The sequence below is a fragment of the Streptomyces sp. NBC_00386 genome (genome assembly GCF_036063235.1).
Taxonomy (GTDB): Bacteria; Actinomycetota; Actinomycetes; order Streptomycetales; family Streptomycetaceae; genus Streptomyces.
The window spans coordinates 8113597-8228939 of the sequence record NZ_CP107950.1 but is presented as its reverse complement, the minus strand read 5'-3'; the positions used below and the strand labels follow the sequence as shown (position 1 = coordinate 8228939).

The window sequence follows — 115343 nt, the reverse complement described above, 5'->3', positions numbered from 1 at the left end:
CGTCACCACCGGCCGCCGCCAGATCCTCCGCCTCGCCCGCCACTGGCCATGGGCTCATATCGTCACCGACGCCCTCGCACGGCTCGACCAACTGCCCAACCCAGTCTCACCAGTAGCTTTCCCGTCCCTGCGAGCAGCACCATCGTCTCCGGAGCAGTGGAACCCGGCGCCCACCCGACACGTCAGTCGGGCTTCCGGCCTGCCCGCCAGCCGCCACGGAACGCGAAACGGTCCGCCGACTCCGTCGGCAGACCGTCACGAAAGATCGAGGCTAGGGGTGCCAGTAAGAACGCTGTCACCGATCCTGCTGGCTTATTCAGTCATGCGGGGGGGGAGAGGGGGGACATCATCGGCCAAGGCTTCGGCTGCATCGACATTCCCCACTCCACCCGCGGCCGGGAACGCCAAGACGGCCGCTGCTGTCCTGGCCAAGGAGCCGCCACACGCTGAGCCCGGAATTAGCCAGCAGGATCGTCACCAGCCGCAAACGGCCGTGATCAGTCCTTGGACCCAGCAGCCCGAGGCTAAGCACTGCTGTGGGGCCCGGTGTCGTTTTGACGGCACCGGGCCCCACCCTGTAGCGCTCTGCGGTCACCCGATCCGGTCGCGGGCCTGACTTACTGAAGTGGGTTCGACGGCACCCCAACTGCTCCCGGAATCTTCGGACTTAGCAGGCCGAGTTGCAAGGAGGAGGAGATCTCCAGGATTGCCGACTTTTCACTCCTGGGCACTGTGGGTTCTGTCCCGTATCGCACGTGGGGGCAGAGAATGCTGAACGTGATGATGCAGTTGACATCACCAGTCGGCACCGTGAAGGGGTCGTTGCAGACGGCGTCGTCCGGGAGGCAGGCCCTGATCGTTTGGCCCTTGTCGAGTTCCGCGGGGAGGCTCGGACGGGCCAATGGGTTGTACGGATCCGCTACGAGCCCGATACCACTGATGCTGGACACGATGTCGGGCCACTCGTCCGGATGGTCGCGCTTGAACGCATCCAACGCGACGCGGATCACCCAGTTTCCTTGCGAGTATCCAGCCAGCACGATCTTTTGGTTTTGACCGTGGCACGCCCTGACCTGGGCCAGGAGGTCTGCTTCAAGGTTCGCAGCGCCTTCTCTGACGCTGTCGGGAATGGGGAAGCCGTTCTTCACGACTTCGGCGGCTGTCAACGCCACGCCGTTGACGGTTACCCCGCCATTCCTCACCAGGTCGAAGAAGAGCTTCTCGGCGCTGTCGGCTGCGATCTCCTCGACCTTCTTTGCCGGATAAGGAAGTCCGTAGACCTGCACACCGAGAGGCGCGAGGTTCTCGTAGACGCCGCCTATTTCAGGACCGAGATCCCGAGGGATCTCCGGGTGGCCTTCGACCTCAGGTGTCTGGCCCGAGCCCCGCACTCCGATCATGAGAGGTTTCGAGCAGGACGCTGGGATGTGCTCTACGCGGTTCTGCTGCGCTATCTGGGCTGACTGCTGCGCCGTTGGGGCTGGCTGCCGAGTCTCCGGGTGGCATGTTCCGCCCGGGACCGAGAGGCGGGTCCCCGGGAATATCAAGTTCCCGTGATCGCTCGTGGCATGCCCGTACGTCCGAGCTGCTGCCTCGATCACCGACTGGCTGGCCTCGTAGAGGGCAGTCCATTTCGTCGGGTCACCGAGGTTCTTGGCGGCGATGTCCCACAGAGTGTCCCCCCTCGCGATCGTGTGGGTGGCACACGTCTCTGGCTGGGGCCTCACCGGTTGCGTGGAGGCCGGGGGCTGGACCGGAGCCGGCGGCGGGACCGGAACGGGGACCGGGGGCTGGACCGGAGCCGGAGGCGGGACCGGAGCCGGGGGTGGAACCGGAGGCGGGACCGGAGCCGGGGGTGGAGCCGGGGGTGGAACCGGAGCCGGGGGTGGAGCCGGGGGTGGAACCGGAGCCGGGGGTGGAACCGGAGCTGGCGGCTCGGTGCTGTGAGTGTCGGACGGCGAAGGCGAAAGCGGCTCGGTGCTGTGAGTGTCAGACGGCGAAGGCGTTGTTTGGGCGAGGCTCACCCTGTGGGCGTCGGATCTATCTGGCCCGGATGGCCGCCTGGCCGACGGATACGGCACGTACAGCGGTGGATCAATGGCAACTTCCGATGCCTGTGACACGTACCGCATGTACGGCGGCGGCTCAACCAGTGCGGATGTCGGTGACACGTACGGCACGTACGGCGGCGGCTCAACCAGTGCGGATGTCGGTGACACGTACGGCACGTACAGCGGCGATAGCGTGAGTTGTCGCCGGGAAGCCGTCTGCTGGAGCATCGCTGTGATGTGCGTTGGATTCTGTGATGCGAAGGTCGGAAGCACGTTCCGCGCTGTGGACGGTATGGCAGGCGCGGAGGTCGGTTGGGCGCCGGCGGGAATGCCCGACGCGAGAACCATCGACCCTGCGGCCAAGGCGCTGGCTGTTGCCAGGGCTATTCGGTGGACCGCGCGTATTCGGAGTGCCTGTCTCGGTTCCCGGGCCATCGTCAACCTCCTGGCGTGTTACGCAAAGTCGTCAATCGATGACGCTATGTGACTTAAGAGGGGATGTCTTTCGGTGTTACCCCAGGCGGGGGGCAAGGCCTGCCTGCCCAGGGGTTCGTCCGCGCCACCCTCACCGGGCACTCCGACTCCGTGAGGGCTATTGCGTGCACGTTGATCGACGGTCGACCCCACGCGGTCACCGGGGGCGACGACAAGACGGTCCGCGTGTGGGACCTTATGTGCGACCGTCAGAAAAGCGGCTGGGCTTCCTGCAGAAAAGCCGAGTAGGGGAACTCTGGCGTGCTTGACGTGGGGCACCTGTGGGATGACCAGGCGACACCAGGCATAAAGGCAGATGAGGGCCTGATCGCTGCGCAGTCTTAAATCTGCAGCCCGCGACTCGGCACCGCCGCACAGGCCACGCCCACCGCGAGGCTGGGCCGTCTGTGGGCCGTCCGACGGGGACCAACGACAGCCACCAACGACCAACAGTGACCCCAAACCACCAGCTCACCGGTGAGGCGCGCGATGGCGTCGCACCTCGCCGGACCGGGCATCCAGTACCGCGGGTACTGACACCCTCGGCCCGCACTGTCGGTGCCCCCTGGCACCATGGCGGTCATGGGGAACGCGGTACTGCACTCGATTCACGTCCATCCGGTCAAAGCCTTCCGGAGCACATCGCTCCAGGAGGCCGAGGTCGAGCCCTGGGGGCTGGCCGGAGATCGACGCTGGATCCTGATCGACGACGGGGGAAAGGTCGTCACGCAACGCGAGCAGCCGCGTCTGGCGCTGGCCGCCGCCGAGATACTCCCCGGCGGCGGCCTGCGTCTGTCCGCCGAGAACCGCGGGCCCGTGACGGTTCCCGTGCCCGAACCCATCGGTACGACAACGGTGGAGATCTTCGGTGACAAGGTGGAAGCCGTCCTCGCCGACACGGCGGCGCACGACTGGTGCAGCGCGTACCTGGGAACCGACGTGCGCCTCGCCCACATGGACGATCCGGCCGCCCGCCGGCCCGTCGACCCGGACTTCGCGCTGCCGGGCGAGACCGTCAGCTTCGCCGACGGCTATCCGCTGCTGGTCACCACGCTCGGATCGCTGGACGCGCTCAACTCCCTGATCGCGCGGGGCGACCGGGCCGAGGAGGGCCCGTTGCCGATGAGTCGTTTCCGGCCGAACGTCGTCGTCTCCGGCACCGACGCCTGGGCCGAGGACGACTGGTCGAGGATCGCCATCGGCGAGGTCACCTTCCGGGTCACCAAGATGTGCGGCCGTTGCGTCGTCACCACGACCGACCAGGACACCGCCCGACGCGGCAAGGAGCCCCTGCGGACCCTCGCCCGGCACCGGCGCTTCGCCGGAAAGCTTGTGTTCGGACAGAACCTGGTGCCCGAGACCCGCGGCTCGCTGCGGGTCGGCGACCCGGTCACGGTCCTCGCGTAGCCCGCCCGATGACATTCCGCCAGAGCCGGAGCACCGGGAACCCTTCGGCCGGGCGGGATCGTTGAGTCTGCGTGAGATGTTCCTGAAGGGCCCTGGGGGAGGGTGATGTCGGCCTCTCTTCCGGGCATCGTGCGTGAACGGCTCCGCTGCTGGTAATGACGGAGGCGGAAGGGGGTGCGGGACGGTGCGCGCGATCATCGGTCTCTGGCGCTGGCGGCGCAATCCGCTGCGCCGTACGACAGATCTCGTGGAGGCCTGGCTGGCCCTGGCCTCGCTCCTGCTCGTCCTGTTCGCGGCACCCCTGGCAGGAGCGGCCGTCGGGGTCTCGGTGCAGGGGACACTGCAGAAGGCCGTACGGGACCAGCGCAAGGACCGGCACCATGTGGCGGCCGTCGTCGTCAGGAAGCTGTCCCGGGGCCCGCTGGCCCCCGACCCCGAGACCCCGTCGGGGCGGGACGCGCACAGCCGGGTCGTGGCCGACTGGACCGCGCCCGACGGCACCCCGCGGCGCGGCACCGTGATCGCCGACCTCAAGTCGCCGCTCCCGGGGGACCGGTTCTCGATCTGGACCGACCGGCACGGCCGAATAATGGGCCGCCCCCTGGACGCCGCCACCGCGACCGCGCACTCCGCTCTGGCCGGCTTCGGCGCGGCGGTGCTGACGGCCGGACTCCTGGAGGGCGGCAGACGGTTGATCCTGTGGCACATGATCCGCCGGCGTCACGCCCGATGGGACCGGGCCTGGGCCAAGGCGGGTCCTGACTGGGGCAAGGCAGACACCGGCAGCTGACGGCCTTCCCGCTCCGGTCAACCGGGCACCCCCGCGCACGCTACGGTGGACCGGCCGAACCGATCGGCACCGTCGTGAGAGGCTGTCCGGCAGGGGCCGGGATCCCGACCGACGGGGCATCAGCACGACCTCGCAGGACCCGCGTACGACGAGGTGGGGGCACAACAGCGCCATGGCACAGGGCACGGTCCAGGTGACGCACACCGGAACCTCGCGGTGGCGGCGCCGCACGGGTGAGTACGCATCGCTGGCCGCCGCCCTGGAAGCCGCGGCCGACGGTGATGTGCTGACCGTCGCTCCCGGCACCTACCGGGAGAACCTCGTGGTGGAGCGCGCGGTGACACTGCGCGGCCCCGAGGGCTCCCCCGGATCCGTGCGCATCGCGCCGGTCGACGGCGTGGCCCTGACCGTACGCGCCTCGGCCGTCGTCCAGGACCTGCATGTCGAGGGCCAGGACTCGGCCTCGCCCGCGCTGCTCGTCGAGGACGGCACGCCGGAACTGCTGGACATACGGGTCGTCACGCGCTCCGCGGCCGGGATCGAGGTCCGCGGGGGCGCCCGGCCCACCGTGCGCCGTTGCACCGTCGACAACCCGGCGGGCGTCGGCATCGCCGTACTGGACGGCGGCGGCGGGGTGTTCGAGGAGTGCGAGGTCGTGGCGGCCGGTCAGTCGGGGGTCGTGGTCCGCGGGGGCGCGCGTCCACGCCTCGAGCGCTGCCGGGTGCACCACACTTCCGGTCCTGGGCTGTCGGCGACCGGCGAGAACTCCTCGCTGGAGGCGGTGGGTTGCGAGGTGTACGAGGTCAAGGGCTCCGGTGTGCAGATCACCGCCCGGGCCACGGCCCACCTCACCGACTGCGATGTGCACCGGACCACCGCGGACGGCGTCACCCTCGACACCGACGCCGTGCTCACGCTCGCCGACTGCCGCATCCACGACATCCCGGAGAACGCGGTCGATCTCCGCTCGCGCTCGGTGCTCACCCTGACCCGTACGAGCGTGCGGCAGTTCGGGCGCAACGGCCTGTCGGTCTGGGACCCGGGCACCCGCGTGGACGCCAACCAGTGCGAGATCTTCGACAGCACGGGCGACTACCCCGCGGTGTGGGTGAGCGACGGAGCGACCGCCATACTGGACTCGTGCCGGGTGCACGACGTGCCGGACGCGCTGTTCGTCCTCGACCGGGGCTCGCGCGCGGACGTCGTCGACTGTGACATCTCCCAGGTGCGCAACACCGCGGTGTCGGTGAGCGACGGAGCGACCGTGCAGCTCGACGACTGCCGCATCCGGGACGCGGCTACCGGAGCCTGGTTCCGCGACCACGGCAGCGGCGGCACGCTGTCCGGCTGCATCATCGGCGGCACACAGACCGGCGTGATCGTCACCAAGGGCGCCGATCCGACCTTCGAGCGCTGCACGGTCACCTCCCCCGCCGAGGCGGGCTTCTACGTCTCGGCGGACGGCAGGGGCAGCTTCACGAACTGCCGGGTGGCGGACAGCGGGGGCTACGGCTTCCACGTGATCGACGGCTGCCGGTCGACCCTGCGCAAGTGCCGTACGGAGCGATGCGCGCGCGGGGGCTACGAATTCGCCGACGCGGGTTCGGCTCCCGGCTCGGGTCCCGTCGTCGAGGACTGCTCGAGTGACGAGAGCGCGTCGCTGCGCACCCCGGCGCACGAGGCGGCGGTCGAGACCTCGGCCTCGTCCGTGAGTCTGCTGGGGACGATCCCCGGTCAGCGCAGCACCGAGCGGGAACCGGTCGTCACCGGCGCGGAGCCCGCCCAGCCGGCCCGCGGGCCGAAGATCGTCCTCGGTGAACTCGACACACTGGTGGGCCTGGAGAACGTCAAACGCGAGGTGCGGGCCCTCACCGACATGATCGAGGTGGGCCGCCGCCGGCAGCAGGCGGGCCTCAAGGCGGCGTCCGCGCGGCGCCATCTCGTCTTCACCGGCTCCCCCGGCACCGGCAAGACGACCGTCGCCCGGCTGTACGGCGAGATCCTGGCCTCGCTGGGTGTGCTGGAGAAGGGGCATCTCGTCGAGGTGTCCCGGGTGGACCTGGTCGGTGAGCACATCGGGTCGACCGCGATCCGCACCCAGGAGGCGTTCGACCGGGCGCGCGGCGGTGTGCTGTTCATCGACGAGGCGTACGCGCTGTCCCCGGAGGACTCGGGCCGCGACTTCGGGCGCGAGGCCATCGACACGCTGGTGAAGCTGATGGAGGACCACCGGGAGGCAGTGGTGGTGATCGTCGCCGGGTACACCGCGGAGATGGAGCGGTTTCTGTCGGTCAACCCCGGGGTGGCGTCCCGCTTCTCACGGACGATCACCTTCAACGACTACATCCCCACCGAATTGCTGCGAATCGTTGAGCAACAGGCCGAGGAGCACGAGTACCGGCTGGGTCCGGGCGCGCCCGAGGCGGTCCTGAAGTACTTCACCTCCGTCCCGAGAGGACCCGCCTTCGGCAACGGCCGCACGGCGCGGCAGACGTTCGAGGCGATGGTGGAACGGCACGCGGGCCGGGTCGCCAAGCTGACCGAGCCGAGCACGGACGACCTGACCCTGCTCTACGCGGAGGATCTGCCGGAGCTGCCCTGAGCGCCCCGGGGCCTGCCCGGCACATCCCGTCCGCCAGGCGCTAACGGGGGCGCTGGCCCGGCACCTCGGGCAGCAGCCGCTCCAGCAGGAGTTCACGCTCGACGGCGAAGACCGGGTCCGCCTGGTAGTCGGAGTGGCCGAGAACCGGCGCCGGCAGCGGCAGTCGGTCGGTGCGCCCGTAGGCGAGCGGGTCTTTCAAGGGCTCGTGGTCGACTTCGGGACCGCAGTCGCCGGGCAGCCTGACGGGTCCGCCGATCGGATCGGTGCGACGGTACAGATTGCGCCAGCAGGCGACCTCGCGGTGCAGCGACGCCAGCGCGGCGGGGCCGAAGTGGGCCGGGAACCAGCGTCCGTACAGGCGCTCCAGCGGTGAGCCGTAGGTGAGGAGCGCGACCTTCCCGCGCACCGAGGGCTTGAGCTGCCAGGCCGCGGCGGCCGCCAGCACACTGCCCTGGGAGTGTCCGGAGAGCACGAGCCGTCCGCCGGTCGCCCGGGTCCAGGTGGCCATCCGCCAGGTGAGGTCCGGCACCGCGCGCTCGGCGTAGCAGGGCGGCGCGAAGGGGTGGGCCGCGCGCGGCCAGAAGGTGCCGACGTCCCAGAGGATGCCGATGGTGCGGCGCGCGGCGGGGTCCTTGTAGGCACGGCGGCCCCAGGTGACGAACAGGATGAAGCCGAGGCCGATCAGCCAGGAGCCCAGGGCCTGCGCGGTCTCGGCCGCGCCGTGAACGAACCCGTTCGCCCCGCGCGCCGCCTCGCTGGGGGCGTCACCGGTGGCGAGGGCCCCGGCCAGGGCACAGGCTCCGAGCAGCAGGGTCACGGACGAGAGGACGCCGACGATGAGCGGCGCGCGGTCGGTGAGCGCGGCCATCGCGCGGGTGCTGGCGATACGACGGGTGCGGGCGGAGTCCTTGGGCTCGCCCGCGTACTCGCGCTCGACGGCGGTCATCTCACGACGGCGAAGCTGCCAGGTGCGGCGGGCGAGCCAGCCGGTGAGGGCGAGCAGGACGAGGAGCAGCGGCGGGATCACGGAGGCCTGCCAGGTCAGCAGGACGGGCGGGCCGGGGATCGAGTGACGGGTGCCGTCGAGCCAGTCGGCGACCCGCTGGGACACTCCTCCGGACATCACGCCGCCGAGCGCGCAGCCGAGCATGGCGACGGCGGGTCCCGCGAAGCCGCGCATCGCGGTGCGCGGGTCGAGGGTACCGTCCGCCGTCCCGGGCGCGCCGAGGACCTGAGGGGTGGTGCCGTACAGAATGCGGGCGACCACGCACAGTGCGATCACGAGCAGGCCCTGGACGAGGGCGAGGCCGCCGAACGTGGCGTCGCCCGGCAGACGCCCCGCCGAGTGCCAGTGGGGCCGTGACCAGCCGGCGTACACCAGGGTGAGGGCGAGGAGGGCGACCGCTCCGAGCGGCAGCCGGCGTACGAGCGCCAGGTCGCGTCCGTGGTCGATCCGGTTCTCGCTGCGGCCGCGACGGCAGACCACCCACAGCACAACGACCCCGCCCGTAACGAGCGTTGCGTTCAGGAGCACGCCCAGCGTTTCCAGTACGGCGGACCCGCCCGGCGCGCGGTCGTGACGGGCGGCCGGGGAGCCCACGGCGGCGGCGACGGTCAGGAATCCCGCGGCGGTGTGCGCGGCGCGCAGCCGGGCCACCAGGCGGCGCCCGTACCAGAAGCCGGGGCGGCCGAGTCCGGTGCCGTCCGTCTCCTCGTCGGTCTCGGCCGCGCGGGCCATCGGCTGCTGCGACTCGTAAGCGCTCCAGGTGCGGTGGGACAGGTACCACAGGAGTGTGGTGAGCGCCGCGGGCACCAGTCCGGCCAGGGCGAGGCGGCGGCCCGGCAGGCTCCACCAGCCGGCGTCGGGCCCGTCCGGGGAGAGGAATCCGAGCCAGGAGTGGTTGCGCACACACGCACGGGTGCCCGCGCACTGCCAGGCGGCCAGGTCGAGGGCGACCTCGCAGGCGGCGGCGACCAGCAGGACCGTGAGCGTGAGACCGGCGAGACGGACGAGCAGCCCGTACAGGCGCACCGTCCGCCCGTGACCGTGCGAGGCCGGACGCATCCAGTGCGCGAGGTTGACCACCATGAAGGGCAGGAGGAGGAGCCACAGGGCGCGGGCCCCGTTGCCGGACGTGAGGTTGCACCACACGTACGCCTCGCGCACCGGACCGCCGCGGTGGTCACCGGGGCGCTCCTCGGCGTCGGTGTCGTCGGCACGCCGGAAGACGGCCGCCGTCGCGTCGCCGGTGATCCGGACCGTCCGCGGATCGTTCAGCATCTCCTCCGGCGTGGTGCCGCCGACTCCGTGGACCAGGAGTTCCAGGGCGCTGCCTGCTGCTTCGGGCCGTTGTACGGGGCTGCCGGGCTCCCCGTCGACGGCATGTTCCCGTGCACGTTCCACTGTTCCGCACTTCCCCGTGCCACACGTGTCTCAGGTGTCATGTGCAGGCACAAGGCTCTCGCGCTCCGGGCCTCCTGCGCACCCGAAGGCACGGAATCTCCCCGATACGTGTGAATACGGCGGCACAGGAGGGGCACAGCGGGCGCACGGGCAGTGGCGCGACCGAGGGGGTCCCGTGCGAGGATGGGTCGTCCTCCAGACCTCGGGCAAGGAGAATGTCCACGTGGGAGCGGGTTCGGGCGGAGTGTCGGGCAGGCAGCGACGAAAGGACCGGAGCGGTCGTGAGTGAGAATCAGAACCTCCTCGCGGAGCAGCGTCGCGCCCTGATCCTCGACGAGGTGCGTCGCCGCGGTGGCGTCCGCGTGAACGAGTTGACGCGAAGACTCGGTGTCTCCGACATGACGGTCCGCCGTGACCTCGACGCGCTGGCCCGTCAGGGTGTCGTCGAGAAGGTGCACGGCGGCGCGGTGCCTGTGGTCGAGGCGAGCACGCACGAACCGGGTTTCGAGGCCAAGTCGGGTCTGGAGCTGACCGCCAAGGAGGACATCGCGCGCACCGCGGCCGAGTTGGTCGCACCGGGCTCGGCGATCGCCCTCTCCGGTGGTACGACGACGTACGCCCTGGCCCATCACCTGGTGGACGTCCCGGACCTGACCGTGGTCACCAACTCGGTACGTGTGGCTGACGTGTTCCACTCGGCGCAGCGCACCTCGGGTCAGCGTCAGGGTGCCGCGACCGTCGTTCTCACCGGTGGGGTGCGCACGCCGTCCGACTCGCTCGTCGGACCGGTGGCCGATCAGGCCATCGCGGCCCTGCACTTCGACGTCCTCTTCCTCGGTGTGCACGGCATATCGGCCGAGGCCGGACTGTCGACGCCGAACCTCGCGGAGGCGGAGACCAACCGGCGGCTCGTGCAGTCCGCGCGACGCGTCGTCGTGGTGGCGGACCACACCAAGTGGGGCACGGTGGGCCTCAGTTCGTTCGCCACGCTCGACCAGGTCGACACGCTGGTGACTGACTCCGGGATGCCCGCCGCGGCCCGCGCCGAGATCTCGGACCACCTGCGCCTGGTGGTGGCCGGTGAACCCGAGGACGATACAGACATCTGACGGTCCGCCAGCTATGGTGACGCTGCCCGCGCCGCCGGTCACGCCGTCGGCGCCGTCCGTGGCGCGGGTGCGCCCGGTCGTCGCTCGCGGCCGGCCGGCCGGTTCCAACGGACGGCCTGTCGAGTCCGGTTCATGAGACCGCCGCCGAGTCGGGTGCCGTGAGCGGGTCGGACCGGACCGGGTTCGCGGGGGGGGCGAGCGGGCGGTGACAGGTGTTTTTTCGCGTACATGGAGACCGGGACCGGAACCCTGTTCCGGTGAGGGGGTTCGTTCATGGCACGTCGACTGCGTCCGGTGGGACCCGACTTCGTCGAGACCGCTCCGCTGCGTCTGGTGTTCGCGCGGCAAATCGCCGCCCCTCCCGAGGCCGTCTTCTCCGCGCTCGCCGACGACGCGTCCGGCTGGAGCGAGTGGTTCTCGGCGGTGACTCTCGTCCGGCCCACCGCCGACGGCACCGGGCGCGAGGTACGGCTCCGCGGCGGAACGCGCTTCGAGGAGACCGTCCTGGTCAGCCAGGGTCCCGAGGTGTACACGTACCGGGCGGACGTCACGAACGCGCCGGGGCTCCACGCTCTGGCCGAGGAGTGGCGGCTGACGCCCGTGGGCACGGGAACGCGCGTGCAATGGACCTTCGCCGCCGACGGAACGGCCTTGTTCCGGGCGGCACTCACCGTGGGGCGGAGCGGCCTGGGGCGTGCCTTCCGCGGCGCGGCGACGGCGCTGGACCGGCGACTGGCGTCGACACCGGCCTGAACCGCCGGGGGCCGAGACGTCAGGCTCGAGGCAGGTTCTGACGAAGACTGCGACGAGGTTGACGAGCGTGCCCCCGCCGGTGAGTTCGAACGATCCGAAACCGAGGGGGCCGGTCGCCGCGGTCAAGGCGTGACGAGGTTGAAGTCGGGATCGGCGGTGTCCAGCAGGCCGGACAGAGTAGCGAGGACCTGGGGGTCGCCCTGGACACGTACGCCGTCCAGTCCCTTGCCGGCCAGGACAGCGAGAAGTTGCCGCTTGGTCAGGGTCAAGGTCAGGTCGGCGGCCTGGGCCGGCCCGCTCTCCTCCGGGCCGGTACTGCGGTGGGTGAGGGCTCCGTTGGACAGCAGCAGGTGCCAGGTGCGGCCCTCGTCGGTGACGTTCCAGGCCATCGTCAGCTTCTCGTCCCACGCGCGCGGGCCGTCGACGCGGACGGCGAGCGAGTCGATGAGCATGTCGACGGTGAGCGCCATCGTCATCTCGGGGTTGCTCGTCTCCAGCGCGGTGTGCGCGATGGTGCCGCGCAGTTCCTGGGCGCCCATCAGGTAGAAGTTGCGCCAGGTGCCGTTCTCCGCTCCGTACCCGAGCTTGTCGTACACCGCGGCCAGCGCCTGTCTGGCGGCGGTGTCGTCGGGGGCGGCGGCGAAGACCGCGTGCCCCAGCAGCGTCGCCGCAAAGCGCAGATCACCGGCAGCCGCGTACTCCTCGCCCTTGGCGACCAGCGCCGGCACGCCGCCGTAGTCGGCGGCGAACCGCTTGGCCTGCTCCACCGGCGGATGCTCCCACAGATGGGCGGGGTTGCCGTCGAACCAGCACATGTAGCGCTGGTAGATCGCCTTCACGTTGTGGCTGACCGAACCGTAGTAGCCGCGATTCGCCCACCGGTTCGCGACCGCCGGCGGCAGCTCCATCCGCTCGGCGATCTCCAGGCCGGTCAGCCCCTGGCTGGTCATGCGCAGGGTCTGGTCGTGCAGGTACGCCCACATGTCCCGCCGGCCGGCCAGGTGTTCGACCACGCGCTCGCGGCCCCAGGTGGGCCAGTGGTGGGAGGCGAACGCGACCTCCGTCCGGTCGCCGAACAGGGTGATCGTCTCACCCAGGTAGTGCGCCCAGACGCGGGTGTCGCGGACCACCGCGCCACGCAGGGTCAGGATGTTGTGCATGTTGTGCGTCGCGTTCTCCGCCATGCACAGCGCGCGCCGGTCGGGGAAGTGGAAGTTCATCTCCGACGGGGCCTCGGTGCCCGGCGTCATCTGGAAGACGATCCGCACTCCGTCCAGGGTCTCCTCCTGTCCGGTGCGGGTGATGTCCAGCGTCGGCGGCACCAGCGTGATCGTGCCCTTGGACGTGGTCATGCCCAACCCCGCGCCGATCTGCCCGGCGGGCCCCTTGTCCAGTTCAGCGCCGTACATGTAGACCGCGCGGCGTGTCATCGCGCCACCCGCGTACACGTTCTCCGCGACCGCGTGCTCCAGGAACCCGGCCGGGGCGAGCACCGACACCGGGGCGTGGCCGTGCGGCAGGACCCCGTGCGAGCCGCCGAAGTGATCGCCGTGCGAGTGGGTGTAGATCAGGCCGGTGACCGGGCGGTCCCCGCGGTGCTCGCGGTACAAGCCGGCGGCGCCTGCCGCACCCGGGGCGGGAAGACCGCCGTGGCCGTGCCTGGTTGGAGGACCCATGCGCACGGTCGCCGCCGGGCAGAGGTCACGCACGCGCTCCCGGGCCCCAGCGACGCCGGCCGGGTGAACCGGGCCCGGACTACCGCCCGTCGAGCGCCTTGTCGAGGGTGAGGGTCGCGTCGATCAGGGCGAGATGGGTGAACGCCTGCGGGAAATTGCCGAGTTGGCGGCCCGTCGGGTCGACCTCCTCCGAGTACAGGCCCAGATGGTTGGCGTACCCCATCATCTTCTCGTACACCAGTCGTGCCTGGTCCGTCCGCCCCGCCCGGACGAGGGCGTCGACGTACATGAACGTGCACAGCGAGAAGGTGCCCTCCGAGCCGCGCAGGCCGTCGGGCGACGCCTCCGGGTCGTAGCGGTAGACGAGGCTGTCGCTGACCAGCTTCCGCTCGATGGCGTCCAGGCTCGAGGCCCAGATCGGGTCCTCGGGGCTGAGGAACCCGACCGTGGACATGCGCAGCAGCGAGGAGTCCAGTACGTCGCTGCCGTAGTGCTGGACGAAGGCCTGCTGTTCCTCGCTCCATCCCTTGGCCATGACCTGGTCGTAGACGGCGTCCCGCTCGGTCTGCCACCGTCCGTACGCGGACGGCCAGCCCTTCGCCTCGGCGAGGCGCAGGGCGCGGTCGAACGCCACCCATGACATGACCCGGCCGTAGGTGAAGTCCTGGCGGCCTCCGCGGGTCTCCCAGATCCCCTCCTCCGCCTGGTCCCAGTGGTCGGCCAGCCAGTCCAGGTTCTCCCGCATGGAGGTCCATCCCGCGTGCCCGATCTGGAATCCGCGCTGGTGCGCGAAGTACATGCTGTCCAGCGCCTCGCCGTAGATGTCCAGTTGGAGCTGCGTCGCGGCGCCGTTGCCGATCCGTACCGGCGCGGAGCCCGCATAGCCCTCCCAGTGGCCGAGTACCTGCTCCTCCAGGTCGGACGAGCCGTCGACCTTGTACATGACGTTGAGCGGGCCCGTGGTGCCGCTCTCGCCGGCCCGCTCCTTGACCCGGTCGCTCAGCCAGGCGATGAACGCCCGGGCCTCTTCGGTGAAGCCCAGCCCCAGCAGGGCGTACACGGAGAAGGAGGCGTCACGGATCCAGGTGAAGCGGTAGTCCCAGTTGCGTTCGCCGCCCAGTTGCTCCGGGAGAGCCGTGGTCGGGGCGGCCACCAGGGCGCCGCTCGGTGCGAAGGTCATGAGCTTGAGCGTGATCGCGGAACGCTCCACCATCTCGCGCCAGCGCCCGGTGTAGCGGGACTGCGTCAGCCACGAGCGCCAGAACGCCACGGTCTGGTCGAAGAGCCGCTGGTACGCGTCCAGGCGGATCTCGGCCGGTGGCCCCTCGGCGCCCATCTCCAGCACCAGTCCGCGCTGTTGACCGGCCTGCAGCGTCACCGACAGGCGCAGGGCGCCGTCCTGGTCCGTGAGAACGTCGAGGAGTCGCTCGTCCTCCGGTTCACGGATGGGGTGCATGGTGAGTTCGGTGCCGTCCTCCGCGGCGAAGACCGCTCCGTGCCCGGTGATCTGCGCCTCGTGCTTCGCGCGTCCGTAGTCGAACCGCGGGGCGATCTCCACCTCGAACGTCATGCTGCCGCGCACACAGCGGATCAGACGCACCAGACGGTGGCGGGAAGTGACCGTCGTACCCGTCACCGGCATGAAGTCGACCACCTCGCCGGCGCCCGCCTCCGTCATGAACCGTGTCACCAGGATCGCCGTACCGGGCAGGTACAACTGCTTGGTCGCATGGGTCGCATGCACCGGCCGGACCGTGCAGTGACCGCCCTTCTCCTTGTCCAGCAGCGCCCCGAAGACACTGGGCGAGTCGAACCGCGGGGAGCAGAACCAGTCGACCGTGCCCTCGGTGGTCACCAGCGCCGCGGTCTGCAGATCGCCGATGAGACCGTGGTTCTCGATCAGTGGATAGCCGTCCATCACAGCGCCCCTTTCGGTTGTCAAAGGTGTTCGTCGTCGTCGGTGGTCTTGCGGTTCCGGTCGGCCATTTCCTCCCAGAAGGCGTGCAACTCCCTGACGGGGACGCTGACCCATGGCGCGGTGTGCCGGCTGACGGCCGGCAGGTGCCAGCGGAAGCGGCTGTGCAGGAGCGCCTGTTGCTGCCGGCAGAACAGCTCCGCCACCTCCGCCTGCGCGTTTCCGGCCTTGGGGGGATAGGGGCACAGACGGAACTCGCACGGGGACGTGCAGGTGGTGCGGGATTCGCCCTTGTCGGCCCGGCCGATACTGCGTTCGGGGTGGAGCAGGCTGCGGTCGTGGGTGAGACAGTGCGGGAGACCGGCCTTGTTCGAGAGCTTCAGACGTTCCTCGATGTCGTCCGGGCTCCCGTTGCCCTCGGCGAGGTTGAGCAGGACCATCACGTCGGCGAGAAGGCGCTGCGCCCGAGGGTGCAGGCTGCTCCAGCCGACGGACGGGGAGATCCACAGGTTGTGCTTGCGGTAGCGGTCCGGATCGGCCGGGGTGGAACCGACGCTGTCGCTGACTTCGTTCTCGTCGATCCAGATGAACCGCTCGGGGTGTCCCGTCTCCAGGGCCAGGGTCACCAGATCGCCGGCTTCGGCGATGAACGGGTGGAGGACCTTTTCGCCGTGGTGCTGGTACGCGGCGCCGATGTGGGCCGGGGTCTTCTCGTGTGCGCTGCCCGCCATCGCGAGCCATCGGGTGACCGACTTTATGGGCTCCATGAAGCCATTGGATGCCGCGTCGTCGTCCTTCGTGAGGCTGGCGGCCGGTGATGCGGAACGGCTCCGCCGGTTCGCCCCGCCGGATCCGGGGGTGCGTCCGACCGTGTCGGGAAGCTCCCACAGGCACAGCGCCTGAAGCAGACTCACTTGCGCGTACCAGTAGCGACTGCAGGTGAGCATCTTCTCCGCCTGCTTCACCAGGTAGGCCCGGGTCTCTTCGTAGGCCTCCGGATGCCGTCTCCTGCGGTTCGCCGCGTTCTTGAAGCCCTGGGCCAGGGCGTTCTCCAAAGAGAGCGGCATGAGCGGACTCTGTTCCCCGGTCTGGTCGGTCAGGTTGCGCAACCAGATGCTCAGCCGTTCCTTGGCCTCGTCACGGTACTTTTCGGAGACGGACCCGACGACCATGGGAACGAGCCAGGCCCGGAGGCTGAAGTGGCGCCACCATGTGGTCCGGCACTGCTCGTACTCCCTCACCATCCAGTCGTGCTCCCGCTGCCTCTTCTCCGCCGCCTCCGGACCGGCGGCAGGGTCCGGATCTTCCTCATTGAGCCACGCGGTGTAGTCCCGGTCGAGTTTCTGCTTGGCGTCACGGATCTTTCCCAGGTACTGGGATATGGGATCGGACCCGAGAGGGAATTCAGAGCGCAGTTCCTGGAAGGCCGCGTCACCACCGGCGGCGATCTGATGTGCGATCGCGATCCGGACAGCGTGAGAGGGCTCATGCGTGCCGATCTGGAAAAGGTGCTTGTAGGGAAGCGTCGGGCGCGCTGGATCCTGTCCCGAACATCCTGAGAGGGGACGACTCGCCTTGTTGCGACGGTCCCGTTCGCGCAGAGCGGCTCCGAGGTTCCGTACCAGCCTGAGCTTCGCGCTCTCGATGGTCCGCTGATCGCCTCTGATGTCGAGGCCCGCCCATTGCTCATCGAGTTCGTGGGCCAGCTTGTCCTGTATCGGCACCGGATCCACACAGTCGATTTCCAGGGCTGCGGCGTACAGGTCGAAGTACTTCGCGTCGTGCCGGGCCGCAGCGGCGTTGCTGAGCAGCTCGGCCAGTTTCGGCGATGTCGCGTGACGGCTCTTGGCGCGGGGGGCGCGCTGCGCGGCGGCCGACCGGGGAGTGAGAGGCGCTGCCCGGTGACGCGAGAGCAGTACGAGAGCGATGAGCAGTTCCCGCGACGGACCCGGGCTGTGCAGCGCTGGCTCGACGACCGCGGCGATCTTGTCGTCCGGTATTTCCCTCAGCAGGCGATAACCCATATACGCCTGGAGGATGCTGTGCGGGAAACGGACCTTGTTCTTGCGGCCGTACACCAGTCCCAGGAGTTGTCCGTTGGCGGTGTGTCTCGCCAGCTCGGACCGGCATTCGTTGGGGTAGTCCAACGTGTTGAGCCAGTGTGCCGACCCGCCGATCTTGCGGCACATCACACCCCAGATCGCGTCGCGTTGCGCCGCGGAAATGGCAAGGCGGGTTCCGTACTGCTGGGCGGCTTCCTGCGATTCCTGGTGATTTTCATGCGATTGTGCGCGGCGCCGAAGGTCGTTCGCGTGGGCGCTGACGAAATCGTCGAACGTGACCTCGATGCTGTCCTGCAGAAGTCCCAGGCAGGCCATGGCCGACACGACCCACATGGTCTCCCGGCGTTCCTCACGGCCCATCACCAGATCGTCGAATATGCGGCCGTCCTCGATGGCCTGACGATAGGTGTTGAGGAATCCGAGTCTGAGAGTGGAGCAGTCGTTGCTGCGGGTGTCCAGGCGATCCTTTTCGTCGCGGAGCGTGAGGTGGTCGAGCAGCCCGCACTGCTGCAACAGGCGGGCGATCCGCAGATAGATCGGCGATTCCACGACCTTGGCGGTCTCCACCACCCAGTCGAGGCGGCGCTCGTCCAGCTCGCCCGGTTCCCGCACCAGGTATTCCAGGGCCGCTTCCTCGCTCAGCGGTTCCATGTCGGCGATCGCCGCGCGAGTGCCTTCCAGCGGTGTGTGCGGGCGCGAGGCGATGACCAGGGGCAGCTTCTGGCGGTCCGCTCGCTCTATCGCCCGTCGGATGATGTTGTCGCGGTCCTCCTGGTACTTCTCGTCGAGAAGGGCCTCTTCCAGGCCGTCGGCGATCACGACCACCTTGCCGTCGAGCCTGAGCTGCCGCCATGTCTTGTCGATGTTGTTGCCGGCGAGTACTCCCTGGTCCGCCTCTTCCGCGAAGCGGCGCCGTGCCATTTCCTCGAAGTCGAGCTCACCGTCGCCCTTCATGTCGCGCAGACTGATGGGTACGGGAACGGCGGACTGCTGCGCCAGCATCCGGGTGAGTTCCACCAGAACGGCCGTTTTACCGACGCCCACACCGCCGACGAGCAGATAGGGCTTCCGGGTCTTTCGGTTACGGAGTGTCTGGGCGATCACCTGGGACAGTTCACGGCGCCCGACGATCCGGTTGCCGAAGGTTCCGGCCGTGGAGACCAGCTCATGCGGACGCGTACACGCCTTGTCGATGAGCGGCTTCTTGGTCTTGTGATACCAGTAGAGAAGGAAGAATGTCAGTATCAGGGAGCCGGTCAGAACCGGGCCCACGATATGGGACACGGCGTCGAGCCACAGGGATTCCAGGACTTTATGGAGCTGTGATTCCTTCTCTTTGCCATCTGCCGTACCAACCGCCTGGTCATTCACGCGGAAATCATAAATGAGCAGTCCCACCCAAATGAGAAGCACAGCCGTACCGACAAAAGCGTATACACGCAGAAGTGGCCCCAGGGAAAACCACCCCGGTCGCCAACTACGTGCCGCGGCGATGCTCTTGTGAGCCTCCCTCTTCGTCCTGAACGCGCGCCATTCCTTGCGGGTCGCCCCTGAGAGCCGGGACCACCACCGTCTCGGGTACAACGTGTACCAGGGGGCGTCGTGCGGCCGCTCCTTGCCTTCCGGACGGCGGATCACCTTGGTGGGCATGAGGAGGTTCCCTCCGCGCTGCACATCATTGACGGGACGTCATACGAGCGCCGGGTCTGGACACATACGGAAAAAGGTCAGCTGTGCTCGTGGCACCGCGCATCACCTGCGCGTCCTCCGCCCCACACCGCCACAGCGCAATACAGCCGCCCCACGCCGAGGTCTTCTGCCTCACGCATATTCCGCTGGCACGCATGTCTTCATTTCCATGAAAGCACTGGTGGGGAAGATCGCAACACGACGCCGGCCGGCCACCGGAGACCGCCCGCGCAACCGGGGAACAGGCGGGGACCGTCTCCGGAAAGCGGCACGACCGACACAAGAGCCGGCGGAAGCGGGCTCCTGCCACGGGACGGCGCGCAGGTGGTCATTATCAGGTGCAGAAAGGGCAGTTGGGTGGCGAGAGCCGGCGGAACACCTTTGATCGTTTGCCGGGTGGCGGGCGGGGCGGACCTCCACCAGGCAGGCAGGGCAGCCCTGTTGGGTGTCCGGGGTGCGCGGGCCGCCCACGACGACCCACCGCGGCGTTCAGGAAATTGTGCGCGGAAAAGGTTTCCTGAGGCTCCTTCAGGTTTCTCTCGCCCGAGGGCCCGGCGTGAGGCAGGGGCCCGCGGCACATGCAGCGATCTTGAGGCTTCGCGCGTATCGTTGCTGACGCGACAGTGGCTTGTGCGCCCCGTCAGCAGCAGCGACACCAACGCGCAGCTCGACCATCGAAGTTGCCATGAACAATCTGCGCTCTCTTGCGCCGTTCATCGGCTCGCTCGCGCAGAGTCCCCACACCTACCCGTGGCGGCAGCCCATGGACGCACTCGGCGTCCACAGCGATCCTCGGCCGCCGGCGACGTTTCCCAGGTGCCCCGCCACGCACGTTTGGGCCGAGGCCGTGTGACCGCGGCCGACCGACTCGAACCCCGGCGGCCACGCCGGTCCCGGCTGCGCCTGGCAGTGGAGGAGTGACTGTCCCATGTACGCGAAGTTTCCCAAGGGGGCGGCGAACCGCACCGACCCCGAGGCGGCGGCCGAGGTTCTCTACGACGCCGTCGTCGTCGGCGGCGGGATCTCCGGCGCTCTTGTCGCGCTGCGGCTGAGCGAGGCCGGCAGGAGAGTGCTGCTGCTCGAAGCGGGCCCGGCCGAAGACCTCACCCTGAGGGGCTACGAGCGCTACCTCGACCGGTTCTACTCAGCGGTCGGCAAGGACAACCAGGCCCCCTATCCGGCCGTCGCCAATGCCCCGATGCCACGCGGCACCGACGTACGGCGCATCACCCCGGGCGCGCCCGACGCCTCGGCCTACCTGGTCCAGAGCGGGCCCTTCGCCACCGACACCACCTATACGCGGGTCCTCGGCGGCACCACCATGCACTGGGAGGGCAAGGCGCTGCGGATGCTGCCCGAGGACTTCCGGATGCGGACGCTCTACGGCGAGGGGGCGGACTGGCCGCTCACCTACGAGGACCTCGCCCCGTTCTACAACGAGGCCGAACGCGAGATCGGCGTCTCCGCCGACGTGGAGGACCAGGCCTACCTCGGGATCACCTTCGACGAGGACTACGTCTTCCCCATGAAAGGGCTGCCCCTGTCCTACCTGGACCGGACGGTCGCCAGGGACCTGGACGGGATGCCGGTCGAACTCGACGGGGAGCGGAGAGAGCTGCGGGTCCGGCCGTTCCCCCAGGGCCGGAACGGGATACCGAACCCGGCCTACGACGGCGGGCAGGGCTATGTGCCGCGAGGGGCGGTCAGCGCGTACCAGGTCGAGGTCGGCGAGCGGTGCCAGGGCAACAACAACTGCGTGCCCATCTGCCCGGTGCAGGCCAAGTACAACGCCGGCAAGACCCTGGCTCTGGCCCTCCAGAGCGGGCGGGTCGACCTGGTGGCCCAGGCGGTGGCCCACAAGGTGCACGTCGACGAGCACACGCACCGGGTGACCGAGATCGAGTACCGCCGCTACGACCGGCCCGACAGTCCCGGCTTCACGACGATGAGAGCCCGGGGCAGGCTGTTCGTCCTGGCCGCCAACGCGGTGGAGAACCCCCGGCTGATGCTGGCCTCCGGCCTGCGTGGTTCGAGCGGCCTGATGGGGCGGAATTTCATGGACCACGCCTACCTGCTCGCGTGGAGCCTGCTGCCGGAGGTGGCGGGCACCTTCCGCGGCACGATCTGCACGGGCGGCATCGCCGACCTGCGCGGGGGCGGCTTCCGCAGCCGCCAGGCGGCGTTCACCGTCGACATCCACAACGACGGCTGGGGCTGGGCCCGGGGTGCGCCGATGACGGACCTGATCGGCCTGGTGGACTCCGGTGGCCGCTACGGCGAATCCCTCCGCCAGGGCCTGGTGGACCGCGTGTCCCGTCAGCTGCAGCTCGCGTTCATGGTCGAAGTCCCCGCCGACCCGAGCAACCGGATCACCGTGAGCCCGGACCACACCGACAAGCTGGGCAACATGCGGCCCGTTCTCACCTACAACATCCCCGAGTACACGATGCGGGGCGTGGCGTACGCCCGGCAGCTCTCCAGGCGGATCTTCGCCCGTCTGGGGGCCGAGGACCATACCGCGTACGACCCGAACTTCTGGGGCTACGCCGTCCACGACGGCGAGGGGTACGAGATCCGCGGGGGCAACCACCTCGCCGGCACCCACGTAATGGGCCGCGAGCCGTCGACCTCGGTGGTCGACACGGATCAGCGGTGCTGGGATCACGAGAACCTCTACATGGTCGGCGGGGGAAGCATGCCCACCGTGGGCACCTCGAACGTGACGCTCACGCTCGCCGCCCTGTGCCTGCGCAGCGTCCGGGCCATGCTGGCCCAGCTCGACTCCGAGACCGCACCGATCGACGTGGCCTTCGACCGGCGCCAGGCGGCGCCGACCTCAGGGGAGGCGGCCTCATGATCGCGCCCACCATCGAGAACCGTGACGACCTGGTCAGCTATCTGAACGCGGCGATGTCGCTCGAGCACGCGACCATCCCGCCGTACCTGACCGCGTACTACTCCATACACTCCAGCACCAACTCCGACGCCGCCCACATCATCCGGGTGACCGCGGTGGAGGAGATGCTGCACCTGACCCTCGTCGCCAACGTCCTGAACGCCGTCGGCGGGGAGCCCGACCTGACCCGCCCCGGCTTCGTGCCGTCCTATCCGGCCCATCTGCCGGACGGGGAGGACGACTTCACCGTCGACCTGCGGCCCTTCTCCCCCGAGGCGGTGGAGACCTTCTGCATGATCGAGCGGCCGGGCAAGGCCCCCAGCGCCGACTCGCGGCTGGTGAGGACATCGGACAGCAGGGCTCGGTTCCTGGTCTCCAGCCCCACGGCCGAGGAGGTGCGCTTCTACAGCATCGGTGAGTTCTACGAGGAGATCATCGAAGGGCTCGAAAAGGTGGCGGCCAACGACCCCGCGCTCTTCCGCGGGGATCCGGCCCGTCAGGTGGGGCCCGAGTACTTCTACTCCGGCGGCGGGGAGGTGACCGTCGTCTCCGACCTGAAATCGGCGCAGCAGGCGCTCCGCCTCATCGCCGGCCAGGGCGAGGGCCTCGACTCCGGCATCTACGACGCGGAAGGCGAGCTGGCCCACTACTACCGGTTCCGGCAACTGCAGCTCGGGCACTACTACCAGGTGGGCGACCGCCCCGACGCGCCTACGGGGCCGTCGCTGAGCATCTCCTGGGACGACGTGTACAAGGTGAAGGTGAGCGTCCGGCTGGCCGACTACCCGCCGGGATCGGAACTCGCCCGTGTCGCCCGGGACTTCAACGCCGACTACGGGGCCTTTCTCGCCCTGCTCACGGAGGCGTTCAACGGACGGCCGGGCCTCTTGCAGGAGGGCGTCTGCGAGATGTTCCGCCTGCGCGACGGGTTCAACCGGCTGGTGTGCAACCCCCTGCCGGGCAGTGGCGGCCTGCACGCCGGTCCCACCTTCGAGATTCCGGCCGCGGTCGGACCCGACCCGCAGGCCCTGCCCGGTGCCGGCGGGACAACCCGGACGGTGACGCGATGACTGCCCCGTCGTTCGAGAAGTTCCTCTTCCTGTCGGTCGACCTCACCGCCTTCGAGGAGACCGATCTGCTCGGCACCGGCATGGCCCACAAGTACCTGGCGAAAGTGCGGGCCGCTTGCGGCGACGAGGTCGTCACCGCCCTCCTGGAAGCCCACAGGGCGGCCCGGGACGACGCGGCCGGCGACGCCGGAAGCCGTGCCCGGAGCCCGCTCGACCGGGATCTGTTCGACCGGGCCCTGCGCCACCGGATCTTCGGCGACGAACGGCTCGGCCCGGTGGCCCGCAACGTGATCAAGCTCTGGTACGCCGGGACGTGGTACGCGCTGCCGGCCGAGTGGACCGACCGCTACGGGGCCCAGCCGGCGGCGGAAACCTCCACGGTCACCGCCGCGGCGTACCAGGAGGGGCTGCTGTGGCGGGCCATCGGGGCCAATCCCCCGGGTGCCAAGGCACCCGGATACGGCTCCTGGGCTCAGCCACCCCGCATCGCGGAGCGCTACCTGAAAGGGGCGACGAGATGACGGACACACTTCACCGTCTCAGTCCGGACAAGGTGAAGCTCGGCGTCTGCTGCACCCTGTGGTGGAACGACGACTTCCCCGCCATCGACGCCGGCATCTCCTTCGGCCAGGCCGTGAGCGACATGGCGCTCGCCGGCTTCCAGGGCTGCAGCATCGGGCACAAGTACCCCTCGGACGCCGACGAGCTCAAGGCCGCCCTCGATCTCCGCGGTCTGAGTGTGTCCGAGCCCTGGACGAGCACGTACTTCACGATCGGCAGGATGCGGGAGAAGACGGTCGCCGCCTTCGAGGAGACACTGGCCCATATCAAGGCCCTGGACGGGACCGAGCTGGTCGTGGCCGAGTTCGGCGCCTCGTCGCACCTGCTTCCCGTGGACGTGTTCGCCAACCGCCCCGTCTTCACCGACTCCCAGTGGGACTCCTTGACTTCGGGCCTGGACGAGCTCGGCAGGATCGCCGCCTCGGCCGGGCTGAAGCTCAGCTATCACCATCACATGGGCACCGGCGTCATGACCCGGGCCGACGTCGACCGGCTGATGGCCTCGACCGATCCGGAGCTGGTCCATCTGCTGCTCGACACCGGCCACATGGCCTTCGCCGGCGACGATCCGCTGGACCTGGCCCGGGCCTACGCCGACCGCATCGGCCACGTCCACCTGAAGAGCGTCCGGCCCGAGATCGTGAGCCTGGTGCGGGAGGAAGGCCTGTCGTTCCAGGAGGCCATCCAGCGCGGCGTCTTCACCGTGCCCGGAGACGGCGGGATCGACTTCCGGCCCATCCTCGAAGTGCTGGCCGCCGCCCACTACCAGGGGTGGCTGGTCGTGGAGGCGGAGCAGGATCCGAACAAGGCCGTGCCGCTCGAGTACGCCAAGAAGGCCCGTGCCTACCTCGCCGACATCCTGGGCTGGTGACCATGAACGCGCAACTCGGACGAGACGTCTTCTTCAGCTTCTTCATGTTCACGGCTGATCTGCGGCCACAGGACACGGGGTACAGCCGGATACTGATCGATCACCTGAAGGTCCTGACCGACATGGGCTACGACGGCTTCGACGTGCATATCGCCGCTCAGCCCCCGAGTGTCGATCACAAGCTCGAGGTCGACCGTTACGCGGGCCTCAAGAAGGCGTTCGAGCGGGCAGGGCTCGGGGAGGTGAAGTTCACCACCAACGTCGGGACCACGCGCACCTTCGACCCGACCTCTCCCTACGAGGAGCAGCGCGGGCAGGCCCTGTCCTACCTCAAGTCACGCGTCGACATCACACGCGTCCTGGGCGGCGACTCGATCATGTCCGGGCCGTTCATCTACCCCTACGGGGTCTTTCCGGTCACGGACACCGATGAGCCGATCTGGAGCGACGCCCTGCAGGACTGGATGAAGCCGCGTTATGACGCGGCGCGTTCCGTCTTCGAAGAGCTGCTGGAGTACGCCGCGGCGCGCGAGGTGAGACTCGCCGTCGAGCCCGTCAAGAGCTGGGAGACACCGCCGCCCAACATGGTCTCGGAGGTACTGGACTTCCTCGAGGGCCTCGACCACCCGCAGGGTGGCGTGACGATCGACACGGCGCAGGTCGTGATGGAGAGCCAGGGTCCGTCGGTCCTCAAGGAGAACGTCGCGAGAGCGACACGGCAGGACCGGCTCTACTACGTCCACATCTCCGCACCCGACCGGGGAGCGGTGAAGGACAGCTGGGTCCCGTGGGACGTCCTCTCGCGCGAGATCGAGCCGGTGTACCGCGGGCCGTACCTGATCGAGGTGTTCAACGCGATTCCGCCCTTCGACAGCTCCATGCGCATGGCACGCCGGCGTTTCTGGCGGCCCGGCGAGGACGACCCGGTGCCCGGCGGGGACAGCGCCTACGACGTCGCGCGGGCCGCGTTGGAGGAGCTGCGAGAGAAGACCGCCTAATTCAAGGAAAGGGGACTCCCGTGCCGGCTCAGGTGTCGGATCCCATCACCATGGTCGTGAAGCAGACGGGCGACGTCCGTATTCACACCTTCGTCGCGTCCTTCACGGGCAGCAACATCGCGAACGCCACGCATGTCATCGAAACCAAGAACCAGCTCGTTCTCGTCGACTCGCAGTTCCTCTCCCCCTACGCGAGAGCCTTCAGGGAGTACGCGGACAGTCTGGGCAAGCCGGTCGAAAGGCTGTACATCTCCCACAGGCACCCCGACCACTGGTTCGGCCTCGGGACCGCGTTCACCGACGTCACGGTCCACGCGCTGTCCGAGACCATGACGTTCATCCGCGATCATGGTGAGGACTCGCGAAGCGACCACTGGAAACTCGGCGACCTCGCCCCGGAGCGCATCGTGGTTCCGGAACAAGTGGCCAGTGCCGGCGAAGACAAGATCGACGGGGTCAGGTACGTCTTCGACCGGGTGACGGACACCGAGATCGACTACCACCTCACCATCAGGCTTCCTGATCTGGGCGTGTATTTCACTCAGGATCTGGTCTACAGCGGCACCCATCTGTACCTGACGAAACACATGGACCACTGGATCCGGGTGCTGCGCGACATGCTGCTGTCGGACTACGAGTTGTTCATGCCGGGCCACGGTCTCCCGGCCGACAAGAACGAAGTCGCCCGCAACATCGAGTACCTTTCCGCCGCTCGGCAGGCAATCGGTGACGGGCTGACAGGCGACGCCTTCAAGAGCTTCATGCTGCAGCGGTATCCGGAGCGCAAGTGCCCCGGGATCTTCGACATCTACATGCCCCGACTGTTCGGCGGCGCGAGCGACTACTGACCACGGAGGTGCCTCGACCATGACCGAGAGTTGCACTGTAGGACAGTACTTGGTGGACCGGCTCCGCCAACTGGGGCTGGAGCACCTGTTCGCCATCGCGGGAGACTACTCGATCGAATGGCTGAACCGGTACGTCGCGCCGAGCGGCACGAAAATCATCGAGGAAGTCAACGAGGTGAACGCCGGTTACGCGGCGGACGGATACGCGAGACTGAGGGGAATCGGCGCACTCTGTGTCACCTACTCAGCGGGCGCGCTGTGCGCCGTGAACGCCGTCGCCGGCGCCTACGTCGAGAGGGTGCCACTCGTACTGATCAACGGCACACCGAGCGTCAAGAAGACCATCACCTTCGAACAGACCGGCTTCAGCGCGCATCACTTCATCAGCGGACGGGAAACGGATCTCCAGTCGTTCGAGCACCTGACGGTGGCGGCCGTACGGATCGACAATCCGGACCTCGCGCCGACGCTGATCGACTACGCACTGACCCGGTGCATCAGCGAACGGCGCCCGATCTACATCGAACTGCTCCAGGACATGGTCGACTTGGAGTGCGAGCCGCCGGAAGGCGTTCTGAAGCCGGTCAGGGCTCTGTCGGACGAGACCAGCCTGGAACAGTCGGTCGCTCGGATCCGCGCGCAGCTCGAAAGCGCCGAGAATCCTCTCGTCTGGCTCGGCGTGGAGATCGACCGTCTCGGCCTTCAGGACAAGGCCATGCGTCTGATCCAGCAGCTGAACGTCCCGTTCGTCACGGAACTTCTCAGCAAGGCCGTCCTCTCCGAAGACGACGCGCTGTTCGTCGGCGTGCTCGACGGCCAGGCGTCATCGAAGGTCGTGACGGATCTGGCCGACACGTCCGACTTCGTCCTGGCGCTCGGGGTGTGGCTGACGGACATCAACTCGCTCGGCTGGGACCCGGACTACGACAAGACCGCGTTCGCGTCGTTCGACGCGGTCAAGTTCGGGACCTATTTCGGCGGGCAGGTCGCGCTGGAGCACCTGATCGACGGCATCCTGGCGGAAGAGATCGCGCCCAAAGAACGGAAACTGCCGGAAATCCCGGCTCGCAGCGCGCCGACCATGGAAAAGGCCGAGGTCATCACGTACCAGGGGTTCTACGACTACATCCAGCGGTACGTCGACAGGAACACCATCGTCGGTGCCGACGCGAGCATGAACTACTTCGGGAGCCTGCTGCTCGACGTGCCCAGCCCGGGAGGGTTCATCGTCCAGTCGTCCTACTCCTCGATCGGCTACAGCGCGCCGGCCGCGACGGGTATCTGCCTGGCGAAGGGTCCCGACCAAAGGGTCATGGTCTTCTCGGGTGACGGCGGCTTCCAGATGACGGCCCAATGTCTCTCGACCCAGACCCGGTTGGGGCTGGATCCGATCATCTTCGTCATCGACAACGGCGTCTACGCCGTGGAGCAGTGGCTCGCCGACGCGGCGGTGTTCCACTCCGACGAACCGTTCTACAAGCCCTGCGAGCTGCACCGGTGGAACTACAGCATGCTGGCGGAGGTCTTCGGTTGCCGGGGCTGGGAAGTCGGCACGTACGGCGAGCTGGAGGATGCCGTGACGGATGCGCTGGGGAACTCGACCGGTCCGTCCATCGTCCAGGTCCGCGTGCCTGAGAAGACGATCCCCGACAATGCGAACTGGAAGGCCCGGTAGCGGGACGGGGCTCCTCGCTCCGGAGCGCGACGAGGGCGCATGAGGGGGCCGTCCGGGGTCAGGCCGGCCAGACGCCCGTCTCCAGCAGGGAGTTGATCGCCGTCATGTACGGTGCGATGTCCAGGCCCTGTTCGGCCAGCCACGCGTCCGAGTAGTACTTGTCGAGATAGCGGTCGCCGGGGTCGCACAGCAGCGTGACCACGCTTCCCCTGCGCCCCTCGGCCACCATCTCGGCGACGATCTTCAGGGCGCTCCACAGGCCGGTGCCGGTCGAGCCGCCCGCCTTGCGGCCGATGACCTGCTCCAGCGCGCGGACGGCTGCGACGCTCGCCGCGTCCGGCACCTTCATCATGCGGTCGATCGCCCCGGGCACGAAGCTCGGCTCGACGCGCGGTCTGCCGATGCCCTCGATGCGCGAGCCGCGGTCGCAGGTGACGTCCGGATCGCCGGTGGTCCAGCCCTCGAAGAAACAGGAGTTGTCCGGGTCGGCGACACAGATGCGGGTGTCCGCCTGCATGTAGTGGACGTAGCGGGCGAGGGTCGCCGAGGTGCCGCCGGTGCCGGCCGTGGCGACGATCCACGTGGGTTCCGGGAACCGCTCGAGGGCCAGTTGGCGGAAAATGGATTCGGCGATGTTGTTGTTCCCGCGCCAGTCCGTGGCCCTTTCCGCGTAGGTGAACTGATCCATGTAATGACCGCCGGTCTCGGCCGCGAGGGCGACGGACTCCGCGTAGATCTTGCGCGAGTCGTCCACGAAGTGGCACTGCCCGCCGTGGAATTCGATCAGCCGGCACTTCTCGGCACTCGTCGTGCGCGGCATGACCGCGATGAAGGGCACACCGACGAGGCCCGCGAAATAGGCCTCGGACACGGCCGTCGAACCGCTGGACGCCTCGATCACCGGGCGGCCGGGCCGGATCCATCCGTTGCACAGGCCGTACAGGAACAGCGAGCGGGCCAGCCGGTGCTTGAGGCTGCCCGTGGGATGGGTCGACTCGTCCTTCAGATACAGGTCGACGCCCCACTCCTCGGGGAGCGGGAAGCGCAGCAGATGGGTGTCCGCCGAGCGATTCGCATCCGCTTGGACCTTCCGGACGGCTTCTTTGAGCCAGCTCCGGTACTCCGGGTCGCTGCGGTCGACATCGAGGGTCTCACCGGTCCGGATCGGCTGGGGAGTGCTCACGGGAAGGCTCCTAACGCGTGGCGCCGACACCGCTTCGGCTGGTCGGACGCCTCGATCATAAGCACCTTCCGCACGCTCCTCACCTGCATAAACACACCTTTGAGCGACCCAAAGCCGTCCCTGGGGGACGCCGGGAATCCGAATCCGGGGATCAGGGAACCCGGCTCCAGGGGGGCGCATCCCGGCCTTTGCTCCCGTCACCCCCACCACCTCGCCATACGCACTGGTGCTCGGCGCGACCTGCGGGCAGACTGCACCGCGCGGGGCGGTCGCCCCCGACGTGGATGCACACTGGGTCACGACAGGGCACAGCCGGAGCGCACAAGGGGGCGGAGCATCATGGCGGAGCCGGAGTTCACGGCCACGGGCGTGCGGATCGGGAAGAGGCTGCGTTCGCTCACCCGGGCCGGACAGGTCCGGATCAGCGACGGCAGGCTGGAACTGCTCACCAGCTACGGCAGCGAGATCGACAGCGCGCCGGTGCAGGCGGTGCGCGCCTCGAAACCCTGGTTCGCTCACGAGGACCGGGCGTTGGCGGATGTCAACGGCACGCGGTACTCGCTCACGCTCGGCGAGCACGATCCGGCACCCGGCCGGCCGGGGCCCCCGTCGGCGCGCCGCTTCATCGAGGCGGTCCGCAAGGCGGCGGGACGCGGCCGCTGAGGTGCGCCGACCGCGCCGGCCCCACGTCCTGAGGCATCGCGAGTTGCGGGACCGTGGCCCCTGAGTCACTCTGATGTCACATCACTCTGGGTTCACCGGCGATAACGCTGCGAACCAGCCCGCCGGTCGTCACAGCAGGCGGCCGTTCAACTCAGCCACTCTGCTGGATCCGATCTCCGCCTTCTTCCGGACCTCAATTCGGGGAGTCGCAGCCGTGATCAGCCAGCCAAGCAGGCATTGCACGGTGGAGCTCCAAGCCCTGCCGTCGCGGATCGGCCAGGTCCGCAGAATCGTCTCTGCGCAATTGCGCTACTGGCATCTGGACCCCTTGATAGACCGGGCCGCGCTCGGGGTGACCGAGCTGTTGTCGAATGTCCACCGGCACGCCCAGCCGGACAAACTCTGCACCGTGGAGATCGAGCTGCTGCTCGACCGGCTCACTGTCTCGGTGCACGACCACGACCCCCGGCTTCCCGTGATACGCGAAGCCGACCCCGGCTCCACCTGCGGACGCGGCCTCGCCATGGTCGCGGCGGTCAGCGAGAGCTGGGGTGTGCGCCCCGACGGCGAGTCGGGCAAGGTCGTATGGTTCACGCTTCCGGCGTCCACCCCCGTGGTGGCGGCTTCGCTGCGTCCGCCGTACGAGACCGCGAGCGAGGTCACGCTCCGGCACACCGTCGACGTACTCAGGCCGGAACACGCTCCCGCCCGGTCGGCCGTTGCCGGCTGACCGGGCGGTGACCCCCCTCTCGTACGCCGCTCGCTCACGGGCGCCGTACGGCATCGGGTGGCTCACTCCGTGGCGATGGCCCGCAGCACGTCGAGACGGGCCGCCCGCCGTGCCGGACGCAGTCCCGCGAGGGCCCCGGCCGCGAGACCCACCAGCGCCACCACCACGAGACGCAGCGGCGGGACCGCGAAGGCGAAGGCGCTGTCCGACGCTCCGTCGGAGGCCTCGACCAGCACCCAGCCGAGGAAGGCGCCGAGGGCGAGTCCGCCCGCCGTGCCGAACGCGGCGACGAGGACCGACTCCCAGCGGACCATGGCGCGCAGCTGCGCCCGGGTCTGTCCGACGGCCCGCAGCAGACCGAGTTCCCGGGTGCGCTCGTGGACCGCGAGCGTGAGGGTGTTGGCGATGCCGAGCAGGGCGATGAGCACCGCGAGGGCCAGCAGCGCGTAGACCAGGGTCAGCATCATGTCGATGCCGGCCGCCGAGGACTGCGCGTACTCGTCCCGGGTCTGCACCTCGGGGTTGCCGTACCGCTCGGCGACCGTCTCCACCGCGGCCTTGCCCTTTGCCGGGCTCACGCCGTCCTTGAACGAGACGGCGACGAGCGTGTCGGCGTCCTGGGTGCGGTGCGGGGCCCAGGCGGCGCGGGTGATGACGTAGTCGCCCGCGAGTTCCGACCGGCCGTAGACGGCACGGACGGTGAAGTCGGCCTTCTGCCCGTCGGTGAAGGCCAGGCGGGCCGTGTCGCCGGTCGCCAGGTGCTGCTTGTCGGCCTCCGTACGGGTGATGGCGATGCCGTCGGTGCCGAGGCCGTTCAGGGAGCCCTGTACCTGGCCGAGGTCGAAGACCTTGCCGAGCGCGACCGGGTCGGTGACCGTCAGCGCACGGCCCTGGCCGTTGACCTCGGCGACCCCCTTGCCCAGTCCCACGGCGTACTCGACCGAGGGCTGACGCGCGAGGGCCGGGGCCAGTTTCGGGCTGAGACCGCTGCCGCCCGCTCCGAACGACGGCGTGCTGACGGCGACGTCACCCGCGAAGGAACGCGAGACCGTCTGGTCCATGGTGGCCTTGAGCGAGGCGCCGAAGACCGTGAACAGCGAGACGACCGCGACGCCGATCATCAGGGCGCCCGCGGTGGCGGCGGTCCGCCTGGGACTGCGCAGCGCGTTGCGCCGGGCGAGTCCGCCGGTGACGCCGCGCAGTCTGTCCAGGGGCGCGCCGAGGACCCGTACGGCGGCCGAGGACGCGACCGGACCGAGGACGACGAAGGCGGCGAGGGCCAGTACGGCGCCGAGTCCGGCGAGCCACAGCGACGGGGTCAGCAGGACACCGGTCAGGGTGACGCCCACCGCCAGGGCGGCCAGTCCCCCGCCCGCCGTCGCCCGTACCCGCGAGGCACCGGACTCGTCGACCGCGGTCTCCCGCAGGGCGGCGAGCGGAGCGGTGCGTCCCGCACGGGCGGCCGGCAGCAGGGCGGAGCCGAGACAGACGACGACGCCGACACCCAAGGGCAGCAGCATGGACAGGCCGCTGATCACCAGGCCCCCTTCGGGGAAGGGGAATCCGATGGCCGGGAAGAGGGCCTGGAGTCCGGCCGCGATCCCGATGCCACCGGCGATCCCCACCGCCGAGGCGGCCACGGCGACGACGCTCGCCTCGGCCAGGGTCGACGCGGTGACCTGCCTGCGCGAGGCGCCGAGGGCGCGCAGCAGCGCGTTCTCACGGGTGCGCTGGGCGACGACGATCGCGAAGGTGTTGTGGATGGAGAAGGTCGCCACCAGGAGCGCGATGCCGGAGAAGACGAGCAGGAGCGTGGTGAAGAGCGTGAGGAACTGGCTGGAGATCATGTCGGTGTTCTCCCGCGCGGAATCCTGTCCCGTGATGGCCTCGACCCCCTTCGGGAGTACGGGAGTCAGAGCGGAGACGAGCTCGTCCTGGCCGACCCCGGGGCCGGCCCGCACCCGGATACCGGCGGCCTCGCCGGGCCTCGCGGTCAGGTACTTCTCCGCGTCGGCCTGGGTCATCCCGGTGAAGGTCACCTGGGCCATGCCGTCCTCGCCGCCGAAGGTCGCGAGGCCCACGATCGTCACCCGGACGGGGTCGGGCGTGCGCAGGACCGTCGTGTCGCCGATCTTCAGGTGACCCTTCTCGGCGGCCCCCCGGTTGACGACGACCTCGCCGGACTCGGCGGGGGCGCGGCCTTCGGCGAGCCGGTACGCGTTGAGCTTCGGGTCGTCGATCCAGTTGCCCGCGAGGGTGGGCGGGCCCTGTCCGCCGACGGGTTTCCGGTCGGAGCCGACGAGCTGGCCCGCGCCCTGGATGTCGGGCGCCGCGGCCGCGACTCCTGGGACGTGCTCGATCGTCCTGACCAGATCGGTGCCGACGGGCGCGCGGACGCCCTGGCTCTCCCCCGGGGTGGTGATGACGCCGGCGCTGCGGACGACGGCGTCGGTGCCCTTGGTCGCGTTGCCGAACATCGTGTCGAACCCGGCGCGCAGGGTGTCACCCATGACGAGGGTGCCGGCCAGGAAGGCGACGCCGAGGAACACGGCGAAGAACGTCCCGGCGAAGCGGCGTCCGTGGCCGCGCAGCGACGAGAGGCTGAGGCGCAGTGCGGCGTTCATACCGGTGCCCCCTTGCTGTCGAAGGCCTTCATGCGGTCGAGGACCTTGTCGGCCGTCGGGTTCTCCATCCGGTCCACGAGGCGTCCGTCGGCGAGGAAGACCACCTCGTCGGCGTGCGCGGCGGCGACCGGGTCGTGGGTGACCATGACGACCGTACGGTCCATCCGGCGCACCGCCCGGCCGAGGAGGCCGAGGACCTCCTGGCCGGAGCGGGAGTCGAGGTTGCCGGTGGGTTCGTCGGCGAAGACGACGTCGGGTTCTCCGGCGAACGCCCGTGCCACGGCGACGCGTTGCTGCTGTCCGCCGGACAGTTCGCTCGGCCGGTGGTGGAGCCGGTCGCGCAGACCGACGACGTCGACGAGGGCGTCTGTCCAGGCGCGGGAGCCCTTGGTCCCGGCGAGGTCCATGGGCAGGGCGATGTTCTCGGCGACCGTGAGCGTCGGAATCAGGTTGAACGCCTGGAAGACGAAGCCGATGCGGTCCCGGCGCAGCAGGGTCAGACGGCGGTCGTCGAGGGTGCCGAGCTCGGTTTCGCCGATGTACGCGGCTCCCGAGGTGAGGGTGTCGAGACCGGCCGCGCAGTGCATGAGGGTGGACTTGCCCGAGCCCGAGGGGCCCATGATCGCGGTGAAGCGGCCGGCCGGAAAGCCCACGCTCACCCCGTCGAGGGCCCGGACGGCGGTGTCGCCGCTGCCGTAGATCTTCACGGCGTCGACGACACGTGCCGCGTCCGGGCGGGCGGTCGCGGTGGTCATGCCGCACCGCCCTTGCCCGTACGTCCGAACTGCTCGTCCAGGACGGACAGCCGGCGCCAGTACTCGTCCTCGTCGATCTCTCCGGAGGCGAAGCGGCGGCCGAGCACGGCGATCGGCGAGTCACCCACCGGCAGGGACCCGCCGGGGCCGAAGCCGCCCGTCGCCCGCCAGGGGCCACGGCGTCCGCGCCAGGCGGTGCGCCGCAGCACGGTGACGACGCCGATCACGACGGCCGCCCAGATCAGCGGGAAGAACAGGATCCACGGGCCGGGGCCGCCGTCCCAGTTCGCCAGGGTCTGCATCTCGAGTCATCTCCTCGGTGGAACCACGCCTCTGCGCGGGATCTCTTGGTGATGCTTCGAGACTCGCCCCGGCAGGGGGGTCAAGTCGTCGTACGGCCAGCGGCCGTACGCGTACCTCCGCGGGAGTACACCGGGCGCCCCGGGCTGCTTCCCGCGGCGGCTGGTGCCCCGGCAGGCAACGTTCGCCGGCGGCCCGGGGATGTCGTATCGCAGCCGCGACTTCGCCCTGCCCCGGTGCTCCCGAGGGTCAGACGGGCAGCGCCTTCAGCGGATCGTCCAGGACCGGCTGCCAGGCCAACTCGGCCGCTCCGACCAGGCTGTTGTGGTCCAGGGTGCAGGCGAGGATCGGTACCCCGCCGCTGCGCCCCCACAGGCTGCGGTCGGCGACGACGGCGCGCAGCCGGTCCGGGTCGGCGTCCAGCAGGGCGCGGTGCAGTCCGCCGAGGATGATGCGGTCCGGGTTGAGAATGCTGATGAGACCCGCCAGGCCGAGGCCGAGGCGGTCGATCAGCGCCTCGATGGCCGTGCGGACGGACGGATCGTGGCTCTCGTCGCGGATCAGCTCGTTGGACTGCTGGAGCAGCGACACCTCGGGGCCGGGGGCCCGGCCGGCCGCGGTGAGGAAGGCCAGCGGGTCGGCCTCGACGTCGAGACAGCCGCGGCTTCCGCAGTGGCAGGGACGACCCTCGGGATTGACGGTGAGGTGGCCGACTTCGAGGGCGAGCCCCGAACTGCCGGTGTGCAGACGCCCGTCGAGCACCAGGGCACCGCCGACGCCACGGTGTCCGGTGGCCACGCACAGCAGGTCGCGGGCGCCTCGCCCCGCTCCGTGCCGGTGCTCGGCGAGGGCGGCGAGGTTGACGTCGTTGGCGGCGAACGCCGGCCCCTCGATCCCGGCCGCGCGCACCCGCTCCGCGAAGATCTCCCGGACGGGGGCCCCGGCGGGCCAGGCGAGGTGCAGTGGATTGAGCGCGAGCCCTTCGGGTTCGGTGACGGCCGACGGTACGGCGAGCCCGGCGCCCACACAGCGGCGCCCGGTCTCGCGGAGCAGTTCGGCGCCCGCGTCGACGACCGAGCCGAGCACCTTCGCCGGATCGGCGTCGACGGTCTCACAACCGGGCGCGGTCGCGACGATCCGGCCGCCGAGGCCGACCAGGGCGGCCCGGAAACCGTCGGCGTGCACCTGCGCGGCCAGCGCGACGGGCCCGTCGTCGGCGACCTCGAGCCGGTGCGAGGGCCGCCCCTGCGAACCCGCGGCGGCACCGGGCCGCGCGTCGACGCGGATCAGCCCCAGCGCCTCCAGCTCCGCGGCCACCGCGCCCGCGGTCGCCCGGGTGACTCCCAGCTCGGCGGTGAGCACGGCACGCGTCGGCGCGCGCCCGGTGTGCACAAGTTCCAGCGCCGGTCCGAGCGCTCCGCGCCCCCGGTCGAGCCGTGTCCGCGTGCTGCCATCCCCCGCCGTCCGGGGGCCCGCCTTGCCGTTCATGAGGGCGAGTCTCCCATGATCCGCTCCCGCGGGGCCCGTCCGGTCGCGGCCGCCGCCGCACGACCGTGGCGGCGTCCGCCGCCCGGGACTGCCCGACGGTTCGCGTCGTCGCCCGTCGCACGGCAGACGGGAATTGCCGGACAGGCCCTATCGCGCAGGCTCCGGCGGGAAGCCGCCGGCGCGGAGCGTGAGGTTCAGCCGCCCGGTCAGTCCCAACTCGGGGGGCGCCGTGCCCGCGTACACCTTCGGTACTCCGTGGTACGCGAGCCGTGACGGGCCGCCGAACACGAAGAGGTCGCCGCTGCGCAGCTCGATGTCGGTGTACGGCCGTGTCCGGGACTCCGTGTTGCCGAACCGGAAGACACAGGTGTCGCCCAGGCTGAGCGACACGACCGGGGCGTCGCACGATTCGTCGCTGTCGCGGTGCATGCCCATACGGGCTTCGGCGTCGTAGAAATTGATCAGCGCGATGTCGTACACGGCGGACGGATCCGAGCCGGGGGCGTCGGCGCCGAGGGCGTCCGTGACAGCGTCACGGGCCAGCCGGCCGAGCCGGTCGGGGAAGGGCTTGACCGGCGAACCGTCGCCGTCGACCACCGTGCGCGCGTAGCCGTACGGGTACCAGTGCCGGCCAAGACAGACCTGGCGTGCGGTCATCGTGCCTCCGCCGGGGGTGCGGACGGTGCGCAGGCCCGCCGGGGGACGGGCCCAGCCTCGGCAGGCTTCCACCATCAGGCGCTGGCCTCGGGCGTCCAGCCAGTCCGGAAGGTGCACGGCGCCCGGCGCGATCTCCGTCCTGCCGCGCGGGAACAGCTCCGCGTCCATCGACATGCCCCCATCCTCGCGCACCTCAGGCACTCCGGGTCGCATAGCCTTGACCCACGATGAACGACCGAATGACGACACCCTGGGGCGAGTACGAACTCGCCCGCTTCCCCGAGGACCCGCGCGACCGGCTGCGTGCCTGGGACGCCGCCGACACCTATCTGCTGCGGCACCTCGCGGAGAGCGGCACCCCGCTGACGGGTTCGGTCGTGATCGTCGGCGACCGCTGGGGCGCCCTCACCACGGCGTTGTCCGAGCGGCGGCCGACGCTGGTCACCGACTCCCACCTGGCGCGAGAGGCGACCCGCTCCAATCTGGCGCGCGCCGGTGCCGAGGAGTCCGCGGTCCGGCTCCTCACGACACAGGACCCGCCTCCCGGGCGGATCGACGTGCTGCTCGTACGGGTGCCGAAGAGCCTCGCCCTGCTGGAGGACCAGCTGCACCGGCTGGCACCCGGCGTGCACGAGGGAACGGTGGTGATCGGCACGGGGATGGTCAAGGAGATCCACACCTCGACGCTGCACCTGTTCGAGCGGATCCTCGGTCCGACCCGCACGTCGCTGGCCGAGAAGAAGGCCCGCCTGATCTTCTGCACCCCGCTCCAGGGGATCGCCCGGAGGGCCAACCCCTGGCCGTACAGCTATCTGCTGCCCGACGACGTCGGCCCGGTCTCCGGCCGCACGGTGGTCAACCACGCGGGAGTCTTCTGCGCCGACCGCCTCGACATCGGCACCCGCTTCTTCCTCGGGCATCTGCCCCACAGCCGGGGCGCCGAACGGGTCGTGGACCTGGGCTGCGGCAACGGCGTGGTCGGTACGGCCATGGCGCTCGCCAATCCCGAGGCCGAGGTGCTGTTCGCCGACGAGTCGTTCCAGGCGGTGGCCTCGGCGGAGGCGACGTACCGGGCGAACGCCGACGGAAAGGCCGAATTCCTCGTCGCCGACGGGCTGGAGGGAGTGCCTTCCGGGAGTGTCGACCTCGTGCTGAACAATCCCCCGTTCCACTCCCACCAGGCGATGACGGACACGACCGCCTGGCGGATGTTCTCGGACGCCCGGCGCGCGCTGCGGCCGGGTGGCGAGCTGTGGGTGATCGGCAATCGCCACCTCGGCTACCACCTGAAGCTGCGCCGCCTCTTCGGCAACAGCGAACTGGTCGCGGGTGACGCCAAGTTCGTGATTCTCCGGACCGTGAAGAAGGACGCCGGGCGGTAGGGCTCGTCCGACCGGGGCGGGGCTGCCCCGGGGGACGCCCGTGTTCGACCCCGCGGACAGAATCCGCTCACTTTTTGATCACCCCTGGACACCTGCGCCTACAACCGTAAAGTGATGCCGATCACCAATGACAACTGGGGGAACCATGTCGCGCCGCGCTGTCGTCATCGGCGGGAGCGTGGCCGGCATGCTCGCCGCCGCGGCCCTCTTTCGGTCCATGGACGAAGTGATCGTCCTGGAGCGCGACGAGCTGCCCGACAGACCGTCCCCGCGCAAGCGGATCCCCCAGGCACGGCACGCCCACGTCCTGCTGCCCAGCGGACGCGACGCCATCCAGGAACTGCTTCCGGTGGCGAACGTGCACCGGCGCCTGCTCGCCGCGGGAGCGCGCGAGCAGCCCATGACCGACATGCTGGGTTTCGGCCCGCAGGGCTGGCAGCGACGCTGGCCGACCGTGACCGACGACCTCCTGCTCACCTGCTGCAGCCGTGACCTGCTCGACTGGACCCTGCGTGACGCGGTCCTGAGCACCACTCCCGTCGTCGTCCGCCGTGCCGAGGCGCTGTCCCTGGTGGGAACGGCGGAACGCGTCACCGGTGTACGGGTCCTCTCCGAAGGCCTCGAGGAGGAGCTGCGCGCCGATCTCGTCGTCGACGCGAGCGGACGGGGTTCACGTGTCGAGCACTGGCTCGAGGGGCTCGGCGTGACGGACATCCCCACCGACGAGGTCGACTCGGGGCTCGTCTGCGCCAGCCGGGTCTTCCGCGTCCCGTGGGGCGCGGAGGACTTCCCGCTGACCCAGGTCGAGGCGGACCCGACGGATTCCCGGCCGGGGCGCTCGGGGACTCTGGTGCCGATCGAGGACGGCCGCTGGCTGGTAACGCTCGCCGGCACCCGCGGCGGCGAACCCACCGCCGACCCCGGGTACTTCACCGACTTCGCCCTCCGCCTGCGCCACCCGCTCATCGGTCAGCTCGTCTCCGTCGCCGAGCCGCTCGGCGAGGTGTTCCTCAGCCGCAGCACCCGCAACCGGCGCCGTGACTTCGAGAAGGCCGTGATGCCCGAGGGCCTGGTGGTGCTCGGTGACGCCGTCGCCACCTTCAACCCCGTGTACGCGCAGGGCATGTCCGTCGCGGCCCTGGGTGCCCAGGCGCTGAGCCGGCAGCTGCGTCAGACCGATGTCACCGCCCCGGGCTTCGCCCGCGACGTCCAGCGGGCGGCCGCCAAGTCCGTCTCGGCCGCCTACACGATGAGCACGTCCCAGGACCAGTGGTTCCCGGAGGTCGTCGGCAGGGCTCCGAGCCTCGCGGACCGGCTTCTCAGCCAGTACATGGGCCGGATGGCACGTGTGGCGACCACCTCGTACTCCGTGTCCGCGGCCAGGTGCAAGGTCGCGACGCTCCAGGCCGACACGAGCCGTCTGCTGCACACCGAGCTGCTCGTGGCCACGTTGAAGGGCCCCGTCATGGAGCCGTTGACCGGGCCTCCGCTGACCACCGAGGAGAGCGCCTTCCTCGACTCCGTGGGCCCGCTCGCCGTGTGACGGCGCGTGCCGTACGGGCGTGCGTCCGACCGGACGCACGCTCCCGGCCTCCGCCCCGCCGTCGTACGAGCGTCCGCTGCGCACGCCGCCGCGTCGGGCGCGGTCAGGACAGCTGTCGCACCGCGGTCCTCCGGGACTGGATCGCGGCGTCGACGATCGGCGTGCGCACCGCCTTGGACAGGCTCAGCAAGGACGGCTGCCCCGTGTCCAGCGACCGCGAACCGCCCGCCGGCCGTCGCACGCGCGCGCTGACCGAGACCACCACATCGACGTCACCGACCGAGATGCCGATGGTGCCGGTCTCCGCCATGGGTGTCGGCGTCTCGGCCAGAGCGGCCACGGCGACCATCGCGGCCATCCCGATCACCTCGGCCTCCGCCGCCGAGAACCCGGCGGCCAGCGCGTCCCGGCAGGCACGGCTGCGCACCTGGTCGTCGAGCTGCCCGGCGAGCCGCTTGAGGCCGTCACGGATGGCGGTTTCCCGTGTGGTGAGCCGCAGTTCGACGTCGCCGATCATCCGCCACGACAACGCGGTGACGCAGCGCCGGCGGCTGGTCGGTCCCGCCAGCAGACGGAACAGCGGACGCAGCCGCACGAACGCGACGGCCGAGTCGATGCGCGGACCGACGAGGGGAAGGATGTAGCCGGCCGAGGCCAGACAGGAACCGACGGCCACCAGCGGTGCGACGCTGGTGCTGAGGCTGTCCCAGCGGTGCCCGAGCCAATGAGCGCTCAGCGCCACGGACTTGACGATGCCGTAGGCGCTGGTGAACAGCCAGCCCAGCACGAGCAGGGCCAGCGAGCCCCGGGTCCAGCGTTTCACCTTCCGTATCCAGCTCCAGCACAACAGGGTCGTCGTCACCGCGGCCACCATGTGCGCCACCAGATACAGCACGATCATCTCCCGGATGAACGGCGTCGAGGCGTAGTAGGTGTCGAAGTCGGCCCGGCGTTCGACCGGCGCGTCGCCCAGCGAGAACAGCAGGCCCTCGGCGGCGATCACTCCCAGATAGCTGAACAGCCATGCCCGGGACGTGCGCCGTACCTGGGCGGGGTCGTTGCCCCGCCAGTGCACGATGAGGATGAGGGAGGCCGCGCCGAAGGCGGTCACCGCGCCGTAGGTCAGCGGCGCCGCGATGTTCGGAATGCCGGTGAGGCTGTTGACGAGAATGACGGTGGGCGGCGCACCGAGCACGAAACAGAGTCCCGACAGCAGGATGACGGCGCAGAACGACCGCTTGAGCGGGTCTCTGCGGTGGCGGCGCAGGTCGGGCAACTGGGCGGCGAGTCCCATCCAGAGGACGGCCGCGGCCAGGTAGTAGATCAGTCCGTTCACGTCGAGCCCAGAGGGACGCGTGGGCCGAGTTCCCGGTGCGCGCCGGGGGACGGGCGCAGTCCCCGACGCACGCTGGAGTGCCGGCCGGTTCCGGGCAGCGCCTCGTTCACCGGGGCATACACCCCGTCGTCGCGCGCCGACACACGGATACCAGCCAGAAGTTGACCGCTCAAGGCCTTCTCCGTCCTGCGCCCGGCCCGGTGCCGGCCCTGCCCCGAAAACACCGCAAACCCCTGCTCCCCGCATCCATGGGGCATACGGACGCGTGCCCGAGTGACCTCCGGGGCGAAGCTTCACCCGCGAGCGTACCGTGCCCTTTCGGCCTCCTCATGGTGGTTCACCCTAGCCACCTTGTCACCCGCTCGAACTGCCGTCGGTGCAAAAGCACATACGTGGAAACCGGCTTCCACGCGACCCGGTACCCGCCGAGCGGCGGCTTCAGGGGCGCATATCCGGCTGTAGCGGCACCTGGACGGCTCACCCCCGCAGCACGCCGATGAGCTCCGCCACCGTCCGCGCCATCGCCTCCCGTCCCACGCCCAGGTACTTCCGTGAGTCCACGGCGTCGGGGCTGGCCGTGAGGAACTCCCGGATGGCGCCCGTCATCGCGATGTTCAGCGCGGTCCCGACGTTGACCTTGGCGATGCCGCCCTGGACGGCCGCCCGGAGCTCCGCGTCGGGCACCCCGGAGGAACCGTGCAGGACGAGAGGGACGCCGAGCGAGGCCGCAAGGCGCTTGAGCAGGTCGTGGTCGAGTGCCGCGGTCCGGGTGGTCATCGCGTGCGAGCTGCCGATCGCCACGGCCAGCGCGTCCACACCGGAGTCCACCACGAAGGCGCGGGCCTCCCCGGGGTCGGTACGGGCACCGGGCGCGTGCGCGTCCCGCGGGGGCTCACCGTTCTTGCCGCCGATCTCTCCCAACTCCGCCTCGATCCACAGGCCTTGGGAGTGCACCCAGTCGGCGGCGGCCCGGGTCACGGCGAGGTTCTCCTCGTAGGGCAGGTGCGAGGCGTCGTACATGACGGAGCTGAACCCGGCTTCGGGTGCCTGGCGCAGCAGTTCGTCGCTCTGCACGTGGTCGAGGTGCAACGCGACGGGCACGGAGGCCCGTTCGGCGGCGGCGGTCGCGGCACGGGCCAGTGGGAGCAGTCGTCCCTGACGGAACTTGACCGCGTTCTCGCTGACTTGGAGGACGACGGGCGCGCCGACCGATTCCGCCCCCGCTATGACGGCCTCTACGTGTTCCAGCGTGATGACGTTGAACGCGGCGACGGCGGTCCGGGCCTCGGCGGTCCGGGCGACCAGCTCACCGGTTGCGGCGAGGGGCACAACTCCTCCTGCTCCATGGGGGATCGAGCCGGTTCTGCGACTTCTGCGACTTCGGCGGCTTCGGCGGGTTCAGGGGTGCGGTGGCTTCGGCGGCTTCAGGGGCCGAGAATCACCGAGCGGGTGAGGTGGCGGGGCCGGTCGGGGTCGAGGCCGCGCGCCGCGGCGACGGCGACGGCGAGGCGCTGGGCGCGGACGAGTTCGGCGAGCGGGTCGAGGCCGCCGCCCACCCACAGCCCGCCGGTCTCCCGGACCTGTTCGGCCAGCCCCTCGGGTGCTTCGCCGAGCATCCAGGTGGCGGTGCCGTGGGTCGTGATGCTGATGGGGCCGTGCCGGTACTCCATCGCGGGGTAGGCCTCGGTCCAGGCGAGAGAGGCCTCCCGCATCTTGAGCCCGGCCTCGTTGGCGAGCCCGACGGTCCAGCCACGACCGAGGAAGGTGAACTGCGAGCAGTCGACGAGCCCTTCGGGCAGCGGGGTGCCGAGCGCGGTGCGCGCGTCCGCGACGACGGTCTCGCCGTGCAGGCCGAGATGGGCGCGGAGCAGGGTGAGCGCGGTCGTCGCGAAACGCGTCTGCACGACGGAGCGCTCGTCGGCGAAGTCGAGCACGACGACGTCGTCCGCGCACTTCATCACGGGCGTGTGCGGATCGGCGGTGACCGCGGTCGTACGCGTGTGTCCGCGCAGTCGTCCGAGAAGGTCGAGCACCTCGGTGGTCGTCCCGGAGCGCGTCAGGGCGACGACGCGATCGTACGAGCGGCCCGCGGGGAACTCCGAGGCGGCGAAGGCGTCCGTCTCCCCCTGCCCGGACTCTTCGCGGAGCACGGCCGCGGCCTGTGCCATGAAGAACGAGGTGCCGCACCCCACGATCGCGACGCGTTCCCCCGCCGCCGGCAGCGCGGCTTCGTGCGTCGCCGCCTCGTCGGCGGCGCGGATCCAGCACTCGGGCTGGCTGCTCAGCTCTTCCTCGACATGCGTCATGCCGTACCCCTCCCGCTGATGCTTGTTTCTGCAAGATATAGCGATGTTTCGAGCACAATCAAGCATTTGAACGCACCGGGGGTGCGTTAAGGTCGCGAAGGACCGAGGAATGGAGGGCGCTGATGTCGCGGGACGCCCGGTGGAAGGCACTGCTGGAACTGCTCGTGGAGCGGGGCCGCCTGGACGTCGAGGAGGCCGCGGCACGGCTGGAGGTCTCGGCGGCAACGATCCGGCGCGACTTCGACCAGCTCGCCGAGCAGCAGATGCTCGTGCGCACCCGGGGCGGAGCGGTCGTGCACGGCGTCTCCTACGAACTCCCCCTGCGCTACAAGACCGCCCGGCACGCCTCGGAGAAACAGCGCATCGCGAAGGCGGTGGCGGACCTCGTCGCCCCCGGCGAGGCGGTGGGCCTCACCGGCGGCACCACGACGACCGAAGTGGCCCGCTCCCTCGCCGTACGCCCGGACCTGGCGTCGGGCTCCCCCGCACTGACCGTGGTCACGAACGCGCTGAACATCGCGAACGAGCTCACCGTGCGCCCCCAGTTCAAGATCGTGGTGACCGGTGGGGTCGCCCGGCCGCAGTCGTACGAGCTGATCGGGCCGCTGGCGGACGGCGTACTCAAGCAGATCACCCTGGACGTCGCCGTGCTCGGCGTGGTCGCGTTCGACGCCACGCACGGCGCCGCCGCCCACGACGAGGCGGAGGCGGCCATCAACCGCCTCCTGTGCGAGCGGGCCGAACGCGTGATCGTCGCCGCCGACTCCAGCAAACTGGGGCAGCGCGCGTTCGCCCGTATCTGCGCGGCCGAGTCCGTGGACACACTCGTCACGGACGCGGCGGCCGGACCCGAGATGATCGGACGGTTCGAGGAGGCCGGGGTCGAGGTCAGGGCCGTATGACCCTCCGGCACCTCTTCCGGCCGCCCACCCGCGCCTGAACCGATGGCGCACGCGCCTCCCGTCGGGCCGGAAGGGCCGAAACCCCCTGCCCTGGAAGCCTGACGGACGCCTGCCTCCCCACGAGTGGACACCGCATGAACATCAGAAAGAGGGTCCGGTTACCATATGAGCGCCACCTAGCTCGAAAGATGATTCCTGTGACTGTCAACGACGACGCGTTCACCAACTGGAAGACCCGCGAAGAGATCGCGGAGTCGATGATCCCCATCATCGGGAGGCTGCACCGGGAGCAGGACGTCACCGTCCTCCTGCACAGCCGCTCCCTGGTGAACAAGTCGGTGGTGAGCATCCTCAAGACCCACCGCTTCGCCCGGCAGATCGCCGGCGAGGAGCTCTCGGTCACCGACACGCTGCCGTTCCTCCAGACGCTCACCACGCTCGACCTCGGCCCGTCCCAGATCGACATCGGCATGCTGGCCGCGACGTACCGGGCCGACGACCGCGGCCTGTCCGTCGAGGAGTTCACCGCCGAGGCGGTCTCCGGCGCCACCGGCGAGAACAAGATCGAGCGCCGCGAGGGACGCGACGTCGTCCTCTACGGCTTCGGCCGCATCGGCCGCCTCATCGCCCGCCTGCTGATCGAGAAGACCGGCTCCGGCAACGGCCTTCGCCTGCGCGCCATCGTCGTGCGCCAGGGCGGCGACCAGGACATCGTCAAGCGCGCCTCGCTGCTGCGCCGCGACTCGATCCACGGCCAGTTCCAGGGCACGATCACCGTCGACGAGGCGAACAGCACGATCATCGCCAACGGCAACGAGATCAAGGTCATCTACGCCGGCAATCCGTCCGAGATCGACTACACGACGTACGGCATCAAGGACGCCATCCTCGTCGACAACACCGGCAAGTGGCGTGATCGCGAGGGCCTCTCGAACCACCTGCGCCCCGGGATCGACAAGGTCGTCCTCACCGCTCCGGGCAAGGGCGACGTCCCCAACATCGTGCACGGCGTCAACCACGACACGATCAAGCCGGACGAGCAGATCCTGTCCTGCGCCTCCTGCACCACCAACGCGATCGTGCCGCCGCTGAAGGCGATGGCCGAGGAGTACGGCGTTCTGCGCGGCCACGTGGAGACCGTCCACTCGTTCACCAACGACCAGAACCTGCTGGACAATTACCACAGCTCCGACCGCCGGGGCCGCTCCGCGCCGCTGAACATGGTCATCACGGAGACGGGTGCCGCCTCCGCGGTCGCCAAGGCGCTGCCCGATCTCAAGGCGCCCATCACCGGAAGCTCGATCCGCGTCCCGGTGCCGGACGTCTCGATCGCGATCCTCAGCCTGCGCCTGGGCCGCGCGACCACCCGCGAGGAGGTCCTCGACTACCTCCGCAACGTCTCGCTGACCTCGCCGCTCAAGCGCCAGATCGACTTCATCAGCGCCCCCGACGCGGTGTCCAGCGACTTCATCGGCTCGCGCCACGCCTCGATCGTCGACGCCGGCGCCACCAAGGTCGAGGACGACAACGCGATCCTCTACCTCTGGTACGACAACGAGTTCGGCTACTCCTGCCAGGTCATCCGTGTCGTCCAGCACGTCTCCGGCGTGGAGTACCCGACGTTCCCGGCTCCGGCGGCCTGAGCCGCCGGTCTGCCCGGAGGTTCCCCTCGGGTCGGCGAGGGGTGCCCGGGCTGTCACGGCTCGCGCCTGACCAGCTCAGTCGACAGGGCCGCGACACACACTGAGGGCCGCCATCCGTGTTCCGGGTGGCGGCCCTCGGTGATCGCCCGAACGGCGAGGGAGTCCTCGGGGCTCAGGTGACCCGGGTTTCACTCGCGGGCCTGTCGGCGCGGCGACGGGGTCAGGGACAGATCCAGCAGTAGAGGCGGGCATCCCGCGAGACCGCTCGACCGGCGAGCTCGGACAGCCGTTCCAGGAAGCCGGCGAGATCCTCTGGATCAGCCGGGTGGTAAAAGGTGCCCTCGGTGCTCGACCAGTCGGAGGCGACGTCGCGCAAAGAAGTGGCTTCGCAGGTCGCGAGCGCGTCCCGGAAGGTGTCCGTCAGCGACACCACCACCAGTTCGCCGTCCCCCAGCATCCCGATGAGGCTGCCGTGCCGGGGGTCGCACCGGACATCGGCGGCGGACCGTCCCGTCACGAGTGCCTCGGCGGGCGTCAGCTCCACCACCGGATCGACGCCCTTGATCACCAGTTGGTCATAGCCGGTCCCGCTGGGCTCACCGTCGTCCCGGACGACGGCTCGAACAGCGTCGTCGTCATCAGCGGCGGCGAAGTAGCCGTAGAGAACACCCATGGACAGATCGTCGCATCCGCTGCCGACAGCGCCGAAGGTCGATGGAACATCTGCGAACCCCAACCCGTCCCCCAACAGACCTAGACCATGGTCAAGAGGTGATCCGCGGGGGTGTAGCCGATCTTCCAGTCTGCATAGCCCCCTCTCGCCCGACCCGCACCCGCCGCACCGGTACACGCCTGCCCGACCGGGGCTCGACGGAGGCCCGAGCAGGGCTCCACCCCGCTCCCACCAGCGCATTCGTACGGCGGCGCCTCTCGCGTCCCGCCCCCACGGCCCCCTTGCCCCGAGCGTGGCAGCCGTCTAACGTGAGTTTGTGCCGCAAATAAACAAAATGGTTCCGCACAGCGTCGTGCCGGATCGCTCCCTCACCCGACTCCGCGTGATCATCACCGCCTTCTTCGCCCTCGACGGCTTCGTGTTCGCCGGCTGGGTCGTGCGGATCCCCGCCATCAAGCAACAGACCGGCGCCTCCGCCGGCGCTCTCGGCCTCGCGCTTCTCGGCGTCTCCGCCGGTGCCGTGATCACCATGATGCTCACGGGGCGGCTGTGCCGACGGTTCGGCAGTCACCAGGTGACCGTGGCCTGCGGGGTGCTGCTGTCCCTGAGCATCGTCCTGCCCCCGCTCGCCGGCTCGGTACCGGTCCTCGGACTGTTCCTGCTGGTCTTCGGCGTCGGCTACGGCGGTATCAACGTCGCCATGAACAGCGCGGCCGTCGATCTCGTGGCAGCTCTGCGACGCCCCGTGATGCCCAGTTTCCACGCGGCCTACAGCCTGGGCGGCATGCTCGGAGCGGGCCTCGGCGGGCTGGTCGCCGGGTATCTGTCACCCACACGCCACCTGCTCGGCATCGCCGTCATCGGCCTGCTCGTGACCGGCGTCGCGGGACGCGCGCTGCTTCGGGAGGACGCCCCGGTGTCACCGGATCGCCCACGGGGTGACGCCCCCGAGGTCGACGCCCCCTTGCCGGCTCCCGCGCCCGTGGCCTGGTGGTGGTCTTCGGGCTGATCGCCCTGTGCACCTCGTACGGCGAGGGCGCGCTCGCGGACTGGGGCGCGCTCCATCTCCAGCAGGACCTGGACACACACCCGGGGACAGCCGCCGCCGGATACTCGTGCTTCGCCCTCGCCATGACGATCGGCCGGCTGAGCGGGACGGCACTGCTCGAACGGCTGGGCCGGACCCGCACCTTGGTCATGGGCGGCACGATGGCCTCGCTCGGCATGCTGCTCGGTTCACTCGCGCCCTCCGTCTGGCTGGCTCTCGTCGGCTTCGCCGTCACCGGGCTCGGGCTCGCCAACAACTTCCCCGTGGCGGTCGACAGGGCCGGCGCCCTCGCCGGAGCGAGCGGGGTCGCGGTCGCGTCCACCCTCGGGTACGGGGGCCTGCTGCTCGGGCCGCCCGCGATCGGGTTCATGGCCGACTGGTACTCCCTGCCGACGGCACTCACGAGCGTGGCGGCACTGGCGGCCGTGGCCGCCCTGATCGGATTCGCGACACGCCGGGCCGCCGTGGGCTGACGGGCGACAGCGGCAGGGCGAAGAGCGAGGAGCGGCAAGCCCGAACTCGGCCCCCCTCCCCCGCACTTCGGCCTCGCACCCCGCGTGCCCGGCCCGCGTCGGGCACAATTCCCGGCATGGAGACTCGGGAGTTCGTGGAAACCCTGGACCGGGAGGGCCGGTCACTGGCCGCTGCCGCGGAGAAGGCGGGCGTCGACGCCGAGGTCGTGACCTGCGCGGGCTGGCAGGTAAGGGATCTGGTGCGGCACACGGGCATGGTCCACCGCTGGGCCACCGCGTTCGTCGCCGAGGGGCACACCTCGTACCACCCCGACGGCGGTCTGCCGGATCTGGACCACGACGAGTTGCTCACCTGGTTCCGCGACGGGCACGCCCGGCTCGTGGACACCCTGGCCGGCGCCTCGCCGGACGTGCGGTGCTGGAGCTTCCTGCCGGCACCCTCGCCGCTGGCCTTCTGGGCACGTCGACAGGCGCACGAGACCACGGTGCACCGGGTCGACGCCGAGTCTGCGCTCGGCGTCGAACCCACCCCCGTCCCGCCGGACTTCGCGGTCGACGGGATCGACGAGTTGCTGCTCGGATTCCACGCGCGGGACAAGAGCAAGGTCCGGACCGAAGAACCCCGTGTACTGCGCGTGCGCGCCACGGACCGCCCGGACGCCGTGTGGACCGTACACCTGTCGTCCGGAGCACCGCTCGGTGAACGCGGCGGTCACGCAGGCCCGGGCACCGACGAGAACGCGGACGTGGACTGCGAGTTGGCGGGACCGGTCGCGGGGCTCTACCTGGCCCTGTGGAACCGCGCGCCTTTCCCGGGCGTGACGGGCGACGCCTCGCTCGCCACCCTGTGGCGGGAGAAGTCCGCCATCACCTGGAACTGAGGACACGACCGGACGGCCGCCCCCCAGAGGGCGGCCGGCTCCAAGGGGCGACCGGCTCCAGGCACATGGGCCCCTGAACACGGCAACGGGCAAGGCGACCGGACAGCCCGGTCAACCCGGTCAACCCGGTCAACCGCAGGATGGCGCCGGGCCGCCCGCCAGCATCCGGGACAGGACCGCGCGCTGCAACGGCAGTACCTCACCGTGCAGTTCGCGCCCCTTCGGCGTGACGCACACGCGTACACCCCGCCGGTCCTCGGCGCACATCCCGCGCGTCACGAGGCCGTCCTTCTCCAGGCGTCCGACCAGCCGGGACAGGGCGCTCTGGCTGAGGTGGACGCGCTCGGAGATCTCCTGGACCCGGAAGCTGGGGCCGCCGTCCGTCGCGGCACCCGCCACCAGCAGGTCCAGGACCTCGAAGTCACTGGCTCCCAGGCCATGGGGGTGCAGCTCGCGGTCGAGCTCGCACAGGGTACGGGCGTGCACCGTCAGGATGTCGCGCCACTGGTCCACGAGCCCTTGCTCGGCATTCTCGGCCGCCATGCACGCACCGTAGCAAAGAATCAACTTTGTTGCATCAGAATTAAATGCACTTGCAATCAATGCATGCGCATGTACTGTCGGCGGTATGACCTCTCCGCTCACCCACCCCGTGCCGGGACGCTGGACCCCCCGGCTGTGGGGCACCTTGCTCGTGCTCTGCGCCGCGATGTTCCTGGACGCGCTGGACGTGTCGATGGTCGGCGTGGCACTGCCGTCCATCGGCTCCGAACTCGACCTCTCCACCTCGACCCTCCAATGGGTCGTCAGCGGCTACATCCTGGGCTACGGCGGGCTGCTGCTCCTCGGCGGACGCGCCGCCGACCTGCTGGGCCGCCGCCAGGTCTTCCTGGTGGCCCTCGCGGTGTTCGCGCTCGCCTCGGTGCTCGGCGGACTCGTCGACTCGGGCCCGCTGCTGATCGCCAGCCGCTTCATCAAGGGTCTGAGTGCCGCGTTCACCGCACCCGCGGGCCTGTCGATCATCACCACGACGTTCGCCGAAGGTCCGCTGCGCAATCGCGCGCTCTCGATCTACACCACCTGTGCGGCCACCGGATTCTCCATGGGCCTGGTCCTGTCCGGTCTGCTCACCGAGGCGAGCTGGCGGCTGACCATGCTGCTGCCCGCGCCCATCGCCGTCGTCGCCCTGTTCGCGGGCCTGAAGCTCATCCCGCGCAGCGAGCGCGAGAGGAACCACGGTGGTTACGACATCCCCGGCGCCGTCGTCGGTACCACCTCGATGCTCCTGCTCGTCTTCACCGTCGTCCAGGCGCCCCAAGCCGGCTGGGGATCGGCCCGGACCCTGCTGTCCTTCCTCGCCGTCGCCGTGCTGCTCAGCGTCTTCACCGCCATCGAGCGACGCAGCCCGAGTCCGCTGATCCGGCTCGGCGTGCTGCGCTCCGGCAGCCAGATCCGGGCCCAGCTCGGCGCGATGGCGTTCTTCGGCTCGTACGTCGGCTTCCAGTTCCTGGTCACGCTGTACATGCAGTCGCTGCTCGGCTGGTCGGCCCTGCACACCGCGCTCGCCTTCCTGCCGGCCGGCGCGCTGGTGGCGCTGTCCTCGACCAAGGTCGGGGCCGTCGTCGACCGGTTCGGCACACCGCGGCTCATCGCGGCGGGCTTCGCCCTGATGGTCACCGGGTACGCGCTCTTCCTGCGCGTCGACCTCGACCCGGTCTACGCGACACTCATCCTGCCGACCATGCTGCTGATCGGCGCCGCGTGCGCCCTCGTCTTCCCGTCCCTCAACATCCAGGCGACCAACGGCGTCGACGACCACGAGCAGGGCATGGTCTCGGGCCTGCTCAACACCTCCGTGCAGGTCGGCGGCGCGATCTTCCTCGCGGTCGTGACAGCCGTCGTCACCGCGAACTCCTCCGAGGGGTCCTCGCCCCAGGACGTCCTCGACAGCTACCGGACCGGCCTGATGGTGGTGACCGGCATCGCCCTGGCGGGACTGCTGATCACACTGCCCGGCCTGCGCGCCCGGCGGCCGCGGGAGTCCGTCGTCGTCGCCCGGTCCGAACAGACCGACCAGGTCGGCCCGTCCGACCCGACGGCTCTGTCCAGCCGGTCCGTTCGCTCCGGCCGGACGGTGGGGGAGCCGGGGGCGGAGCGGGTCGGCGTCCACGATCGGTGAACACCTCCGACGCGCGCCCGGCGGGGTCCTTGCCCCGCCGGGCACATGGCTGTTGACTCGGTCCATGAGCAACAACGGTGGACACCGCGGCAGTTACGGTGGCAGTACAAGAGCAACGCGCGCGCGGCGCACCCAGGCGCAGCGCGACGCCGTCACCGTCGAGATCGGATACGCCCTGGCCAGCGCGGTGTTCGTCGCGGCGGTCGCCTTCGGGGTGGTCACCGGGCCCGCCCTCTTCCTGGACCTGTCGTCCGGCGCGGTGCACGCGCTCATGACCGCGGGCGGCACCCTGGCCACCGCCCTCTTCGCGCTGCGGGTCGCCACCGTGCTGTTCCGGTTCCACCAGGAGGCCGCCGCTCCTCAGCCCAGCCAGCCGGGCCGCACCAGCCCCGACTCATAGGCGAGCACCACCAGTTGGGCTCGGTCACGTGCCCCGAGTTTCACCATCGTCCGGCTGACATGGGTCTTGGCCGTGAGCGGGCTGACGACCAGGCGGCGGGCGATCTCGTCGTTCGAGAGCCCGATGCCGACCAGCGCCATCACCTCCCTTTCCCGCTCCGTGAGTTCGGCCAGGGTCGCGGCCGACTCGGGCTCCTTCGAGCGCGCCGCGAACTCGGAGATCAGCCGGCGCGTCACCCCGGGCGAGAGCAGGGCGTCGCCCTCGACCACCGCCCTTACCGCGCGCAGCAGTTCATCGGGCTCGGTGTCCTTGACCAGGAAGCCGGAAGCACCGGATCGGATGGCCTCGAAGACGTACTCGTCCAGCTCGAAGGTGGTGAGCATGACCACCTTCACGTCCCCGAGAGCCGCGTCGCCGGTGATCCGGCGCGTGGCGGCGAGGCCGTCCAGCACGGGCATCCGGATGTCCATCAGGACGACGTCCGGGCGCAGTTCACGCACCGCGCGCACCGCCGCCTCGCCGTCGGCGGCCTCCCCGGCCACCTCGATGTCCGGCTGCGCGTCGAGCAGCGCCTTGAAACCGGCTCTGACCAATGACTGATCGTCGGCGAGCAGTACGCGGATCACCGGTTCTCCTCCTTGGCCTTCCACGGCAGTACGGCCAGCACCCGGAACCCTCCGTCGTCACGCGGACCGGCCTCGATCGTGCCACCCAGCGCGGCCGCCCGCTCGCGCATGCCCGCGAGCCCGTTTCCGCTTCCGCCCGCGTCCGCGCCGGTGGCCGGACCGTCGTCGTCGATCCGCAGCCGCAGCACACCCCGCTCGTGATCGAACCGCACCCGTGCCCGGCGCGACCCCGAATGCCGTACGACGTTGGTGAGCGCTTCCTGGACGATGCGGAACGCGGCGAGGTCGGTGCCGGGCGCCGGTGCCGGGACCTCACCCTCGATCTCGACCGTGAGACCGGCGCTCGCCGCCTGCTCGACCAGTTCGGGAAGCCGGTCGAGCCCGGGAGCGGGCGCGCGCGGTGCCTCCCCGGGTGTCCTCAGTGTGTCGAGCACTTGCCGGACCTCTCCGAGCGCCTCCTTGCTGGCCGCCTTGATGGTGGTGAGCGCCGTGCGCGCCTGTTCGGGGTCGGAGTCGAGGAGCGCGAGGCCGACGCCCGCCTGGACGTTGATCACCGAGATGCTGTGCGCCAGCACGTCGTGCAGTTCGCGGGCGATCCGCAGCCGTTCCTCGTCCGCGCGCCGCCGGGCGGCCTGCGCGCGCTCGGCCCGCTCACGGCTCCACTGCTCACGGCGCACGCGCACCAGTTCCGACAGTGCCACCACCGCCACGGCCCAGGTGGCGATGCCGATCTCCTGCATCCAGGACGGCGGGTGGTCGCCCGTCGGGGGCAGCCGGCGGTACAGCCAGTGGGCGACCAGGAGGTGCCCCGCCCACAGCAGGCCGAGCGCCGTCCAGGCCGCTCTGCGGTGTCCGGCGACCACGGCACTGAAGCAGCCCACCGCGACGGGAAGGAAGACCGGCCCGTAGGGATATCCCGCGGCCACATAGACCAGGGCCACCGCGGCTGTCCCGAACACGACGAACACGGGGTGGCGCTGCCGCCAGAGCAGCAGGCCGGAGCCCACCAGAAGGAGCGCCCGGGAGAAGGCGTCCAGCGCGAGCCGGTCGCCGTGCTGGGCGTGGGCCGCGAAGTTGGAGCCGATGAGCACGAAGGCGGTCAGCAGCAGCGTGGAACGCCACGGCCATCGCGCGCGGCGTCCCTCGTCGTCCCAGCGGTCCCGCCCGTGCGGCCCGTGCCACCATCGCGACGGACCGCCCCACGCCGGTGCCGCGGGTGTGTGCTGCTCTTCCATGGCCGTCACGCTAGACGGCCGACCGCGGCGGCGGCGTCCGCCGGGCGAGGTGATCACCCGTACTCCCCACGGAGTACGACGCCGTCGAGGCCCGGCCTGCACCGAGGGCGGCTTGCTCTACGCCGAAGGCGACGACCCGGGCCACACCGAGGTCGACCGGTCTCCGTCGAGGGCGGCCCGGCCAGCACCCATGGCGGCCCTGGCGACGTCGAAGGAGGTCCCCTCTACGTCGAAGGCGACCCGGCGGCGGTCTCGCCCGGCTCCGGGTACACCAGCCCCACCTCGTGCGCGAGCCGTCCCACGGCGTGCCGGAAGAACGGCTCGCGGTCCTCCACGACCCGGTTGAACTGGCCGAACAGTTCGAACCCGATCAGCCCGTAGAGCTGCGCCCACGAGGCCACCAGCGCCACCACCACCTCGGCCGGCAGATCGGGCGCGAGATCGGCGGCCATCCGCTGTGCCTCGGCCTTCAGTCCGACAGGCAACGGTGCACGGGCCACACCCTTGCCCCGGTACGCGTCCCGGACGACTCCGATCAGGAGCAGGCCGACCCGGGAGGCGGACGGAACGGTCTCCTGCGGTGCGACGTACCCGGGGACGGGCGAACCGTAGATGAGCGCGTACTCGTGCGGATGCTCCAGCGCCCAGCGTCGCGCCGCCGTGCACACGGCGATCCAGCGCTCCCGGGGGCCGACGGCGGCCACCTCGGCGTGCGCCGACTCGGCCGCCTCGCCCAGGGAGTCGTACGCGTCGATGATGAGCGCGGTCAACAGGTCGTCCCGGCTGGGGAAGTACCGGTAGAGCGCGGAGGAGACCATCCCCAGCTCGCGGGCGACGGCCCGCAGGGAGAGTTTGGCGGCACCCTCCGCGGCGAGCTGTCTGCGCGCCTCGTCCTTGATGGCCGCCGTGACCTCGATCCTGGCTCGGGCACGTGCCCCTCGCGCGGTACTCATACGGTGCAGTGTCCCATGCTTTCAGAGCAGTGCACACAAACGAGAGCAGCGATCCGAAAGTGGATCGATGCTCCACTTCATGATCGGCAGCAACAAACGAGAGCGGCGAACAAAAACGAGAGCACTGCTCTTGCATTGGATCATCGATCCGATGCAGACTCTTCTCAAGCGAGAGCGGTGCTCACAAAACAGATCGGCGCTCTCAACACACGCCCCGAGAGGTAACCGTGTCCACACACGTCCAGAAGCCCGGCTGGTTCACCGTCAACGTCTTCAACCGTGCCGTGGTCTGGATCACCAGGCGCGGACTCAGCGTCTGGGGCTCACGCGTCCTGGCCGTCCGGGGCCGCAAGAGCGGCGAGTGGCGGACGACCCCGGTCAATCTGCTCATCGTGGACGGTGAGCAGTACCTCGTCGCACCCCGCGGTCATGTCCAGTGGACGCACAACATGCGGGCGGCCGGCGGAGGCGAGCTGCGCCTCGGCAAGAAGGTCGACGCCTTCACCGCCGTGGAGGTGACCGACGACGACAAGGTGTCGCTGCTGCGCGCCTACCTCAAGCGCTGGAAGGCCGAGGTCGGTGTCTTCTTCGGCGGCGTCGGCCCCGACTCGTCGGACGAGGAGCTGCGGCGCATCGCTCCCGACCACCCGGTCTTCCGGATCACGGTCACGAGCTGACACCGGTCACGCCCCCAGGGCCTGTCCGACGATTCCCGTCCGCTTCGCGACGGCCTTCGGGTTCGCGACGCCCTTCGGGCGACGACGGGAATCGTCGGACAGGTCCTTGCGCTAGTGCCGCGACAGGCAACGTTCGCCCTGTCGCGACTCCCGGCACGCTCCCCCAAGCTCTCGGCTTCGCTCGAGCAGGGGCCCCCATGACGCCGCTCCTTGACAGGCAAACGTTGCCTGCCGCGGCACTAGTCCTCGGCTCCTTCAGCCACCTGGGGCCGGCGGTCGAGGGCTGTCAGGGCCCGCCCGACCGTCGGATGGGTCCGGATGATCTCCCCGAGCGTGGTGGAGCCGCGGGTGATCCCGGTGAAGGCCTTCCACACCGGGCGCAGGCCGGTGAGTCCCGCGTGGAACATGCCGGGGCGGCGCTCGAAGGCGCCGAGCAGGCGCTTGCCGACGCTCATCTCGACGCCGAGCCCCGCCTTGATCGCGAAGGCGTAGTTCAGTGCCTGCCGCCGTGCGTCCACGGCGTCGTGCGACTCGGCGATCCGTACCGCCCACTCGCCCGCGAGCCGCCCGGAGCGCAGCGCGAACGAGATGCCCTCACGGGTCCAGGGTTCGAGCAGTCCCGCCGCGTCGCCGCAGACGAGCACCCGGCCCCGCGACAGCGGTGAGTCGTCGGCGCGGCACCGCGTCAAGTGGCCCGAGGAGATGGACGGTTCGAAGCCGGCCAGGCCGAGCCGGGCGATGAAGTCCTCCAAATACCTCTTGGTCGCGGCACCTTCACCGCGCGCGGAGATCACGCCGACGGTGAGCGTGTCCCCCTTGGGGAAGACCCATCCGTAACTCCCGGGCATGGGGCCCCAGTCGATCAGGACGCGCCCCCGCCAGTCCTCGGCGACCGTCTCCGGCACCGGGATCTCGGCCTCCAGGCCGAGATCGACCTGGTCGAGCTTCACGCCGACGTGCGCTCCTATCCGGCTGGCACTGCCGTCGGCACCCACCACCGCCCGCGCCAGGACGGTCTCGCCGCCCTGAAGGACCACGGCCACGGTGCGCCGGTCCGGCACCGCCGAACCGTGCTGCTCGACGCGCGAGACCGTGGCACCCGTACGCAGCTCGGCGCCCGCCTTCTGCGCGAACTCGACGAGTTGCTGGTCGAACTCCGGACGGTTGATCAGCCCGAACAGCATGTGCCGGGACCGCCTGGTACGGGCGAACCGGCCGTCCATCGAGAAGGTGACCGCGTGCACCCGGTCCCTGAACGGCAGCTCGAAGCCGGGGGGCAGTGCGTCGCGCGAAGGGCCGATGATGCCGCCGCCGCATGTTTTGTAGCGGGGCAGTTCGGCTTTCTCCAGCAGCAGGACGCTGCGTCCCGCGACCGCTGCCGCGTAGGCGGCCGAGGCACCCGCCGGTCCTCCACCGACGACCACGACGTCCCACACCCGCTGTTCGTCGTCCGCCGTACGCCGCTCGTCGTCCGCCGAAGAGTTCTCGCTGCTCACGTTGGTCTACTGCTCCCAGTCCAGCCGTTGCCGCACCTGTCCCCCGCATCCTACGGCGGGCGTCACCGCAGGCCGCTGTGGGAGGATCTGCAACGGATGCGTCCTGTACACCAGTCCGCATCACTCGATCATCTGTACACAGAAGTACAACGTCGCACCTACAAGGAGCGTGCCCATGTCGTCGAATCCGGTCGCCGAGACCGTCGCCTCGCTCATGCCCCGGGCGAAGGCGGAACTCACCGAGCTGGTGGCTTTCAAATCGGTGGCGGACTTCGACCAGTATCCGAGGAGCGAGAGCGAGGGCGCCGCGAACTGGATCGCCGACGCGCTGCGCTCCGAGGGCTTCCAGGACGTGGCACTGCTCGACACCCCGGACGGCACACAGTCGGTGTACGGCTACCTGCCGGGCCCCGAGGGCGCGAAGACGGTCCTGCTGTACGCGCACTACGACGTGCAGCCGCCACTGGACGAAGCGGCCTGGACGACGCCTCCGTTCGAGCTGGTGGAGCGCGACGGCCGCTGGTACGGACGGGGCAGCGCCGACTGCAAGGGCGGTGTCGTCATGCATCTGCTGGCGCTGCGTGCCCTGAAGGCGAACGGCGGCGTTCCGGTGCACGTCAAGGTCATCGCCGAGGGTTCGGAGGAGCAGGGCACCGGTGGTCTGGAGCGGTACGCCGAGGAGCACCCGGAGCTGCTGACCGCCGACACCATCGTCATCGGCGACGCCGGCAACTTCCGGGCGGGCCTGCCGACGGTCACCGCGACCCTGCGCGGCATGACCCTCGTACGGGTGCAGGTGGACACCCTCGAGGGGAACCTGCACTCGGGCCAGTTCGGGGGTGCGGCGCCCGACGCTCTGGCGGCGCTGATCCGCGTCCTGGACTCGCTGCGGGCGAAGGACGGTTCGACGACCGTGGACGGCCTGGCGGGCGAGGCCGCGTGGGACGGGCTTCAGTACGAGGAACAGGCGTTCCGTGAGGACGCCAAGGTGCTCGACGGGGTGGAGCTCATCGGCTCCGGCACGGTCGCCGACCGGGTCTGGGCGCGTCCGGCCGTCACGGTGCTCGGGATCGACTGCCCGCCGGTCGTCGGCGCGACGCCGTCGGTGCAGGCGGGTGCCCGTGCGCTGATCAGCCTGCGGGTGCCGCCGGGCGTGGACGCGGTCGAGGCGACGAAGCTGCTGGAGGCGCACATCGAGGCGCACACGCCGTGGGGCGCGCGGGTGAGCACCGAGCGGATCGGACAGGGCCAGGCGTTCCGCGCCGACACGTCCAGCCCCGCGTACGCGTCGATGGCCGAGGCCATGGCGGTCGCCTACCCGGGCCAGAAAATGCAGTCGGCGGGCATGGGCGGCTCGATCCCGCTGTGCAACACGCTGGCCTCGCTGTACCCGGAGACGGAGATCCTGCTCATCGGCCTGAGCGAGCCGAAGGCGCAGATCCACGCGGTGAACGAGAGCGTCTCGCCGGACGAGCTGGAGCGTCTGTCGGTCGCCGAGGCGCTGTTCCTGCGGAACTACGCGGCGAGCTGATCGTCCCCGGACGCGGCCAGGGCCCTCGTCAGCGCGCGAGGGCCCTGGCCATGTCCGGTCGTTCACCCCGAGGAATCCCTCGAAGGACCCATGGGTCACCTCGGCGGAAGTCGGCTCGGCGTCCGTCGATGGGGCCGATGGGGTCACGCCGATAAAAGCCGCAGTACGAAAGCGCCGGTGCGGGAAGCCGTCGCACCGGCGGTACGGGCCCGGTGTCAGCCGAGCGGCACTCCGGCCTCCAGGTACAGCGCCGCGCCGCGCTCACGGGCCCGCAGAGCCCAGCGGAGCCGTTCGTAGCGCACGGGCGGCAGCAGGTCGGCCGCCTCCTGCTCGGTGACGAAGCGCCAGCCGCGGAGTTCCGGTCCCGGCAGCAGGAGCCCCCGGACGGCCTGTTCGTCGAGGTGTCCGCCGTCGAAGAGGAGCCGCAGACCGCCGTAGCCGGGCGGTGCGGGCGATTCCCAGTCGACGACGAGCAGCGTGGGCACCTCGTCGAGGGTGATGCCGGTCTCCTCGGTGACCTCGCGCATGCCCGCGCGGGCGGGGGCCTCCCCGGCCTCGACGACCCCGCCGGGGAACTCCCATCCCGCCTTGTAGGTGGGGTCGACGAGCAGGACCCGGTCGTTCTCGTCGAAGAGGAGCACCCCGGCGGCGACCGTCTCGGCGGTGGGTTCGGGAGTCTGCACGATGTCGCACACGGGTGCCTCCCCGGTGCGTACGGCCTCGGCGACGCGCAGGGCGGTGTCGTACGGGGTGAGCGTGCTGGTGTCGACGGGGTGGGCGTCGGCCGTCAGCCAGGGGAGCGCGGCCCGGTAGGGCTCGATGTGGTCGTAGGACCACTGGCGCACGCGCATCTCGCCGTCGGGCAGGTCCGGGGGCACCTCCCGCCCGGCTATTCGCTCCCGCAGGATCGTTTCCGCCGGGGCGAGAAGCACATGGCGTACGGGAATCCGGCGCGCGGCGAGCCCGCCGAAGATCTCGTCGCGGTACTCCTGGCGCAGCAGGGTCATGGGGACGACGAGAACGCCGCCGAGCTCGGCGAGCAGGGCGGCCGCGGTGTCGACCACGAGCCGGCGCCAGACCGGCAGGTCCTGGTAGTCGCCGACCTCGGCGAGGTGCTTGGCCGGGAGCAGCTGCGTGAGTGTGCCCCCGATGACCTCGGGGTCGAAGAGCGTGCTGTTCGGGATCAGCTCGATCAGTTCCCGTGCGGTGGTGGTCTTCCCCGCACCGAACGCACCGTTGATCCAGACGATCACGATTCCCCCTCTTCTGCTGGACCCCTGAGGCTTGCCCGCTCCACCCTGCCACGGAAACCAGCCGCTGATGAGGGCGTCGGCAAGGCGACGCCGGTGCCCCCGCGGGGACACCGGCGTGACGCGGCGGTCCTTCAGCCGTTCTGGCCGCCGAGGGCGCCCTCGTCGACCGCCAGGCTGTCGGTACCGACGGTGTGATCGACCGAGCTGAGCGTGTCGTTGGCGTTCAGATCGCTCAGGGTGTCCCCGCTCAGGGCGTGGGACGGGGTGATCGCCGCGACGACGAACCCGGTGGCGAGGGAGGCGATGGCGAGCATGCTGCGCTTCTTCATGCCCGGTTCAACTACGAAGGCCGGACGGAGTCACGGTGCACCGGTCACGTTCATCCGGACACCTCCCCGCGGACCATGCCCGGGCGCCACCAGGTCAGACCCGGGCCCAACCCGACACCACCAGGTCACGCCCGAGCCCTCACGTCCCACCCCACCGGATCAGACGCGTGCCCAGTCCGAGGCCACCGCACCACCCGCACGCGTGACAGGCCCGAGGCCACCGCACCACACGCGTGACGAGCTCAAGGCCACCGCATCAGACGTGTGACAGGCCCGACGCCACCGGATCAGACGCGGGCCGCAGCCGAGCGCGACCTGCGGGTGAGTGCCGCCGCGGCCGCGCCGACCAGCCCGGCGTCGGTGCCCATCAGCGCGGGCGTCACGGTCAGCCGCCGGACGAAGGACAGCGTCGCGTAGTCGGCCAGTGCCCGGCGCAGCGGTGCGAGGAGCACGTCGCCCGCCTTGCCCACTCCCCCGCCGATCACTGCGATGTCGATCTCCACCAGGGTCGCGGTCGCCGCGATGCCCGCCGCGAGAGCCTGCGCGGCCCGCTCGAAGGAGGCCACGGCGACCGGGTCACCGGCGCGGGCCGCTTCGGCGACCGCCGCGGCCGAGGTGTCGCCGTCGGGACCGGGCTGCCAGCCCTCCTCCAGCGCACGGCGGGCGATGTTCGGGCCGCTGGCGATGCGCTCGACGCAGCCCCGGGAGCCGCAGGGGCACAGATCGCCGTCCAGGTCGACACTGATGTGCCCGATGTGGCCCGCGTTTCCGGTGGGGCCCGCGTGCAGCTGCCCGTTCAGGACGAGCCCGCCGCCCACGCCGGTGGACACCACCATGCACAGCGCGTTGTCGTGACCCCGGGCGGCACCCTGCCAGTGTTCGGCCGCGGTGATCGCCACACCGTCGCCGATCAGCTCGACGGGCAGCCCGCCCGCGGCCTCGGAGGCCCGCTCGACCAGCGGGTAGCCCCGCCAGCCGGGGACGTTCACCGGGCTCACCGTGCCCGCGGAGGCGTCCACCGGCCCGGCACTGCCGATGCCCAGGGCTCCGACCCTGCTCCACAGCGGGGAGACCGTGAGCTCACCGATGACGTCCTCGACGGCGCGCATCACGGTGTCGCCGTCCTCCTTGGCCGGCGTCGGGCGCTGCGCGCGCAGGAGAATCCGGCCGTGGCCGTCCACCAGCGCTCCGGCGATCTTGGTGCCGCCGATGTCGAGCGCGGCCACGAGGTCGGTGTGCATCAGTTTCAGGTCTCCCATGGGGTGTCGTGACGGGCCCGCCGCGCCGCGGGTCCGGGGTCTCCGGCCGGGAAAGGTTCAGGATCGGGCCCCGTCGTACGCCGCGCGGGGTGCGCCGACGGACCACGGGGACCGTGCGCCCTGGGGAAGACGCAGGCCGGAGATTGCGGTGGACAGTGTCTCCCGCATCTGACAACGTTGTCCAGGCTCTATGCTCGACGCCACATCCTCATACAACCCCATGGACCTACGCATCCCCGTGGACGACAGGACAGGACAGCACATCGTGGCCGAGACCACCCGCCGATCCGAGAACCGCTACGGAAACCGTCCGACCATGAAGGACGTGGCGGCGCGTGCCGGAGTCGGCCTCAAGACGGTCTCCCGCGTGGTCAACAGCGAGCCCGGGGTCACCCCGGACACGGAGCGGCGCGTCCAGGAGGCCATCGAGGCGCTGGGCTTCCGCCGCAACGACAGCGCCCGGGTGCTGCGCAAGGGCCGTACCGCGAGCATCGGGCTGGTCCTGGAGGACCTCGCGGACCCGTTCTACGGGCCGCTGAGCCGCGCGGTCGAGGAGGTGGCCCGGGCGCACGGAGCCCTGCTGATCAACGGTTCCAGCGCGGAGGACCCGGACCGGGAGCAGGAACTGGTCCTCGCGCTGTGCGCGCGCCGTGTGGACGGGCTGGTCGTGATCCCGGCCGGCGACGACCACCGCTATCTGGAGCCGGAGATAAAGGCGGGCGTGGCCACGGTCTTCGTGGACCGCCCGGCCGGGCGGATCGACGCCGACGTCGTCCTGTCGGACAGCTTCGGCGGCGCCCGGGACGGTGTCGCCCACCTGATCGCCCACGGCCACCGCCGGATCGGCTTCATCGGTGACATGCCCCGCATCCACACCGCCGCCGAGCGGCTGCGCGGTTACCGGGCCGCGATGGAGGACGCCGGGATACCGGTCGAGGGCGACTGGATGTCTCTCGGCGTCACCGATCCGCAGCGCGTGCGCAAGGCGGCCGAGGACATGCTGTCCGGCCCCTCCCCCGTCACCGCGGTCTTCGCGGGCAACAACCGGGTCACCGTGACCGTCGTCCGGGTCATCGCCGAGCGCGGCCGCCCCGTCGCCCTCGTCGGTTTCGACGACATCGAGCTCGCCGACCTCCTGGAGCCCGGGGTCACCGTCGTCGCCCAGGACGCCGCCGCCCTGGGCCGCACCGCCGCCGAACGCCTGTTCCGTCAGCTCGACGGCAGCCTCATCGCCCCGGAACGCATCGAACTCCCGACCCGCCTGATCACCCGCGGCTCGGGGGAACTGCCGCCGGCGCGTTGAGCGGCACTCCCCGGGCCCGAACGGGAGCCCCGCCCGGCTCGGGTCCAGGGAGTGCCTGAGGCCCCCACGCGCGTTTCCCGGGACCACAACGGCGGGACGAGTCACCGGCCAGGAGGACGTGTCGTTACTGGCCCGACGCTGTCAGATCCCCCCGCCGCGGCCTGGCGAACCCCTCCAGTTCGTGTCGGGTCAGGCCCGACTCGCGGGTCACCTCCGTCGAGGTCAAGGCGCCGCAGTCCAGGCCGCGGAGGAGGTAGCCGCTGAGGGCCTTGGCCGTGGCGGGTTCGTCCATGACGTCGCCGGAGGCGTGGCCGGCGTAGCGGGAGAGGCGGGCGGCGGCCTGTTCGAAGCCCTCGCGGTAGAAGGCGAAGACGGCCGCGTAGCGGGTCGGGATGTGGGCGGGGTGCATGTCCCAGCCCTGGTAGTAGGCGCGGGCCAGGGCGCGGCGGGTGAGGCCGTAGTGCAGGCGCCAGGCGTCGTGGACCTTCTCGGTGGGGCCGACGGGCAGGACGTTGGTGGAGCCGTCCGAGAGGCGTACGCCGGTGCCGGCGGCCGCGACCTGCATGATCGCCTTGGCGTGGTCGGCGGCCGGGTGGTCGCTCGACTGGTAGGCGGCGGAGACGCCGAGGCAGGCGCTGTAGTCGAAGGTGCCGTAGTGCAGTCCGGTGGCGCGGCCCTCGGCGGCCTGGATCATGCGGGCGACGGTGGCCGTGCCGTCCGTGGCGAGGATGGACTGGCTGGTCTCGATCTGGATCTCGAAGCCGATCCGGCCGGGTGCCAGGCCGCGCGCCTTCTCGAACTCCTCCAGGAGCCTGACCATCGCGGTGACCTGCCGCGCGTACGTCACCTTGGGCAGAGTGAGGACGAGACCCTCGGGCAGGCCGCCCGCGTCCATCAGGCCCGTCAGGAAGATGTCGAGGGTGCGGATGCCCCGGTCGCGGACCGGCGCCTCCATGCATTTCATGCGGATGCCCATGTACGGGGCCGCGGTGCCCTTCTCGTACGCCTCGGCGATCAGCCGGGCCGCGCGGGCCGCCGTCGCGTCCTCCTCGGTGTCCGGGCGCGGGCCGTAGCCGTCCTCGAAGTCGACGCGCAGGTCCTCGACGGGTTCGCGCTCCAGCTTGGCGCGTACGCGGTCGTAGACGGGCCCGGCGAGGTCGTCGGCGAGGCCGAGGACGGCGGCGAAGGACGCGGCGTCGGGGGCGTGTTCGTCGAGGGCGGCGAGGGCACGGTCGCCCCAGGCTCGGACGGTGTCGGCGGCGAACGCGTCTCCGGGGACGTACACGGTATGGACGGGCTGGCGGGTGCCGGGGTCTCCTGGATAGCGGCGCTCCAGCTCGGCGTCGACGGGGGCGAGGGAGGCGCCGACCGCTTCGGTGACGGCGCCCGGGAGGCTCGTCGCCACCTTCTCCTGCTGACCGTGGCCCATCCGGCACCCTCCTGTTTTCCGCAGTACGGAATCAACAATCCGTTGAATGAAGTTATCCGGCGGGCTTCCCGCGGGTCAACACCCTCGTGGACCGCGGGACACGCCATGGCCCTGCCGCGTTCACTCCAGTCCCGCTCGCCCGGGGCAGACTTCCCCGGTTCCTTCTTCCCCTCTGGTGGTGCGCGCCCCATCCTGACCCGCGAGCGAAGGAGTACACGTGCCCGACTCCAGCAGAGTGACCCAACGCGCGGGGCTCAGAAACGCGGTGGCCGCCGCTGTCGCCCTGCCCTTGCTCACCACCGCGCGGGCCTCCGCCACCCGACGCCCCCGCCCCCGCCCCCGTCTCGACGTCATGACCTACAACCTGCGCTTCGCGAGCGCCGTGGAGCCCAACAGCTGGGCGGTGCGCCGTCCGGTGATGCGTGAGCTGCTGCGCCGTACGCGGCCTCACGTCATCGGCACCCAGGAAGGCCTCTACCAGCAACTGCTCGACATCGAGGCCGACCTCGCGCCGCACTACGAGTGGATCGGCACCGGCAGGGAGGGCGGCAGCGGCGACGAGTCCGTGGCGCTCTTCTACGACACCCGGCGTCTGGCCCCGCTGGAGCACGACACGTTCTGGCTCTCCGACACTCCCCGGGTGATCGGCTCGAACACCTGGGGCGCCGCGCTCCCCCGCATCGCCACCTGGGTGCGTTTCCGCGACCTGGCGGACGGCGGGCGGCAGTTCCACGTCCTCAACACCCACCTGGACCACGCGAGCCAGTACGCGCGGGCACGGGCCGCCGCTCTCGTCGCCGAGCGGATCGCGCGGTTCGACCCGTCCCTGCCGTGCCTGGTGACCGGCGACTTCAACGCGCCGGCGCACCGGAACGAGGTCTACGACATCCTGCTGGGCGCCGGACTCACCGACACCTGGGACACGGCCGCCTCGCGGAGCAGGCTCTACGCGACCTTCCACGGCTACGCGCCGCTGACGCCGGACGGCGACCGCATCGACTGGATCCTCGCGGGCCCCGGCGTCGAGGTGCACCGGGCGTCGATCGACACCTTCTCGCTGCACGGCCAGTTCCCGAGCGACCATCTGCCGGTACGGGCCTCGCTGACCCTGGGATGAAGGGGGCCGGTGGCGGGATGCTCCTCGGATGCGCGAAGGCCCCCGCGACCGGTGCGGTCGCGGGGGCCTTTCTCAGCGCTGCGGGGATCAGCCCTTGCGGGTGTTGATCTCCTCGGTGAGCTGGGGGACGACGTCGAAGAGGTCGCCGACCACTCCGTAGTCGACCAGGTCGAAGATCGGCGCCTCGGCGTCCTTGTTGATCGCCACGATCGTCTTCGAGGTCTGCATGCCGGCGCGGTGCTGGATGGCGCCGGAGATGCCGGAGGCGATGTAGAGCTGCGGCGAGACGGACTTGCCGGTCTGGCCCACCTGGTTGGTGTGCGGGTACCAGCCGGCGTCGACCGCGGCACGCGAGGCACCCACGGCGGCACCGAGCGAGTCGGCGAGGTTCTCGATGACCGAGAAGTTCTCGGCGCCATTGACGCCACGGCCGCCGGAGACGACGATCGCGGCCTCGGTCAGCTCGGGGCGGCCGGTCGAGGCGCGCGGCGTGCGGGCGGTGACCTTGGTGCCGGTGGCCTTGTCGGAGAAGGTGACCGTCAGGGCCTCGACCGTACCGGCGGCCGGGGCGGCCTCCACTGCCGCGCTGTTGGGCTTGACCGTGATGACCGGGGTGCCCTTGGAGATGCGGGACTTGGTGGTGAAGGAGGCGGCGAACGCGGACTGCGTGGCCACCGGACCCTCGTCCCCGGCCTCCAGGTCGGTGGCGTCGGTGATGATGCCCGAGCCGATGCGGACCGCGAGGCGGGCCGCGATCTCCTTGCCCTCGGCGGAGGACGGCACCAGCACGGCGGCCGGGGAGACGGCGTCGTACGCGGCCTGGAGCGCGTCCACCTTCGGCACGACGAGGTAGTCGGCGTACTCGGCGGCATCGTGCGTGAGGACCTTCACCGCGCCGTGCTCGGCGAGCACGGCCGCGGTGTTCTCGGCGCCGGAACCCAGCGCGACGGCGACGGGCTCGCCGATACGGCGGGCCAGCGTCAGCAGTTCGAGGGTGGGCTTGCGGACGGCACCGTCCACGTGGTCGACGTAGACAAGAACTTCAGCCATGGGAATGCTCCTGCGGATTGCGAAGTCTGAGGGCGGTGAGCGGGGTGGGCCTTGGCCGCTGCGACGGTCCGGGGGCGCGCCCCGGACCCGCGGCGACTAGATGAACTTCTGGCCCGCGAGGAACTCGGCGAGCTGCTTGCCGCCCTCGCCCTCGTCCTTGACGATCGTTCCGGCGGTGCGCGCCGGACGCTCGGTGGCCGACTCGACCTTGGTCCAGGCACCCTCGAGACCGACCTCGTCCGCCTCGATCTCCAGGTCGGACAGGTCCCAGGACTGAACCGGCTTCTTCTTGGCGGCCATGATGCCCTTGAAGGACGGGTAACGCGCCTCGCCCGACTGGTCGGTCACCGACACGACCGCGGGCAGGGAAGCCTCCAGCTGCTCGGAGGCGGTGTCGCCGTCACGGCGGCCCTTGACCACGCCGTCCTCGACCGAGACCTCGGAGAGCAGCGTGACCTGCGGTACACCCAGGCGCTCGGCCAGCAGCGCCGGGACGATGCCCGCGGTGCCGTCCGTGGACGCCATGCCCGAGATGACCAGGTCGAAGCCGGCCTTCTCGATCGCCTTGGCCAGCACCAGCGAGGTGCCCACCGCGTCGGTGCCGTGCAGGTCGTCGTCCTCGACGTGGATGGCCTTGTCGGCACCCATGGACAGCGCCTTGCGCAGCGCGTCCTTCGCGTCCTCGGGACCGACGGTCAGCACGGTGATCTCCGCGTCGTCCGCGTCATCGGCGATCTGCAGCGCCTGCTCGACGGCGTACTCGTCGAGCTCGGACAGCAGGCCGTCCACGTCGTCACGGTCGACGGTCAGGTCATCGGCGAAGTGCCGGTCGCCAGTGGCGTCGGGCACGTACTTCACAGTGACAACGATCCTCAAGCTCACGCCGGCTCTCCTACTGCATCGTCATTTCTGGGCTGCCTTCTTTCAGGCAGCATAGGCGCCTGAAGCGGCCGATCCCGGTCGGGGCGGCCCGCGCTCCGAACGAAATATTACTCACCAGTACACCCACTGGGCACACACTAAGCAAGCGCTTTGGACTGTGACCTTCGCAACGCTGTGTAACCAGCGAGTAGAACCGGCGAGTAGCAAAGCCGCCGCCCCGGCCTGCGGGTTCAGTCGCGCAGGCCGTTGAACCGGCCCTGGTGGTACAGGAGGGGGCCACCCGCGCCCGAGTGATCGCCCAGCACGACCTCCGCCAGGACGATGCGGTGGTCGCCCGCCGGCACCCGGGCCACGACACGGCACACCAGCCAGGCGAGGACGTCGTCGAGCACGGGAACTTCCTCGGGCCCCTTACGCCAACGGGTGGGCGCGCCGAACCGGTCGGCGCCGCTGCGGGCGAAGGTGGCGGCCAGCTCCCGCTGGTGTTCGCCGAGCACATGCACGCCGACATGGCCGGCCTCGGATATCGCGGGCCAACTGGAGGCGCCGGTGCCGATGCCGAACGAGACGACCGGGGGCTCGGCCGAGACCGAGGTGAGCGAGGTGGCGGTGAAACCGACGGGACCGCGGGCACCCGAGGCCGTGATCACGGCCACACCGGCCGCGTGCCGCCGGAACACGGAGCGCAGCAGATCCGGTGAGGCGGGCCGTGGGGTACCGAGGCCGGGCATGGCCGTCATGGAGCTGTCCTTCTGCGATAGCCGACGTGAGGTTCCCGCCGCTCGGGCGGAACCGGGGGCGGGAGACGGTCCTTGACCGGTCAACAGCCCGGACCGCGCGCGCCCGCGGCGCGGGACGGGTCCATGCAGGCGAACTCGGGAAGAAGGCTGTGCGGTGACATACGGTCAGGCTGACGAGAGGCGGCGGGCGCAGTCAAGGGCGTACGGGCATGTGGGAGATGGCTCACCATGATCGCCGCCGGTCAGACGGCCTCGCCGAGCGCCGCGATGACGTCCGCCTTGCGCGGCTGCCCCGTCGCCCGCCGCACGATCCGTCCGCCGGCGTCGAGCACGAGCACGGTGGGTGTCTTGAGGATGCCGAGATCGCGTACGAGGTCCAGGTGGTCCTCGGCGTCGATCTCCACGTGCGACACGCCGGGGACCATGCCGGCCACCTCGCCCAGCACCCGCCGGGTGGCCCGGCAGGGGGCACAGAAGGCGCTGGAGAACTGCACGAGCGTGGCCCGTTCCCCTAGCGTCTGACCCAGTTCCGCCGCGCCGAGCCGCTTTCCGCCGTCGCGCCCGCTCACCCGCACCCTCCCGCTCCGCCACCGGTGCAGCACTCCGTAGACGCTCGCCGCCGCGAGCACCGCCACGCACACCACAAGTCCGTTCATCCCCTGCACAAGCATTCACGAGACCGCAAAGATTCCCGGGGTCACCCGGCGCCCCGGGTGCGGAATGCTTGATTCATGGACATCGACACAAGAGGACCGCGGTTCGGCGCGGCGGTCACCACCGTCGTGCTGGCGGTCACGCTGATCACGGGGAGCGTCTGGCTGCTGGCGTGGCAGACACTCGCCTTCGCCCTGGGCGCCGCGGGCGGTGTGACCCGCTCGCCGTACGGCTGGGTCTTCAGGAAGGCCGTGCGGCCGCGACTCGGCCCGCCGACAGAGTTCGAGTCGCCGGAGCCTCCACGGTTCGCGCAGGCGGTCGGCCTCGCCTTCGCGGCGGTGGGCCTGATCGGCTGGATCGTGGGGCCCGCGTGGCTGGGCTCGGCGGCAACCGCGTGCGCCCTCGGCGCGGCGTTTCTCAATGCCGCGTTCGGGTACTGCCTCGGGTGTGAGATGTACCTGGTCGTACGACGCGTGACGGTACGAGCAAAGTAAAGGTGAGTTAAAACCCCGAGGTGGATCAAGGGGCGACGTGACGAGGATCTCGCCGTTCCACGGCACCAGGGCTGGCCACCCGTCCGTTCTTCGGGCACGATCTGCGCATTGCCGTAAACCTACGGCAGCGTAACTTTCCCGCCGGGAGACCCCTTCCCAGGCAGAGAGAAGGGTCCACCCCGTCCATGGCAGAGCTTGTCTACCGCCCCGTCGTCGGCCTCGCCCAAACGCTCTTCAAGGCGTGGGACCTCAAGATCGACTGCAAGGGATCGGAGAACATTCCGCGCTCGGGCGGCGCCGTGCTGGTCAGCAACCACATCAGCTATCTGGACTTCATCTTCGACGGCCTGGCCGCTCTGCCGCAGAAGCGCCTGGTGCGTTTCATGGCGAAGGAGTCGGTCTTCCGGCACAAGATCTCCGGTCCGCTGATGCGGGGCATGAAGCACATTCCCGTGGACCGTGCCCAGGGCGAGACGGCGTACCAGCACGCGCTGGATTCGCTGCGTTCCGGTGAGATCATCGGCGTCTTCCCCGAGGCGACGATCTCGCAGTCGTTCACGCTGAAGAGCTTCAAGTCCGGTGCCGCGCGCATGGCCCAGGAGGCCGGCGTCCCCCTCATCCCCATGGCTCTGTGGGGCACACAGCGACTGTGGACCAAGGGCCACCCGCGCAACTTCAAGCGCAGCCACACCCCGATCACCATCCGGGTCGGCGAGCCGGTGGAGGCCCCGAAGGACCAGTACGCGGGCGCCATCACCCGGCGGCTGCGCGAGCGGGTCCAGGAACTGCTCGAATCGGCCCAGCGCGCCTATCCCGTACGCCCCAAGGGGCCGGACGACACCTGGTGGATGCCCGCCCACCTCGGCGGTACCGCGCCGACCCCGGAAGAGGTGCGCGCGGCCGAGGCCCGCTGACCCCTTCCCCTCACCGCGAAGGACGCTTCCCCCGCCTCACAGCGCGAGGGGAAGCGTCCGGAGCAGGGCCTCCCGGCCCGGGGCCGCCTTCATGGCGCCGACCACCGCCGGGTGAGGTTCGGTGTACAGGTCCGGATAGTCCAGTTCGCCACTGTCCGGGTCGGGCGTGAAGGCGAGCCGTTCGCCGTCGAGCGAGAACCGGGCGTCCACACCGGGCTTGTTGCCCCGGGGGTCCTGCCGGTGCCAGGCGCCGTCGAGACGTACGGCGACGAGACCGTGCAGCACCTCGAACTTCTGGTAGCAGAACGCGGTGGGAATGTCCTCGGCCCGCAGCAGCGCGGCCAGCGCGTGCGCCTTGGCGTGACAGATGCCCGTGCGCCGCTCCAGGACGTCGGAGGCGCGCCAGGTGACCCGCGGATCGCCGGAATCGACCGAGTGCGGGATGGTGTCCCGCACGAATTCGAACGCCGATCGCGCATAGGCATACGAGTCGACGGATCCCCTGGCGAGTCGTGCGGCCGTCTCGCGGACGAGGGGATGACCGTGGTCGACAACCTCGTCGGCGGCCAGATAGGCGGACAGGTCGCTTGTTCTCTGGATCAGCTCCATACCCGTAGAGCATAGGAATGCGACCGCCCGAAATCAATAACTTTTCGAGCTGTCGCATATCTATGCATGCTGTGCGGTCCTGCTACTGCTGAGCCATCTCTTCCTTGAGCGCCGCCACGAAACCGTCGACGTCGTCCTCGGTCGTGTCGAAGGCGCACATCCAGCGGACGTCGCCCGCGCTCTCGTCCCAGAAGTAGAAGCGGTAGCGCTTCTGGAGCCGCAGGCTGACGTCGTGCGGGAGCCGGGCGAAGACCGCGTTGGCCTGGACCGGGTAGAGGATCTCCACTCCGTGCACGGCGCGGACGCCCTCGGCGAGGCGCTGGGCCATCTCGTTGGCGTGCCGGGCGTTGCGCAGCCACAGATCCTTGGCCAGCAGCGCCTCCAACTGCACCGACACGAAGCGCATCTTCGAGGCGAGCTGCATGGACAGCTTGCGCAGGTGCTTCATGTGGCTGACGGCGTCCTGGTTGAGGACGACGACCGCCTCGCCGAACAGCGCGCCGTTCTTGGTGCCGCCCAGCGACAGGATGTCGACGCCGACCGCGTTGGTGAACGTCCGCATCGGGACGTCCAGGGAGGCGGCGGCGTTGGATATCCGGGACCCGTCCAGGTGCACCTTCATGCCATGCGCGTGGGCGTGGTCGCAGATCGCGCGGATCTCGCCGGGCGTGTACAGCGTGCCCAGTTCGGTGTTCTGGGTGATCGAGACGACCTGCGGCATCGCACGGTGCTCGTCGTCCCAGCCGAACGCCTGCCTGTCGATCAGTTCGGGCGTGAGCTTGCCGTCGGGCGTGGGCACCGTGAGCAGCTTGAGGCCGCCCATGCGCTCGGGGGCACCGCCCTCGTCGACGTTGATGTGCGCGCTCTCGGCGCAGATCACCGCGCCCCAGCGGTCGGTGACCGCCTGGAGCGCGACGACGTTCGCGCCGGTGCCGTTGAAGACCGGGAAGGCCTCCGCGCCGGCACCGAAGTGGCTGCGGATGATCCCCTGCAGGTTGTCCGTGTAGTCGTCCTCGCCGTACGCGACCTGGTGCCCGCCGTTGGCCAGGGCCAGGGCGGCGAGCACCTCGGGGTGGGCCCCCGCGTAGTTGTCGCTGGCGAAGCCGCGGACGGCCGGGTCGTGATGACGCCGGGCGTCGGTCTTCGGAGGGTTCACGGCTTCTCGGTCAGCCACAGGCGCTTTCCGTTCACTTCGGCGGCGGGCCGGTCCCAGACTCCGACGATGGCCTCGGCCAGTTCCGTGACGTCCGTGAAGCCCGCGAACTTCGCGTTCGGTCGCTCGGCGCGCATCGCGTCGTGCACCAACGCCTTCACCACCAGGATGGCAGCGGCGGACGTCGCGCCCTCCGCACCCTCGGCGATGCCGGCCTTGCGGAAGTAGTCCCCCATGGCCAGGGTCCACGCCTCGGCGGCGGCCTTGGCCGCGGAGTAGGCGGCGTTGCCCGCGGTGGGGTTGCTCGCGCCGGCGGCGCTGATCAGCACGTACCGGCCGCGGTCGCTGGCCTGCAGCGCCTCGTGGAAGGCGAGCGTGGTGTGCTGCACCGTGCGGATCAGCAGGAGTTCGAGCAGGTCCCAGTCGTCGAGAACCGTCTTGGTGAAGGTCTCGCTGCCGCGCCAGCCGCCGACGAGGTGGACGAGCCCGTCCACCCGGCCGAAGTCCTTCTGGATGCGCGCGGACCAGTCGCGGGTCGACTGGAGGTCCAGCAGATCGACGGTGTCACCGACGACGGTGGAGCCGCCGTGCGCGTAACGGGCCGCGTCGACGGCCTCCGCCAGCCGCTCCGGGTCGTTGTCCGCGCCGATCACGGTCGCGCCCGCCTCGGCGAGCCTGAGCAGCGCCGCACGGCCGGCGGGTCCACCCGCACCCGCCACCGCGATCACCGCACCGCTGAGAGCCCCGTTCCCCATGGTCTTCGCCTCCTGAGCAATGTTCTCGCTACCGCGGTCGGTCACGCGGCGACCCGCTCGGAGCCGGCCGCGGTGATGCCCTTGGTGGAGGCGATCACGTTCTTCAGCTTCTTGGAGAGCGCCTCATAGAACATGCTCAGGGGAAACTCGTCCGGAAGCACGTCGTCCACGAGCTTGCGCGGCGGCTGCGACAGGTCGAGCGCGTCCGGGCCCTTGGCCCAGCGGGAGCCCGGGTGCGGGGCGAGGTAGGTGGAGACCAGCTCGTAGGCCTTGAACCAGTGGACGAGCTTGGGGCGGTCGATGCCGGCCCGGTAGAGGTCCTCGATCTCGGAGCACAGCTGGTTGGTGACCTGCGGGGCGCGCTGCCAGTCGATGTGCAGCTTGTTGTCGGTCCAGCGGACGACGTCGTGCTTGTGCAGGTAGGCGAAGAGGAGCTGGCCGCCGAGACCGTCGTAGTTGCGGACACGGTCGCCGGAGACGGGGAAGCGGAACATCCGGTCGAAGAGCACCGCGTACTGCACGTCGCGGCCGTGCTCGTTGCCCTCGGACTCCAGCTTCACGGCCTCCTTGAAGGCGGTGAGGTCACAGCGCAGCTCCTCCAGGCCGTACATCCAGAACGGCTGGCGCTGCTTGATCATGAAGGGGTCGAACGGCAGGTCGCCGTGGCTGTGGGTGCGGTCGTGGACCATGTCCCAGAGCACGAAGGCCTTCTCGCAGCGCTCCTGGTCGTGGACCATGGCCGCGATGTCCTCGGGCAGTTCGAGGCCCAGGGTGTCCACGGCGGCGTCGGTGACGGCGCGGAAGCGGGCGGCCTCGCGGTCGCAGAAGATGCCACCCCAGGTGAAGCGCTCGGGTGCCTCGCGCACGGCGATCGTCTCGGGGAAGAGGACGGCGGAGTTGGTGTCGTACCCCGCGGTGAAGTCCTCGAAGGTGATGCCGCAGAACAGCGGGTTGTCGTAGCGGGTGCGCTCCAGCTCGGAGAGCCATTCGGGCCACACCATGCGCAGCACGACCGCTTCGAGGTTGCGGTCCGGGTTGCCGTTCTGGGTGTACATCGCGAAGACGACCAGGTGCTGGAGGCCGTCCTCACGCTTCGCGGCGGGCTGGAAGGCCAGCAGCGAGTCGAGGAAGTCGGGCACCTGGAAGCCGCCGTCGGCCCAGCGGCGCAGGTCCTTCACGAGCGCCTCGTGGTAGGCGACGTCGTGGGGCAGCAGCGGGGAGAGCTCGTCTATCGCCTCCGTCGCACGGCGCACGGCGGATTCGACGTCGGCGGCGGCGGGGGCGCCGTCCGCCTCGAAGTCGATGGAGCCGTCCGTGGACTGCCAGGGCCGGATCTGCTCCACGGCAGCCTTGAGCACGGGCCATGCCGGGTGCTCCACCACCCTGGCCACGGGAGGAACCCGCTCCTCCGAACCCACCTGCACAAGAACTTCCGTCATGTCCCATCCTCCACAGGAAAACCTCGCGTATGGACACCGTATGTATGCGAGGTTCCGTTACGCAAGTGGGAACCCGGGAGATTATCCTGCGCACCCCCCACCTTCACCGCTCTTTTTCCTGTTCGACACCGTCGATGCGAGACATGCATCCCAGCGTCCCGTCGGCCGGCGGCTGTCGCCGCCCGCTCCTCCGGCTTCCCTCACCCTGGCGGCGCACGCGTGGCCCTCGTCACGAAGGGGACCGCGGGGTCGCTTCGCGCGTCCGCACCCCCGGTACGGCGCCCGGGGGCGGCACTCGCCGCGCCGTGTGAATCCGACACTCCCATTGGACGGCGTAGGAACGGGTACACAGCACAGCCAGGCCATTAGGCTGCGGCCTGGCGCGTGGCCGCCCCGCCGGAACCACGCGCGCGCCGAGCCGCCGTCGACGGAAGCGAGTCGAATCTTGAACTTCCTCACCATCGGTCATCGCGGAGTGATGGGTGTCGAGCCCGAGAACACCCTCCGCTCCTTCATCGCCGCCCAGAACGCGGGCCTCGACCTCATCGAACTCGATCTGCACCTGAGCAAGGACGGCGCCCTCGTCGTCATGCACGACGCCGACGTGGACCGTACGACCGACGGCTCGGGGCCCATCGCCGACAAGACGCTCGCGGAGCTGCGCGCGCTGGACGCGGGACACGGCGAGCGCGTCCCCGTCTTCGAGGAGGTCCTGGAGGCGGTCAGGACGCCGTTGCAGGCCGAGATCAAGGACGTGGCGGCGGCCAGGGCGCTGGCCGAGGTGATGCACCGCAAGGACCTGGTCGGGCGGGTCGAGGTGTCGTCCTTCCACGACGAGGCGATCGCCGAGACCGCCCGGCTGGTGCCGGGGGTCCGCACCGCGCTGATCGCCAGCCGCTACGGCACCGACGTGGTGGACCGCGCCGTCGAGGCCGGCGCCGCGACCGTCTGCCTCAACATCCGCAGGCTGAGCCTGGAGGTCGTCGAACACGCCCGCAAGGCCGACCTGAAGATCATCGGCTGGGTGGTGAACACCCAGGACCACCTCCGGCTGGTACGCGCTCTGGAGCTGGACGGCGCCACGACCGACTACCCCGAGATCAAGCGCACAGGCCGCTTCACGGCGTAGCCGGACGAAGCGCGCCGCGCCGTCCGCGGCGACACGCACGGGCCGTTCGGCGAGGACGCGCCGAGCGGCCCGGCCGACGGCGGGTACGTTCCCGCCGAGCGGCCCGGGCCCGGACAGGTCCTAGACGAGCGGCTTGACCAGCAGTTCGAAACGCAGGTCGTCGCGCTGGGGAACACCGAAGCGCTCGTCGCCGTACGGGAAGGGCGTCATCTGTCCCGTACGGCGGTAACCGCGCCGCTCGTACCAGGCGATGAGGTCCTCGCGTACGGAGATCACGGTCATGTGCATCTCCGTGGCGCCCCACACCTCGCGGACGGTCCGCTCCGCCTCGGCGATGATCACCTTGCCGAGCCCGCCGCCCTGGAGCGCGGGACTGACCGCGAACATGCCGAAGTAGGCGTGGTCGCCGCGGTGCTCCAGCTGACAGCAGGCGACGAGCGCGCCGTCCCGCTCCACGGTCAGGAGGCGGCTGTCGGGTGCCTCGACGACGGCGCGGACCGCGTCGGCGTCGGTCCGCTGCCCGTCGAGGATGTCCGCCTCCGTGGTCCAGCCGACCCGGCTGGAGTCCCCTCGGTACGCCGATTCGACCAGCGCGACCAGGGCGTCCACATCGCTGTCGACGGCGTCGCGGAAGGTCGGTCCGGTGGCGGCGGCGGTTTCCATGGCAGCGGTTCTCCGATCGGTGGCGCGGCTGGGCACGCCCGAGCGTAACGCGCCCCCGGGACCGTCCGGCCGGCCGGTCGCGGGGTATGCCGCCGTGCCCCGGACGGCACGACGGCGATGTGCGCACCACACACAGGCCGTAGGCTCCGGACGCATGGTGCATGTACTGAGCAGCCGGACTCTTCTGCGTCCGACCGACCCGGAACGCTCGCGCGTCTTCTACGGTGAACAGCTCGGCCTCGCCGTCTACCGCGAGTTCGGTACGGGCCCCGAGCGCGGGACCGTGTACTTCCTCGGCGGTGGCTTCCTGGAGGTCGCCGGACGCTCCGGGACACCGCCCTCCCCGGCACTGAAACTGTGGCTCCAGGTCGCGGACACGGCGGCGGCCCACGAGGAACTGACGGCCGCCGGCGTCGAGGTGCTGCGGGGGCCGGTGCGGGAGCCGTGGGGACTGATCGAGATGTGGATCGCGGACCCGGACGGGACCGAGATCGTGATCGTCGAGATCCCGGCCGATCATCCGCTGCGCCACCGGCCCTGAGTCCCCGGCCGAACGGGCCCGCCGGACCCGCGGATCGTCCCGCACCACCGGTGTACGGGCCCGGGGTGCCCCGCGTCCCCGGCGCACGGGGACGGCCACGGGACCGTCGCGGCATCCGGAACCGGTGTCCGGATGGCCGGTGCCGCACGGCAGGCTTAGCGTGCTGAGGGGGCTCGCTGCGGAAGGAACGTCATGAAGCTCGACAGGCCGGTGCCCGGCGGACCCTGCTGGACGGAGCTCGGTACCGACGACCTGGAGGGCGCCAAGGCCTTCTACGCCGATCTGTTCGGCTGGCGCCCGGAGACGGACCCGCGTCAGGAGGCGGGCGGCTACACCGTCGCGCACCTGGGGGACGCGGCCGTCGCGGCGATCACCCCGATCTACCAGGAGTCGCAGCCCGTCGCCTGGAACGTGTCGTTCGCCGTCACCGACGTGGACGCGACCGCGGCGGCCGTGCAGGCCGCCGGCGGAACCCTCGCCCTGGCCCCGATGGACGTGCTGGACGTGGGCCGTTTCGCGGTCGCCTTCGACCCGGGCGGCGCCGTGTTCCAGATGTGGCAGGCGCGGGCCTTCTCCGGGGCGGGGCTGTTCAACGCGCCCGGCGCGCTCGGCTGGGTGGAACTCCTGACCCGGGCCCCGGACCGGGTGACCGAGTTCTACACGACGGTGTTCGGCTGGACCGTGAGACCCTCGGAGCACTACCCGCAGTGGGGCGTCGACGGCGCCGACTTCGGCGGCATGGTCACGATGGACGAGAACTTCGCGCACGAGGTGCCCTCGCACTGGCTGCCCTACTTCGCCGTCGAGGACGTGGACGCCACGGCGAACGCGGTCCTCATGGCGGACGGCCACCTGCTGATGGAGCCCGTCTCGCAGCCGGGTGGCAGCCGGCGCCTGGCCGTCGCCCGGGACCGGCAGGGCGCGGCCTTCGGCATCTACTCGGAGGGCGAGAAGCACTGACCCCGGCCGGAACGACGGCCCCCTCCGGTCGGCGTCAGGCGCGCGGCAGTCTCAGCCGGCCCTCCAACTGCCCGAGCAACTCGCCCAGGAGGCAAGCGAGTTCACGCTGACGTTCCCGCTCGATGCCGGACAGGACCACGGTCTCGTAGGCGAGTTGGTCGGGAAGGACGGAGTCGACCAGGTCCCGTCCGGCATCGGTCAGCCGGACGTGCGCGACGCGGCGGTCACGGGTGTCGCCGCGCCGCTCGACGAGGCCGCGTTCGGTCAGCTGCTTGAGCCGCTTGGTGACGGCGGCACCCGAGGAGAAGGTCTCGCGGGCGATGTCGCTGGGGGTCAGCTCGTGTCCGGTGCGGCGCAGCGTCCCGAGCACGTCGAACTCGGGGCGGGTGAGCCCGGCCCGGCGCAGCGGCGCGTCCTCGGCCTGCTGGAGCAGCGCGGCACAGCGGTTGACCCGCCCGATCACCTCCATGGGCCCGGTGTCGAGATCGGGCCGCACGTTCTCCCACTGACGGACGACGGCCGCCACCGTGTCGGCCACCGCCTTGTCGCCGGGCGCCGGAGTCGGATCATCGTCCGGCGTCGGGTCGCCGTCCGCCGCTCTCCGCCCGTCCGCTGTCGTCATGCCTGTGCGCCCTCCCAGCAGTGCAGTCCCTGGCGTCGTACCGTCGCGGCGAGCGTACGGTGTCCGGCCTGTTCGGCCCGCATCACCCGCTCCTCCGGCAGGGCGCGCCTCCACCATTCGCCCGACGCGGCGTCCGCGGCGGAGCGCAGGTGCACGACGGCGGCGGACAGACCGCGGCGGGCCGACTCCAGGGCGCCGGGCTCGGGCCGCTCCTCGGCGAGCAGTCCGGCGGCGTGTTCCTGGGCCCGCCCCACCGCGGCGAGCGCCTCTTCGATACGGTCGCCGGCCCGCCGGTTGGTCACGGCGACGGCCGCGAGGAAGCCGACCAGCGCGCCCACGAGGGTGTCCAGGACCCGGTCGGTCATCAGCTCTCCGGGCTGCTGGGAGTGCGCGAACTCGGTGATCAGCAGGGCCATGGGGGTCACACAGACGCTGCCGAGCCAGTAGTTGCGGCCGATCAGTGCCTCGGCGCCGAAGTTCAGGGCGAGGCAGCACAGGACGAGGGCCGCCCGGCCGGCGTGGGCGAGCGGGAGGAGGACGGCGAAGGCCGCGACGCCGAGGAGGTTGCCGGTCACACGCTGGACACCGCGGCTCCAGGTCAGGGTGACGTTGGCCTGGTAGAGGGAGGCGGCGGTGACGAGGGCCCAGTAGGGGCGGCCGACGCCGAGCGCGAGCGAGGCGTATCCGGCGAGGGCGCAGCCGAGCGCGGTGCGCAGGGCGATGGGGGCGAGCGGGCCGAGCCGGGCGAGCAGGGGCGGTTCCCCGAAGGCGAGGGCGGCCTCGACGCCGAGGAGTTCGTCCGCGGCGTCGCCGAGTCCGTCGGGGCGCGGGACGGGTCCGGTGCCGGACAGTTCGCGGGCCCAGCCGCGCAGCCGCTGGGCATCGGTCCCGGCGGGTGCGGCGAGCGCGACCTCGGCCCGTACGACGAGCCGTTCGAGAGCGCGTCGGGGCGCGGAACGGGCTTCCGTGGACAGCAGCGACTGCCAGGCGGTGTGCACGGCGGCGGCCGCGGCGGCGCGGGCACGGGCGTCGGCAGGGGCCCCGACGGACACGGCGGCGGCGTTCAGCGCGTGCGCGGTGGCACGCCGTTCCGGGCCGTGCGGGCGCACGAGCCCGGGGGCCATGCCGACGATCCAGGCCCAGGCTCCCGCCGCCGCGCCCAGCGCGAGGTGGCCCGGCACCTGGCCGGGGCTCTGCGGCACGAACAGGGACGCCGAGGAGATGAAGGCGAGGACGACATGCCCCGGTGGGCCGATGCGCGTGGCGTCGCACAGGGCCTTCTGGGCGGCGGTCAGCAGCGCGCCGACGGTGACCAGCACGACGGCGTTCGTGGTGAGCGAGGCCGTGACGAGCGCGACGCCGAGTCCGCCGAGCATTCCGGCGACCACCCAGGCGAGGACTCGGGCCCGTGCGGCGTACGGGCGGCTGTGGGCGTAGAGCGCGCAGAGGGACCCGGCCATGGTGTACATCGCCAGGTCCAGCCGGCCGAGCGCCAGTAGCGTCAGATTCGGCGGGGCGACCGCGACGACGACGCTCAGGGCGGGCTTGAACCAGATGTCGGAGGGCCTGCCGAGGCGCAGCACGCCGGCCAGCGGAAGCCGCCGTGCGCGCGAGGGACGGAGAGAGGTCGCACTGCTCATGACGATAACCTTAGCAGGTGTTTTATCTGTAAAATAGTTTCTCGAGGCGGCTCCCACCTGCGGTGCACTCCCGCACGCTCCCCCGTGTACAACCCTGCGCTCGTATGCGCACCGGCTGCCCGGGGCATGCCCTGACCGACCGTCCGATGTCCGGCACCGCTGCCCGGCACCCTCCGCCCGGCATCGCGTGTCCCGCGTCGCGCGTCCGACATCGTCTTGCGGGGAGGTACGCGGGTGCACGGACCGGCTTCACCCGGCTGGCTGCTCGTCGCGCTGTGCGCGGCGACGGGGGCCTACTGCCTGCTGCGCATGCGCAGCCCCGTCGAGGAACAGCGCCGCACCGCGGGCGGCGAGGCGCTCATGGGGTTCGGCATGGCCGCGATGGCCGTACCGGCGGCCGTGGTGACGCCGCCGCGCTGGGCCTGGCTCGCCTGCGCGGCCGTCTTCGGCGTCGCCGCGCTGCGCGCGCTGTGGACGGCTCGCGGCGGCGGACACCATCTGCACCATCTGATGGGCACCCTCGCGATGGTCTACATGGCCGCGGTGATGACCACCGCCCCGGCCCACCACGTCCACGGCGGCACCGGCGCCCCCGTCCTCACCGGCGTGCTCCTGCTGTACTTCACCGGCTACGTACTCCGCTCGGGCGTCCGTCTTCTGCCGGCGGCCGTCGCGTCGGGCCCGACGCCACGCGTCGTCGGCTGGGGCGACCGCCCCGAACTCTCCCAGGCCTGCCGCCTGTCGATGGGGATCGCGATGCTGGCGATGCTGGTCACGCTCTGACGTCGGTCGCGCTCCGGCTTCCGGAGGCCCGGGGCCGCGCCCCTGACGCGCGGTCACGCTCCGAGGCCGGGGGCGCCCGGGAGGGAGTCCGGGCGCGGTACGAACCCGTGGCGTACGTCACTTGGGGTCGCTGACCGTATCCAGCGGCGGGCCCCGCTCATAGGCTTCGGCCATGATGGTCCCCGCGGCACTGTTGCTGCTCGGCGCCCTTGCCTCCGTGGTCGCTCCGCGACTGCTCGCACGGGCCGACTGGCCGGACCGGGAACCCGTGGTCGCCCTGTGGGTGTGGCAGTGCGTGGTGGCGGCCGTGCTGCTGTGCTGCGTCCTGTCGATGACGCTGAGCGCGTCCGCCGCCTGGGTGGCCGTGCGCGGCCATGTCTTCGGCGGCGCACCGGCGTCGGTCGTCGACGCCTACGCGCCGAGTGCCGGCGGTCCCTGGCCCGCAGCCACGGCCGTGGCACTCGCGTGCGGCGGCGCCTGGACCGCGGCGATGCTGGCGCGCGAGATCGTGCGGGCACGGCTGCGCCGTCGGCAGAGCCGGTCCGAACTCCTGGTGCGGGCCCCGCTGTTGCCCGGCGAGGAGTCCGGCGCGGATCGTCTGGTGGTACTGGAGGGAGAGCGCCCCGACGCCTGGTGGCTGCCCGGCACGGCTCCCCAACTGGTCATCACCACCGCCGCGTTGCGCCGCCTCAAGGGACGTCAGCTCGATGCCGTACTGGCCCATGAGCAGGGACACGCGCGGGCCCGGCACGACTGGCTGCTGCACTGTTCGGCCGCGCTGGCCAACGGGTTCCCGCAGGTTCCCGTGTTCGCCGCGTTCCGCGACGAGATGCACCGACTGGTCGAACTCGCCGCCGACGACGTGGCGTCGCGTCGCTTCGGCCGGCTGACGATCGCTCTCGCCCTGGTCGAACTCAACGAGGACCGAGGCGTGTTCGGACCCGGACAGGCCCCGGGCGCCCATGTCCCGCAGCGCGTGGACCGCCTCCTGACTCCCCGGGACCGGCTCACGACGGCCCGTCGGCTGCAACTGACGGCCGCGGCCGCGCTGGTGCCGGTGGTCCCGGTCCTCGTGGCGTTCGTACCGGGCCTGCGAGCACTGGGTTAGGCCGGCCCGGTCGGTCCCGCCGGGCCGTTGGCCCGGTCGGCGGCACCTCGGACTCCCGTGCGGGGTTCGCGGGACCGGGACTCCTTGACCACCGCGGGACGCCCCGCGAAAGATCTCCCGCATGACCTTCAACGGTGTGCTCTTCGACTTCTCCGGGACCCTCTTCCGCGTCGAGGACACGGAATCATGGCTGCGCGCGGTGCTCGCGGAGACCGGTCACCCGCTCCCGGAGCCGGAGCTGGCCGAGAAGGCGCGCGCTCTGGAGGCGGCGGGCGCACTCGCGGGCGGAGCCCGTCCGTCGCGCCCGGTGCCGGATCACCTCGTCACCCTGTGGGAGAACCGCGACCGCGGTGCCGAGCAGCACAGGGCGGCGTTCACCGGTCTGTCCCGGCAGGTGTCGCTGCCCGATCCCGCTCTGCACGACGCGCTGTACGAGCGCCAGATGCGGCCCGCCGCCTGGAAGCCCTACCCCGACGCCGCCGAGGTGCTCGGCGCGCTCCGCGAGCGGGGTCTCGCCGTCGGGGTGGTCAGCAACATCGGCTGGGACCTGCGGCCCGTCTTCCGCGAACACGGCCTCGACCCGTTCGTCGGAACCTATGTCCTGTCGTACGAGCACGGCGTCCAGAAACCGGATCCGCGGCTCTTCGCGACCGCCTGCGCCGAACTCGGCATCGCCCCGGGGAACACCCTGATGGTCGGCGACGACCGCACGGCGGACGGCGGTGCGGCGGCCCTGGGCTGCGCCTTGTATTTCGTCGACCACCTGCCGGCGGCGGACCGCCCGGACGGACTGCGGCCGGTACTCGATCTGGTGGACACGGACTGACGTGCCGGCGCCAAGGGCTCCGGACACCCGTCGCCCCGGACGGGCTTCGCCAGACCGGTGGCTTCCGGCCCCAGGCGGGCCGATGTGGTCAAGTTTTGGCCAACACAGGCCAAACGCCTCGCAATTCGGGATCCATGGCTAAGTTGGCGCCCCCGTCATACAGTCCCGAGGTCCGTAATGAAGACAGCGCTCTGGATCCTCCTCGCCGGCTTCCTCACCTGCGTCACCGCCGCCGGTCTCCTCAACACGGTTCGCAGCGACGACAGGGAGACCCTCGTCGGCAATGTGCTGCTGAGCCTGTCGGTCGGCTGGTACATGGTCACCAACTGGCGACGCGCCTACCTCTCCGCGCACCGGCGCCCGCATCGGGGCGTCATGAGCGAGACACCCGAGACGGGGAACCACGGCCCATGAAGCCCGCGGACGGCCGCGGAGCGGACAGCACTCCCCCGGCGCCCGCTGCCGCACGTCCGACCTGAGGCGATCCCCCGCGTCGCCCCAGGTCGGCGGCAGCCCGGAACCGACCCGCGAAGGGTCTGGATCCGAACGCGTTGAGTATAGTTGGCTGGCAGCCAGTCAACGCAGGAGTTACAGCATGTCCCCGCGAAGCGCCTCGGTCAATGAAGAGTTGCGGCGGCGTTCCCGGGAACGTTTGCTGCAAGCCGCGGTCGAGCTGGTGAGCGAGCGTGGTTACGACGCCACGACGCTCGGGGACATCGCGGATCGCGCGGGATCGGCGCGCGGACTCGTCTCGTACTACTTCCCCGGCAAACGCCAGCTCCTCCAGTCCGCGGTGCACCGGCTGATGCATCGCACCCTGGAGGAAGCCCTCGAACGCGAACCGCGCAGCGAGGACGGCCGGGAGCGGATGGCGCGGGTCATCGACGCGATCCTGTGCCTGACCCGGGATCAGCCGGTACTGATGCGGCAGCACATGGCCGGGCTGCTCCAGGCCGAGGGTTTCGTCCAGTGCCCCGAACAGGTGCGGCTCTCCGAACTGCTCGGGGACACCGTGGCACGCTACGGGTCGCAGCAGGTCTCGGCCGACTACCCGATGCTGCGCGCCCTGCTCATGGGCGCGGTCTACGCGGCGCTGGTGCCGGGCGTGCCGATGAAGGTCCCGGTGCTGCGGGCCGAACTCTTCAAGCGCTACCGGCTGGACTGGGAGATGGGGGCGCCGCCGGACGCCGAGGCGTCGGACGGCCCCCGCGAGACGGATCTGTCCCGCTTCTTCGCGACCGATCCGGAGCCCGAGACCGGCCCGTCCAGGTAGCCGGGCCGCGGGGGACGCCGAGCGCGGTGTGCCGCCGGGTCCGGACGCCGGGCCCGCGCGAGGGAACACGAGCGGGCGTCCGGTCCCGGGGGTCAGCGGCGGGCGTGACGAGGTGTCAGGAATCCCGCGTCTCGCGCCCCGGCGATCAGCCTGAGGGACTTGCGGCGGCTGTGGCCAGTGGCGTCCATGACGGCGAGCACCGGGTCCGCACCCTCCTTCTGCGCCGCCCGGTACTCCTCCGCCACCAGCAGACGGCCCTCGGCGCCGCACGGCCAGGCGGGGCGGGCGCGCCGGGCCTGACTCTCCCGGTCCTGGTCGCGGCCGGAGCCGAGGCGGCTGCCGCACGCCTCGGACAGCGGTTCCTCGATCCACTCGGCGACCACCGCGAGGTCGTCCAGCGAGAGGGGCGGCTCGGCTCGTACGTCCTCGATCGACAGGGCCTCCTCCGACAGCACGGCGAGCAGATCGACCCGGGCACCGTCGGTGAAGGCCAGCCGGACATTGAACCAGGACGTGACGCCCGACGCGGACTCCCGCACTTCCCAGGCGGGCCACACGGACACGTCGCCGTCCGCGCGGCAGCGGTCGGACAGATTGAGGAACGATGCGTCTGGCACAAACGGAACGTAACCGCATCATCACATTCCCTACGAACGGACACGCGCGCGACCGGCACGCTCCGCACCCTGTCAGCGGAGCACCGGGTGGTGCGATCCTGGAAGCACCAGCGATGTCCTGTCAGCGATCTTCCTGATCCCTCGGGTGAGGAGTTCCGCAGTGCTGCGTGTCGCCGTCGTCGGTTCGGGGCCCAGCGGGGTCTACAGCGCACAGGGTCTTGTCCAGCGGAGCGGACCTCCCGACGTCCGCGTCGATGTCCTGGACCGGTTGCCCTGCCCGTACGGGCTGGTGCGCTACGGCGTGGCACCCGACCACGAGAAGATCAAGTCGCTCCAGAACAACCTGCGGACCGTCCTGGAGGACGGGCGGGTGCGCTTCCTCGGCGGCGTCGAGGTGGGACCCGGCGGAGTGCCGGTGGCACGGCTGCGGGAGCTGTACCACGCGGTCGTGTACTGCGTCGGCGCCTCCACCGACCGGCATCTCGGCGTGCCCGGCGAGGATCTGCCCGGCAGCTGGTCGGCGACCGAGTTCGTCTCCTGGTACAGCGCGCACCCCGACGCCGCGGCGGACGCTTTCGTGGCCGGCGCGCGCTCGGCCGTCGTCATCGGTGTCGGGAACGTCGCCGTCGACGTGACCCGGATCCTCGCCCGCACCGCGCCCGAGCTGAGCCCCACCGACATACCGCAGGCGGCGCTCGGCGCACTGGCCGTCAGCGAGGTCACCGAGATCAGCATGGTCGGGCGGCGCGGACCGTCGCAGGCCCGCTTCACCACGAAGGAACTGCGCGAACTCGGCGGCCTGCCTGAGGCAGACATCAGCGTGGACGAGGCGGAGCTGGCGCTCGATCCGGCCTACCTCGATCCGTCGGGGCTGCCCGCTGCGCAGCGCCGCAACGTGGAGGTCCTCCGGGGCTGGGCGGCGGCAGCGCCGCAGGGCCGGCCGCGTCTCATCCGCCCGCGGTTCTTCCTGCGGCCCGTCGAACTCCTCGCCGACGGCGGCCGGGTGGGCGCGGTGCGTTTCGAGCGGACGGTGCCGGACGGGGCGGGCGGGGTGAGGGGAACCGGCCGGTTCGAGGAGATCGAGGCCCAGTTGGTGCTGCGTTCGGTGGGCTATCGCGGGGTGCCGCTGGACGGACTGCCGTTCGACGCCGACCGCGGCACGGTCCCCCAGCGGGCGGGACGGGTCCTGCGGGACGGCGTCGTCTCGCCGGGCGAGTACGTGGCGGGCTGGATCAAGCGGGGCCCGACCGGTGTCATCGGGACCAATCGCCCGTGCGCGAAGGAGACGGTGACCTCCCTGCTGGAGGACGCCCCCGACCTCGTGAGGCGACAGGCCGCCGATGATCCGCTCGCGGCGCTGCGGGCCGAGGGGATACGGCCGGTCGAATGGGCCGGATGGCAGGCGATCGAGCGAGCCGAGGCGGAGCTGGGAGCACGGCTGGGCCGCGAGGTGGTCAAGCTCCCCGACTGGGACGCACTCTGGACGGCGGCACGAACGGCCGGGTTCTGACGCGGCACGGGCGAACGACTCCCGGCGGCTCGCCGTGCGGCCGACTCCCGACAGCAGCGTGTACGGCTCCCGACGGCCGCACGGACGGCAACTCCTCACGACCGCGGACGCACGCGTCTTCACGCCGGCACGAACGGCCGGGTCCTGACCGCCGTCGCGGGGCGTGACGCGTCCCGGAGGCGGGCGGGAACCGCGGGGCACGGCCGCAGCCACACCCCACGCCGGCCCGAGCCCGCCGGCACCGTGTCCGCCGACGTCAGGTACCCGTGAGGATGACGAGTCGCTGCGTCGCCCGGGTCATCGCGACATAGCGGTCGACCGTGCCTTCCACGCCCGTTCCGAACTTCTCCGGGTCGACGAGGACGACCAGATCGAATTCGAGCCCCTTCGACAACTCCGGTGTCAGCGAACGGATCCGGGAGGTCGCCCGGAACGTGGGATCGCCGATGACGCAGGCGATCCCCTCAGCATGTTCGAGCAGCCAGGTGTCGAGCACCGGCTCCAGGTCCGCGGCGGAGCCGTGGACCACGGGGATGCCGGAACTGCGCACGGAGGTGGGCACGTTGGCGTCCGGCAGCGCGGCCCGGATGACGGACTCGGCCTCCGCCATGACCTCTTCCGGCGTCCGGTAGTTGATGGTCAGCGAGGCCACGTCGATCCGGTCGAGTCCGACCCGCCCGAGCCGTTCCTGCCAGGACTCGGCGAAACCGTGCCTGGCCTGGGCGCGGTCACCGACGATTGTGAAACTCCGGGAAGGACAGCGCAGGAGCAGCATCTGCCATTCCGCGTCGGTCAGTTCCTGGGCCTCGTCGACGACGATGTGCGCGAACGGCCCGGCGAGCAGGTCCGGTTCGGCGACGGGCAGTCCGCCCCCGTCGATCAGACTGTCCCGCAGGTCCTGTCCGCGCAGCATCGTGACCGCGCCCTCGCCGTCGTCGTCGGCAGCGAGCACGTTGTCGATGACGCCTGACATGCGCTCGCGTTCCGCGGCCACGGAGGCCTCGTGGCGGCGCCTTCGCAGGGACGTCTCCGGGTCGCCGAGCCGCTGCCGTGCCGCGTCCAGGATGGGCAGGTCGGACACCGTCCACGCCTGGGCGTCCGGGCGCTGGAGTCTGCGGACGTCGTCGGGGCCGAGCCACGGGGCGCACAACCGCAGGTAGGCGGGTACGGACCACAGGTCCGCGACGAGGTCGGCCGCGTCGAGCAGCGGCCACGCGCGGTCGAGGGTGCCGACGAGTTCCTGGTCGTGCAGCAGCGATCTGCGCAGCAGTTCGGGCGGGACGTCGTCGTCGTGCTTGTCCGTCAGGATCGCGAGCAGCGCCTCCCGGACCTGGTCGCGCGCCTCGTTGTGCGGAGTGCCCGGTTCCGCCGCCTCGAACGCCTCGGCCCAGTCGTCGGCGCTCAGCCGGACGTCGGCCCACGGGGTCGTGACCGTCATCTCCCGGGAAGGCGGCTCCTCGTAGAACCTGACGGCCGTCTCGATCGCCTTCACCATGTCCGCGGACGACTTCAGGAGGGCCACGTCCGGGTCGGGCTCGACCGTCGCTCCGGGCCCCTCGGCGACGAGGTCGCGCAGGGTGCAGGTCTGTACGCCCTCTTCGCCGAGGCTGGGCAGGACGTCGGCGACGTAGGCCAGATAGGGCTGGTGCGGACCGACGAACAGCACGCCGCCGCGTCGGTGGCCGAGCCGGGGGTCGGAGTAGAGGAGGTAGGCGGAACGGTGCAGTGCGACGACCGTCTTGCCCGTGCCCGGACCGCCGTCGACGACGAGAGCGCCGCGTGATCCCGCGCGGATGACGGCGTCCTGGTCGGCCTGGATGGTGGCGAGCACGTCCCTCATCCGCGCCGACCGGCTGCCGCCGAGGCCGGCGATGAAGGCGGACTGGTCGTCGAGCGCGGCGTGCCGCTCCAGCCCGTCGGCGGTGAACACCTCGTCCCAGTAGTCACTGATCCGGCCGCCGGTCCAGCGGTACCTGCGGCGGCTCGCCAGACCCATCGGATGGGCGTGGGTCGCGGCGAAGAACGGCTCGGCGGCGGGAGAACGCCAGTCGGTGAGCAGCCGGCGGCCCTCGCTGTCGGTGAGGCCGAGACGTCCGATGTACACGGGTCCGGAGCCGTCCGCGGCGACGATGTGTCCAAGGCACAGGTCGAGTCCGAAGCGGCGCAGCGCGCGGAGCCGGCCGGTCAGCCGATGGATCTCCAGGTCTCGTTCCATCGCCTCGCGGCCGAGGCCGCCGGGCGCCCTGCGCTCGGCGTCGAGGCGGTCGGACAGTTCACCGATCGCACGTTCGAGGCTCTCCGCGACGGCCGCGAAGTGCCGCTCGTCTCCGGCGATCAGTGCCGGGTCCGCCTTGGCGGAGAGCCGGCCGGGAAGGCGGAACGCGCTGGTGGTCAGAGGGCTCATGTCAACTTTCCGCAGGTTCTGGCTTCGGCCAGCGATTCTGCGGGACCACCGGGGCCTTGCCGCAAGCCCCCCGGTGCGCTATAAGTTGAGAGTGGCAAGGGATGACTTTCCCCCTTGCCTTTTCTTTTGCCCGGAGCCCGGAGGCCTCGGAAGCAGCGCCGCGAGGCACCGGAAGAGGGCTCCGTGAGGCGTCACGGCGCCGGGCGCGCGGCCTGCCGTGCGGCGGCCTCCAGGACACGGCCGAGGAGTCCGGGGAAGAGTGCGTCGAGATCGTCCGCCCGCAGGCCGTTGAGCTTCGCCGTCCCGCGGTAGACCTGACGGACGACCCCGCTCTCACGGAGCACCCGGAAGTGGTGCGTCGTCGTGGACTTGGTGACCGGCAGGACGAAGTCCGAGCAGGAGAGTTCGCGGCCTTCGGCGGCGAGCTCACGGACGATCTGGAGCCGCATGGGGTCGGACAGCGCGTGCAGCACCGACTCCAGCCGGATCTCCTCACGCGCGGGATGGGGCAGATCACGGCCACTCGGGGCGGTGGCGGCGGTCGTCACGGCGGCTCCACTTCGTCCGGGGACCTCGGTCTTCGCCCCGTCACCTTCGGCATCGTCCGGCGACTTCACCCGACACCGCCATTGTACGAGAGGCGTCGTAGTTTGACACTCGCCGTACTACGAGGCTTATCGTACGAGGCATACACCGGTCCCGCCACGAATGGAGTCGGTCGTGAGCGCTCTCTTCGAGCCCTGCGTCCTGCGCGAAGTCACCATCCCCAACCGGGTGTGGATGCCCCCGATGTGCCAGTACTCGGCCGCGCCCGAGGGCCCCTCGGCGGGCGCCCCGCACGACTGGCACTTCGCCCACTACGCGGCCCGCGCCACCGGAGGGACGGGACTGGTCATCGTCGAGGCGACCGCCGTCTCGCCCGAGGGCCGGATCTCCCCGTACGACCTGGGCATCTGGAACGACACCCAGGTCGAGGCCTTCCGCCGCATCACGCGCTTCCTCTCCGCGCAGGGAACGGTGCCGGCCGTGCAGCTCGGCCACGGTGGCCGCAAGGCCTCGACCGACCGCCCCTGGAAGGGCGGCGCCCCCGTCGGCCCGGACGCCCACGGCTGGCGGGCGCTCGCCCCGAGCGCGCTCGCGTTCGACGAGAGGCACCCGGTTCCCGACGAGCTGACGGTCGGCGGAATCCGGGAGATCGTGGGCCAGTTCGCCGACGCGGCACGCCGCGCCCTGGCGGCCGGCTTCGAGATCGTCGAGATCCACGGCGCCCACGGCTACCTCATCAACGAGTTCCTCTCCCCTCACTCCAACCACCGCACCGACGCGTACGGCGGCTCGTACGAGAACCGCACCCGGTTCGCCCTCGAAGTCGTCGACGCCGTACGGGAGGTCTGGCCGCAGGACAAGCCGCTCTTCTTCCGCGTCTCCGCGACCGACTGGCTGGAGGACGCGGGCTGGAGCGTGGACGACACCGTCCGCTTCGCCGCCGAGCTGCACGAGCACGGCGTGGACCTGCTCGACGTCTCCACGGGCGGGAACGCCTCCGGCGTGCGCATTCCCGTCGGACCCGGCTACCAGGTCCCGTTCGCCGCACGGGTGAAGAGGGAGACCCCGCTGGCCGTCGCCGCCGTCGGTCTCATCACCGGGGTGGAGCAGGCCGAGAAGATCGTCGCCAACGGGGAGGCCGACGCGGTGCTGCTGGGAAGGGAGTTGCTGCGCAACCCGTCCTTCGCCCGGCTCGCGGCACGCGAACTCGATGCCGAGGTCCACGTGCCCGATCAGTACCACCGGTCCGTGTAGGCGCCGTCCGGCGCGGAAACGGCGGAGCAGGGGCCGGCGCGGAAACGGCGGAGCGGGTCCGGCGCGGAGATGACGGAGCGGGGCCCGGCGCCGGGTGGGCGACGTGCCGCGCCACCCCCGTACCGAAGACCGGACCCCTCCCCCGCCCGGTCAGGCGGCGCTCGGCGCGGCCCTGTCGGCCGTCACCTCGGCCGTCACCTCCGCCTCCGCTTCGGCGAGCAGCGCGATCAGGGTCGCGCGGGCACGTGCCACGCGGGAGCGGACCGTTCCGACAGGACAGCCGCTGACCAGGGCGGCGTCCGCGTAGGGCAGACCCATCATCTGAGTGAGGACGAACGCCTCACGCCGCTCATCCGGAAGCGCGGCCAGGAGCTCGAGCAGGGCGACGCCGTCGTCGAAGCCTGGCAGACCGGTCGGCTGCGCGTGTTCCACCGCGGCCTGCCAGTCCGCGGCGCCGGTCGAACGCGGCCGGACGGCGGCGTACCGCAAGCTGTCGATCACCGCTCGGCGGGCGATGGACAGCAGCCAGGTCCGCGCCGACGAGCGCCCCTCGAACCGGTGCAGACTGCCCAGCGCCCGCAGGAACGTGTCCTGGGCGAGGTCCTCGGCGGCCTGTGGATCGGCGGACAGATGGGCGACATAGCGCACGACATCGCGGTGCAGCGCGCGGACGAAGCGCTCGACGGCGGCCGGGTCACCGGCGCGGGCGGCCAGTGCCCAGGCGGTCGCCGACTCGTCGGCCGACACCGCTCGGCCGTCTTCGTTCCGCCTCTCGTGTCCGGGGCGGGAAACAGGCAGGGCAGGAGTGATCACCAGGTGTCCTTCTCGGGTCATCCGTGATCCGGACGGGCGTGAGGCCCATGGGTCCGGTGGTGGGTGCGGCCGTACAGGAGGTACGACCGGTGCCCGAAGCGCACAGGTGGCGCTTCGGGGAGCGGGCTGTCTCAGGCGACAGCGGTCCCCACGGGCGGACCCCGGGAAGTGATCGCGTGAACGAGAAGGAGAAGGCGCGGGGCGCGGTCCGAAGAGCGTCGGCGCACCCGCAGCGTCGGCCTGTACGGCGGCACCGGAAGGGCGAGCAACAGCCACAGGGGCGCGGCCAGTCGGCCGGCCAGCGCCCGCAGAACGCGGAACGCGGCGCGCTCACCGTGCGCGAGCCAGAGGCCGCACAACAACGCGGCGAGCAGGTGGGCGGCGAACATGCCGAACGACGAGGGCGAGCCCGCGTCGGCTCCCCAGGGGAACAGATGCGCCATGGCCCCTGAACCCATGGTCCCGGAATCCATGGTCAGGGAACCCATGGAGCCCATGCCCATGGACCCGATACCCATGACGTCCATCGAGCTCATGTCCATCGAGCCCATGGCGTCCATCGACATGCCGTCCATGACGCCCATGGCGCCCCTGCCGGACTGACCCGGTCCGGCACTCGGGCCCGTACCCGCGTCCGCGGCGAACGCGAGGGACTGGGCCATCGAGAACGCGCTGTGGAGCACACCCTGGGCGAGCACCACGACGGACACGACGAACGGAAGCCCTCGCTCACGGCCGGCCAGGCACCAACCCGCTCCGGCCGTAACCGTTCCCGCGCCCGCCAGCGCCCACCAGGCCACCGGAGAGCCGGACATCATCACGTGACCGAGGCCGGCGAGCACCACACAGACGGCCGCGAACATCACGGCCCGCAGCATGCGCGTACACCACCCGGCAGTCATGACGGCCTCATCCTCGCATCCGGGGCCGGGACGTCATGAACGGGTACGGAAATCCGCGGGCGCGGGACGGGTGGCGCACCCGTGATCCGGATCACGCGGTCCGGGCACCCCTGCCCCGCATGGCGGCCGTCGTCCGGGGTAGTCGCCGCAGCACCGTGGAAGCACGGCCAGGACAGCGGGACCCTACGTACTGTAGGGTCCCGGCGGTGAGCGTCGTACGGCAGGGGGAGCCCGTGAAGGATCGCGACACCGGGCGCGCGGCACGCGGACCGGCGTCCGTGCTGGCACTGCTCGTACCGAGCCTCGGGGTCGCCGCGCTGGGCGTCTACCACCTGTGCGGCTTCGACGCGCACGCCCTGCACGGCCGCCCGCACCTCGGCGACGGACTGACCATGGCCGGGGTGATCACGGCCCTGGTCTCTGCGGGCGCGGCGCTCGGTGACCTCCTGTGGTGGGCGACCACGCGCGACCGCCCGCTCCGCGACGGCGGAAAGCCGCGTCCGGGCGGACCGTTCGGAACTTCCGGCGGCGACCGGGGCGTCTCGCACCACCGCTGAGGAATCCACGACGGGCGCCGCCGAGAGGGAACGAGCGCCATGGAGACACCCGACTCACCCCTGCCCACACCAGCTCACCCCCGCCGGCACCAGCTCTCCTCTGCCGAACCAGCTCTCCCTGCCAAGACCGGTTCCCCTGCCGAGACCGACTCCCCCGCCAACACCGGCTCGGCCGTCGCCAAGACCGAACCGCGGCCCGCCGTGCCGTTCCGCGCCCACGGTCGGAGTCCATCGTTCCGATTCCACGGCCGGACTCCGCCCGCCGGCGGCGCCGAACGACGTCCGTCGGGCAGGCCCGACGCGAACCCCCTCCCCGCATTCTCAACACCTCCTTACCTCTTCACCCCGTCTCTGACTGGCCATAACCTCTCTCTTCCCTACAAGATGTAGTGTTCCGGCCTCTGTCCCCACCGGTTCTCCCGGCCTCTCCCCAAGGTGATGCTCCACGGTGTCCGTACAACAGTCAGTGCTCATCCCGGAACAGCGGAACGCGAGCCCGCGCCGCGGGGCCAGGTCCGCACGAACAGGGGACGGAATCCGGCCACGAGCCGCCGCGTTCACGGTCTGGTATCTGCGGCTGCTCGCCGTCCTCAACATCGTCGCCGTGATCTCGCTGCCCTTCCGCGAAGAGGTGCACGAACACAACGGAGGCGAATTCTTCACGCCCTATCTGGCCACCGCCGGGCTGATCTCGGCGGCCCTCGCCCTGTTTCTCGCGCTCGTGATGCGGCGCCGCAAACGAGCCGCCTGGATCTTCAACCTGCTGCTCGCCGGACCGCTCCTGGCGCTCTACACCGTGGCGCTGACCCAGGAGCGCTACCGACAGCACGTCTTCAACTGGATCTCGGCCCTGCTCACCGCCCTGTTCGTCCTCGCCCTCCTGCTGGGGCGCAAGGAGTTCCAGGCCGTCGGGGACCGCTCGAATCCCCGTCTCGCGCTGGCCGTCGGCGCGGGCGGTCTGCTCGTCAGCGCCACCCTCGGCACCCTGCTCGTCAGCGCCACCAACCGCGTCACGGGAACACCGCTGAGCGACCGGATCGCGTACACCCTGCTGCGTGGCATCAGCGTCGGCCCGCTCGCCGACCGGTTCGACAGCGTCGTCGCCCCCCGCTGGGTCGACATCCTCGTCAACGCCTTGGTGGCCGCCACGTTCCTGCTGGTGCTCTACGCGTGCTTCCGTTCGCCGCGCGGTCTCGAACTCCTCGGCGAGGAGGACGAGACCCGGCTGCGGGCCCTGCTGGCCCGGCACGGGGAACGCGACTCGCTCGGCTACTTCGCACTGCGCCGCGACAAGGCCGTCATCTGGTCCCCGAGCGGCAAGGCAGCCATCGCGTACGGCGTCGGCGGCGGCGTGACCCTCGCCTCCGGCGACCCCATCGGCGACCCGGAGGCCTGGCCCGGCGCGATCGAGGCGTGGCTGCGGGAGGCACGGCGGCACGCGTGGACACCCGCCGTGATGGGCGCCGGCGAGGAGGCCGGAACCGTCTACGCCCGGCACGGCCTGGACGCCCTGGAACTCGGCGACGAAGCCATCGTGGACCGGTCCGACTTCACCCTGGAGGGACGCGCCATGCGGGGCGTCCGACAGGCGCACAAGCGGATCCGGCGTGCCGGTTACACGGTCCGCGTACGACGGCACGAGGACATCCCCGAGGCCGAGATGGCCGCTGTGACCGACAAGGCGGACCAGTGGCGCGACGGAGCGACCGAACGCGGCTTCTCCATGGCGCTCGGCCGATTGGGAGACCCCGCCGACGGACGGTGCGTGATGCTGGAGTGCCACGACAGCGAAGGCGAGCCCCGGGCCGTACTGAGCTTCGTGCCGTGGGGTGAGCGGGGGCTCTCACTGGACCTGATGCGCCGCGACCGGAACTCCGAGAACGGGCTCATGGAGTTCATGGTGATCGAGCTGCTGCTGCGCGCCGAGGAGTTCGGCGTCGAGCGGATCTCCCTGAACTTCGCGATGTTCCGGTCCGTCTTCGAACGCGGTACCCGGCTGGGCGCGGGACCCGTGCTGCGGCTGTGGTGTTCGGTGCTGACGTTCCTCTCGCGCTGGTGGCAGCTCGAATCGCTCTACCGGGCCAACGCCAAGTACCGGCCGGTCTGGGAGCCTCGCTACCTCCTGTTCGAGAAGAGCGCCGACCTTCCCCGTATCGGCATCGCCGCGGCCCGAGCGGAGGGCTTCCTCGCCCCGCCGGCCATGCCCCGGTTCGCCTCCCGACGACCGGCGCACCCGGACCGACGGCCCCCCGAACCACCCCTGGCGGCATCCTCGGCCCGCTCCGGTCGTCCCACGTCGTCCGCACCGCGCGACTAGGCGATCGGCGCGAGCGGCCACCGCGTTCCGTCGACACGCACGCCGGGCACCCAGGAGGGTGCCCGGCCGCGCTGTGCCACGGCTGTTCCCTCCCCCCGGCCGGGTCCTCCCGTCGGCGGCGTCGCTGCGGCCGACCGTCGGAAAACGGCCGTTCGCTCCGTAGTTGGCCGGACCGACGCCATCGACGGGACGGCTCCCGGGCGTCACTGTCAGTGCCGTGGTGCACACTCACGATCAATGGCCGTACGCCTGGGGAGGACACCGTGTTCAGGGGGATCGACGAGGTCGACTGGGCCTCGATGGAGCATGCCTACGGAAGCGCCGCGGACGTGCCGGAGCTGCTGCGGGGACTCGCCTCGCCGCTCCCCCAGGACCGGGAGACCGCGCTCGACGGGATGTACGGAGCCGTGCACCACCAGGGCGATGTGTACGACTCGACGCTCGCGTCCATACCCTTCCTCTTCGCGCTCGCCGGACACCCCGGACTTCCCGACCGGGGCGGAATCGTGGAGCTGCTCGCCAGCATCGGGGGATCGGACGACGGGGAGACCCTCGGGGACGGCTTCGGCGACGGCGAGGACGGGGCCGGAGGCGGACAGGGCGCGGAGGACCCCGGGGACGACAACTACGCGATGGCGCGCGCGGCGGTCCGGACGGGTGCCGCGGTCTTCCTCGGCCTCGTCACGGACGCGGACCCGGAGGTGCGCCGAGCCGCGCCGTCGGCACTCGTACGCTTCCACGACGAACCGCCGCACGTCCTGGCCCTGTTGAGCGAGCGGCTGCGGGACGAGCAGGAGGGCGGTGTCCGGCTGGCGCTGGTCGAGAGCCTGGGGCTCCTCGCCCGGCTGCACGGCGGTTCGACGGCCCCCGCGGTGGACTGCCTGGTGTCGCTGTGCGACGCGCCGCACGACCCGGGACTGCGGCTCGCGGCGCTCGGACAGCTCGCCTCGTGCGCCCCCGACCGACTGCCCGCCGACCTCGTACCCACGGTCGTCACACTGCTCCACACCAGGTCACAGCGGATCCGGCCGTCCACGGAGCCCGTCCGGACGTCGACCGACACCCTCATCGGCAGTCTGCGCCGTATGCGCCCCGCGGACGAGGAGGGCGCTCAGCTCCTGCGGACACTCCACAAGGCTCTGGGCGCCCGCACCACGGACCGGATCGCCCTGCTCAAGGGACAGTTGAGCAGCCGGAACACGGCCGACCGGTGCAATGCCGTGTGGATGTCGGCGGGGCTGTTCCGTGACTGGCGGGCCGCGTACGAGGAGCCGGTCGCGCTGATCGGTGAGCAACTCGGCTCGGACGAGGAGCGGTTGCGCTGCGCCGCGGTGTCCGTCCTGGAGTTCCTGTTCACTCTGGCGGCTCCGGCGGCCGACCGGCTCGCTGCCCTCGTGGAGTCCGGCACGGACTCCCGGAGGCGAGGCACGGCGACGCTGTACCGGCCCTTGAAGGCCCTCGCCCGCTGCGGGGACGCGCGGGCGGTACCGGCCCTCGCCGAGGTGCTGCGGCACCCGGTCGTGCCGAACGAGACCGGTGACGCGATCGGATATCTGGGCCCGGCCGCGGCGCCCCTGGCTCCGCTGCTGCGCGAGCGGCTGGCCGAGGTCCCGCTCGACTCCCCGGACACCTACGACCGCGCCGTGCCGCTGCTCCGCGGTCTCGGCACCCTGCGGTACGCCGCTGCCGTACCGGAAGTGCTGCGGCTGCTGCACGGCACACCGCGCGAACTGCGGCTCCGGGAAGCCCTGGTGAAGGCGCTGGCCAGGACGCTCGGCGCGTTCGGTCCGCGGGCGCGTGAGGCCGTGCCGGCGCTGCGGGAACTGCTGACGGGCGAGAACGCCGTGGCGGCCGCCGACGCGCTCCGGTCCGTGGAGGGGGACGCGGAGGCCGTCCTTCCGGTGCTGCTCGGGGCGCTGGCCCCGGAGGGTGACCAGGGAAGCCGACGGGCGGCGGCCGAGGTCCTGGGCCGTATGGGGGCGACGGCCGCGCCCGCGCTCGCCGGACTGCGGCACCTGGCGGACTCCGCCGGGGTGTGGGAGCGGACGGCCGCCGCCTGCGCGCTGTGGGAGATCGCCGGAGATCCGGAACCTGTCCTGCCGGTGTTCCGTGAAGCCTGGCGGCACAACCCGTACACCCGGGGCACCATCGCCGCGTGCCTCGTCCGGATGGGCGTCGCGGGCACGCCCGTCCACGACCTGGTCCGCACGGAACTGGCCTCGCCTCGCCGGCACCGGGCCCGCTCCGGCGGTCACGGCAGCCACGACGTGCTCGACGACGAACTGCTCCTGCGGGACTGCCGGACGACGCTGGGGACCGCGTGACGAGGCCGCGAACCCGGGGATCCACAGGCGTGGAGTCGGCGTCCGCTCAGCTCGTCGTCCGGCCCCACAGCGGTCCGATCCGGTCCCAGTCCTCGTCCCAACGGTCCACGCGCCGGGGTGCCCGGGGCCGAGGGTGCCGGCCCGGCTCACCGGAGAGTCGGGACCTCCCGACGTCCGACGGCTGGATGGCTTCACAGGCGTCGAGCGCGCTCTCCGCACTCGATCGGGTGCGGAGAGCGGCCGACGACCGTCCAAGCACCGGAGGCCCCGGCCTCCCCTGTGAGGCCAGGCCGGGAACACTCCGCGTGGCTGCTGTCAATCGGCATCGGCCGTCTGCGTCCGAGCGACGCCGGCGATCTCGTCGTACTCCTTCTGCAGGTGATCCGGACGCCCCGCCTGGACCGTCAGGAATCCGCCGATCCCGAACAGGCCGCTGTTCTTCCGGGCCGCGAGCTTCTCCTCGAAGACCGGGCGCGGCATCCCTTTGGTGTAGAGGGACTTGCCCATGAGCGGAAGCGGGATCCTCACATTGGCTTCGGGTTCACGCACCGTGCCCGGCGGGTCCTCGCCCTTCTCGACCTGTTGCATCGCCTCGAAATACCTGCGCCGCAACAGGGTGATGCCCTTGTCGCTGCGCCCCAGACTCTCCGTGGTCCGGTCCGCGACGACCCCTTGGCCGACCCATGCGGCGAAGTCCTGGTTCCCGGTGTGCGAGGTGAGGATCTCGCCGGTCACCGGGTCGGTGAGCGGGCCGTACCAGAACGGAATGCTGTCCTGCTCCTGCTTCCCGGCGGGCACGTCGTCCGGCAGCACCGAGTACTGCCACGTGATGTTGAGCGTGCGCCGGTCGTCCATCGGGACGCGGAACTCGATCGTGTTTCCTGAGGCGAGCGTGTAGGGCCAGAGGCAGAGGATGCCACCCTCGGTCACATCGTTCGTGCCCGCGTACGTTCCCTTGGGCGGAACGACGGGAGTCTCCACGACCCGGCCGTTGACGAAGCCGTGCTCGAACTCCAGGAAGTCGATGGACAAGTGACTGGGCACGTACTCGGGGTCATCCGGGTTGCTTCGTGCGGCGTTGCCGTTCAGGTGCAGCCACTCGAAGTGCACGGGGTCCATGCCGTTCTCATGACACTGGAACCAGTTGCAGGGGAGCTCGGTCATGATGATCTCGACGAAGCCGTGACCCCAGCTGAAAGGCTCGAAGTCGGGCAGCAGCGGCGCCTGGTCCGGGCCCATGTAGGCCCAGATCAGACCGCCGAGTGTGGCCGTGGGGTAGGCGGTGACGCCGGCCTTGTCGCGGAACCCTCCTGACGGGCCCGCCTCTTCGAACGGCTGGCTGGCGCACCGTCCTTCCGAGTCGAACGCCCAGCCGTGGTACGGGCACCGCATGACGTCGCCGTCGACCCATCCGACACTCAGGTCGGTGCCCCGGTGGGGGCAGTGGCGGGCGATCAGACCGTGGCTTCCGTCCGGCTTGCGGAACAGCACGAGGTCTTCGCCGAGCAGCTTGACGGGTTTGACTCTTCGCCGGCTCAGTTCCAGGATCGGCGCGACCGGATGCCAGTACCGGCGCAGCAGTTCGCCCATCGGCGTACCGGGCCCCACTTCCGACAGGATCTGGTTCTTCTCGGCTGAGAGCATGTTGGTCCCTTCACCTTGCGGAATGCGGTCGTACGGGAACTCCGGACAGTCCATTGCGCGAATGGACTGTCACACCGAGGAATGTCGTGCCGTCACCACTGCGCCCAGGACGCCGTTCCCGCACCACGTCCGGCAGGAGACACCCGGCCGTGGATGACGCCCCGCCGTCGAGGCGTCCCCCGTTGGGGCGGCCGGCTCCGGAGCCCACGGAATCAGGGTCACGCTCGTGATCCCGGACACAGCCATCATGCTGCGACCGGCACCGCTTTATCCACCCACAGCTTTTTGACCCAAGAACGGCATGCCTTATTGAACTTGCGCTGGTGAGCGGGCATTTGCCGTGGAGCGGGCCAGGAGACGCGTAGGGGCCCGTCCTGGCCACCGACCACGGAAGGCCGGTCACACACGTACATGCAAAGCGAACCTCAAGTCTCCCTCAAGTGATCACATTGTGAGATCGTTCCGTCGCAAGATGACCACGAACTGGCACCACTATGACTACGCCCACACAGGGGCATGACACCCCCTGCGGATATCGCCAACGGCACCGGACCACGCCTGACCAGCCGTTCCACCAGCCGAGATGGACCTGGACGCCGCACCTCGACGTCCCAGGTCCGAACCATGCACCGAGCACCACCGCACACCACGACTCACGGGGGTCGGTAACACATGTGGAACTTACGATGAACGCGAAAGCACTGCGGGTGCTCCTGACAAAACGACGAGCCTCGGTGGCACCGGAAGCCCACGGGCTCAGGCGCCCCAGCGGCAAGGGCCGGCGCGCGGCCGGACTCGCCCAGCATCAAGTCGATCTCCTGCTCAACCGCGGCCCGGGAACCTACCAGCGTCTTGAGTCGGGGAAGTACAGGAACCCTCCCGTCGACCTGCTGCACGACCTCGCTCGCCTCTTGGGCCTCTCCGAGCTGGAATGGATCACGCTGTGCCGTTACGCCGGCATCGGCGATCCACCCTGTCCTCTCACTCCACAGTCCGGCGAACAGGTTCCCCACCTCTGGAACGACGCCGTCAAGGGCATCTCCCACGCGGCATGCGTCATGAGCGCCTCGTGGAACATCCTTGCCCACAACCAGCCGTTCGAAGACATCTTCCCTCCCGGGAAATGCCCCACGAACACGATGCAGTGGATGCTGTTCGACGGCCGGCATCTGCTCTCCAACTGGACCACCGCCTGGGCGCCACACCTCCTGTCCCTTCTGCGCGCCGACCTGGCCGCCCGCCCCGAGGACGAGGTTCTGCGCCGGCTCGAATCGACCGTCATCGCGGACCCCACCGCTGGGCAGCTCTACGAATCGGCCGGCGTGGTCGTCCACCCCTATGAGGTGGAGCGCCCCCTGCTGCATGCCCGGCTCGGCCCGGGTTCGATCAACATGTGCGTGGCACAGCCCCTGTCCTCCCCCGGAGCACGTCTGTGCATCCTCATCTTCAGGCCCGTCGGCCACTCCCCCGGCCCGGCTCCCAGAAGCCAGGAGTCGGCCATCTCCCTCATTGAGCAGGTGAAGGTACCCGCCTGAGAACGGCGGACGACTTCGGCCAGGCGCGGCGATACGGTTCTCCCACCACCCGGGAACCGTATCGTCGCGCCTCCTTCTCATTCCTCCGTGAGGCAGCGAATAACCCAGCTGTCTTTTGGGAGTAAAAGACGGCAGTGGATAACACCGCACCAGCCACGTGATGATTACCGGGGTGAGCACGCCGTGCAGTCCCCGACTGGTCGGTGGTCCACCGTACGTCCTGCCGCAGCCGGTTCCGACGCAACGGCACCTCCATCGAACGGGAGTTGCGGCCACCCCCTCTGTATCGGCAACCCCGATGCAGTCCACCTATCGCCGCCGGCGTTTCCCTAACGGAGGGCTTACTGATGCGAACTTCCGCTGTCAAGAGCGTGCTGTTTGTCGGAGGGAAGCGGACCGAGGCACTCGAGGCAGCCCGGAACTCCGGTCTGCAGGTCATCTACGTGGGCCCCAAGACCGACATGACCGCACGGCATCACGAACTGGTCGACGCGGCGTTCCTCTTCCCTGAGTTCTCTCCCGAACTCGCCCTGCGTGCCGCCATCGCGCTGCGGGAACTCATTCCGTTCGACATCGCGTACACCGCCGGCGACCTGTACCTGGAGACGGCCGCACGGATCAATCATGAACTCGGCCTGAAATCGAATCCACTGCGCACGGTCTCCGCCGTCAACGACAAGGCTCTTATGCGGGACATCCTGCGCGACACGGGCGTGCACCAGGTTGCGTCCGCGAAAATCCGCAATCGGCTCGACCTTGAGGAATTCGTCACGTCGAACGGCTTCCCGCTCATCCTCAAGCCCACTCGGGGCAGCGCGAGCGAAGACGTCCGCATCATCTCCGACGCCACCGAACTCGCCGACGTGGCCGCCGGGCTGGAGTCCGCCGGGAACGCTTCCTCCGACAGTGCGGCGCCCTGGGTGGCCGAGGAGTTCCTGGAGGGGCGGGAATTCAGCGTCGAGACACACAGTGCCGCCGGTGAGCACCAGATCCTCGCCGTCACCGAGAAGTTCAAGACCGAGAGCTTCGTCGAGATCGGCCACGTGGTGCCTGCGCGGATCACCGCCGAGGAACACACCATGCTCACCGACGAGACGAAGGCCGTCCTGACCGCCCTCGGCGTGGAGGAAGGGCCGGCCCACACCGAACTGATCCTCACGGCCAAAGGCCCCGGTCTCGTCGAGACGCACACCCGTCCCGGGGGCGACGCGATCGTGGAACTGATCCGGATCGTGGCGGGATACGACATCCACGAGATGACCTTCTCCTGGCTGTCCGGAGAGCGCGCGGACGTGTCGCACAAGCCGCTGGCCGGGGGTGCGGCCATCTGGTTCCTCACGGCCGAGCAGGGCCGGGTGACGGCCGCCGGGGGCGAGACGGAGGCCCGGACGTCCGAGGGAGTTCAGTTCGCCTCGCTCTCGGCGGCCGTGGGTGACGTGATCTCCGAGGTCCGCAGCTCCGCCGACCGGCACGGCGAAGCGCTCGCTGTCGGCGAGGACGCGGACAGCGCGCTGCGGAACGCACGGGAAGCCGTGGCCCGGTTCCTGGTCGAGGTCGAGCCGCTCAACCCCGCGGGAGACCCGGTTCAGGGCTGACACCAGGAGTGTTGGCCAGCCCCGCCCGAGTCCCGGCCGGCCTCATGACGTCCCTCCGACAGAAGAACCAAGGAAACGAGCAGACATGACGACGAACCCCACACCCGCCGGCGCGCCGACGCCCGAGAAGCCGCTCCTGCTCCTGGTGGGCAGCGGAGGCCGGACATGGCGCGAGTACGTGCTGCGGGCCATCGTGACCAAGTACCGGCTGCACCTCCTGTGCCCCGCGCCGCCCTCCTGGGAGAAGCCGTACATCGACGGGTACACCGTGGTCGACACGCTGGACGCCCCGGCGATGGCCGACATCGCCCGCGCGCGCACCGAGAGCTTCGCCGGCGTGCTGACCTATGAGGAAACGCGCGTCGAGTCCGCCGCCGAGCTGGCCACCGCGCTGGGGCTGCGGACCAGTCCGCGAGCGGCCGTGAACGCCTGCCGCGACAAGTACCTCGGCCGCCAGGCCCTCAAGGAGAGGGGCGTGCCGCAGGCCGAGTCCATCGCCGTCACCGATCTGGCGCAGGCCCAGGAAGCCGCCGAGCGGATCGGCTACCCCGTGGTGGTCAAGCCCCGTGCGCTCTCGGCCAGTTGCGGCGTGACCTTCGTGCCCGGGCCGCAGCAGCTGGAGGCGGCCTACCGGGAGGCGGGCAGGATCTGGTTCGACGAGGTACCTCGCTCCGAAGCGCCCATCCTCGTCGAGGAGTTCCTCGACGGGCCGGAGATCAGCGTGGAGGCCCTCTGCCGCGACGGGCAGGTCACCGCTCTGTTCGTGGCGCGCAAGGAGCTCGGCTACGCCCCCGGCTTCGAGGAGGTCGGCCACACCGTCCGGGCGGACGACCCGCTCCTGCACGACGAGACGCTGCTCAAGGTCCTTCAGGACGCCCACACCGCGGTGGGCCTCACCGACACCGTGACCCACACCGAACTCCGGCTGACCGCGGCCGGACCGAAGGTCGTGGAGATCAATGCCCGGATCGGCGGCGACCGGATCCCCTACCTGGGCGGACTCGTCACCGGGATGGAGATCGGGCTGGTGGCCGCGGACCTCGCCGCCGACGTGGTGCCGGACATCCCGCGGACCACCGGCTCGGCGACGGCCGGCGTCCGCTTCCTCTACCCCGAGCGGGACCTGAAGCTCGAGTCCATCGAGATCGACGAGGCCAAGCTGCCCGCGTCGATCCATGAAGTGACGCCCCTGGCGGACCCGGGCAGGGAGCTCTGGCTCCCGCCCGTGGACAACGCGCGCTCGCGCTACGCCCTGGTCATCGCCGTTGCCGAGACCGAGAAGGACTGCGCTGCCGCCCTGGACGAGGCGGCCGCGGCGGTGACGGCCACGGGCGTCCCGCTCTCCTGACACCAGAGAGCAGCAGTTCGCACCACCCACCATCGAATCCTGGGGGAAAGCACCGTGCCGAGAATCATCGCCATCGTGTCCGGTGGCATGGATTCCGTGACCATGGCTCACCAGCTCAAGGAGCAGGGCAACGATGTCCACCTGCTGTCGGTCGACTACGGCCAGCGCCACCGCAAGGAGCACGACTTCGCCGCGGCTGCGGCCGAGCGGCTCGGAGCGGTGCACCAGATCGCGGACCTGAGCGCCGTTGGGGCCATGTTCCGCGGCTCCTCGCTCACCGACCCCACGGTCGATGTGCCCGAGCAGACCTGGGACGGGTACGGCGAGAGCCCCAACATCGTGCCGAACCGCAACGCGCTGCTGCTCGCCGTCGCCTTCGCGATCGCGGTCGTGGAGAAGGCCGAAGCGGTGGCGATCGGCATCATGGCCGGCGACGCCACGTCGGTCCCCGACAGCACCCCCGCCTTCCTCGACTCCTTCATCGCCATGGAGCGACTCGCGACCAAGGGGTACGCACATCCCGAACTCGACCTGCTCGCTCCGCTGGCGGGGCTGCAGAAGAGCGATGTCGTCCTGCTCGGCGAACAGCTCCGCGTCCCGTGGACCCGGACGTGGACGTGTCTGCGCGGCGAAGAGGCGCACTGCGGCCGCTGCGCGGCCTGCTGGGAGCGCCAGGAAGCCTTCACCGACGCCGGAGTCGACGACCCGACCACCTACCAAGGGAACAGAGGATGACTCTCCGTATCACCAAGCAGTTCGCCTTCTCGGCCAGCCACCAGCTGGACGGCCTGCCCGACGGACACCAGTGCGGTCGCCTGCACGGCCACAACTACCAGGTGGAGATCGAGCTGAGCGCCCAGCGGGACCAGCTCACCGCACCCGGATTCGTGCGCGACTACGGCGATCTGGCCGGATTCAAAGGGTGGATGGACGAATTCCTCGACCACCGGCACCTGAACGACGTGGTGAAGGAACAGAATCCGTCGGCCGAGAATCTCGCCGTGTGGATCTATGAGCAGTGGTACACGGTCTATCCGGAACTCACAGCCGTACGCGTCTCCGAGACGCCGAAGACCTGGGCCGAATACCGTCCCTGATTCTCCATCGTGCACGTCACCTGCAACAGAATTCAGTGAAGGGGGTGGTGCCTTGTGGAACCGGAGCTTGTAGTCAATGAGATCTTCGGCCCCACCTAGCGCCTTTCAAGGCGAAGGGCGCTCGATCGGCCGTCGATGTGCATTTGTGCGACTGGGCGGCTGTAATCTCTCCTGCCGGTGGTGCGACACTCCGTACACCTGGGACTGGACAGGATCCAGTGACACGGGAATCAAGTTCGACCCCAAGAAAGAACTCCACCGGATGCCGGTCGGCACGGTCGCGGAGAAACTGCTCGCCTACGGTGTCGAGCTGGTCGTCATTTCCGGCGGAGAGCCTCTCAACCAGCAGAATCGACTCGTTCCGCTCGTCGATGAACTGATGCGGAACGGCGTCGAGATCGAGATCGAGACCAATGGCACGCGGGTTCCCGACGAGCGTCTGATCGAAGCCGGCGTACGTTTCAACGTCTCCCCGAAGCTTTCGCACGCGGGAGATCCTGTCGAACAGCGCATCGTTCCCGATGCCCTGCGGAGCCTGGCCCGGCTTCCCTCCAGCACATTCAAGTTCGTCTGCCGGGAATTGGCCGACCTCGACGAAGTGGCCGAAGTGGCGGACGCGTTCGGCATCACCTCGGTCTGGATCATGCCGGAGGGGCAGACCAGCGAAGAGGTAAACGGCCACATGCAAAAGCTGGTATCCACCGTCATCGACCGTGGCTGGAACACCACAACCAGGCTGCACACTCTGGTCTGGGGACAGAAGAGGGGTGTCTGAGGGTGCTCGACAAGATGATCGAGGATGAGGTCCTTACCGTCCGTCCCGGTATCGCCGAAGAGGCCGTGCCGGATCCGCTCGAGGGCCTGGCCCGGGCACTTCTCACGGAGATAGGTGAAGACCCGGACCGCGAGGGTCTCCGGGACACGCCGGCACGCTACGCGCGTTGGTGGCGCGAGTTCACCAACTACCACCCCGGCACCATCGACACGCTCTTCGAGACGACGTCCTCGGGGCAGATGGTGGTGGTCTCGGACATCAAGGTGTGGTCGCTGTGCGAGCACCACCTGCTGCCCTTCAACTGCTCGCTGACCATTGCCTATCGCTCCGCCAAACAGCTGCTCGGGCTGTCGAAGTTCGCCCGGATCGCTCATCAGCACGCCCACCGGCTGCAGGTCCAGGAGCGTCTGGTGTCGGGCATCGCGGAAGACGTCATGCGCATCACCGAAGCACCGGACGTCGCCGTCATCGGCCAGGGCGAGCACCTGTGCATGACCATGCGCGGGATCAAGACCGTCGGCCTGATGACCTCCACCTCGTTCCACGGGGTGTTCGCCGAGGACAGCTCCGCCCGGTCCGAGCTGCTGTCCCTCGCGCGCGGGGTCTGAAGTCCCGGCAGTGATCGGGCCGCCGTGGGATTCCCGGGCCCGGTCGGTTCCCGCGGACGGCCTGCGCAACGTCAGTTCGTCGTCGCGTCAAGAGAGTGGAACACCTTCATGTCAGACACGTTTCCTGTGATCGACCTCCGGGACGCCGAACGCGGCCCTGAGGCACGGGCCGAGTTCCTGGACCGTCTACGACGGGCCGTCCACGACATCGGCTTCTTCCAGCTGGTCGGGCACGGCGTGACCGGTGCGGCCGAACTGCTGGACCTGTCCCGGGAGTTCTTCGCGCTGCCGGATCAGGAGCGCCGCGAGCTGGACATCCTCAACTCCCCTCATTTCCGCGGCTACTCCGAGCTCGGCCGGGAACGGACACGCGGTGTGCCCGATCAGCGCCAACAGCTCGACATCGGGCCCGAACGGCCCGGCGGACGGCCGGCCCCGGGTGAGCCGGCGTATCGCTGGCTGGTCGGCCCCAACCAGTGGCCGGCCGGCCTGCCGGGCCTGCGGCCCGCCGTCATCGACTGGATGGACCAGCTGACGGGCGTCTCCCACCGACTGCTCAACCTCATTCTCGAGTCGCTGGAGACGTCTGCGGACTTCCTGGACACGGTCGTCGATCCCGATCCACAGGTCCACTTCAAGCTGCTGCACTACCCGGGTCCCGCCGAGTCGGTGGACATCGACCCCTCGGACCAGGGAGCGGGCATCCACAAGGATCTCGGGCTGCTCACCCTGCTGGTCCAGGACGATGTGGGCGGGCTCCAAGTGGCCGTCGAGGACGACCACTTCGTGGACGTGCCGGTGGTCCCGGACGCGTTCGTGGTGAACCTCGGCGAACTCCTCGAGGTCGCCACGCGCGGCTATCTCAGGGCCACCGTCCACCGGGTCGTCCGCCCGGCGCCGGGGGTCGACCGGTACTCCATGCCGTTCTTCTACAGCCCTCGCCTCGAAGCGTCGATGCGGCCGCTCCCGAGCCGCCACGTCAGCGAGGCGGGCGGTGTGGTCGTCGACCCGGACAATCCGCTGTTCGCCTGCTACGGCGACAACGTGATGAAGGGCCTGACCCGGGGGTTCCCGGAACTGATCGCCCGCCACCACCCCGATCTGCTGACCGCGGCCGGCCAGTGAGGGTCGGACGGACCACGCCCCGGCAGCACTCTCCCGAAGGAGCAAAGCAGTTGAGCAACCGCAAGCCGGCCGTTCTCCTGGTCGACCCTGTGTCGGTCGGAGCGGGCTACAAGCAGGCGGTCCGGGACATGGACATGGACGTCGTGTCCCTCTTCACCAACGAACCGGCGGACCTGAGGGCGACCTGGCCGGACCACGCCAAGGGCGACGACGCCTCCCTGTACGCCACCGAGGCGGCTGAGGTCCTGACCGCTCTCACGGGGCTCGACCAGGAGATCAAGGCCGTCGTCCCGGGCTCGGAGTCCGGGGTGCACCTCGCGGGTGTCATCGCGCACGAACTGGGCCTGCCCTGCAATGACGTCGAGCTGGCACGGGCCAGGCACGACAAGGCCCTCATGCGCGACCACGCCGCCTCGCAAGGGCTCCGTATCCCGGCCTACCGCCTGGTGCACGACCCCTCCGAGGTCCGCGAGGCCGCCGAGAGCATCGGCTACCCGGTCATCGTCAAGCAGCGCGAGGGCGCCGGCTCCATCGGCGCCACGCTGGTGCCCGACACCGCGAGCGCCGAGAACTTCGAAGTCGTCGACAGGACCAACTACTTCGGCTGGACGGTCGACGCCTGGCTGGTCGAGGAGTACATCCGGGGACGCGAGTTCGCGGTCAACGCCTTCAGCAGCGACGGCGACCACCGGGTGATCGACATGTGGGAGTACCGCAGGCCCGACGACCGGGACTACGACTTCCCGCTCTGGGACAACGTCCAGGCCGTGCCGGACGATCCCGACTGGGCGAGGATCGAGGAGTACGTCGTCCGGGTACTCACCGCGTTCGGGGTGCACCGCGGTCCCAGCCACACCGAGGTGAAGGTCAACGCGGACGGCGTCTTCCTGATGGAGGTGGCCGCCCGGCTCCCCGGCGGCCCCGCCACCGACCAGTGGTCGGAGTTCACGGACATCCGTCCGTTCCACGACACCCTGGAGTGCTACCTCGGGCGGCGACCCGCCGTCATGGACAAGCCGGTCAACAGCCGCGCCATGTTCGGGGCGATCGCCATCCACAACGAGGTCGGCCCCGGCACCCTCGTGGCCATGCACGGCCTGGAGCAGGTCAAAAACCACCCCGGTGTCGACAAGGTCCTGGTCTCCTACCAGCCGGGCGATCATGTGCCGCTCACCCGCGACATCCTGTCGATCCCGCTGGGCGCCTGGGTCTCCGGCCCGGACCAGGAATCGGTCGTACGGGTGCTCGCGGAGATCAGGGCCATGGTCGACCTGGAGATCACGCCGGACACGCCGGCCGTCTGACTGCGTCCGCCCCGTTCCCGGGCGGTTCTCGCGATCCCATCCCATCAGCGCAGGAAGAAGGACTCAGCATGGACATCAGCAAGATCGACGAGACACTCGGCAAGTTCCTGGCCGAGAACTACACCCCTGAGCGCATCGAGCAGCTGGCGGACCGGTTCCACCACAAGGGAGTGGTGAAGTTCGACAAGGACGCGCGGCTCGTGCCCGAGGAGATAATGACCGCCGTCCGCGCGGAGGCCGACCAGCTGATCGGCGAGCACAAGGAGCGCCGGGACCTGCTGCTGCGCACCACGGGCAACACCCCGCGCAAGATGAGTGTGGTCAAGAGCGAGGACATCGAGCAGAGCGAGCTCATCCGCACCATCGCCACGTCGGAGTCGTTCCTCGGCTTCCTCGGGCGCGTGGCCCGTGAGCCCGTCATTCCCCAGGTCTCCGAGGACGAGCGCTACCTGATCACCCACCAGGAGTTCAAGGCGGACACCCACGGATGGCACTGGGGCGACTACAGCTTCGCCCTCATCTGGGCCCTGCGGATGCCTCCCATCTCGTGCGGCGGCATGCTCCAGGCCGTCCCGCACACCCACTGGGACAAGACCGACCCCCGTATCAACGAGACCCTCTGCGAGCGTCGGATCGACACGCACGGCCTCGTCACCGGGGACCTCTACCTCCAGCGCACCGACACCACGCTGCACCGGACCGTTCCGCTGACCGAGGACGGCGCGGCCCGCACCATCCTCAACATGACCTGGGCCGGCGAGCGTGACCTCGACAAGCCGCTGATCGGCAACGACCGCTGGTGGGAGGACCCGGAGGCGAAGGCCGCGCAGTCGATGATGTAAGGCCGGCTGCCGACCTGGAGGTGCGGATGCGGCGCCGCGGCGCGGCGCCGCTCCCGAAGGGCCAGGCCGCGCGCAGGAACGCGCGCCCGGCCCTCTTCATCTGAATTCGGACGGGACCTGTCTGACGTGTCCAGTAGCCAGATCACAGCTTTCTTCCTCGACGTCGCACTGATCGCCGGGTTGGCATGGGTAGGTGGCACCGTGGCGCGACGGTGCGGCCAGCCCGCCGTCATCGGTGAGATCGTGGCCGGAATCCTCCTCGGGCCCACGCTGCTGCACGCGTCGTTCACCGAGGCCCTCTTCCCGATGGAAGTACGGAGCGAGCTCAGTGCCCTCGCCGACATCGGTCTCGCCCTGTTCATGTTCGCGCTCGGTACGGAGTTCGAGTGGTCCGCCAAACGCTCGGTCCGGCGTACCTCGTTCGCCATCGCCGTCAGCGCGATGGCGGTCCCGTTCACGGTGGGAGCGGGTCTCGCCCTGTGGTGGGGGCCGGGCGAATCCTCGGCGAGCAGGTTGCCGCAGGTCATGTTCATGGGAATCGCGTTGTCGGTGACCGCGTTTCCCGTCCTCGCCCGAATCGTCGAGGACCGTGGCCTCTCCCGAACGCCGCTGGGGCAGTTGGGGGTGGCCAGCGCCGCGCTCTGCGACATCTTCGCGTGGGTGCTGCTGGGCGCGGTCATGCTGCTCTGCGGCAGCGGCGCACCCTGGCGCCTCCTCTGCTTCGTCCCGTACCTGATCCTGATGATCGGCGTCGTACGGCCGGCCCTCCGTGCGCTCATGCGCAGGGCGAGCGGCGAGGCCGATCTGGTCGTCACGTTCGTGGGAGTGCTCGCGTCCTGTGCCGCCACCGAGTGGATGGGGCTGCACTTCATCTTCGGCGCCTTCGTCTTCGGCATCGTGCGGACCAGCGCCCGGCGCGGGCTGCCGGAAAAGGTGGATGTCCGGCTGCGGCAGCGCCTGGGGTCGCTGAGCAGCCGGCTCTTCATGCCGGTCTATTTCGTGGTGGCCGGCTGGAACGTGGACCTGTCCAGCCTGGGTCCGTCCCAACTCCTCGACCTCTCTGTGCTGTTGGCCGCCGCCGTGGCCGCCAAGTTCCTCGCCGCGGCCGGGGCCGCCCGGCTCTGCGGGATGACGCCGAGGGACTCGGCGGCGATCGGTGCCCTGATGAACACGCGCGGGCTTACCGAGCTGATCGTGCTGACCGCGGGCCGCGAGATGGGGTTGCTGGACGGCACCCGCTACACGCTGCTCGTGGCCATGGCCGTGCTCACTACAATGTCCACCGGCCCGGTCCTGAAGCGACTGCTGCCTCCCGGCGACCGGCCCGGACCGGACGCCGCACCTGCCCCGCTGTCCCCGGACTCGGAGCATGCCGGACGGTCTCGGGGCGTCGGGGAACCGGCACACGACGTACCGCGCGAACCCACCGCACGTGACGCCCGAGAGCCGTAACGCCCCACCGGCCCCGCCGTCGGATGCCCGCCGCACCACAGAGCAAGGAGCCCAGAGGATGTCTGCCGAGCCCGAAGTCTTACGGGAGACGACCCCGCGCGGTCCGCTGCACAGTTACCGGGAACTGAGGAAGGTGCCCGGGTTCTGGCGGATCGTGGCGGTCGGCATGGCGTCGAAACTGCCGAACAGCATGGTCGAGTTGAGCCTGCTGCTGATGGTGGGCCGGGCGTACTCGTACACGACAGCCGGCCTTGCCGTGGCCTGCCTCGCGGTCGGCACGTGTGTGACGTCCCCGCTGCGCGGCCGGCTCATCGACCGGCACTCCCCCCGCGTGGTGCTGCTCGGCTGTCTCGCCGGCTACGGGGTCGCGACCGGCCTGCTGATCCTGGTGGTGTCCGACCACGGGCCCACCGCCTGGGTCCTCGTGACATCGGCGGCCCTCGGGGCGACGGCGCCACCGATCGCCGTCCTGATGCGGACCGTCTGGTACAACGCCGCCGACCAGGCCATGCTCAACACCGCGATGGCCCTCGACTCGGCGATGATGGGCACCGCGCTGGTCACCGGCCCCGTGCTGGCCGGCTGGCTCAGCCTGTCGTTCTCGGGTGCCGCGCCGCTGGTGGTCATCGTGGTGCTGACCACCTTGGTGGTGTGCCTCCTGCTCGACACTCCGGCCTCACCGCAGCCGGACAGGCGACGGCACTGGCTGGGACCGCTGACCTCCGCGCCCCTGCGGCGCCTGCTGATCGCCGACGGGCTCTTCGTCCTGGCCGTGACCGCGACCGACGTGATACTGCCGATCTACGCCAAGGAGTACGACGCCGCGGTGTTCACCGGGGTATACATCGGGGCCCTGTCCGTCGGCAGCGTGCTGGGCAGCCTCGCCCTGGGCGCCATGCCCAACCTCCTGGCCCGCGGCCCCAAGCTCTCGGTGCTGCTCTGTGTCTTCGCGGCGGGAGTCGGCACACTGGCGCTGGCCACCCGGCTCTCCCCGCTGGCGGTCCTCTTCCTCTGTCCGGTGGCGGGACTGGTCATCGGTTCTGTCTTCGGCACGCTGCGTACGGTGGGAGGGGACCTCGCGAGGAAGGGCGAGATCACCGAGACGATGTCCTGGCTCACCAGCCTGGACATGGCGGGCGGCGCTGTGGGAGCGGCGGTCTTCGCGCACCTCGCCGTGGTCCAGGGGAGCAGGACGGCAATCGTCCTGGTGCCGTTGGTGATCCTCCTGAGCGCCGTGGTGGGCTGGACCGCGCGGACCCCGGCGGTCAAGCAGGCATGATCCTCCGGCCGCCGCCCCGTGAACCCGCCCTCACCGCAGATGAGTTCGCGTTCGCGCGGTCGGTGGCCTCCAAGTCGGTGGCCTCCAAGTCGGCGGCCGCCCGGGCGGCTCGGCGGCCCTGCCGGCACGGGCGGAGGAGATGTTCGGGCCGATGCCGGGACTGCCGGGCCGGCTGTACCCGCGCGGGGTCGCACGGACCGCGGTCGCGCCCGAGGGGCACGGGGTGCCGGGGTGTGACGCGGGTGGGCGTCCAGGGCCGGTGCCCGCTCAGCTCGTCATCCGGCCCCACAGCGGTCCGATCCGGTCCCACTCCTCGTCCCATCGGTCCATGCGCCGGCGTTCCAGTCGGCCGCGGAGAAGACGGCCGGCGGCGAAGGGGACGCCCGCCACGCCCGCGCCCGCGAAAATGCCGATCAGCCAGGCCCGCAGCCGGGCCACCTCCACCGTGGTGGGCCGGTTGACGAGGCGCCCGTCGGGATCGGTCCACACCAGGACCGGCGTGTCCGCCGAGGTGCCCGCCGCGACCCGTACCTGGCCGGAGCGAAGCGTGCCGTCCGCCGCCGTCCAGCGGACCTTCGTCCACACGACGCGACCGGTGAGCCCGTTCGTGCCCGCGTCCGGCGCGTCCTCGACGAGCTGAGCGGGGACGGGGCGCGACTCCACGCGATCCCGCGCGAGACTGTTCTCCACAGCGTCGACGGTCACCAGGCCCGAGACCACACCGCCGAGCACCGTGAACACCCAGGCGGCGAGCATGATCCAGACCTCCAGGACATCGCTTCGCCGCCGCAGCGGGTTGCGCCGCCACCGCCACAGCCAGACCTTCGGACCACGGAACGCCGCCATCAAGGGCATCCTCCTCACGACCGCACGGACACGCCACATCCCCCTCCCTTACGCGCGCGCTCCGCGCGATGCTCACTCCCCGTACCCGCCGGCTCGTCGGGCACGGGGAGCCGGCGGGTACGGCACGGCGTGCCGGCGGCCGCGGGACTCTCCCGCGAGCGGCCCGGAGAGCGGCGCCGCGCGCCCTTGCCTTCCGCCGACACGACATGTCCGACCTGCGTAAACGCCAGGCCGAGGGGTGACTGTCGGTGCCGGGGTACAGACTGGCCGGTAGTGCAGACAACGACGCCGCGGAGGTGGCCGGTCATGGCCGACGTACTGCTCACGGTAGGCACCCGCAAGGGTCTCTTCATCGGGCGACGGCGCGGCGGCGCCTGGGAGTTCGACGAGAGTCCGTACTTCAACGCGCAGGCCGTGTACTCGGTCGCGATCGACTCGCGGGGCGAGAGGCCGCGGCTGCTGGTCGGCGGGGACAGCGCCCACTGGGGCCCGTCCGTGTTCCACTCCGACGACCTGGGCCGTACGTGGACCGAACCCGAGCGCCCCGCGGTCAAGTTCCCCAAGGAGACGGGCGCCTCGCTGGAGCGGGTGTGGCAGTTGCATCCGGCGGCCGCCGAACCGGACGTCGTGTACGCGGGGACGGAACCGGCCGCGTTGTACCGCTCGGAGGACCGGGGCGAGTCCTTCGAACTCGTCCGCCCCCTGTGGGAACACCCCACCCGCTCGAAGTGGGTCCCCGGAGGTGGCGGCGAGGGGCTGCACACCATCCTCACCGACGAACGCGACGCGCGGGCCGTGACGGTGGCCGTGTCCACGGCCGGGGTTTTCCGCACCGCCGACGGCGGCGCGAGCTGGGAGCCCGCCAACTCCGGTGTCTCCGCCGTGTTCCTGCCGGATCCGAACCCCGAGTTCGGCCAGTGCGTGCACAAGGTCGCGCGCGACGCGGCGAACCCGGACCGGCTCTATCTCCAGAACCACTGGGGGGTGTACCGCAGCGACGACGGGGCCGGGCAGTGGACCGACATCGGCGCGGACCTTCCGTCCACCTTCGGATTCGCGGTGGCGGCGCATCCGCACCGCGGGGACACGGCCTACGTCTTCCCGATCAACGCCGACGCGGACCGGGTCCCGGCCGACCGGCGGTGCCGCGTCTTCCGTACGGACGACGCCGGCAGGACCTGGGAGCCGCTGACCGCGGGACTCCCCTCCGAGGACCACTACGGCACGGTGCTGCGCGACGCGCTGTGCACGGACGACGCGGACCCGGCGGGCGTGTACTTCGGCAACCGCAACGGCGAGGTGTACGCGTCCGCGGACGACGGCGACAGCTGGCAGCAGCTCGCCTCGCATCTCCCGGACGTCCTCTGCGTCCGCGCGGCGGTCACGGCCTGAGCGTGGCCGCCCGGGGACCCCAACGGCCCGCGGCGGCAGACGTCTTGTGCCCGGGGATGACCGATTCGGCGACGAATCGGTCATCCCCGGACGCGGGACGGCCACCAGTTTGATCTCGGCCATGTGTACGGCAGTAGGGTGACGCCCGTGGCACCACGACCGTTGCATGAGATCGTCGAACCGGGCTGGGCGAAAGCCCTCGAACCCGTCGCCGGAAGGATCGCCGAGATGGGCGACTTCCTGCGCGCGGAGATCGCCGCGGGACGCACCTACGTACCGTCCGGGGCGAATGTCCTCCGGGCCTTCCAGCAGCCCTTCGACGAGGTACGCGTCCTCATCGTCGGGCAGGACCCCTACCCGACCCCGGGACACGCGGTCGGTCTCTCCTTCTCGGTGGCCCCGGACGTACGTCCGCTGCCGCCCAGCCTGATCAACATCTTCACCGAGCTGAAGAACGACCTCGGGGCGCCCCAGCCGTCCACCGGTGACCTCACCCCCTGGACGAAGCAGGGCGTGCTGTTGCTCAACAAGACGCTCACCACGGCACCCCGAAGGTCCGCCGCGCACCAGGGCAAGGGCTGGGAGGACGTCACGGAGCAGGCGATACGGGCACTGGCCGCCCGCGGCCGGCCGCTGGTGTCGATCCTGTGGGGTCGCCCCGCGCGCAATCTGCGCCCCCTGCTCGGCAGCCTTCCCGCGGTCGAGTCCGCGCACCCCTCCCCCAGATCGGCCGACGGCGGCTTCTTCGGTTCGCGCCCCTTCAGCCGCGCCAACGACCTGCTGGCGCGGCAAGGAGCGGAGCCGGTGGACTGGCGCCTGCCGTGACACCGGACGGCGTGCACGGCGGACGGCAGGGCGGGCAGAGCCCTGCCGTGGTGCTGGCCGTGGACTCCGGAGGCTCGGGACTGCGCGTGGCTCTCGCCGCGCACGCGGTGCCGGGCGATGACCGCTCTCCCGTACGACAAGGGGCCCCGGCGCACCCTCACCCGGCCCCGCTCGGTGCCCCGCTGACCTCAAGGGAGCCGGTCCGTACCGGGCCCCGCGGGATCTCGGCCGGACATCTGCTGGAACAACTGCTGCCGATGGCACGGCGGTTGATGGCCGAAGCGGGCGCCGAACGGCTCGGGGCCGTCGCCGTCGGCGCGGCCGGCCTGGCCACGCTCGGCGACGAACTGCGGGACGAGCTCCCGGCCGCCCTGGCGCGTGAACTGGGCGTACGGCGGCTCGCCCTGGCCGCGGACGCCGTGACCGCGTACACGGGCGCCCTGGGTGCCCGGGCGGGTGCCGTGATCGCGGCGGGCACCGGCATGATCGCGGTCGGCACCGATCTCACGTCGTGGCGCAGGGCCGACGGCTGGGGACATCTGCTCGGCGACTGCGGCGGCGGCGCGTGGATCGGCCGCGCGGGCCTGGAGGCGGCCCTGCGCGCATTCGACGGCCGCCCGGGCGGCTCGGCCGCGCTGCTGGCACGGGCGGAGGAGATGTTCGGGCCGATGCCGGAACTGCCCGGCCTGCTGTATCCGCGCACCGACCGGGCCGCCGTGCTCGCCTCCTTCGCCCCCGAGGTCGCCGACCTGTGCGGGAGCGATCCCGTGTCCTCGCGCATCCTGCAGACCGCCGCACGGCACATGGCCGAGTCGGCCGCCGCGGTGTGCCCCGCCGACGGTGAGCCCCATCTCGCGCTCACCGGGGGCGTGTTCAACGTGGGTGCCGCGATCCTCGGGCCCCTGACCCGAGAGTTGGGCGAGCGGCTGCCGCACGCCTGGCGCGTACCGGCCCTGGGCGACCCGCTCGACGGCGCGCTGCGGATCGCGGCCGACCTGGCGGACGGCCGGCTCGCACTGCCCCCGGACGACCGGATGTTGCACGTGGTGACCGAAAAGCCGTACGGGGAAATCTATGGCCCGAATTCTCCGTAGGGCCGACAAGTCGGCGACTACTGATCACTTCTGACTCGTACGTAACTCATCAGACAAAAGCGGACGGATACCGCTCACCTGCACCCTCCCCGAACAGGGGAACCCGAGAAACCAGTAACATGCGGCGCCATGAGCTCCCCCACTGGGCCCGCGTCCGGCCTGCCAGTACGAATGCCGCGACCCCGCCAAGCCGGGCGGCACCGCCGTCCGGAACCCCTGGCGGCTCCTGAGGGCGCGCCCGCGCTCGTCCTCGCGGTGCCGGGCACCCCCAGCGCCGCCACGCGCAGCCTCGCCGAGGAGGTCGTGAGCATCGCCCGCTCCGAGCTCCCCGGCCTCGATGCCCGCATCGGTTACCTGGACGGGAACGACGAGTTCCCCACGCTGCAGTCCGTGCTGACCCACGCCGCCGAGGAGCGCACCGCGCGCTTCGAGCAGGCCCGCGCCGCCGGTTCCGACGCCTCCGCGCCCGACGGCCCTGTCGGCATCGTGGTACCGCTGCTCGCCGGTCCTGACGGCGCCCTGCTGCGCCGGATCCGCCAGGCGGTCATGGAAAGCCGTGTCGCGGCCGAACTGACCGATGTCCTCGGTCCGCACCCGCTGCTCGCCGAGGCGCTGCACGTGCGCCTCTCCGAGGCCGGTCTGGCCCGCGCCGACCGCGCCCGGCTGTTCACCGTGGCGACCGCCGCGGACGGCATCGTGCTCGCCACCGTCGGCGGCGAGGACGCGGTGCAGGCGGCCGGGATCACCGGCATGCTGCTCGCCGCGCGGCTCGCCGTGCCGGTCATGGCGGCGGCGCTCGACGAAGAGGGTTCCATCGCGGCCATCGCCGAGCAGCTGCGTGGCTCCGGTTCGCAGCAGCTCGCGCTCGCCCCGTACC

The 115343-nt window shown here is 70.5% G+C and carries 99 protein-coding genes and 2 pseudogenes (2 of these 101 only partly in view); 59 read left to right on the top strand and 42 right to left on the bottom strand.

All coding sequences use genetic code 11. The features are described 5' to 3' along the window. Positions 1-103: pseudogene (locus OG780_RS36240) on the top strand (IS1380 family transposase); its annotated part reaches 1204 nt to the left of the window's first position; the annotation flags it as partial. Between the two features lie 514 nt (positions 104-617). Here OG780_RS36240 and OG780_RS36235 read toward each other — a convergent pair. Then, positions 618-1727, bottom strand: coding sequence for a cutinase family protein (locus OG780_RS36235; RefSeq protein WP_328455351.1), 1110 nt, complete (start codon positions 1725-1727; stop codon positions 618-620). Positions 1728-2549: 822 nt separating this feature from the next. Between OG780_RS36235 and OG780_RS44740 the strand changes: the two genes are divergently transcribed. The 4 genes from OG780_RS44740 to OG780_RS36220 all read left to right on the top strand — a co-directional run bounded on the left by OG780_RS44740 (position 2550) and on the right by OG780_RS36220 (position 7324). Beyond that, a complete protein-coding gene (locus tag OG780_RS44740) occupies positions 2550-2774 on the top strand; it encodes a hypothetical protein (RefSeq protein ID WP_443062252.1) in 225 nt (74 codons plus the stop codon). A 333-nt stretch (positions 2775-3107) separates the two neighbouring features. Then, positions 3108-3932: an MOSC domain-containing protein gene (locus OG780_RS36230; protein ID WP_328455349.1), complete on the top strand. Its 825-nt coding sequence runs from the start codon at positions 3108-3110 to the stop codon at positions 3930-3932. Positions 3933-4116: 184 nt separating this feature from the next. Beyond that, complete coding sequence (locus tag OG780_RS36225) at positions 4117-4722, top strand: Rv1733c family protein (RefSeq protein ID WP_328455347.1); 606 nt, start codon at positions 4117-4119, stop codon at positions 4720-4722. Between the two features lie 172 nt (positions 4723-4894). Next, positions 4895-7324, top strand: a complete 2430-nt coding sequence (locus tag OG780_RS36220; protein WP_328455345.1) for a right-handed parallel beta-helix repeat-containing protein — start codon at positions 4895-4897, stop codon at positions 7322-7324. A 40-nt stretch (positions 7325-7364) separates the two neighbouring features. Here the strand turns inward: OG780_RS36220 and OG780_RS36215 are convergent, their stop codons facing one another. Beyond that, complete coding sequence (locus OG780_RS36215; protein ID WP_328455343.1) at positions 7365-9728, bottom strand: hypothetical protein; 2364 nt, start codon at positions 9726-9728, stop codon at positions 7365-7367. A 281-nt stretch (positions 9729-10009) separates the two neighbouring features. Between OG780_RS36215 and OG780_RS36210 the strand changes: the two genes are divergently transcribed. Together OG780_RS36210 and OG780_RS36205 are read left to right on the top strand one after the other, a co-directional pair. Then, positions 10010-10837 carry a DeoR/GlpR family DNA-binding transcription regulator gene (locus tag OG780_RS36210; protein ID WP_328455341.1) on the top strand — a complete coding sequence of 276 codons (828 nt, stop codon included), beginning with the start codon at positions 10010-10012 and terminating at the stop codon, positions 10835-10837. 273 nt (positions 10838-11110) lie between these two features. Continuing rightward, a complete protein-coding gene (locus tag OG780_RS36205; protein WP_328455339.1) occupies positions 11111-11590 on the top strand; it encodes an SRPBCC family protein in 480 nt (159 codons plus the stop codon). A gap of 122 nt (positions 11591-11712) precedes the next feature. Here the strand turns inward: OG780_RS36205 and OG780_RS36200 are convergent, their stop codons facing one another. From OG780_RS36200 to OG780_RS36190, 3 genes are all read right to left on the bottom strand, one after another. After that, the gene (locus OG780_RS36200) at positions 11713-13266 is read right to left on the bottom strand and encodes an alkyl/aryl-sulfatase (RefSeq protein ID WP_328455337.1); all 1554 of its coding nucleotides are present in this window, start codon (positions 13264-13266) and stop codon (positions 11713-11715) included. A 79-nt stretch (positions 13267-13345) separates the two neighbouring features. Then, positions 13346-15184 carry a glycoside hydrolase family 15 protein gene (locus OG780_RS36195; protein WP_328455335.1) on the bottom strand — a complete coding sequence of 613 codons (1839 nt, stop codon included), beginning with the start codon at positions 15182-15184 and terminating at the stop codon, positions 13346-13348. 20 nt (positions 15185-15204) lie between these two features. Next, positions 15205-18894 carry an ATP-binding protein gene (locus tag OG780_RS36190; RefSeq protein WP_328455333.1) on the bottom strand — a complete coding sequence of 1230 codons (3690 nt, stop codon included), beginning with the start codon at positions 18892-18894 and terminating at the stop codon, positions 15205-15207. 967 nt (positions 18895-19861) lie between these two features. On the opposite strand from OG780_RS36190, the gene OG780_RS36185 reads away from it, so the two are divergent. From OG780_RS36185 to OG780_RS36155, 7 genes are read left to right on the top strand one after another with little or no spacing between them, the layout of a single operon-like run. Then, positions 19862-21790, top strand: coding sequence for a GMC family oxidoreductase (locus OG780_RS36185; RefSeq protein ID WP_328455331.1), 1929 nt, complete (start codon positions 19862-19864; stop codon positions 21788-21790). Further along, a complete protein-coding gene (locus OG780_RS36180; protein WP_328455329.1) occupies positions 21787-22899 on the top strand; it encodes a ferritin-like domain-containing protein in 1113 nt (370 codons plus the stop codon). The genes OG780_RS36185 and OG780_RS36180 overlap by 4 nt, the downstream gene beginning before the upstream one ends. Then, complete coding sequence (locus OG780_RS36175; RefSeq protein ID WP_328455327.1) at positions 22896-23420, top strand: hypothetical protein; 525 nt, start codon at positions 22896-22898, stop codon at positions 23418-23420. Before OG780_RS36180 ends, OG780_RS36175 begins: the two co-directional genes overlap by 4 nt. Then, a complete protein-coding gene (gene iolE, locus OG780_RS36170; protein ID WP_328455326.1) occupies positions 23417-24331 on the top strand; it encodes a myo-inosose-2 dehydratase in 915 nt (304 codons plus the stop codon). Before OG780_RS36175 ends, iolE begins: the two co-directional genes overlap by 4 nt. A gap of 2 nt (positions 24332-24333) precedes the next feature. Beyond that, positions 24334-25329: a sugar phosphate isomerase/epimerase family protein gene (locus tag OG780_RS36165; protein ID WP_328458626.1), complete on the top strand. Its 996-nt coding sequence runs from the start codon at positions 24334-24336 to the stop codon at positions 25327-25329. A gap of 20 nt (positions 25330-25349) precedes the next feature. After that, the gene (locus OG780_RS36160; RefSeq protein WP_328455325.1) at positions 25350-26177 is read left to right on the top strand and encodes an MBL fold metallo-hydrolase; all 828 of its coding nucleotides are present in this window, start codon (positions 25350-25352) and stop codon (positions 26175-26177) included. A 19-nt stretch (positions 26178-26196) separates the two neighbouring features. Further along, positions 26197-27852: an alpha-keto acid decarboxylase family protein gene (locus OG780_RS36155; protein ID WP_328455324.1), complete on the top strand. Its 1656-nt coding sequence runs from the start codon at positions 26197-26199 to the stop codon at positions 27850-27852. 58 nt (positions 27853-27910) lie between these two features. Here the strand turns inward: OG780_RS36155 and OG780_RS36150 are convergent, their stop codons facing one another. After that, entirely contained in the window at positions 27911-29035 is a 1125-nt protein-coding gene (locus OG780_RS36150; RefSeq protein WP_326789349.1) for a PLP-dependent cysteine synthase family protein, read from the bottom strand. A gap of 339 nt (positions 29036-29374) precedes the next feature. On the opposite strand from OG780_RS36150, the gene OG780_RS36145 reads away from it, so the two are divergent. Next, complete coding sequence (locus tag OG780_RS36145; RefSeq protein WP_328455323.1) at positions 29375-29698, top strand: hypothetical protein; 324 nt, start codon at positions 29375-29377, stop codon at positions 29696-29698. 214 nt (positions 29699-29912) lie between these two features. Continuing rightward, complete coding sequence (locus tag OG780_RS36140; protein WP_328455322.1) at positions 29913-30428, top strand: ATP-binding protein; 516 nt, start codon at positions 29913-29915, stop codon at positions 30426-30428. Between the two features lie 62 nt (positions 30429-30490). Here the strand turns inward: OG780_RS36140 and OG780_RS36135 are convergent, their stop codons facing one another. From OG780_RS36135 to OG780_RS36115, 5 genes are all read right to left on the bottom strand, one after another. Next, positions 30491-33052 (bottom strand): ABC transporter permease, encoded by a 2562-nt coding sequence (locus tag OG780_RS36135; protein ID WP_328455321.1) that lies wholly within the window; start codon positions 33050-33052, stop codon positions 30491-30493. Then, positions 33049-33807 (bottom strand): ABC transporter ATP-binding protein, encoded by a 759-nt coding sequence (locus OG780_RS36130; RefSeq protein WP_326789345.1) that lies wholly within the window; start codon positions 33805-33807, stop codon positions 33049-33051. The genes OG780_RS36135 and OG780_RS36130 overlap by 4 nt, the downstream gene beginning before the upstream one ends. Next, positions 33804-34109, bottom strand: coding sequence for an SHOCT domain-containing protein (locus tag OG780_RS36125; protein WP_326789344.1), 306 nt, complete (start codon positions 34107-34109; stop codon positions 33804-33806). Before OG780_RS36125 ends, OG780_RS36130 begins: the two co-directional genes overlap by 4 nt. Positions 34110-34356: 247 nt before the next feature. Continuing rightward, positions 34357-35595, bottom strand: coding sequence for an ROK family protein (locus OG780_RS36120; protein WP_326789343.1), 1239 nt, complete (start codon positions 35593-35595; stop codon positions 34357-34359). A gap of 147 nt (positions 35596-35742) precedes the next feature. Next, positions 35743-36420: an alpha-ketoglutarate-dependent dioxygenase AlkB family protein gene (locus tag OG780_RS36115; RefSeq protein ID WP_328458624.1), complete on the bottom strand. Its 678-nt coding sequence runs from the start codon at positions 36418-36420 to the stop codon at positions 35743-35745. A 59-nt stretch (positions 36421-36479) separates the two neighbouring features. On the opposite strand from OG780_RS36115, the gene OG780_RS36110 reads away from it, so the two are divergent. Both OG780_RS36110 and OG780_RS36105 read left to right on the top strand, forming a co-directional pair. Further along, a complete protein-coding gene (locus OG780_RS36110) occupies positions 36480-37634 on the top strand; it encodes a methyltransferase (RefSeq protein ID WP_328455319.1) in 1155 nt (384 codons plus the stop codon). Positions 37635-37779: 145 nt separating this feature from the next. Beyond that, the gene (locus OG780_RS36105) at positions 37780-39177 is read left to right on the top strand and encodes an FAD-dependent oxidoreductase (protein ID WP_328455317.1); all 1398 of its coding nucleotides are present in this window, start codon (positions 37780-37782) and stop codon (positions 39175-39177) included. Between the two features lie 103 nt (positions 39178-39280). Here OG780_RS36105 and OG780_RS36100 read toward each other — a convergent pair whose 3' ends face one another. From OG780_RS36100 to OG780_RS36090, 3 genes are all read right to left on the bottom strand, one after another. After that, entirely contained in the window at positions 39281-40513 is a 1233-nt protein-coding gene (locus OG780_RS36100; RefSeq protein ID WP_328455315.1) for an MAB_1171c family putative transporter, read from the bottom strand. A gap of 477 nt (positions 40514-40990) precedes the next feature. Further along, positions 40991-41842 carry a class II fructose-bisphosphate aldolase gene (locus OG780_RS36095; protein WP_328455313.1) on the bottom strand — a complete coding sequence of 284 codons (852 nt, stop codon included), beginning with the start codon at positions 41840-41842 and terminating at the stop codon, positions 40991-40993. A gap of 95 nt (positions 41843-41937) precedes the next feature. Continuing rightward, complete coding sequence (locus tag OG780_RS36090) at positions 41938-42819, bottom strand: SIS domain-containing protein (protein WP_328455311.1); 882 nt, start codon at positions 42817-42819, stop codon at positions 41938-41940. Between the two features lie 122 nt (positions 42820-42941). On the opposite strand from OG780_RS36090, the gene OG780_RS36085 reads away from it, so the two are divergent. Both OG780_RS36085 and OG780_RS36080 read left to right on the top strand, forming a co-directional pair. Beyond that, positions 42942-43721: a DeoR/GlpR family DNA-binding transcription regulator gene (locus OG780_RS36085; protein ID WP_328455309.1), complete on the top strand. Its 780-nt coding sequence runs from the start codon at positions 42942-42944 to the stop codon at positions 43719-43721. Positions 43722-43918: 197 nt separating this feature from the next. Next, a complete protein-coding gene (locus OG780_RS36080; protein WP_328455307.1) occupies positions 43919-45364 on the top strand; it encodes a glyceraldehyde-3-phosphate dehydrogenase in 1446 nt (481 codons plus the stop codon). A 220-nt stretch (positions 45365-45584) separates the two neighbouring features. On the opposite strand, the gene OG780_RS36075 is transcribed toward OG780_RS36080, so the two are convergent. Continuing rightward, positions 45585-46037 (bottom strand): hypothetical protein, encoded by a 453-nt coding sequence (locus OG780_RS36075; protein WP_328455305.1) that lies wholly within the window; start codon positions 46035-46037, stop codon positions 45585-45587. 334 nt (positions 46038-46371) lie between these two features. On the opposite strand from OG780_RS36075, the pseudogene OG780_RS36070 reads away from it, so the two are divergent. Beyond that, positions 46372-47558 (top strand): annotated as a pseudogene (locus tag OG780_RS36070) (MFS transporter). 116 nt (positions 47559-47674) lie between these two features. Further along, the gene (locus OG780_RS36065) at positions 47675-48439 is read left to right on the top strand and encodes a maleylpyruvate isomerase family mycothiol-dependent enzyme (RefSeq protein ID WP_328455303.1); all 765 of its coding nucleotides are present in this window, start codon (positions 47675-47677) and stop codon (positions 48437-48439) included. A gap of 129 nt (positions 48440-48568) precedes the next feature. Here the strand turns inward: OG780_RS36065 and OG780_RS36060 are convergent, their stop codons facing one another. Next, positions 48569-48982, bottom strand: coding sequence for a MarR family winged helix-turn-helix transcriptional regulator (locus tag OG780_RS36060; RefSeq protein WP_328455301.1), 414 nt, complete (start codon positions 48980-48982; stop codon positions 48569-48571). 85 nt (positions 48983-49067) lie between these two features. Here OG780_RS36060 and OG780_RS36055 point away from each other — a divergent pair, with 85 nt between their 5' ends. After that, on the top strand, positions 49068-50618 hold the full coding sequence (locus tag OG780_RS36055) for an MFS transporter (protein ID WP_328455299.1): 1551 nt from the start codon (positions 49068-49070) through the stop codon (positions 50616-50618). 64 nt (positions 50619-50682) lie between these two features. Then, entirely contained in the window at positions 50683-51018 is a 336-nt protein-coding gene (locus OG780_RS36050; protein WP_328455297.1) for a DUF6332 family protein, read from the top strand. On the opposite strand, the gene OG780_RS36045 is transcribed toward OG780_RS36050, so the two are convergent. From OG780_RS36045 to OG780_RS36035, 3 genes are all read right to left on the bottom strand, one after another. Beyond that, complete coding sequence (locus OG780_RS36045) at positions 50979-51644, bottom strand: response regulator transcription factor (protein WP_328455295.1); 666 nt, start codon at positions 51642-51644, stop codon at positions 50979-50981. The genes OG780_RS36050 and OG780_RS36045 overlap by 40 nt on opposite strands. Further along, positions 51641-52879, bottom strand: a complete 1239-nt coding sequence (locus OG780_RS36040; RefSeq protein WP_328455293.1) for a sensor histidine kinase — start codon at positions 52877-52879, stop codon at positions 51641-51643. Before OG780_RS36040 ends, OG780_RS36045 begins: the two co-directional genes overlap by 4 nt. Positions 52880-53103: 224 nt before the next feature. Continuing rightward, positions 53104-53832, bottom strand: a complete 729-nt coding sequence (locus tag OG780_RS36035) for a TetR/AcrR family transcriptional regulator (RefSeq protein WP_328455291.1) — start codon at positions 53830-53832, stop codon at positions 53104-53106. 227 nt (positions 53833-54059) lie between these two features. On the opposite strand from OG780_RS36035, the gene OG780_RS36030 reads away from it, so the two are divergent. Next, positions 54060-54509 (top strand): nitroreductase family deazaflavin-dependent oxidoreductase, encoded by a 450-nt coding sequence (locus OG780_RS36030; RefSeq protein ID WP_328455289.1) that lies wholly within the window; start codon positions 54060-54062, stop codon positions 54507-54509. Positions 54510-54748: 239 nt separating this feature from the next. Here the strand turns inward: OG780_RS36030 and OG780_RS36025 are convergent, their stop codons facing one another. Next, positions 54749-56005 carry a geranylgeranyl reductase family protein gene (locus OG780_RS36025; protein WP_328455287.1) on the bottom strand — a complete coding sequence of 419 codons (1257 nt, stop codon included), beginning with the start codon at positions 56003-56005 and terminating at the stop codon, positions 54749-54751. A gap of 175 nt (positions 56006-56180) precedes the next feature. Between OG780_RS36025 and OG780_RS36020 the strand changes: the two genes are divergently transcribed. Next, entirely contained in the window at positions 56181-57536 is a 1356-nt protein-coding gene (locus OG780_RS36020) for a dipeptidase (protein ID WP_328455285.1), read from the top strand. A gap of 215 nt (positions 57537-57751) precedes the next feature. On the opposite strand, the gene OG780_RS36015 is transcribed toward OG780_RS36020, so the two are convergent. From OG780_RS36015 to OG780_RS36005, 3 genes are all read right to left on the bottom strand, one after another. Beyond that, positions 57752-58792 (bottom strand): NUDIX hydrolase, encoded by a 1041-nt coding sequence (locus OG780_RS36015; RefSeq protein ID WP_328458622.1) that lies wholly within the window; start codon positions 58790-58792, stop codon positions 57752-57754. Between the two features lie 128 nt (positions 58793-58920). Then, the gene (locus OG780_RS36010) at positions 58921-59118 is read right to left on the bottom strand and encodes a hypothetical protein (RefSeq protein WP_328455283.1); all 198 of its coding nucleotides are present in this window, start codon (positions 59116-59118) and stop codon (positions 58921-58923) included. A 287-nt stretch (positions 59119-59405) separates the two neighbouring features. Continuing rightward, complete coding sequence (locus OG780_RS36005) at positions 59406-60359, bottom strand: ROK family protein (protein WP_328458621.1); 954 nt, start codon at positions 60357-60359, stop codon at positions 59406-59408. A 238-nt stretch (positions 60360-60597) separates the two neighbouring features. Here OG780_RS36005 and OG780_RS36000 point away from each other — a divergent pair, with 238 nt between their 5' ends. Next, complete coding sequence (locus OG780_RS36000; RefSeq protein WP_328455281.1) at positions 60598-61680, top strand: LacI family DNA-binding transcriptional regulator; 1083 nt, start codon at positions 60598-60600, stop codon at positions 61678-61680. A 124-nt stretch (positions 61681-61804) separates the two neighbouring features. Here the strand turns inward: OG780_RS36000 and OG780_RS35995 are convergent, their stop codons facing one another. Next, on the bottom strand, positions 61805-63109 hold the full coding sequence (locus OG780_RS35995) for a DUF6986 family protein (protein ID WP_328455279.1): 1305 nt from the start codon (positions 63107-63109) through the stop codon (positions 61805-61807). A gap of 217 nt (positions 63110-63326) precedes the next feature. On the opposite strand from OG780_RS35995, the gene OG780_RS35990 reads away from it, so the two are divergent. After that, a complete protein-coding gene (locus OG780_RS35990) occupies positions 63327-64226 on the top strand; it encodes an endonuclease/exonuclease/phosphatase family protein (protein WP_328455277.1) in 900 nt (299 codons plus the stop codon). 87 nt (positions 64227-64313) lie between these two features. Here the strand turns inward: OG780_RS35990 and OG780_RS35985 are convergent, their stop codons facing one another. From OG780_RS35985 to OG780_RS35970, 4 genes are all read right to left on the bottom strand, one after another. After that, a complete protein-coding gene (locus OG780_RS35985; protein WP_328455275.1) occupies positions 64314-65276 on the bottom strand; it encodes an electron transfer flavoprotein subunit alpha/FixB family protein in 963 nt (320 codons plus the stop codon). 96 nt (positions 65277-65372) lie between these two features. After that, entirely contained in the window at positions 65373-66158 is a 786-nt protein-coding gene (locus OG780_RS35980) for an electron transfer flavoprotein subunit beta/FixA family protein (RefSeq protein WP_328455273.1), read from the bottom strand. A gap of 230 nt (positions 66159-66388) precedes the next feature. Further along, positions 66389-66898: a flavin reductase family protein gene (locus tag OG780_RS35975; protein ID WP_328455271.1), complete on the bottom strand. Its 510-nt coding sequence runs from the start codon at positions 66896-66898 to the stop codon at positions 66389-66391. A gap of 242 nt (positions 66899-67140) precedes the next feature. Continuing rightward, positions 67141-67554 carry a TlpA family protein disulfide reductase gene (locus OG780_RS35970; protein ID WP_328455269.1) on the bottom strand — a complete coding sequence of 138 codons (414 nt, stop codon included), beginning with the start codon at positions 67552-67554 and terminating at the stop codon, positions 67141-67143. Between the two features lie 75 nt (positions 67555-67629). Here OG780_RS35970 and OG780_RS35965 point away from each other — a divergent pair, with 75 nt between their 5' ends. Next, on the top strand, positions 67630-68046 hold the full coding sequence (locus OG780_RS35965) for a DUF4395 domain-containing protein (protein ID WP_328455267.1): 417 nt from the start codon (positions 67630-67632) through the stop codon (positions 68044-68046). 185 nt (positions 68047-68231) lie between these two features. Further along, positions 68232-68960, top strand: a complete 729-nt coding sequence (locus OG780_RS35960; protein WP_328455265.1) for a lysophospholipid acyltransferase family protein — start codon at positions 68232-68234, stop codon at positions 68958-68960. 36 nt (positions 68961-68996) lie between these two features. Here OG780_RS35960 and OG780_RS35955 read toward each other — a convergent pair whose 3' ends face one another. The 4 genes from OG780_RS35955 to OG780_RS35940 form a co-directional block, all read right to left on the bottom strand. After that, positions 68997-69569: a transglutaminase domain-containing protein gene (locus OG780_RS35955; RefSeq protein ID WP_328455263.1), complete on the bottom strand. Its 573-nt coding sequence runs from the start codon at positions 69567-69569 to the stop codon at positions 68997-68999. 82 nt (positions 69570-69651) lie between these two features. Beyond that, a complete protein-coding gene (locus OG780_RS35950) occupies positions 69652-70725 on the bottom strand; it encodes a threonine aldolase family protein (RefSeq protein ID WP_328455261.1) in 1074 nt (357 codons plus the stop codon). Beyond that, complete coding sequence (locus tag OG780_RS35945; RefSeq protein ID WP_328455259.1) at positions 70722-71477, bottom strand: SDR family NAD(P)-dependent oxidoreductase; 756 nt, start codon at positions 71475-71477, stop codon at positions 70722-70724. Before OG780_RS35945 ends, OG780_RS35950 begins: the two co-directional genes overlap by 4 nt. Positions 71478-71518: 41 nt before the next feature. Next, complete coding sequence (locus OG780_RS35940; RefSeq protein ID WP_328455257.1) at positions 71519-72916, bottom strand: DUF6421 family protein; 1398 nt, start codon at positions 72914-72916, stop codon at positions 71519-71521. A 445-nt stretch (positions 72917-73361) separates the two neighbouring features. Here OG780_RS35940 and OG780_RS35935 point away from each other — a divergent pair, with 445 nt between their 5' ends. Further along, positions 73362-74045 carry a glycerophosphodiester phosphodiesterase gene (locus OG780_RS35935; protein ID WP_326789309.1) on the top strand — a complete coding sequence of 228 codons (684 nt, stop codon included), beginning with the start codon at positions 73362-73364 and terminating at the stop codon, positions 74043-74045. Between the two features lie 120 nt (positions 74046-74165). Here the strand turns inward: OG780_RS35935 and OG780_RS35930 are convergent, their stop codons facing one another. After that, entirely contained in the window at positions 74166-74708 is a 543-nt protein-coding gene (locus OG780_RS35930; RefSeq protein WP_328455254.1) for a GNAT family N-acetyltransferase, read from the bottom strand. 154 nt (positions 74709-74862) lie between these two features. Here OG780_RS35930 and OG780_RS35925 point away from each other — a divergent pair, with 154 nt between their 5' ends. Both OG780_RS35925 and OG780_RS35920 read left to right on the top strand, forming a co-directional pair. Further along, entirely contained in the window at positions 74863-75249 is a 387-nt protein-coding gene (locus tag OG780_RS35925) for a VOC family protein (protein ID WP_328455252.1), read from the top strand. Positions 75250-75441: 192 nt separating this feature from the next. Then, entirely contained in the window at positions 75442-76209 is a 768-nt protein-coding gene (locus OG780_RS35920; protein WP_328455250.1) for a VOC family protein, read from the top strand. A 34-nt stretch (positions 76210-76243) separates the two neighbouring features. On the opposite strand, the gene OG780_RS35915 is transcribed toward OG780_RS35920, so the two are convergent. Continuing rightward, complete coding sequence (locus tag OG780_RS35915) at positions 76244-76831, bottom strand: MarR family winged helix-turn-helix transcriptional regulator (protein WP_328455248.1); 588 nt, start codon at positions 76829-76831, stop codon at positions 76244-76246. Continuing rightward, the gene (locus tag OG780_RS35910) at positions 76828-78471 is read right to left on the bottom strand and encodes an FUSC family protein (protein WP_328455246.1); all 1644 of its coding nucleotides are present in this window, start codon (positions 78469-78471) and stop codon (positions 76828-76830) included. The genes OG780_RS35915 and OG780_RS35910 overlap by 4 nt, the downstream gene beginning before the upstream one ends. Positions 78472-78705: 234 nt before the next feature. Here OG780_RS35910 and OG780_RS35905 point away from each other — a divergent pair, with 234 nt between their 5' ends. The 5 genes from OG780_RS35905 (at position 78706) to OG780_RS35885 (ending at position 82461) form a co-directional block, all read left to right on the top strand. Then, the gene (locus OG780_RS35905; RefSeq protein ID WP_328455244.1) at positions 78706-79254 is read left to right on the top strand and encodes a DUF5134 domain-containing protein; all 549 of its coding nucleotides are present in this window, start codon (positions 78706-78708) and stop codon (positions 79252-79254) included. A gap of 172 nt (positions 79255-79426) precedes the next feature. Then, positions 79427-80362, top strand: coding sequence for a M56 family metallopeptidase (locus OG780_RS35900; RefSeq protein ID WP_328455242.1), 936 nt, complete (start codon positions 79427-79429; stop codon positions 80360-80362). Between the two features lie 121 nt (positions 80363-80483). Beyond that, on the top strand, positions 80484-81188 hold the full coding sequence (locus OG780_RS35895) for an HAD family hydrolase (RefSeq protein WP_328455240.1): 705 nt from the start codon (positions 80484-80486) through the stop codon (positions 81186-81188). A gap of 177 nt (positions 81189-81365) precedes the next feature. Next, entirely contained in the window at positions 81366-81602 is a 237-nt protein-coding gene (locus OG780_RS35890) for a hypothetical protein (RefSeq protein ID WP_328455238.1), read from the top strand. Positions 81603-81783: 181 nt separating this feature from the next. Then, positions 81784-82461 carry a TetR/AcrR family transcriptional regulator gene (locus tag OG780_RS35885; RefSeq protein WP_328455236.1) on the top strand — a complete coding sequence of 226 codons (678 nt, stop codon included), beginning with the start codon at positions 81784-81786 and terminating at the stop codon, positions 82459-82461. 92 nt (positions 82462-82553) lie between these two features. Here OG780_RS35885 and OG780_RS35880 read toward each other — a convergent pair whose 3' ends face one another. Then, the gene (locus tag OG780_RS35880; RefSeq protein WP_328458620.1) at positions 82554-83024 is read right to left on the bottom strand and encodes a DUF6214 family protein; all 471 of its coding nucleotides are present in this window, start codon (positions 83022-83024) and stop codon (positions 82554-82556) included. A gap of 214 nt (positions 83025-83238) precedes the next feature. On the opposite strand from OG780_RS35880, the gene OG780_RS35875 reads away from it, so the two are divergent. Beyond that, positions 83239-84588 carry an FAD-dependent oxidoreductase gene (locus OG780_RS35875; protein ID WP_328455234.1) on the top strand — a complete coding sequence of 450 codons (1350 nt, stop codon included), beginning with the start codon at positions 83239-83241 and terminating at the stop codon, positions 84586-84588. 256 nt (positions 84589-84844) lie between these two features. Here OG780_RS35875 and helR read toward each other — a convergent pair whose 3' ends face one another. Both helR and OG780_RS35865 read right to left on the bottom strand, forming a co-directional pair. Beyond that, a complete protein-coding gene (gene helR, locus OG780_RS35870) occupies positions 84845-86992 on the bottom strand; it encodes an RNA polymerase recycling motor ATPase HelR (protein WP_328455232.1) in 2148 nt (715 codons plus the stop codon). A 191-nt stretch (positions 86993-87183) separates the two neighbouring features. Next, positions 87184-87540, bottom strand: coding sequence for an ArsR/SmtB family transcription factor (locus OG780_RS35865; protein WP_328455230.1), 357 nt, complete (start codon positions 87538-87540; stop codon positions 87184-87186). 172 nt (positions 87541-87712) lie between these two features. Here OG780_RS35865 and OG780_RS35860 point away from each other — a divergent pair, with 172 nt between their 5' ends. Continuing rightward, on the top strand, positions 87713-88792 hold the full coding sequence (locus OG780_RS35860; protein WP_328455228.1) for an NADH:flavin oxidoreductase/NADH oxidase: 1080 nt from the start codon (positions 87713-87715) through the stop codon (positions 88790-88792). Positions 88793-88942: 150 nt separating this feature from the next. Here the strand turns inward: OG780_RS35860 and OG780_RS35855 are convergent, their stop codons facing one another. Together OG780_RS35855 and OG780_RS35850 are read right to left on the bottom strand one after the other, a co-directional pair. Next, positions 88943-89605 carry a sigma-70 family RNA polymerase sigma factor gene (locus tag OG780_RS35855; protein ID WP_328455226.1) on the bottom strand — a complete coding sequence of 221 codons (663 nt, stop codon included), beginning with the start codon at positions 89603-89605 and terminating at the stop codon, positions 88943-88945. Positions 89606-89736: 131 nt separating this feature from the next. Continuing rightward, complete coding sequence (locus OG780_RS35850; RefSeq protein ID WP_328455224.1) at positions 89737-90507, bottom strand: hypothetical protein; 771 nt, start codon at positions 90505-90507, stop codon at positions 89737-89739. 206 nt (positions 90508-90713) lie between these two features. Here OG780_RS35850 and OG780_RS35845 point away from each other — a divergent pair, with 206 nt between their 5' ends. The 3 genes from OG780_RS35845 to OG780_RS35835 all read left to right on the top strand — a co-directional run bounded on the left by OG780_RS35845 (position 90714) and on the right by OG780_RS35835 (position 95705). After that, positions 90714-91064: a hypothetical protein gene (locus OG780_RS35845; RefSeq protein WP_328455222.1), complete on the top strand. Its 351-nt coding sequence runs from the start codon at positions 90714-90716 to the stop codon at positions 91062-91064. Between the two features lie 448 nt (positions 91065-91512). Then, the gene (locus tag OG780_RS35840) at positions 91513-93381 is read left to right on the top strand and encodes a phosphatidylglycerol lysyltransferase domain-containing protein (protein WP_443062251.1); all 1869 of its coding nucleotides are present in this window, start codon (positions 91513-91515) and stop codon (positions 93379-93381) included. Positions 93382-93644: 263 nt separating this feature from the next. Next, a complete protein-coding gene (locus tag OG780_RS35835) occupies positions 93645-95705 on the top strand; it encodes a HEAT repeat domain-containing protein (RefSeq protein WP_328455220.1) in 2061 nt (686 codons plus the stop codon). A 315-nt stretch (positions 95706-96020) separates the two neighbouring features. Here the strand turns inward: OG780_RS35835 and OG780_RS35830 are convergent, their stop codons facing one another. Then, a complete protein-coding gene (locus OG780_RS35830) occupies positions 96021-97349 on the bottom strand; it encodes a Rieske 2Fe-2S domain-containing protein (RefSeq protein WP_328455218.1) in 1329 nt (442 codons plus the stop codon). A gap of 686 nt (positions 97350-98035) precedes the next feature. On the opposite strand from OG780_RS35830, the gene OG780_RS35825 reads away from it, so the two are divergent. The 12 genes from OG780_RS35825 to OG780_RS35770 all read left to right on the top strand — a co-directional run bounded on the left by OG780_RS35825 (position 98036) and on the right by OG780_RS35770 (position 110309). Further along, positions 98036-98884 carry an MmyB family transcriptional regulator gene (locus tag OG780_RS35825; RefSeq protein ID WP_328455216.1) on the top strand — a complete coding sequence of 283 codons (849 nt, stop codon included), beginning with the start codon at positions 98036-98038 and terminating at the stop codon, positions 98882-98884. A 347-nt stretch (positions 98885-99231) separates the two neighbouring features. Beyond that, entirely contained in the window at positions 99232-100479 is a 1248-nt protein-coding gene (locus OG780_RS35820; protein ID WP_328455214.1) for an ATP-grasp domain-containing protein, read from the top strand. Positions 100480-100564: 85 nt separating this feature from the next. After that, positions 100565-101827 (top strand): ATP-grasp domain-containing protein, encoded by a 1263-nt coding sequence (locus OG780_RS35815; RefSeq protein WP_328455212.1) that lies wholly within the window; start codon positions 100565-100567, stop codon positions 101825-101827. A gap of 54 nt (positions 101828-101881) precedes the next feature. After that, positions 101882-102562 (top strand): 7-cyano-7-deazaguanine synthase, encoded by a 681-nt coding sequence (locus OG780_RS35810; RefSeq protein ID WP_328455210.1) that lies wholly within the window; start codon positions 101882-101884, stop codon positions 102560-102562. Further along, a complete protein-coding gene (locus OG780_RS35805) occupies positions 102559-102924 on the top strand; it encodes a 6-pyruvoyl trahydropterin synthase family protein (RefSeq protein WP_328455208.1) in 366 nt (121 codons plus the stop codon). The genes OG780_RS35810 and OG780_RS35805 overlap by 4 nt, the downstream gene beginning before the upstream one ends. A 76-nt stretch (positions 102925-103000) precedes the next feature. Next, positions 103001-103699 (top strand): 7-carboxy-7-deazaguanine synthase QueE, encoded by a 699-nt coding sequence (locus OG780_RS35800; protein ID WP_328455206.1) that lies wholly within the window; start codon positions 103001-103003, stop codon positions 103697-103699. Positions 103700-103713: 14 nt separating this feature from the next. After that, positions 103714-104307, top strand: coding sequence for a GTP cyclohydrolase I (gene folE / locus OG780_RS35795; RefSeq protein WP_328455204.1), 594 nt, complete (start codon positions 103714-103716; stop codon positions 104305-104307). Positions 104308-104415: 108 nt separating this feature from the next. Further along, positions 104416-105432, top strand: coding sequence for an isopenicillin N synthase family dioxygenase (locus OG780_RS35790; RefSeq protein WP_328455202.1), 1017 nt, complete (start codon positions 104416-104418; stop codon positions 105430-105432). A 50-nt stretch (positions 105433-105482) separates the two neighbouring features. Further along, positions 105483-106736, top strand: a complete 1254-nt coding sequence (locus OG780_RS35785; protein ID WP_328455200.1) for an ATP-grasp domain-containing protein — start codon at positions 105483-105485, stop codon at positions 106734-106736. A 68-nt stretch (positions 106737-106804) separates the two neighbouring features. After that, complete coding sequence (locus OG780_RS35780; RefSeq protein WP_328455198.1) at positions 106805-107578, top strand: HalD/BesD family halogenase; 774 nt, start codon at positions 106805-106807, stop codon at positions 107576-107578. A gap of 126 nt (positions 107579-107704) precedes the next feature. Further along, entirely contained in the window at positions 107705-109030 is a 1326-nt protein-coding gene (locus OG780_RS35775; protein WP_328455196.1) for a cation:proton antiporter, read from the top strand. 58 nt (positions 109031-109088) lie between these two features. Continuing rightward, positions 109089-110309: an MFS transporter gene (locus OG780_RS35770; RefSeq protein WP_328455194.1), complete on the top strand. Its 1221-nt coding sequence runs from the start codon at positions 109089-109091 to the stop codon at positions 110307-110309. Positions 110310-110576: 267 nt separating this feature from the next. On the opposite strand, the gene OG780_RS35765 is transcribed toward OG780_RS35770, so the two are convergent. Beyond that, entirely contained in the window at positions 110577-111155 is a 579-nt protein-coding gene (locus tag OG780_RS35765; RefSeq protein WP_328455192.1) for an Rv1733c family protein, read from the bottom strand. Between the two features lie 306 nt (positions 111156-111461). Between OG780_RS35765 and OG780_RS35760 the strand changes: the two genes are divergently transcribed. From OG780_RS35760 to OG780_RS35745, 4 genes are all read left to right on the top strand, one after another. Next, on the top strand, positions 111462-112547 hold the full coding sequence (locus OG780_RS35760; protein WP_328455190.1) for a WD40/YVTN/BNR-like repeat-containing protein: 1086 nt from the start codon (positions 111462-111464) through the stop codon (positions 112545-112547). A gap of 147 nt (positions 112548-112694) precedes the next feature. Further along, positions 112695-113372, top strand: coding sequence for a uracil-DNA glycosylase (locus OG780_RS35755; RefSeq protein ID WP_328455188.1), 678 nt, complete (start codon positions 112695-112697; stop codon positions 113370-113372). Further along, positions 113369-114466, top strand: coding sequence for an N-acetylglucosamine kinase (locus OG780_RS35750; protein WP_328455186.1), 1098 nt, complete (start codon positions 113369-113371; stop codon positions 114464-114466). The genes OG780_RS35755 and OG780_RS35750 overlap by 4 nt, the downstream gene beginning before the upstream one ends. A gap of 129 nt (positions 114467-114595) precedes the next feature. Then, a protein-coding gene (locus tag OG780_RS35745) for a sirohydrochlorin chelatase (protein ID WP_328455184.1) crosses the window boundary here: on the top strand, positions 114596-115343 show its 5' portion. Its footprint extends 173 nt past the window's final position; 748 of the gene's 921 nt are visible here — the first part of the coding sequence; its start codon is at positions 114596-114598; its stop codon lies beyond the right edge, outside the window.

Coding starts and splice junctions, on each gene's coding strand:
- OG780_RS35760 (WP_328455190.1), top strand. CDS start 111,462: ATGGCCGACGTACTGCTCACGGTAGGCACCCGCAAGGGTCTCTTCATC.
- OG780_RS35820 (WP_328455214.1), top strand. CDS start 99,232: ATGCGAACTTCCGCTGTCAAGAGCGTGCTGTTTGTCGGAGGGAAGCGG.
- OG780_RS35930 (WP_328455254.1), bottom strand. CDS start 74,708: ATGGAAACCGCCGCCGCCACCGGACCGACCTTCCGCGACGCCGTCGAC.
- OG780_RS35965 (WP_328455267.1), top strand. CDS start 67,630: ATGGACATCGACACAAGAGGACCGCGGTTCGGCGCGGCGGTCACCACC.
- OG780_RS36175 (WP_328455327.1), top strand. CDS start 22,896: ATGACTGCCCCGTCGTTCGAGAAGTTCCTCTTCCTGTCGGTCGACCTC.
- OG780_RS35900 (WP_328455242.1), top strand. CDS start 79,427: ATGATGGTCCCCGCGGCACTGTTGCTGCTCGGCGCCCTTGCCTCCGTG.
- OG780_RS35825 (WP_328455216.1), top strand. CDS start 98,036: ATGAACGCGAAAGCACTGCGGGTGCTCCTGACAAAACGACGAGCCTCG.
- OG780_RS35770 (WP_328455194.1), top strand. CDS start 109,089: ATGTCTGCCGAGCCCGAAGTCTTACGGGAGACGACCCCGCGCGGTCCG.
- OG780_RS36035 (WP_328455291.1), bottom strand. CDS start 53,832: ATGAGTACCGCGCGAGGGGCACGTGCCCGAGCCAGGATCGAGGTCACG.
- OG780_RS35780 (WP_328455198.1), top strand. CDS start 106,805: ATGGACATCAGCAAGATCGACGAGACACTCGGCAAGTTCCTGGCCGAG.
- OG780_RS35945 (WP_328455259.1), bottom strand. CDS start 71,477: ATGGGGAACGGGGCTCTCAGCGGTGCGGTGATCGCGGTGGCGGGTGCG.
- OG780_RS36005 (WP_328458621.1), bottom strand. CDS start 60,359: ATGCACACCGACCTCGTGGCCGCGCTCGACATCGGCGGCACCAAGATC.
- OG780_RS36120 (WP_326789343.1), bottom strand. CDS start 35,595: ATGAACGGCAAGGCGGGCCCCCGGACGGCGGGGGATGGCAGCACGCGG.
- OG780_RS35830 (WP_328455218.1), bottom strand. CDS start 97,349: ATGCTCTCAGCCGAGAAGAACCAGATCCTGTCGGAAGTGGGGCCCGGT.
- OG780_RS36205 (WP_328455339.1), top strand. CDS start 11,111: ATGGCACGTCGACTGCGTCCGGTGGGACCCGACTTCGTCGAGACCGCT.
- OG780_RS36110 (WP_328455319.1), top strand. CDS start 36,480: ATGAACGACCGAATGACGACACCCTGGGGCGAGTACGAACTCGCCCGC.
- OG780_RS35975 (WP_328455271.1), bottom strand. CDS start 66,898: ATGACGGCCATGCCCGGCCTCGGTACCCCACGGCCCGCCTCACCGGAT.
- OG780_RS36135 (WP_328455321.1), bottom strand. CDS start 33,052: ATGAACGCCGCACTGCGCCTCAGCCTCTCGTCGCTGCGCGGCCACGGA.
- OG780_RS35920 (WP_328455250.1), top strand. CDS start 75,442: ATGAAGCTCGACAGGCCGGTGCCCGGCGGACCCTGCTGGACGGAGCTC.
- OG780_RS35890 (WP_328455238.1), top strand. CDS start 81,366: ATGAAGACAGCGCTCTGGATCCTCCTCGCCGGCTTCCTCACCTGCGTC.
- OG780_RS35915 (WP_328455248.1), bottom strand. CDS start 76,831: ATGACGACAGCGGACGGGCGGAGAGCGGCGGACGGCGACCCGACGCCG.
- iolE (WP_328455326.1), top strand. CDS start 23,417: ATGACGGACACACTTCACCGTCTCAGTCCGGACAAGGTGAAGCTCGGC.
- OG780_RS35940 (WP_328455257.1), bottom strand. CDS start 72,916: ATGACGGAAGTTCTTGTGCAGGTGGGTTCGGAGGAGCGGGTTCCTCCC.
- OG780_RS35960 (WP_328455265.1), top strand. CDS start 68,232: ATGGCAGAGCTTGTCTACCGCCCCGTCGTCGGCCTCGCCCAAACGCTC.
- OG780_RS36055 (WP_328455299.1), top strand. CDS start 49,068: ATGACCTCTCCGCTCACCCACCCCGTGCCGGGACGCTGGACCCCCCGG.
- OG780_RS36125 (WP_326789344.1), bottom strand. CDS start 34,109: ATGCAGACCCTGGCGAACTGGGACGGCGGCCCCGGCCCGTGGATCCTG.
- OG780_RS36155 (WP_328455324.1), top strand. CDS start 26,197: ATGACCGAGAGTTGCACTGTAGGACAGTACTTGGTGGACCGGCTCCGC.
- OG780_RS36085 (WP_328455309.1), top strand. CDS start 42,942: ATGTCGCGGGACGCCCGGTGGAAGGCACTGCTGGAACTGCTCGTGGAG.
- OG780_RS36145 (WP_328455323.1), top strand. CDS start 29,375: ATGGCGGAGCCGGAGTTCACGGCCACGGGCGTGCGGATCGGGAAGAGG.
- OG780_RS36075 (WP_328455305.1), bottom strand. CDS start 46,037: ATGGGTGTTCTCTACGGCTACTTCGCCGCCGCTGATGACGACGACGCT.
- OG780_RS36200 (WP_328455337.1), bottom strand. CDS start 13,266: ATGGGTCCTCCAACCAGGCACGGCCACGGCGGTCTTCCCGCCCCGGGT.
- OG780_RS35805 (WP_328455208.1), top strand. CDS start 102,559: ATGACTCTCCGTATCACCAAGCAGTTCGCCTTCTCGGCCAGCCACCAG.
- OG780_RS36165 (WP_328458626.1), top strand. CDS start 24,334: ATGAACGCGCAACTCGGACGAGACGTCTTCTTCAGCTTCTTCATGTTC.
- OG780_RS35815 (WP_328455212.1), top strand. CDS start 100,565: ATGACGACGAACCCCACACCCGCCGGCGCGCCGACGCCCGAGAAGCCG.
- OG780_RS36020 (WP_328455285.1), top strand. CDS start 56,181: ATGTCGTCGAATCCGGTCGCCGAGACCGTCGCCTCGCTCATGCCCCGG.
- OG780_RS36105 (WP_328455317.1), top strand. CDS start 37,780: ATGTCGCGCCGCGCTGTCGTCATCGGCGGGAGCGTGGCCGGCATGCTC.
- OG780_RS35995 (WP_328455279.1), bottom strand. CDS start 63,109: ATGGGCCACGGTCAGCAGGAGAAGGTGGCGACGAGCCTCCCGGGCGCC.
- OG780_RS35925 (WP_328455252.1), top strand. CDS start 74,863: ATGGTGCATGTACTGAGCAGCCGGACTCTTCTGCGTCCGACCGACCCG.
- OG780_RS35790 (WP_328455202.1), top strand. CDS start 104,416: ATGTCAGACACGTTTCCTGTGATCGACCTCCGGGACGCCGAACGCGGC.
- OG780_RS36190 (WP_328455333.1), bottom strand. CDS start 18,894: ATGCCCACCAAGGTGATCCGCCGTCCGGAAGGCAAGGAGCGGCCGCAC.
- OG780_RS36180 (WP_328455329.1), top strand. CDS start 21,787: ATGATCGCGCCCACCATCGAGAACCGTGACGACCTGGTCAGCTATCTG.
- OG780_RS36230 (WP_328455349.1), top strand. CDS start 3,108: ATGGGGAACGCGGTACTGCACTCGATTCACGTCCATCCGGTCAAAGCC.
- OG780_RS35885 (WP_328455236.1), top strand. CDS start 81,784: ATGTCCCCGCGAAGCGCCTCGGTCAATGAAGAGTTGCGGCGGCGTTCC.
- OG780_RS36040 (WP_328455293.1), bottom strand. CDS start 52,879: ATGGAAGAGCAGCACACACCCGCGGCACCGGCGTGGGGCGGTCCGTCG.
- OG780_RS36220 (WP_328455345.1), top strand. CDS start 4,895: ATGGCACAGGGCACGGTCCAGGTGACGCACACCGGAACCTCGCGGTGG.
- folE (WP_328455204.1), top strand. CDS start 103,714: ATGATCGAGGATGAGGTCCTTACCGTCCGTCCCGGTATCGCCGAAGAG.
- OG780_RS35800 (WP_328455206.1), top strand. CDS start 103,001: ATGAGATCTTCGGCCCCACCTAGCGCCTTTCAAGGCGAAGGGCGCTCG.
- OG780_RS36000 (WP_328455281.1), top strand. CDS start 60,598: ATGGACCTACGCATCCCCGTGGACGACAGGACAGGACAGCACATCGTG.
- OG780_RS36115 (WP_328458624.1), bottom strand. CDS start 36,420: ATGGACGCGGAGCTGTTCCCGCGCGGCAGGACGGAGATCGCGCCGGGC.
- OG780_RS36010 (WP_328455283.1), bottom strand. CDS start 59,118: ATGAAGAAGCGCAGCATGCTCGCCATCGCCTCCCTCGCCACCGGGTTC.
- OG780_RS35765 (WP_328455192.1), bottom strand. CDS start 111,155: ATGGCGGCGTTCCGTGGTCCGAAGGTCTGGCTGTGGCGGTGGCGGCGC.
- OG780_RS36065 (WP_328455303.1), top strand. CDS start 47,675: ATGGAGACTCGGGAGTTCGTGGAAACCCTGGACCGGGAGGGCCGGTCA.
- OG780_RS35895 (WP_328455240.1), top strand. CDS start 80,484: ATGACCTTCAACGGTGTGCTCTTCGACTTCTCCGGGACCCTCTTCCGC.
- OG780_RS35985 (WP_328455275.1), bottom strand. CDS start 65,276: ATGGCTGAAGTTCTTGTCTACGTCGACCACGTGGACGGTGCCGTCCGC.
- OG780_RS35910 (WP_328455246.1), bottom strand. CDS start 78,471: ATGAGCAGTGCGACCTCTCTCCGTCCCTCGCGCGCACGGCGGCTTCCG.
- OG780_RS35970 (WP_328455269.1), bottom strand. CDS start 67,554: ATGAACGGACTTGTGGTGTGCGTGGCGGTGCTCGCGGCGGCGAGCGTC.
- OG780_RS36050 (WP_328455297.1), top strand. CDS start 50,683: ATGAGCAACAACGGTGGACACCGCGGCAGTTACGGTGGCAGTACAAGA.
- OG780_RS36130 (WP_326789345.1), bottom strand. CDS start 33,807: ATGACCACCGCGACCGCCCGCCCGGACGCGGCACGTGTCGTCGACGCC.
- OG780_RS35955 (WP_328455263.1), bottom strand. CDS start 69,569: ATGGAGCTGATCCAGAGAACAAGCGACCTGTCCGCCTATCTGGCCGCC.
- OG780_RS36195 (WP_328455335.1), bottom strand. CDS start 15,184: ATGGACGGCTATCCACTGATCGAGAACCACGGTCTCATCGGCGATCTG.
- helR (WP_328455232.1), bottom strand. CDS start 86,992: ATGAGCCCTCTGACCACCAGCGCGTTCCGCCTTCCCGGCCGGCTCTCC.
- OG780_RS35850 (WP_328455224.1), bottom strand. CDS start 90,507: ATGACTGCCGGGTGGTGTACGCGCATGCTGCGGGCCGTGATGTTCGCG.
- OG780_RS36060 (WP_328455301.1), bottom strand. CDS start 48,982: ATGGCGGCCGAGAATGCCGAGCAAGGGCTCGTGGACCAGTGGCGCGAC.
- OG780_RS44740 (WP_443062252.1), top strand. CDS start 2,550: ATGTCTTTCGGTGTTACCCCAGGCGGGGGGCAAGGCCTGCCTGCCCAG.
- OG780_RS36185 (WP_328455331.1), top strand. CDS start 19,862: ATGTACGCGAAGTTTCCCAAGGGGGCGGCGAACCGCACCGACCCCGAG.
- OG780_RS36090 (WP_328455311.1), bottom strand. CDS start 42,819: ATGACGCATGTCGAGGAAGAGCTGAGCAGCCAGCCCGAGTGCTGGATC.